Origin of the sequence: Iodobacter sp. CM08 (assembly GCF_033446605.1) — a bacterium.
Lineage (GTDB): Bacteria > Pseudomonadota > Gammaproteobacteria > Burkholderiales > Chitinibacteraceae > Iodobacter.
In genome coordinates this window covers 57,672-173,014 of the sequence record NZ_JAWQUO010000004.1, presented here as the reverse complement: position 1 = coordinate 173,014, position 115,343 = coordinate 57,672, and the positions used below count along the sequence as shown (strand labels likewise).

95 protein-coding genes, 3 tRNA genes and 2 riboswitches (2 of these 100 cut by a window edge) are annotated in these 115,343 nt (G+C 48.8%); of the genes, 53 read left to right on the top strand and 45 right to left on the bottom strand.

Going from position 1 to position 115,343, the window contains the following annotated elements; all coding sequences use genetic code 11:
• Window positions 1-1,226 carry the start of a family 20 glycosylhydrolase gene (locus R6242_RS03500; protein WP_318423777.1) on the bottom strand. The gene continues 1,252 nt to the left of window position 1, outside the view, so the window shows 1,226 of its 2,478 coding nt (coding positions 1-1,226); the start codon lies at window positions 1,224-1,226; its stop codon lies off the left edge, out of view.
• Window positions 1,227-1,551: 325 nt separating this feature from the next.
• Here R6242_RS03500 and R6242_RS03495 point away from each other — a divergent pair, with 325 nt between their 5' ends.
• Both R6242_RS03495 and purL read left to right on the top strand, forming a co-directional pair.
• Entirely contained in the window at window positions 1,552-4,269 is a 2,718-nt protein-coding gene (locus R6242_RS03495) for a TonB-dependent receptor (protein ID WP_318423775.1), read from the top strand.
• A gap of 291 nt (window positions 4,270-4,560) precedes the next feature.
• On the top strand, window positions 4,561-8,511 hold the full coding sequence (gene purL / locus R6242_RS03490; protein ID WP_318423771.1) for a phosphoribosylformylglycinamidine synthase: 3,951 nt from the start codon (window positions 4,561-4,563) through the stop codon (window positions 8,509-8,511).
• Between the two features lie 117 nt (window positions 8,512-8,628).
• On the opposite strand, the gene R6242_RS03485 is transcribed toward purL, so the two are convergent.
• Window positions 8,629-9,183, bottom strand: coding sequence for an ANTAR domain-containing response regulator (locus tag R6242_RS03485; RefSeq protein WP_318423768.1), 555 nt, complete (start codon window positions 9,181-9,183; stop codon window positions 8,629-8,631).
• Window positions 9,184-9,676: 493 nt separating this feature from the next.
• Here R6242_RS03485 and R6242_RS03480 point away from each other — a divergent pair, with 493 nt between their 5' ends.
• From R6242_RS03480 to dsbD, 7 genes are all read left to right on the top strand, one after another.
• A complete protein-coding gene (locus R6242_RS03480; RefSeq protein ID WP_293932729.1) occupies window positions 9,677-10,147 on the top strand; it encodes a TlpA family protein disulfide reductase in 471 nt (156 codons plus the stop codon).
• Between the two features lies 1 nt (window position 10,148).
• Complete coding sequence (locus R6242_RS03475) at window positions 10,149-10,352, top strand: DUF4266 domain-containing protein (protein WP_318423763.1); 204 nt, start codon at window positions 10,149-10,151, stop codon at window positions 10,350-10,352.
• Between the two features lie 3 nt (window positions 10,353-10,355).
• Window positions 10,356-11,450 (top strand): DUF3570 domain-containing protein, encoded by a 1,095-nt coding sequence (locus R6242_RS03470; protein WP_318423761.1) that lies wholly within the window; start codon window positions 10,356-10,358, stop codon window positions 11,448-11,450.
• Between the two features lie 168 nt (window positions 11,451-11,618).
• Window positions 11,619-12,479, top strand: a complete 861-nt coding sequence (locus R6242_RS03465) for an FAD:protein FMN transferase (RefSeq protein WP_318423759.1) — start codon at window positions 11,619-11,621, stop codon at window positions 12,477-12,479.
• A 350-nt stretch (window positions 12,480-12,829) separates the two neighbouring features.
• Window positions 12,830-14,461 (top strand): hypothetical protein, encoded by a 1,632-nt coding sequence (locus tag R6242_RS03460; RefSeq protein WP_318423756.1) that lies wholly within the window; start codon window positions 12,830-12,832, stop codon window positions 14,459-14,461.
• 99 nt (window positions 14,462-14,560) lie between these two features.
• Window positions 14,561-16,558, top strand: coding sequence for a hypothetical protein (locus tag R6242_RS03455; protein WP_318423753.1), 1,998 nt, complete (start codon window positions 14,561-14,563; stop codon window positions 16,556-16,558).
• Window positions 16,559-16,695: 137 nt separating this feature from the next.
• Window positions 16,696-18,672 (top strand): protein-disulfide reductase DsbD, encoded by a 1,977-nt coding sequence (gene dsbD / locus R6242_RS03450; protein WP_318423749.1) that lies wholly within the window; start codon window positions 16,696-16,698, stop codon window positions 18,670-18,672.
• Window positions 18,673-18,995: 323 nt separating this feature from the next.
• Here the strand turns inward: dsbD and R6242_RS03445 are convergent, their stop codons facing one another.
• Window positions 18,996-19,847 (bottom strand): FecR domain-containing protein, encoded by an 852-nt coding sequence (locus R6242_RS03445; protein WP_318423745.1) that lies wholly within the window; start codon window positions 19,845-19,847, stop codon window positions 18,996-18,998.
• An 82-nt stretch (window positions 19,848-19,929) separates the two neighbouring features.
• Here R6242_RS03445 and leuS point away from each other — a divergent pair, with 82 nt between their 5' ends.
• The 11 genes from leuS (at window position 19,930) to R6242_RS03390 (ending at window position 34,818) form a co-directional block, all read left to right on the top strand.
• The gene (gene leuS / locus R6242_RS03440; RefSeq protein ID WP_318423742.1) at window positions 19,930-22,539 is read left to right on the top strand and encodes a leucine--tRNA ligase; all 2,610 of its coding nucleotides are present in this window, start codon (window positions 19,930-19,932) and stop codon (window positions 22,537-22,539) included.
• Between the two features lie 150 nt (window positions 22,540-22,689).
• The gene (gene lptE / locus R6242_RS03435) at window positions 22,690-23,178 is read left to right on the top strand and encodes an LPS assembly lipoprotein LptE (protein ID WP_293932712.1); all 489 of its coding nucleotides are present in this window, start codon (window positions 22,690-22,692) and stop codon (window positions 23,176-23,178) included.
• Window positions 23,179-23,201: 23 nt separating this feature from the next.
• Window positions 23,202-24,200, top strand: coding sequence for a DNA polymerase III subunit delta (holA, locus tag R6242_RS03430; protein WP_318423736.1), 999 nt, complete (start codon window positions 23,202-23,204; stop codon window positions 24,198-24,200).
• A 163-nt stretch (window positions 24,201-24,363) separates the two neighbouring features.
• Window positions 24,364-25,818, top strand: a complete 1,455-nt coding sequence (gene rng, locus R6242_RS03425; protein ID WP_318423734.1) for a ribonuclease G — start codon at window positions 24,364-24,366, stop codon at window positions 25,816-25,818.
• Between the two features lie 542 nt (window positions 25,819-26,360).
• Complete coding sequence (locus R6242_RS03420; protein WP_318423733.1) at window positions 26,361-26,843, top strand: hypothetical protein; 483 nt, start codon at window positions 26,361-26,363, stop codon at window positions 26,841-26,843.
• A gap of 45 nt (window positions 26,844-26,888) precedes the next feature.
• Window positions 26,889-28,598 carry a type I secretion system permease/ATPase gene (locus R6242_RS03415; RefSeq protein ID WP_318423730.1) on the top strand — a complete coding sequence of 570 codons (1,710 nt, stop codon included), beginning with the start codon at window positions 26,889-26,891 and terminating at the stop codon, window positions 28,596-28,598.
• A 42-nt stretch (window positions 28,599-28,640) separates the two neighbouring features.
• Window positions 28,641-30,029, top strand: coding sequence for an HlyD family type I secretion periplasmic adaptor subunit (locus R6242_RS03410; protein ID WP_318423726.1), 1,389 nt, complete (start codon window positions 28,641-28,643; stop codon window positions 30,027-30,029).
• A gap of 10 nt (window positions 30,030-30,039) precedes the next feature.
• Entirely contained in the window at window positions 30,040-31,371 is a 1,332-nt protein-coding gene (locus R6242_RS03405) for a TolC family outer membrane protein (protein WP_318423723.1), read from the top strand.
• A gap of 109 nt (window positions 31,372-31,480) precedes the next feature.
• Entirely contained in the window at window positions 31,481-32,029 is a 549-nt protein-coding gene (locus tag R6242_RS03400) for an REP-associated tyrosine transposase (RefSeq protein WP_318423720.1), read from the top strand.
• Window positions 32,030-32,199: 170 nt separating this feature from the next.
• Window positions 32,200-33,267 (top strand): acyltransferase, encoded by a 1,068-nt coding sequence (locus R6242_RS03395; protein WP_318423717.1) that lies wholly within the window; start codon window positions 32,200-32,202, stop codon window positions 33,265-33,267.
• Between the two features lie 24 nt (window positions 33,268-33,291).
• Window positions 33,292-34,818: a class I SAM-dependent methyltransferase gene (locus tag R6242_RS03390; protein WP_318423714.1), complete on the top strand. Its 1,527-nt coding sequence runs from the start codon at window positions 33,292-33,294 to the stop codon at window positions 34,816-34,818.
• 219 nt (window positions 34,819-35,037) lie between these two features.
• Here the strand turns inward: R6242_RS03390 and R6242_RS03385 are convergent, their stop codons facing one another.
• On the bottom strand, window positions 35,038-35,628 hold the full coding sequence (locus R6242_RS03385; RefSeq protein WP_318423711.1) for a hypothetical protein: 591 nt from the start codon (window positions 35,626-35,628) through the stop codon (window positions 35,038-35,040).
• A gap of 197 nt (window positions 35,629-35,825) precedes the next feature.
• Window positions 35,826-38,720 carry a DUF4214 domain-containing protein gene (locus R6242_RS03380; RefSeq protein WP_318423708.1) on the bottom strand — a complete coding sequence of 965 codons (2,895 nt, stop codon included), beginning with the start codon at window positions 38,718-38,720 and terminating at the stop codon, window positions 35,826-35,828.
• Between the two features lie 607 nt (window positions 38,721-39,327).
• Here R6242_RS03380 and nagZ point away from each other — a divergent pair.
• Together nagZ and R6242_RS03370 are read left to right on the top strand one after the other, a co-directional pair.
• On the top strand, window positions 39,328-40,872 hold the full coding sequence (nagZ, locus tag R6242_RS03375; protein WP_318423706.1) for a beta-N-acetylhexosaminidase: 1,545 nt from the start codon (window positions 39,328-39,330) through the stop codon (window positions 40,870-40,872).
• Window positions 40,873-41,539: 667 nt separating this feature from the next.
• The gene (locus R6242_RS03370; RefSeq protein WP_318423705.1) at window positions 41,540-42,151 is read left to right on the top strand and encodes a PEP-CTERM sorting domain-containing protein; all 612 of its coding nucleotides are present in this window, start codon (window positions 41,540-41,542) and stop codon (window positions 42,149-42,151) included.
• Window positions 42,152-42,263: 112 nt separating this feature from the next.
• Here R6242_RS03370 and R6242_RS03365 read toward each other — a convergent pair whose 3' ends face one another.
• Complete coding sequence (locus R6242_RS03365; protein WP_318423703.1) at window positions 42,264-42,869, bottom strand: YitT family protein; 606 nt, start codon at window positions 42,867-42,869, stop codon at window positions 42,264-42,266.
• A gap of 184 nt (window positions 42,870-43,053) precedes the next feature.
• On the opposite strand from R6242_RS03365, the gene R6242_RS03360 reads away from it, so the two are divergent.
• A complete protein-coding gene (locus R6242_RS03360; protein ID WP_318423700.1) occupies window positions 43,054-43,614 on the top strand; it encodes a DUF5610 domain-containing protein in 561 nt (186 codons plus the stop codon).
• Between the two features lie 54 nt (window positions 43,615-43,668).
• Here the strand turns inward: R6242_RS03360 and gltX are convergent, their stop codons facing one another.
• The 13 genes from gltX to folD form a co-directional block, all read right to left on the bottom strand.
• Complete coding sequence (gene gltX / locus R6242_RS03355; protein WP_318423697.1) at window positions 43,669-45,054, bottom strand: glutamate--tRNA ligase; 1,386 nt, start codon at window positions 45,052-45,054, stop codon at window positions 43,669-43,671.
• A gap of 191 nt (window positions 45,055-45,245) precedes the next feature.
• Window positions 45,246-45,896, bottom strand: a complete 651-nt coding sequence (gene ribB, locus R6242_RS03350) for a 3,4-dihydroxy-2-butanone-4-phosphate synthase (protein WP_293937790.1) — start codon at window positions 45,894-45,896, stop codon at window positions 45,246-45,248.
• Window positions 45,897-45,991: 95 nt separating this feature from the next.
• A riboswitch (FMN riboswitch) is annotated at window positions 45,992-46,152 on the bottom strand.
• 246 nt (window positions 46,153-46,398) lie between these two features.
• Window positions 46,399-47,049: an endonuclease III gene (nth, locus tag R6242_RS03345; RefSeq protein WP_293937792.1), complete on the bottom strand. Its 651-nt coding sequence runs from the start codon at window positions 47,047-47,049 to the stop codon at window positions 46,399-46,401.
• The gene (locus tag R6242_RS03340; protein ID WP_293937794.1) at window positions 47,046-47,297 is read right to left on the bottom strand and encodes a DUF2164 domain-containing protein; all 252 of its coding nucleotides are present in this window, start codon (window positions 47,295-47,297) and stop codon (window positions 47,046-47,048) included. Before R6242_RS03340 ends, nth begins: the two co-directional genes overlap by 4 nt.
• 58 nt (window positions 47,298-47,355) lie before the next feature.
• Complete coding sequence (locus tag R6242_RS03335; RefSeq protein ID WP_318423693.1) at window positions 47,356-47,559, bottom strand: hypothetical protein; 204 nt, start codon at window positions 47,557-47,559, stop codon at window positions 47,356-47,358.
• Window positions 47,540-48,214 carry an electron transport complex subunit E gene (locus R6242_RS03330; protein ID WP_318423690.1) on the bottom strand — a complete coding sequence of 225 codons (675 nt, stop codon included), beginning with the start codon at window positions 48,212-48,214 and terminating at the stop codon, window positions 47,540-47,542. The genes R6242_RS03335 and R6242_RS03330 overlap by 20 nt, the downstream gene beginning before the upstream one ends.
• A 257-nt stretch (window positions 48,215-48,471) precedes the next feature.
• On the bottom strand, window positions 48,472-49,101 hold the full coding sequence (rsxG, locus tag R6242_RS03325) for an electron transport complex subunit RsxG (RefSeq protein ID WP_318423687.1): 630 nt from the start codon (window positions 49,099-49,101) through the stop codon (window positions 48,472-48,474).
• Between the two features lie 209 nt (window positions 49,102-49,310).
• Window positions 49,311-50,324 carry an RnfABCDGE type electron transport complex subunit D gene (locus tag R6242_RS03320; protein WP_318423684.1) on the bottom strand — a complete coding sequence of 338 codons (1,014 nt, stop codon included), beginning with the start codon at window positions 50,322-50,324 and terminating at the stop codon, window positions 49,311-49,313.
• Window positions 50,325-50,363: 39 nt separating this feature from the next.
• Complete coding sequence (gene rsxC, locus R6242_RS03315) at window positions 50,364-52,259, bottom strand: electron transport complex subunit RsxC (protein ID WP_318423681.1); 1,896 nt, start codon at window positions 52,257-52,259, stop codon at window positions 50,364-50,366.
• Window positions 52,256-52,813, bottom strand: coding sequence for an electron transport complex subunit RsxB (gene rsxB / locus R6242_RS03310; RefSeq protein ID WP_318423678.1), 558 nt, complete (start codon window positions 52,811-52,813; stop codon window positions 52,256-52,258). Before rsxB ends, rsxC begins: the two co-directional genes overlap by 4 nt.
• Window positions 52,814-53,054: 241 nt before the next feature.
• Complete coding sequence (gene rsxA / locus R6242_RS03305; protein WP_318423675.1) at window positions 53,055-53,636, bottom strand: electron transport complex subunit RsxA; 582 nt, start codon at window positions 53,634-53,636, stop codon at window positions 53,055-53,057.
• Between the two features lie 330 nt (window positions 53,637-53,966).
• Window positions 53,967-54,986 (bottom strand): quinone-dependent dihydroorotate dehydrogenase, encoded by a 1,020-nt coding sequence (locus tag R6242_RS03300; protein ID WP_318423672.1) that lies wholly within the window; start codon window positions 54,984-54,986, stop codon window positions 53,967-53,969.
• 57 nt (window positions 54,987-55,043) lie between these two features.
• The gene (gene folD, locus R6242_RS03295) at window positions 55,044-55,898 is read right to left on the bottom strand and encodes a bifunctional methylenetetrahydrofolate dehydrogenase/methenyltetrahydrofolate cyclohydrolase FolD (protein WP_318423669.1); all 855 of its coding nucleotides are present in this window, start codon (window positions 55,896-55,898) and stop codon (window positions 55,044-55,046) included.
• A 292-nt stretch (window positions 55,899-56,190) separates the two neighbouring features.
• On the opposite strand from folD, the gene R6242_RS03290 reads away from it, so the two are divergent.
• The 5 genes from R6242_RS03290 (at window position 56,191) to sbcB (ending at window position 59,317) form a co-directional block, all read left to right on the top strand.
• A tRNA-Pro gene (locus R6242_RS03290) sits at window positions 56,191-56,267 on the top strand.
• A gap of 75 nt (window positions 56,268-56,342) precedes the next feature.
• Window positions 56,343-56,419, top strand: a tRNA-Arg gene (locus tag R6242_RS03285).
• Between the two features lie 82 nt (window positions 56,420-56,501).
• Window positions 56,502-56,577: transfer RNA gene (locus R6242_RS03280), tRNA-His, on the top strand.
• A gap of 140 nt (window positions 56,578-56,717) precedes the next feature.
• On the top strand, window positions 56,718-57,752 hold the full coding sequence (locus tag R6242_RS03275; protein ID WP_318423666.1) for a TIGR03790 family protein: 1,035 nt from the start codon (window positions 56,718-56,720) through the stop codon (window positions 57,750-57,752).
• A 128-nt stretch (window positions 57,753-57,880) separates the two neighbouring features.
• Window positions 57,881-59,317, top strand: coding sequence for an exodeoxyribonuclease I (sbcB, locus tag R6242_RS03270; protein WP_318423662.1), 1,437 nt, complete (start codon window positions 57,881-57,883; stop codon window positions 59,315-59,317).
• 148 nt (window positions 59,318-59,465) lie between these two features.
• Here sbcB and R6242_RS03265 read toward each other — a convergent pair whose 3' ends face one another.
• On the bottom strand, window positions 59,466-59,792 hold the full coding sequence (locus tag R6242_RS03265; protein ID WP_318423852.1) for an endonuclease domain-containing protein: 327 nt from the start codon (window positions 59,790-59,792) through the stop codon (window positions 59,466-59,468).
• A 105-nt stretch (window positions 59,793-59,897) separates the two neighbouring features.
• Between R6242_RS03265 and R6242_RS03260 the strand changes: the two genes are divergently transcribed.
• Window positions 59,898-61,520, top strand: coding sequence for an FAD-dependent oxidoreductase (locus R6242_RS03260; RefSeq protein WP_318423659.1), 1,623 nt, complete (start codon window positions 59,898-59,900; stop codon window positions 61,518-61,520).
• Window positions 61,517-62,830, top strand: a complete 1,314-nt coding sequence (locus R6242_RS03255) for a hemolysin family protein (RefSeq protein WP_318423656.1) — start codon at window positions 61,517-61,519, stop codon at window positions 62,828-62,830. Before R6242_RS03260 ends, R6242_RS03255 begins: the two co-directional genes overlap by 4 nt.
• 132 nt (window positions 62,831-62,962) lie before the next feature.
• Here the strand turns inward: R6242_RS03255 and lpoB are convergent, their stop codons facing one another.
• The 4 genes from lpoB to R6242_RS03235 all read right to left on the bottom strand — a co-directional run bounded on the left by lpoB (window position 62,963) and on the right by R6242_RS03235 (window position 66,078).
• Entirely contained in the window at window positions 62,963-63,559 is a 597-nt protein-coding gene (gene lpoB / locus R6242_RS03250; protein ID WP_318423653.1) for a penicillin-binding protein activator LpoB, read from the bottom strand.
• 26 nt (window positions 63,560-63,585) lie between these two features.
• On the bottom strand, window positions 63,586-63,984 hold the full coding sequence (locus R6242_RS03245; RefSeq protein WP_318423650.1) for a YcfL family protein: 399 nt from the start codon (window positions 63,982-63,984) through the stop codon (window positions 63,586-63,588).
• Between the two features lie 103 nt (window positions 63,985-64,087).
• Window positions 64,088-65,395: a hypothetical protein gene (locus tag R6242_RS03240; RefSeq protein WP_318423647.1), complete on the bottom strand. Its 1,308-nt coding sequence runs from the start codon at window positions 65,393-65,395 to the stop codon at window positions 64,088-64,090.
• 161 nt (window positions 65,396-65,556) lie between these two features.
• Entirely contained in the window at window positions 65,557-66,078 is a 522-nt protein-coding gene (locus tag R6242_RS03235; RefSeq protein ID WP_318423644.1) for a transposase, read from the bottom strand.
• A gap of 193 nt (window positions 66,079-66,271) precedes the next feature.
• Window positions 66,272-66,357: riboswitch (S-adenosyl-L-homocysteine riboswitch) on the top strand.
• Between the two features lie 19 nt (window positions 66,358-66,376).
• Here R6242_RS03235 and ahcY point away from each other — a divergent pair.
• Entirely contained in the window at window positions 66,377-67,834 is a 1,458-nt protein-coding gene (gene ahcY, locus R6242_RS03230) for an adenosylhomocysteinase (protein WP_412099497.1), read from the top strand.
• Window positions 67,835-67,902: 68 nt separating this feature from the next.
• Here the strand turns inward: ahcY and R6242_RS03225 are convergent, their stop codons facing one another.
• Entirely contained in the window at window positions 67,903-68,715 is an 813-nt protein-coding gene (locus R6242_RS03225; protein WP_318423638.1) for a substrate-binding periplasmic protein, read from the bottom strand.
• Window positions 68,716-68,746: 31 nt separating this feature from the next.
• Complete coding sequence (locus R6242_RS03220; RefSeq protein WP_318423635.1) at window positions 68,747-69,637, bottom strand: HTH-type transcriptional regulator ArgP; 891 nt, start codon at window positions 69,635-69,637, stop codon at window positions 68,747-68,749.
• A 151-nt stretch (window positions 69,638-69,788) separates the two neighbouring features.
• On the opposite strand from R6242_RS03220, the gene R6242_RS03215 reads away from it, so the two are divergent.
• The 3 genes from R6242_RS03215 to R6242_RS03205 all read left to right on the top strand — a co-directional run bounded on the left by R6242_RS03215 (window position 69,789) and on the right by R6242_RS03205 (window position 71,923).
• Complete coding sequence (locus tag R6242_RS03215) at window positions 69,789-70,412, top strand: trimeric intracellular cation channel family protein (protein ID WP_318423633.1); 624 nt, start codon at window positions 69,789-69,791, stop codon at window positions 70,410-70,412.
• A gap of 64 nt (window positions 70,413-70,476) precedes the next feature.
• On the top strand, window positions 70,477-71,187 hold the full coding sequence (locus tag R6242_RS03210; protein WP_318423630.1) for a substrate-binding periplasmic protein: 711 nt from the start codon (window positions 70,477-70,479) through the stop codon (window positions 71,185-71,187).
• A gap of 190 nt (window positions 71,188-71,377) precedes the next feature.
• Window positions 71,378-71,923, top strand: coding sequence for a hypothetical protein (locus R6242_RS03205; protein WP_318423627.1), 546 nt, complete (start codon window positions 71,378-71,380; stop codon window positions 71,921-71,923).
• Window positions 71,924-71,935: 12 nt separating this feature from the next.
• Here the strand turns inward: R6242_RS03205 and R6242_RS03200 are convergent, their stop codons facing one another.
• From R6242_RS03200 to R6242_RS03185, 4 genes are all read right to left on the bottom strand, one after another.
• Window positions 71,936-72,511 carry an HD domain-containing protein gene (locus tag R6242_RS03200; RefSeq protein ID WP_318423624.1) on the bottom strand — a complete coding sequence of 192 codons (576 nt, stop codon included), beginning with the start codon at window positions 72,509-72,511 and terminating at the stop codon, window positions 71,936-71,938.
• Window positions 72,512-72,727: 216 nt separating this feature from the next.
• Complete coding sequence (gene arsJ / locus R6242_RS03195; protein ID WP_318423620.1) at window positions 72,728-73,918, bottom strand: organoarsenical effux MFS transporter ArsJ; 1,191 nt, start codon at window positions 73,916-73,918, stop codon at window positions 72,728-72,730.
• Window positions 73,919-74,129: 211 nt separating this feature from the next.
• Complete coding sequence (locus R6242_RS03190) at window positions 74,130-75,131, bottom strand: ArsJ-associated glyceraldehyde-3-phosphate dehydrogenase (RefSeq protein WP_318423618.1); 1,002 nt, start codon at window positions 75,129-75,131, stop codon at window positions 74,130-74,132.
• Window positions 75,132-75,141: 10 nt separating this feature from the next.
• Window positions 75,142-75,633: an arsenate reductase ArsC gene (locus tag R6242_RS03185; protein WP_318423613.1), complete on the bottom strand. Its 492-nt coding sequence runs from the start codon at window positions 75,631-75,633 to the stop codon at window positions 75,142-75,144.
• 83 nt (window positions 75,634-75,716) lie between these two features.
• Between R6242_RS03185 and R6242_RS03180 the strand changes: the two genes are divergently transcribed.
• Window positions 75,717-76,061, top strand: coding sequence for an ArsR/SmtB family transcription factor (locus tag R6242_RS03180; RefSeq protein WP_293937308.1), 345 nt, complete (start codon window positions 75,717-75,719; stop codon window positions 76,059-76,061).
• Between the two features lie 23 nt (window positions 76,062-76,084).
• Entirely contained in the window at window positions 76,085-77,110 is a 1,026-nt protein-coding gene (gene arsB / locus R6242_RS03175; RefSeq protein WP_318423850.1) for an ACR3 family arsenite efflux transporter, read from the top strand.
• Window positions 77,111-77,156: 46 nt separating this feature from the next.
• On the opposite strand, the gene R6242_RS03170 is transcribed toward arsB, so the two are convergent.
• The 6 genes from R6242_RS03170 to R6242_RS03145 form a co-directional block, all read right to left on the bottom strand.
• Window positions 77,157-77,906, bottom strand: coding sequence for an ABC transporter substrate-binding protein (locus tag R6242_RS03170; protein WP_318423608.1), 750 nt, complete (start codon window positions 77,904-77,906; stop codon window positions 77,157-77,159).
• A 64-nt stretch (window positions 77,907-77,970) separates the two neighbouring features.
• The gene (gene speD / locus R6242_RS03165) at window positions 77,971-78,336 is read right to left on the bottom strand and encodes an adenosylmethionine decarboxylase (RefSeq protein ID WP_318423605.1); all 366 of its coding nucleotides are present in this window, start codon (window positions 78,334-78,336) and stop codon (window positions 77,971-77,973) included.
• A complete protein-coding gene (locus tag R6242_RS03160; protein WP_318423603.1) occupies window positions 78,333-78,470 on the bottom strand; it encodes a hypothetical protein in 138 nt (45 codons plus the stop codon). The genes speD and R6242_RS03160 overlap by 4 nt, the downstream gene beginning before the upstream one ends.
• An 87-nt stretch (window positions 78,471-78,557) precedes the next feature.
• Complete coding sequence (locus R6242_RS03155; RefSeq protein WP_318423600.1) at window positions 78,558-79,976, bottom strand: DUF4178 domain-containing protein; 1,419 nt, start codon at window positions 79,974-79,976, stop codon at window positions 78,558-78,560.
• A gap of 307 nt (window positions 79,977-80,283) precedes the next feature.
• Window positions 80,284-81,315: an SPFH domain-containing protein gene (locus tag R6242_RS03150; RefSeq protein WP_318423598.1), complete on the bottom strand. Its 1,032-nt coding sequence runs from the start codon at window positions 81,313-81,315 to the stop codon at window positions 80,284-80,286.
• 288 nt (window positions 81,316-81,603) lie between these two features.
• Complete coding sequence (locus tag R6242_RS03145) at window positions 81,604-81,993, bottom strand: DUF350 domain-containing protein (protein WP_318423595.1); 390 nt, start codon at window positions 81,991-81,993, stop codon at window positions 81,604-81,606.
• A gap of 162 nt (window positions 81,994-82,155) precedes the next feature.
• On the opposite strand from R6242_RS03145, the gene R6242_RS03140 reads away from it, so the two are divergent.
• The 5 genes from R6242_RS03140 (at window position 82,156) to R6242_RS03120 (ending at window position 90,734) form a co-directional block, all read left to right on the top strand.
• The gene (locus R6242_RS03140) at window positions 82,156-83,679 is read left to right on the top strand and encodes a polyamine aminopropyltransferase (protein WP_412099520.1); all 1,524 of its coding nucleotides are present in this window, start codon (window positions 82,156-82,158) and stop codon (window positions 83,677-83,679) included.
• A gap of 540 nt (window positions 83,680-84,219) precedes the next feature.
• Window positions 84,220-85,611 carry an aminopeptidase P family protein gene (locus tag R6242_RS03135; RefSeq protein WP_318423589.1) on the top strand — a complete coding sequence of 464 codons (1,392 nt, stop codon included), beginning with the start codon at window positions 84,220-84,222 and terminating at the stop codon, window positions 85,609-85,611.
• A gap of 158 nt (window positions 85,612-85,769) precedes the next feature.
• A complete protein-coding gene (locus R6242_RS03130) occupies window positions 85,770-86,381 on the top strand; it encodes a glutathione S-transferase (protein WP_318423587.1) in 612 nt (203 codons plus the stop codon).
• 191 nt (window positions 86,382-86,572) lie between these two features.
• Window positions 86,573-87,754: a response regulator transcription factor gene (locus R6242_RS03125; protein WP_318423584.1), complete on the top strand. Its 1,182-nt coding sequence runs from the start codon at window positions 86,573-86,575 to the stop codon at window positions 87,752-87,754.
• Window positions 87,755-88,001: 247 nt separating this feature from the next.
• The gene (locus R6242_RS03120; protein ID WP_318423581.1) at window positions 88,002-90,734 is read left to right on the top strand and encodes a PAS domain S-box protein; all 2,733 of its coding nucleotides are present in this window, start codon (window positions 88,002-88,004) and stop codon (window positions 90,732-90,734) included.
• 42 nt (window positions 90,735-90,776) lie between these two features.
• Here the strand turns inward: R6242_RS03120 and grxD are convergent, their stop codons facing one another.
• The 5 genes from grxD to R6242_RS03095 all read right to left on the bottom strand — a co-directional run bounded on the left by grxD (window position 90,777) and on the right by R6242_RS03095 (window position 96,466).
• Window positions 90,777-91,091 carry a Grx4 family monothiol glutaredoxin gene (gene grxD / locus R6242_RS03115; RefSeq protein ID WP_293937337.1) on the bottom strand — a complete coding sequence of 105 codons (315 nt, stop codon included), beginning with the start codon at window positions 91,089-91,091 and terminating at the stop codon, window positions 90,777-90,779.
• Window positions 91,092-91,189: 98 nt separating this feature from the next.
• Window positions 91,190-91,990, bottom strand: coding sequence for a peptide chain release factor N(5)-glutamine methyltransferase (prmC, locus tag R6242_RS03110; RefSeq protein ID WP_318423577.1), 801 nt, complete (start codon window positions 91,988-91,990; stop codon window positions 91,190-91,192).
• A 178-nt stretch (window positions 91,991-92,168) separates the two neighbouring features.
• Window positions 92,169-93,470, bottom strand: a complete 1,302-nt coding sequence (locus tag R6242_RS03105) for a voltage-gated chloride channel family protein (RefSeq protein ID WP_318423574.1) — start codon at window positions 93,468-93,470, stop codon at window positions 92,169-92,171.
• 146 nt (window positions 93,471-93,616) lie between these two features.
• Complete coding sequence (gene mgtE, locus R6242_RS03100) at window positions 93,617-95,053, bottom strand: magnesium transporter (protein WP_293937342.1); 1,437 nt, start codon at window positions 95,051-95,053, stop codon at window positions 93,617-93,619.
• Between the two features lie 468 nt (window positions 95,054-95,521).
• The gene (locus R6242_RS03095; protein ID WP_318423568.1) at window positions 95,522-96,466 is read right to left on the bottom strand and encodes a DegV family protein; all 945 of its coding nucleotides are present in this window, start codon (window positions 96,464-96,466) and stop codon (window positions 95,522-95,524) included.
• Window positions 96,467-96,876: 410 nt separating this feature from the next.
• On the opposite strand from R6242_RS03095, the gene gshA reads away from it, so the two are divergent.
• The 6 genes from gshA to ptsP all read left to right on the top strand — a co-directional run bounded on the left by gshA (window position 96,877) and on the right by ptsP (window position 103,301).
• A complete protein-coding gene (gene gshA, locus R6242_RS03090; protein WP_318423565.1) occupies window positions 96,877-98,139 on the top strand; it encodes a glutamate--cysteine ligase in 1,263 nt (420 codons plus the stop codon).
• Between the two features lie 205 nt (window positions 98,140-98,344).
• Window positions 98,345-99,295 carry a glutathione synthase gene (gene gshB, locus R6242_RS03085; RefSeq protein ID WP_318423562.1) on the top strand — a complete coding sequence of 317 codons (951 nt, stop codon included), beginning with the start codon at window positions 98,345-98,347 and terminating at the stop codon, window positions 99,293-99,295.
• Window positions 99,292-100,320: an FAD:protein FMN transferase gene (locus R6242_RS03080; RefSeq protein WP_318423560.1), complete on the top strand. Its 1,029-nt coding sequence runs from the start codon at window positions 99,292-99,294 to the stop codon at window positions 100,318-100,320. Before gshB ends, R6242_RS03080 begins: the two co-directional genes overlap by 4 nt.
• Before the next feature lie 443 nt (window positions 100,321-100,763).
• On the top strand, window positions 100,764-101,165 hold the full coding sequence (locus tag R6242_RS03075) for a PTS sugar transporter subunit IIA (protein ID WP_293935666.1): 402 nt from the start codon (window positions 100,764-100,766) through the stop codon (window positions 101,163-101,165).
• Window positions 101,166-101,170: 5 nt separating this feature from the next.
• Window positions 101,171-101,443 (top strand): HPr family phosphocarrier protein, encoded by a 273-nt coding sequence (locus tag R6242_RS03070; RefSeq protein ID WP_293935667.1) that lies wholly within the window; start codon window positions 101,171-101,173, stop codon window positions 101,441-101,443.
• A 127-nt stretch (window positions 101,444-101,570) separates the two neighbouring features.
• A complete protein-coding gene (ptsP, locus tag R6242_RS03065) occupies window positions 101,571-103,301 on the top strand; it encodes a phosphoenolpyruvate--protein phosphotransferase (protein WP_293935668.1) in 1,731 nt (576 codons plus the stop codon).
• A gap of 35 nt (window positions 103,302-103,336) precedes the next feature.
• Here the strand turns inward: ptsP and R6242_RS03060 are convergent, their stop codons facing one another.
• Window positions 103,337-104,200 (bottom strand): lipid A biosynthesis lauroyl acyltransferase, encoded by an 864-nt coding sequence (locus tag R6242_RS03060; protein ID WP_318423555.1) that lies wholly within the window; start codon window positions 104,198-104,200, stop codon window positions 103,337-103,339.
• Window positions 104,197-105,078 (bottom strand): lysophospholipid acyltransferase family protein, encoded by an 882-nt coding sequence (locus R6242_RS03055; protein WP_318423552.1) that lies wholly within the window; start codon window positions 105,076-105,078, stop codon window positions 104,197-104,199. The genes R6242_RS03060 and R6242_RS03055 overlap by 4 nt, the downstream gene beginning before the upstream one ends.
• 69 nt (window positions 105,079-105,147) lie before the next feature.
• Here R6242_RS03055 and metK point away from each other — a divergent pair, with 69 nt between their 5' ends.
• A complete protein-coding gene (gene metK, locus R6242_RS03050; RefSeq protein ID WP_318423549.1) occupies window positions 105,148-106,314 on the top strand; it encodes a methionine adenosyltransferase in 1,167 nt (388 codons plus the stop codon).
• A 237-nt stretch (window positions 106,315-106,551) separates the two neighbouring features.
• Here metK and R6242_RS03045 read toward each other — a convergent pair whose 3' ends face one another.
• Window positions 106,552-107,526 (bottom strand): collagen-binding domain-containing protein, encoded by a 975-nt coding sequence (locus tag R6242_RS03045; protein ID WP_318423546.1) that lies wholly within the window; start codon window positions 107,524-107,526, stop codon window positions 106,552-106,554.
• Window positions 107,527-107,821: 295 nt separating this feature from the next.
• Entirely contained in the window at window positions 107,822-108,706 is an 885-nt protein-coding gene (locus R6242_RS03040) for a DMT family transporter (protein ID WP_318423544.1), read from the bottom strand.
• Window positions 108,707-108,830: 124 nt separating this feature from the next.
• Between R6242_RS03040 and R6242_RS03035 the strand changes: the two genes are divergently transcribed.
• The 5 genes from R6242_RS03035 to R6242_RS03015 all read left to right on the top strand — a co-directional run.
• Complete coding sequence (locus R6242_RS03035) at window positions 108,831-109,625, top strand: helix-turn-helix transcriptional regulator (RefSeq protein ID WP_318423541.1); 795 nt, start codon at window positions 108,831-108,833, stop codon at window positions 109,623-109,625.
• A gap of 399 nt (window positions 109,626-110,024) precedes the next feature.
• Window positions 110,025-112,037 (top strand): DUF2298 domain-containing protein, encoded by a 2,013-nt coding sequence (locus R6242_RS03030; protein WP_318423538.1) that lies wholly within the window; start codon window positions 110,025-110,027, stop codon window positions 112,035-112,037.
• A 163-nt stretch (window positions 112,038-112,200) separates the two neighbouring features.
• The gene (locus R6242_RS03025; protein ID WP_318423535.1) at window positions 112,201-113,172 is read left to right on the top strand and encodes a glycosyltransferase family 2 protein; all 972 of its coding nucleotides are present in this window, start codon (window positions 112,201-112,203) and stop codon (window positions 113,170-113,172) included.
• Between the two features lie 186 nt (window positions 113,173-113,358).
• Complete coding sequence (locus R6242_RS03020; RefSeq protein WP_318423533.1) at window positions 113,359-114,318, top strand: lysylphosphatidylglycerol synthase transmembrane domain-containing protein; 960 nt, start codon at window positions 113,359-113,361, stop codon at window positions 114,316-114,318.
• Window positions 114,315-115,343: the 5' portion of an NAD(P)/FAD-dependent oxidoreductase gene (locus tag R6242_RS03015; RefSeq protein WP_318423531.1), read on the top strand. Its footprint extends 297 nt past the window's final position; 1,029 of the gene's 1,326 nt are visible here — the first part of the coding sequence; its start codon is at window positions 114,315-114,317; its stop codon lies off the right edge, out of view. Before R6242_RS03020 ends, R6242_RS03015 begins: the two co-directional genes overlap by 4 nt.

The following is a 115,343-nucleotide window of genomic DNA, read 5'->3' as shown; positions in this document are numbered from 1 at the left end:
ACTTCAATATGGCGAGCGGTGGCAAATTGCAAGATCTCGATAAACTCGGCGCGAGTATAAAAACCCGTCCCCGCTGATCCTGCCACTTCAGCACCCGAGCCAAAGCTAGGCAATAAACTGGTTTTTTCGCCCACGCTAAAGCCACGCAAGGAGCCAAGCTCAGTCAGCTCGGGCAAAGATGGAATCTCTAAGCGCCAGCCCTCGTCATCGGTGAGGTGAAAGTGAAATTTATTTAGCTTATACAGCGCCATGCAATCCAGTAAGCGCAGCACCGTTTCTTTGCTCGCAAAATTACGGCCCACATCCAAGTGCATGCCGCGATAAGCAAAGCGTGGTGCGTCCAATACTCGGCCCAATGGCACCGCCAGCTCGACTTGTGGATTCTGGTAGCTATCCACCGGTAGCAACTGGCGCAGCGATTGAATCCCGTTCATCACCCCTGCTGGGCTAGCACCGGTAATGACAATGCCCGCCGCGCTAATTTCTAATAGATATGCCTCTAGCGGCGCGCCACTTTCTGCCACGCTAATCGCGCCAATTTTTAGGGTAATCCCCGTGCCAGTGCTGGCTCTTTGCAGCTCTACCCCACTGACATCCCTCAGCGCTGCACGCAAAAACGCCGCCTCTTTAGCCAAAGGCACGCTGTGCACAATCAAAGTGCGCGCCGTAATCAGAAATTCACCCGTGGCCCAGCTGGCTTCCAAGGGGGTGGGGGTAATCTTGCCCACGGTATGACTTGCGAGCAGGGTGAGCGCTTTATTTTCTTCAAAGCGCAATGCTGACGTCATAATCGGCACTTGATCGCTAAGGCTGCGATTACATTGCTCTGGTCGGCTAAAAGGCACGATCTCTGGATCGCCAATCACTTCGGCTATTTCGTTTTGATAAACGATATAAAAACCCAACGGAGCGTCCGTTTCATTAATCACCCATAGCAAACCTTGATAGCGAATCACCACCGATTCGCCCGCCGCTAAACCTGCAAACTCTACTGAAGGGATAAAACGGGAAAGATCGCCATTCACATGCTCAACGCAAAAACCACCTTGCACGCTTTCCGGCTTAATCTTGCGGCAGCTATTAAAACACAGCGCCCAATCTTGCCCAGTTAACGCCACATCAGAAAGATTAGTAATAGTAAGCTCGGCTAAAAAGTGATCTCCCTCGTAATGATTGGTCAGGCATTCCCACTTTAGCTGCAATTGTGCACCCGCTGGCTGCGTCATCTTGTCTCCCCGTCTCTATGGTTTTTTTAAAAACATCGCACTCAATAGCGCACAAAGAGTTTAGAAGCATTCACCCAGCGAAAACAGCGAGGACTTTGCTTGTATTGCGGAATTGCTAAGGCCAAACAGAGAGCACAAGCAAGCTAAACGCCTGCATTAGCAGGCGCTCCACGCCACTTCATTGCTCCTACTGTCATAAAGGCGCAACAAATAACAAGCGCTTACGTTTAAAACGGGAATATTTACTGGGTAATTGTTACGATCGGATTAATCGCTTACTTACAAGCGTCTCAAAAAAAAGCAAAGTCATTACCTAGGATCAGAGATGAAATTCCCAATCAAAGCCTTAGCGCTCGCGCTAGCGAGCATCAGCTATGTGTCTTTTGCAGTAGCCGAAGACTCACCAAATAAAGTACAACGCGTTGAAGTAACGGGCTCCAGCATTAAGCGCATCGTTAAAGAAGGCGCTTTGCCGGTTCAGCAAATCTCCAAAGAAGAAATTGTTCGATCAGGAGCCACAAATGTTGCTGAATTGCTGCAAAACATACCTGCCATGCAAGGCTTTCAAGTTGCAGCAACCGCGAATGGAACTAACTCAGGTGGTAGCGTATTTGCTTCACTGCACGATATTGGTCAGTCTTATACCTTGGTATTGCTCAATGGCCGCCGTGTAGCTCCACAAGGTTCGGGCAGTACCGTTAACTTAAACGCCATCCCAATGAGTGCGATTGAGCGCATTGAGGTACTTACCGATGGTGCTTCAGCGGTTTATGGCTCAGATGCTATCGCTGGTGTAATTAACTTTATCACCAAGAAAAACATGCAAGGTGGTCAAATTGATGCGAGCTACAATGCACCTCAGCAATCAGGCGGCGGGTCTTCTTGGAATACATCATTAACCTACGGCTTTGGCAATCTGGATGACGATGGCTTTAATGCTTTGATTTCATATCGCCACGACGAACAAACTCCGCTCAAAGCTAAAGATCGTGACTTTGCTAAAACGGCTTATGTGCCAGTGAGCTACAACGGCAATAATTATATTTTTGATAAAACTAGCCCATCCTCTATTGCTGGTAATGCAACGGTTCAATTTAAAGATTCAAAAACCAATCCTAATAAAACATTTAACCCCGCCCTGAAAAAAAACGGCAATTGTGGTGAATTAAACGTACCAAGTTTAACCACTCAAGATGCATGTGGTTTTGACTTTGTAAATACCATTGAAATCTATCCAGAATCAAAACGTGACAGCTTATTTGCTAATACTCAGTTCAAAGTAAACGATAACCTCAAGTTCTTTGGCGATATCGCGCTATCACGCTACGACCTGACCGCTCGTATTGCACCGAATGCTGTATCAATTAATTTTGATAAAACATCGCCTTATTACACCCAATCTATCAAGCCATACCTCACTGCTGCGCAGGATCTAGATGTAAAAAAAGTGGGTGTTACCTACCGTACCTACGATTGGGGCACACGTGATACTCAGACGCTGACAGACTCTAACCACTTTGTTGCTGGCGCCGAAGGGGAATTACTAGGCTGGAGTTGGAATACCGCTTTAACATGGTCCCGCAATGAGCTAGAAGAGCGTTATGTCGGCGGCTATATGAAAGATACGGAATTCCGCGATATGTTAGCAAAAGGATCTTTCGATCCATTCGCGCCGATTGGCTCACAATCTGATGCCACTAAGCAATTAATTAAAAATTCTCTTTTTAATGGCTCCGTTCGCACCGCATCCACCACGCTAAAAGGCATCGATGCCAAAGCTTCTAGTGAAGTATTTACTCTTTCAGGTGGTGCCGCCAGCATTGGGCTGGGAGCGGACTACCGAGATTATCGTTACGAGCAATCCCCTTCTGCTAACGGCAAAATCTATGCCTTTAATGATATCCCTGCTTACGATATGCATCGCGCCACCTATGGCCTATCTGCAGAATTATTGATGCCAATCGTAAGCGATCTTGAAGTAAGCGCGGCATTGCGTTACGACAATATCAATAAAATTGACAATGGTCTTACCGGCAGCACCATGGGCGAAGACATGGCAGCAAGCACCTACAAGCTATCTGCCCGCTATCAGCCAACCAAATCTTTGCTGATTCGAGGCTCGATTGGTACCGGCTTTAAAGCGCCAGATATGCTAGATATTGCACAGCCTTTGGTAGCATTTGGGGTAACTCAAACGAATACTTGTCCATTTCCTAATACTCCATACTGCAAGCCAGCAACGATCTCTGCATACGATATGCTTAAAGGTGGTAATCAAAGCCTAAAACCTGAAGAGTCAGAGCAATACACCATTGGTTTCCGCTTTGAACCAACATCCAACTTCTCATTTGGTGCAGATCTTTGGGATGTAACCATCACTAACCAAGTGTCGGCAGTTAGCCAAGAGCTAGCTTTTAGCGATCCAGCGAAATACGCCAGCTTATTTACGCCTAGCGCAGAAGCAGGTACTGGCGATATGTACTGGGCATTTAAGAGCATGTCCATGAATATTGGCCAATCTCATACTCAAGGTATCGACTGGGATTTCAACGGTAATTACAAGTTTGATTTTGGCACCTTATCAGGCACTTTATCCGGGACTTATCTAATTGATTCATCCTACACTCGTGCAGGTACAGATAACGATTGGACAGATAGCCTAGGCCATACTGGTGAAAACAATGCCGTATCGTTCCGCAATATCATCAAACTAACGACAGCGCTAAAAACAGGTGCATTCAATAATGCGCTTACTATCAGCTTCCGCTCAGGCTATGGTGATACAACCGCATCTGTACGTAATTTAGCCACTGGTAAAAATGAGCTGATTACCTTGGATGTACCAAGCTACACCACCATGGATTGGCAAGGTACTTACAACATCAATAAAGCATTTGAAATTCGTGCGGGTGTTAAAAACATCTTAAATACTGAACCACCAATGAGCTTGCGTACGGGTAATGGCCACCAAAATGGCTACGACCCACGTTACACAGACCCAATGATGCGTTCTTTCTACATGAGTGGTAGCTACAAGTTCTAAAACCACGGCAAACATTTGCCCATATACAAAGCCCAGCCTCAATGCTGGGCTTTGTTACATTTCAAACAAACTCATTGATTAGAGCGCCTTAATGCCTATTAATTAATTCAGAATATATAAATATTAATAAAAACTAACAGTAAGTAAAAGCAAGATAAATGCTTTACTTCGTCAGTCTACCCTGCTAAAAATTCCACATAGTTAGCAATCAGTCGCCGATATTCAAGGCAAATCAGGTCGTTTTTGGGTATCATTACGACTTCCCGAGGCTTTCCAGACAAGATCAAAGACATGGCTGACGTTCTCCAATTGCGCGGCGGTACCGCGCTTTCATCTTTCCGGGTCGAAAAACTGACCGCCGCCCTAGCCACTCATGGCGTCACAGCCCGCATTTATGCTGAGTATTGGCACTTTTGCGAGCTCAGTGCGCCGCTCAGTGATGGCGAGCAGGCTATCCTCAGCAAAATTCTGCATTACGGCGAACCAGCCAAGCCAGAGCTAGCTGCAGGCAGCTTGATTATGGTCTTGCCACGCTTGGGGACAATTTCTCCTTGGTCGTCTAAAGCCACCGATATCGCCCTGCACTGCGGCTTGACCAACATTGCCCGTATCGAACGCGGCATAGTGTTTTATGTCAGCAAGAGTAATGGTGAAGCTTTATCCAACGCCGAGCGCAATCTGCTCTTGCCCCTGATCCACGACCGGATGACTGAGGAAGTTTTCAGTAGCTTAGAAGCAAGCAATGAGCTGTTCCGCCACTTTGAGCCTAAGCCTTTGCTGACTGTGGATATCCTCGGTGGTGGTAAAGCCGCTCTGCTGAAGGCCAATAGCGAATTTGGCCTGGCATTGAGCGATGATGAAATTGATTATCTGGTAGACAACTTTAATAAGCTGGGCCGCAATCCAAGCGATGTTGAGCTAACCATGTTTGCGCAGGCTAATTCTGAGCACTGCCGCCACAAGATTTTTAACGCCGATTTTATTATCGACGGCCAAAAACAAGATTACAGCTTATTTGGCATGATCCGCGAAACGCACAAGGCCGCGCCGGCAGGCACGGTGGTGGCTTATTCGGATAACTCCTCGGTGATTGAAGGCGCAGAAATCGGCCGCTTTTATCCACAGGCAGGCAGTGCTGAATACGCATTCAACACCGAACAAACCCATATTTTGATGAAGGTGGAAACGCATAACCACCCAACCGCTATTTCCCCATTTGCAGGAGCCGCAACTGGCTCGGGTGGTGAGATTCGCGATGAAGGCGCAACCGGCCGTGGCTCTAAGCCTAAAGCCGGTTTGGCTGGCTTTACCGTATCTAACTTAAATATTCCGGGTGCCGAGCAGCCTTGGGAAGATCAGCCTTACGGCAAGCCTGATCGCATTGCTAGCGCGCTGGATATTATGATCGAAGGCCCGATTGGCGCGGCGGCATTTAATAATGAATTTGGCCGCCCAAATATCTGTGGTTACTTCCGTACCTTTGAAGAAGACCTAAACGGCGAGCGCCGTGGCTACCATAAGCCAATCATGATTGCCGGTGGTTTGGGCAATATCAGCGCGCTGCACGTTAAGAAAAACGGCCTGCCAGATGGCTCGCTCCTCATCCAAATTGGCGGCCCCGGCATGTTGATTGGTATGGGCGGCAGCGCGGCCAGCTCGATGGCGACGGGTGATAATGCGGCCAATCTGGATTTTGATTCAGTACAGCGCGGCAACCCAGAAATCCAACGCCGTGCACAAGAAGTGATCGATCGTTGCTGGCAGCTGGGTACAAATAACCCCGTGTTGTCGATTCACGACGTGGGCGCAGGCGGTATTTCTAATGCCTTCCCAGAGCTGGTAAACGATGCGGGCCAAGGCGCGGTGTTTAATCTGCGTAAAGTCAATATCGAAGAAAAAGGCATGGCGCCTAAGGAAATCTGGTCGAACGAAAGCCAAGAACGTTATGTGCTGGCAATTGATCCTAAAGATTTGCTAGCGTTTGAAGCGATTTGCGAGCGCGAGCGCTGCCCCTTTGCCGTGGTAGGCCGTGTCACCGACGAAAAGCAACTGGTACTGGCCGACGATCATTTCGACAACAAGCCTGTCGATATGCCGATGAATGTCTTACTCGGCAAACCACCTAAAATAACGCGCGACGTGAGCCGGATTACGCCTGAGCTGATTGCTTTTGACGCGTCCGACTTGGAGCTAAAAGAAGCCGCTTACCGCGTACTGCGCTTGCCATCGGTTGCCGATAAATCGTTCCTGATTAATATTGGCGATCGCACCGTGGGCGGTTTTACTGCTCGCGACCAGATGGTTGGCCCTTGGCAAGTGCCGGTGGCCGACGTGGCGGTTACCGCGATGGCTTACGATTCCTATCTTGGCGAAGCCATGTCTATGGGCGAGCGCACCCCGTTGGCGCTGATTTCTGGCCCAGCTTCTGGCCGTATGGCGGTGGGTGAAGCGCTGACCAATATTGCCGCTGCACCGATTCGTCAGCTATCCGACGTTAAACTTTCGGCAAACTGGATGGCCCCTGCTGGCCACGCGGGTGAAGACGCTAATCTTTATGACACCGTAGAAGCGGTTGGCTTAGAGCTATGCCGCGAGCTGGGCGTATCGATTCCAGTAGGTAAAGATTCGCTCTCCATGAAAACCGTATGGGATGAAGCGGGCAAGGCAAAGCAAGTCGTTGCACCGCTTTCCTTAGTGATTTCTGCCTTTGCACCGGTTACAGATGTTCGTAAAACACTGACTCCAGAGCTAAAAACCGGAGTAGATACCGATCTGATTCTGATCGACTTGGGCGATGGCAAGTGCCGCCTAGGCGGCTCTGCACTGGCGCAGGTTTACAAGCAAATCGGCAATTCAGCACCCGATATTGTGAATGTTCCGCACCTCAAATCATTCTTTGAAACCGTGCAACAGCTGAATGCAGAAGGCAAGCTCTTGGCCTATCACGATCGCTCTGATGGCGGCCTATTTGCCACGATCAGCGAGATGATGTTTGCCAGCCATGTGGGCGTGACTCTAGAAATTGATGAGCTGTGTATCGAACGTCGTCGTCGTCAACGTCAGCAAGATGAAATCACTGCGGAAGACGTGGTGCGCGATGCCAACGCACGCGTTATGGGCGTGTTATTTAATGAAGAGCTGGGTGCGGTATTGCAGGTCAAACGCTCAGATACCGCCAGCGTGATCGCCGCCTTTGCCAATGTGGATATCCGCTCCGAGCTGCATGTGATTGGCAATACCAACCACGATGACAAACTCAAGATTAAAGCGCGTAACCGCTTAGTGCTTGAAGAATCACGCATTGATCTGCACAAAGCGTGGTCGGAAACCAGCTGGCGCATTCAGCGTCTACGCGACAATCCAGCCGGTGCCGATGCCGAATATGCACGCCTTAGCGATAAGCACGAGAAAGGCTTATTCGCCAAGCTGAGCTTTGATCAAAACATCGACATCGCTGCGCCCTTTATTGCCACCGGCATTCGCCCAAAAATCGCCGTACTGCGTGAGCAGGGTGTAAATGGCCACGTAGAAATGGCCGCCGCCTTTACCCGCGCTGGCTTTACCGCCGTTGACGTGCATATGAGCGATGTCATTTCTGGCCGCGTCCAACTGGCAAACTTCCAGGGCTTGGCCGCCTGCGGTGGCTTTAGCTACGGCGATGTACTGGGCGCTGGCGAAGGTTGGGCTAAATCAATTCTGTTTAATGCTGCAGCCCGCGCGCAGTTTGAAGCCTTCTTTGGCAGAAGCGATACCTTTGGTTTAGGTGTGTGTAATGGCTGCCAGATGATGGCGAATCTCTCCGGCATTATCCCAGGCGCTGAGCACTGGCCTAAATTCACCCGTAACCAAAGCGAGCAGTTTGAAGCACGTTTGGTGATGGCTGAGCTGACAAAATCCCCATCGCTCTTCTTCAGCGAAATGGCTGGCAGCCGTATGCCGGTGGTGATTTCACACGGCGAAGGTTTTGCCAACTTTAGCCAGCAAGGCGATATCAGTAAGGCACTGGTTGCCATGCGCTATGTGGATAGCCACGGTAAAACCACCGAAGCTTACCCAGCTAATCCAAATGGCAGCCCACAGGGGATTGCCGGTGTCACCACCTTGGACGGCCGCTTCAGCATTATGATGCCGCACCCAGAACGCGTATTCCGCACCGTGCAGAACTCATGGCACCCAAGCGATTGGGCGGATGACGGCGCATGGATGCGTATGTTCCGTAATGCCCGTCAGTTTGTTGGCTAAGACTTTTGACTTAAGCAAAAGCCGACCTGATAAGGGTCGGCTTTTTTTCGGCCAATAACCTAGCGCCTGTTGATGTTTCATTCACAATTGCGCTGAGGCGGAAAACGCCAACAGAGCCTAACCCAGCACATCCGCCATCAGCAGAATTTGCCTTGCTACCTCGCCCAGCTTAAGGCCTTGTTTCATGGCTTGGCGGCGCAGGGTGTCATAAGCATCGGCCTCACTTAATTGCCGCTTAACCATCAGCAAACCTTTGGCCTTATCAATGATTTTTCTATCGGCTAATTGCTGCTCAAGTAGGGCGATACGCTGCTGTAATTCTTTATTTTGCGTGTAATGTGCGATCGCTATCGCCATCTGAGCAGTTAGTTCTTCTGCGCCATTAATTACATAGTTATTTACATTTATTTTTATAATATGACTAATTGCTTGCTCATCCTTGCTGCTTGCAAACATTAATTTTGCTTTATCAATAAGATTTAGCTGCTGTAAAAGAGCTTGAGAAGGAGAAAAACAATCAATAATGATTAAATCTGCCTGCCACTTAGCCGCTTCCTCAACCACAGCCGCGCTAGCAGTTAATTCCAGTAAAAGATAAGCCCCACCCAACAAGGCTTGGCGTATTTCTGTGGAAAACTGGGGCTTTTCGTTGATAAGAAGAATGCGCAGCATGATGTGCTCAACGAGGCAGATAGAGTTTTAATTATTAGCAATAATCATGCCGTAATCTGTAGATATAAAATCCATCTCACCACACGGTAAAGCAGCGCCTAGCTTAACGAAAACTTTCACCGCTTTTATTTTCAGCAAAAAACGCTGCAAAATAATTACAAAAAAAATCCATAAATACGCTTTTTACTGACAAAAATAGTAATATTTATGTTTTTTATGCAGTTTACCCTTCAATTCACGCAATGTGATGTAAAAAAGACTCACTATTTTAGTTAGCGCCAAAATGATGCACCGCAAAATAAAGTGATCGTTTACGGTGCACAAATATCGCAGCAAGCCAATAAATATCAGACCTCCATCGTTAGCAAGCCCCTCATGCTAAATAAGTAGCACTGCAATAAATATTTCACCTGATCATGCCAATGAAATATTTTCTTGCTATGGCGAATGAGAATAAATATCATTCTTCACCTTCGAAAGGAAGGATTACCTTATGACTCGCACCCTTGCATCGTTGCTGCTGGCATTTATTTGCAGTAGCACCCACGCCTACAAAGTAGGGGATTCAGTCGACCCCACCGTGCTAAACAAGCTAGGCGTAGACCACGGCAAAATAACCGTGGTGGATTTCTTTGCTGAGTGGTGCAGCTCATGCCGTAAAGAGATCCCGCTGATTTCGGCACTCAACAGCCGTATCGATAAAAAAGCAGTAGAAATCATGGGCGTGGACGCCGACGATACTCTCGCCGCCGCAAGCGCTTTTCAAAAAGAATTACAGGCCAAGGGCGCACTGAATTTCCGGGTAAGCAACGATATCGACCAAAGCCTAGTACGCCTGTTTAAGCCCAAAGGCTTTCCGGCACTTTATCTACTGAAAGACGGCAAGGTAGCCAGCATTCACTTTGGTGCAATGCCCGATATTGACCAGATCATCGAAACCGATCTGCAAAAACTGGGGAATTAAGATGCGCCTGATTATTTTAGCTGCCGCCATGCTAAGCGCCTGCACCACCGTGCAGCCTTGGGAAAAAGCCCGCCTAGCCAAAGAAACCATGAAGCCGGGCGGCCCTGTGCCTGCGCTGGCAAAAATTGATAGCCACGTTTACACATCCAAAGAAGCCATCAAGGGCGGAACAGGTGTAGGAGGAGGCGGCTGCGGCTGCAATTAATCCATGAAAAAACACTCCATTCCCTTACTCGCCGCCCTGCTCGCTCCTTGGGCCGTGGCAGAAAACAGCGTTTCTTTCCAAGCCACTCAGTACCAAGAAGCAGATGATCGCATCGGCGTAAAAATGGCTGAAGTCGCCATTGAAAAAGACTTTGGCACCGATTACACACTGAAACTGGATTTTGGCTACGACGCTATTTCTGGCGCAACGCCAATGTGGGTGGCCAAGCCAGGCCATGCCAATGAATGGGTAGAGGGCAAGGCCCACGTTGCGGATGAAGTCAGAAACTCGCAATCCGCCAGCTTGGTAATTCGTGATGAAACACGTAATGAATACACGCTAGGGATTGCCCGCTCAGTCGAGCCTGATTTTAGCAGCTACGAGCTATCCGGCCAGGCCCAGCTCTGGCACGACGAGCTGCATAATCGCTCTTACACCATTGGCCTTGGGCTGATGCAAAACACCTCAGTGGCTACTGCCTATACCAATAACGCTCAGGATGAAGACAGCAAAGTTATCAACTTTCAGGTCGGAATTAATCAGGTGTTAGATGCCAGCAGTACGCTAGAAGCAAGCCTGTATACCGGCAAAGACAGTGGCTACTTAAGCAATCATTACCTAAAAATTGTGCGTAGCGATTTATTAAACCAGCACACACTGACATCAGAGCTGCGCCCCGATCAGCGCAGCAGCGGCGGTTTGGCTTTGCGTTGGGTTAAAAACTGGAACGCCACCTTTACCAGCAATGCTTGGTATCGCTTTTACAGCGACGACTGGGGCATCAGCGGCCACACCGCCGAAATCAAGGTTTATGCCGATCTAAACGAGGCATGGCGCACCCACCTGGGGCTGCGTGCCTACACCCAAACTGCCGCTGATTTTTACCGCGGCTATCGTGATACGCAAAACACATTTGCAGCGACAGGCTTAGGCTCAAACGATGCAAGACTGGGTAATTTTAATGCCCAAACTTATCAGCTGGGCGTGCAATACCGCGCCTCGCACGATTGGTCTTTTAATGCCAGTGCCAGCCTGTATAAGCAAAGCAACGGCTTTGAAGCCACCACGCTGACTACGGGCTTAACTTACAGTTATTGATCTTAAGGGCACGGCATGCCGTGCCCCTACATGTGTTTTGTCGTTTGTAGGATGGGCGAGTTTTTTGCCCTGGATGCACTGCGTGGGCACTTGCCCACCCTACACCTCTAAATTGGGTTCCATCCGCCATGTATCACCGTTTTATAAGCATCTCAGAGGAGGAGCGCCATGATTAAACATCGTTTTTCAGCTATGACCACAGAGTGTGAGCTGATGTTTTATGACGCCTCTGAGTCACAGGCAAAGCAGTTGGCGAATGCCATTGAGACACGCGTAGCGGAGCTGGTACAGCGCTATAACTTTCATTCAGATGACTCTTTGCTTAACAATACCATCAACAATCGTGAAAAGCAAAGCATCTTGCTAGACCAAGAATTACTCGCCATTTTGCAGCGGGTCAGGCAACACAGTGCATCTGGTGCATTTGATATCACCGTTGGCAGCTATAGCAAGGCGATGCGGCTAGCCCAATCTCGCAGCGAGGCCGATGCCATCCGTCACGAGGCCAGCAGCTATGTGGGAATCACGGCATGGCAAATTGATGGCAATACTTTGCAATTTAATCACCCGCAAACCCAGTTTGATTTAGGTGGCGTGATTAAAGAATTTGCCGTTGACGAGGCCGCCAGCCTCGTACGGGCAGCGGGGCTGCACTCTGCGCTGATCAATTTTGGCGGGGATATGGCGGCCATCGGCAAAAAGCCTGATGGATCACGCTTTATTGCAGCAATCCCCAATCCGCTCGCCAGCGAGCAACTGCTGTTTGGTATGGACTTAGAAAACCAAGCCTTAACCACCTCCGCGCATTACGCCCGCCGCAATCAATGGAGCGATGGCGATGTATCGCATGTGGTTAACGCTGCCAGCGATGCGGCTTATATCTCGGCCAGCGTGGTTTCAGCCAGCGCCTTACTCAGCGGCATTTACAGCACTTCGTTATTAGTAGACAGCCACACCCGCCTGCCAGCAGGAGCCCATGCCGTAGTGGTAGACCGGCAAGGACAGCTGCATTCGCTGACGGGAGAGTAATACTTAGTGTGAGCTAAACCTTGAACCACAGAGAACACGAAGAGCACAGAGTTCCACAGAGGGAAATGTAACGACGCAGGTGCTTCTTAGTTAACACCAAACACTTTGCAAATCACATTTCAGCTCATTTTTTAGCTTTTTAATCAAGCTACCAAACAAAAAACAAGCCTGTTTTCTCTGTGAAACGCTGTGGCCCTCTGTGTTCTCTGTGTTCTCTGTGTTCTCTGTGTTCTCTGTGTTCTCTGTGTTCTCTGTGTTCTCTGTGTTCTCTGTGGTTCAAGGTTTAGCTCAGCAAGACGATTCGCGGACATGCACTCCGTACCCCTGACAATATATAAATGAGAACAATCATGCGCTTTCAAACCACGCTTCTTTCTTCCTTAATTGCTGCGGCTTTAAGCGCTTGCGGGGGCGGCAATTCGGGGGATGCTCCGGGGGACACGTCCAACCATAGCGGCCAAATCAATACGAATTACCAAGTCAGCTGCCTAGACAGCAATCTAAACTGGCAATGTGATGAGGGCGATTCGGCCATCGTGTATTCAGCCGATAGCAGCACGCTTAAACCCGATGCCCGCCAGTTTGTGCTATTTGAAGAGCGCGATGTGCAAAACAAACGCCTCAGCTTACTGATTTCTGAAGCTGGCAAAAACACCGCCAACGGCCAGAGCACGCTCAAAACACTACTGGGTAATGGCTGGAATGAAAACCTAGCTAAGCTTGCCAATGGCGAGCTGGAAACAGGCTTTGCCAAAGCCATCGCCAATTATCCACTCGCCCTTGCCGCGCTACAAAACCAAGCACTCGCGATTAAGGCGCAAGGCATTGCTCAGCCAGTGGTAACGCTGCCTAAAACCAGCATCAGCAGTACAGCCGATGTAGCGAGCTGGCAAGGTGGCGTGGATGAAACCCGCCAACTCGTCAGCCGTGGCAGCGTTGTGCTGAGCAATACCGATAGCAATCGCGTCTATTTATTTGATGCGGCCCTAGCAGGCAGCAGCAAGGAAATCGATCTGATTCCCGCACTAGACGCCAGCTTAAGCGCTGCCGGAACTTGGATTCGAGGCGCTTTAGAAAAAACGGTTGCTACCCTCTTGATGGTCGATACCGTTTCTGCAGCGTCCACCGTCACCGGCCCGCCATCCACAGAAAAACCACTGCCCCTGCCCGCAGGTAAGGGCTTGGCAGGCGTTGCCCTACTCAAAGATGGCAAGGAAGCACTGCTGCTTATCAAAAATGGTAAGGCAGAAAGCAGCAACAGCCGTGTCTGCGATACCAGCGGTAGCGAAGGCGTGTTTCAGGTATCGCTCGATCCTGCCCTGAGCAGTGCCAGCTATCGCAACTTAGCCCTCAGCCCACGCTGCCTGCATAAAGGCTTTAGCCTCATTGCCGCCAATGACGGACAAACTGTCGCTTGGGATGATCAATCCAATACGCTATGGCAGCTTGATCCTAAAACCCTGCAATCCATACGCCAGTTGCCACTCAAGCTAAGCGGCGCACAGGCCATTGCGCTAGCTGGCCGCTTTGCTGCCATTGCCGCCTATGGGCAGGTCAGTATTGTGGATTTACAAAAAGGCCAAGTGCTTAGCCATTTAAGTGGCGATTGGAGCAATGTCGCCGCGCTGAGCTTTGCAGCAGGCCAGCGCCGCCTCTTAATCGCCAGCGGTAAAACAGTGACCACGCTCGCCCTGGATAAAGCCATGCAAAGCAGCGCACGCAGCAGCCAGCTATTTACTGATGAGCTACGTGACCTAGCCGTGAGCATGGATGGCGATAGCTATGCTGTCGCCAGCGATAAAACCGTGTACTGGCGCAGCGTTGAAGGCAATCTAAGCTTAGGCAGCAGCGATCTGGCCACCGGTTTATCGGTGAAGCGCATAACGCTCGCAGCAGGCAATGCCCTGCTACTGAGCCAAGGCGCACAAGACCTAAAATACCGCCTGCATCGCCTGTCTTTCAATGGGATGGCGATTAAATAATTGCCGCTAAAAACGCTTAGGGTGGGCACGTCTTTGTGCCCACATATATCACGCGTGGGCATAAAAACATGCCCACCCTAATGATTGAAAGGTTTTGCAATGAAAATTCAGCACTCACTGGCGTTAACAATATCCACCCTGCTGCTCAGTGCATGCGGTGGTGGCGATAATCAAGCCGATGCCACCAGCAGCAATACCGCGATCAATGCGGGCAGCAGCACACCAATCACCCAAGCACAAATTGAGGTATCAGGCCGCGTACTGAATGTGGGCTATGTAAACGGTGCGCAGGTTTGCTTTGATAGCAATGATAATAATCTGTGCGATAGCAAGGAGCCACAAACCCTCAGCGACGCTCAAGGCCGCTACAGCCTGCAAGTGCCTAGTGATCTACGCGGCACCCACCTGCTGGCCGTGCTTAGCGCTAAAAGCAGCGATACGGGCTACCCAAGCAACACGCTCTTTGCTCAGGGCTGGACCCTCGCCATGCCTTTGGAATATGAAGCAGGCAGCAGTAAGGTGAATGCCAATTTAAGCTTACTCAGCAGCACCTACCATATGCGCTTAATGAGTAATGGCCGTAATCGCTTAAGCAACAAAAACAATGTCTTGCTACGCGCAGGCAAAACCGACGATTACAGCGTGGCCGCTGATTTTGACTATGTGGCAGCGCCCGTGCTGGGCTTAGATACTCGCCTAAAAAGCCTGAGCGATTACTTAGCCACCCGTGCCGCTGCCGATAAAAAGCCCGCCAGCCTGATCGATACCGCAGCCGTGCTAGCGGCTTGGTACAACAGCTATAACGTGACCACAACGCCTGTGATGGATATCGCCAAAGTAAAAAGCGCCGATATCACCACCAGCCTTGATAACTACAGCTATCGCTATTTCCATACGCAAAACAAAATGAGCGAAGAGCTGCGTAATGGCATTATCGATAATGCGGGCTTTATTCGTAGCAAGAACCAAATCACCCAGCTCACCTCAGGTGGGATCAAGCTGGCAAACGGGGCGTTTTGGCAAATCAATGAGCAATGGAATCAAGGCGTATGGAGCAGCGTCAGCTACCCAGATGCAGATAGCCTAACGCTAGATAGCAAGGGCAATACCGCGCTCTTTGCCGGTAAAGAAGCATTACAGGCCCGCAGCATCAACGCACTAGATGGCAATATGCTCAGCTATCAAATGCCAGTTTCTGGTGTTCGCTACCAGATGGAAGTCAGCGCGGATGTGTTTAATAACTATCAAATCCATGATTGGTACGGCCCTCAGCTAGGCGAAAAAGCCTACACCAGCCTGCCGCTGCCTAGCACCAAGCCAACCGCCTGCGGCGTGATTCCTGCAACGGCCACCACGCCTAGTCAATGGTTCAACGCTTGCCGAGCCTTCTTTATGGATGAATACATTGCTGCCAAAGGGGGCATTAAAGCAGTGCAAGACCCAGCGGCTAAAAGCTTGTTTTTTGACCTGACGCTGAAAGACGCACTGTATAAATGGCCTTTAGCGCATCCACTCATTAACGATTGCACAGCGGCCAATCGCCAAAGCCTAAACATTGCAGGCCAAAGCACTTGCAATGCGCTAGCCATGAATAGCCAAGCCGATTTATTCAAAGCAGAAGGCGTGCAAATTGAATCGTGGGCCAAGCTGGATGCCAGCGGCGCGCCGCGTAAGCTTAAGCTGCAACTCAAAGCCGATGGCAGCGCCACGCTGGTCGGTATTGCCGCCACTACCGTTGCCAGCTATGCCACCGCCGATATCACTGAGATTAGCGAAGAATTAAGCTGGAAAAAATCCCCAGCCAATCCAAATGTCATCCTATTGCAATGGCCCCCCCTCGTAGCTGGCCAGCCTAACCGAGCACTGCCTGGCCACTTTGCAGCGGCTGATTTCTCACTCAATCCTGCAACAGCAGCTGCGCCAAACTTTCGCAACCTAGCTATTTTGGTGCAAGATGGTGCCTTAATCACCGGCCAGTATTACGGCGCAGGCTTTACCGTCAGCGAGCGTTATTTAAACAAACGCGCACTAGAAACCGGTATCCCCGCACTGCAATACGTGGTGGATAAGCTTTATAGCGTAGCGGGATATCGTTAACAACGCGGCGTGGGCAAGATCAAGTATCTTGCTCACCCATGAAATTGTAGGGTGGGCACGCTTTTGTGCCCTCGCGTGAGCAAGCGCCGCCGCGTGGGCACGGGTGCCCACCCTATATTCTCAAACAAAGAGACCTTATGTTAAGCACCACCAATCTTCAAAAAACGCTCGGATGGGTATGTGCCCACGCCTATCAAAAGCTACGCCGCCTTGGCACGACAGATCTTATTGGTATGGCACTCTGCACCGCACTCTTTGCAGGCACTGCTTTTGCTGAAGAGCCCAGCTTTTTAGAGCCAGAACAAGCGCTAAAAATGACGGCAAAAGCAAAAGACCATCAAACGGTGGAAGTGCGCTTTGCAATTGCTGAGGGCTACTATCTATATAAAAACAAGGTCAAGATTTCTGCCGACCAAGGTGTAGAGCTAGCCATAGGCGAATTTCCACCCTCTTTAAGTCACGATGACCCAAATTTTGGCAAGGTAGAAACCTACCGCCAGCAAGTGGTATTGCCGGTTAATATCAAAAATGCCACTAGCTCCTCATTTAAGCTCACCGTGATCTCGCAAGGCTGCGCCGATGCGGGCCTCTGCTATCCACCGATTACCCAAATAGCCAATATCAAGCTACCTGCAGCCATGAGTGTGGCTGCAAGCCCCAAGCCCAGCACCACAGTCAGCCCAGCCGCTATTGCAATCAGCCCACCGGTCGCTGTTGCAGCGGCTGCATCTCCAGTTAGCGACGCGCTAGATATCAAACCAGCAAATAACAAGCTGCTGGCCGAGCTAAGTGAAGCCCCCGCCTTTGCTACGCAAGCCGCCTCCGCCCCAGCGGCCAGCAATACCGATTCAATCAATAGCCTCTTAGGCAGCGGTAATTTGGCGCTGATTCTGATCAGCTTTTTTGGCTTTGGCCTGCTGCTGGCGCTCACCCCCTGCGTGTTTCCAATGATGCCAATTTTGTCCGGCATTATTGTGGGCCACGGCGATAAAATCAGTAAAAAACGGGCGCTTATTTTATCCATCGCCTATGTGCTAGGCATGGCCATCAGCTACGCCCTTGCCGGTGTGGCGGCGGGCTTATCCGGCTCCCTGCTCTCTGCGGCCTTACAAAATGCGTGGGTGCTGGGCAGCTTTGCCATGGTGTTTGTACTGCTGTCGCTTTCTATGTTTGGCTTTTACGAGCTACAACTGCCAGCCAGCCTACAAAGCAAATTATCTAATAGCGCCAATCAGCAAAAAGGCGGCTCGCTAACCGGCGTGATGATTATGGGGGCTTTATCTGCCCTGATCGTTGGGCCTTGCGTTGCTGCTCCGCTAGCGGGTGCGCTGCTCTATATTGCCCAAACACACAATGCCCTCTTGGGTGGCGTGGCGCTGTTTGTGATGGCGCTAGGCATGGGCGTGCCCTTGATTATTGTGGGCTGCGCCGCCTCTGCCCTGCCACGTGCGGGCGGCTGGATGGAAGGCATCAAAAAAGTATTTGGTGTGCTGCTACTGGCTGTAGCGATCTGGCTAGTCTCACCGGTGCTGCCTACGCTATTTGCCATGCTGGCATGGGCCATGCTGCTGATTATCTCGGCGGTATTTTTGCACGCACTTGATCCGCTGCCTCCCCACACAGCGGGCTGGCCACGCTTTTGTAAAGGCCTTGGCGTAATTGCCTTATTAGCTGGATCGGCCTTGCTGATCGGCGCACTCAGCGGCAGCCGTGATCCACTGCAACCCCTGCAGGGTTTGCAAAGCGCCCAAGCCGCCACAGCGCATGTCCAGTTTGAACGCGTCAGCTCCGTAGCCGATTTAGAAAGCAAGCTGGCGGCCAGTAATCAACCCGTCATGCTGGATTTCTACGCCGACTGGTGCGTGTCGTGCAAGGAAATGGAAAAGCTTACTTTTACTGACGCCGCTGTCGCAGCAAAAATGGGCAAAATGCGCCTGCTGCAAGCCAATGTCACCGCCAATACCGAGGCAGACAAAGCGCTGTTAAAACGCTTCAAACTGTTTGGCCCACCGGGGATTATTTTCTTTAATGCCAAGGGGGCCGAGCAGTTTTCCAGCATAGGCTTTCAAAATGCTGAAGCCTTTAACGCCGTGCTGGATAAAGCGCTTAAGTAAGAGATACGCACAAAGGCTATTTATCCGCGAAAAAACCAATCAAATAGGGATGATCTCTGGCGGCTTGTTACCATGCTGAGTCAATTTTCTGCTTAATACGCATTGGGCTTTAAATCCAATTAAGTAGCAAATAATCAGTTTTCACGGCTCAATCTTATCAAGCTAAGCCAAGCGTGTAGGGCGGGATTTAATCCCTTTTTCTCTGTGAAAATCTGTGTTCTCTGTGGTTCAAGATTTGGGTTTTTGCTGCGTAACCTCAGTGAGTAAGGTGGGCACAATTTTGTGCCCACGCAAATTCAGCGACCTTGCCACGTGGGCAGCAATCAGTGGCTAATGTGTGCAAGTGGGGTGGCTAGGCTTGCATGTACTTTGCTCACCACCGCCTGTGCATCGGCCGCTGAAGCAAGGCCGGTTAATTGCACACGATGCTGGCCGCGCACGCTGCGAATCTTCACCGGATAACCCGCCGCTTGTAAGCGATCAAACAAGGCTAAAGCCTGCCCCACCTTGGCGTACTTGCCCCACACAATCCGCCAACCGCCTTTTTCAATCAGCGCCCCTTTTTGCCCCTCGATTTCTGTTTCTGCTGACCATAACTTAAGTTTTTCAGGGTCTACCGCGCCCACAGGCAAGGGCTCGCCTTGCAGTGGCGCTACGTAAAAGCTTAAAGGCTGATTTAATTCCACCTGTGGATAGCCCTCGGCCCCTACCGCTATTTTTCCTTCTAGCAAGCAAACCACATTTTTATCCACATCCGCCTTGCCCCATAAATCTGTACCGCGTATCCCTGCTGTTACGGTAGAGACACTCACATTGACTTCGCGCTTCGCCGCTTTGCTCAATGCATTGGTGGTAAATCTAAAAGCCCCCGCCACCACTTTTAGCGCGGCCTTAAACACGCTGCCATTTTTGCCATCGGCCTCATTAATCTGATCGACTTGCATGTTTACATTTTCACCAAGCTTTACTCGGCTGCCTTCAGGTAGTTGCAAATAAACTCTGGCCCCCGCACCCGTCATAATTTTATCCGCCGATAACAGCAGCATATTGGGAGCCAACGGTTTTTTCTGCCCCGCCCGCTCTAACCATGCAGGCAATTGCACCGATTCCACTCGAGCAGGCTCAGCATAAGCAAAAGAGCTGAGGAGTAAGCCAAATATTATCGCTAAGCGCATATCAACATCCTTATGAAGCCCGAAATACAAACATTCGGGATATAATCATCGGCTTTGTGAAAGTACAACTGGATTCTTAGGCATGATCGAGCTCTATACACCGTCTACCATCGAAGCTGCAGCCCAGCAGCAGTGGGAAAAAAATCAGGTTTTTGCGGCCATCGAAAAGGCCGGTCAGCCTAAATACTACTGCCTATCCATGTTCCCTTACCCAAGTGGCAAGCTGCACATGGGTCATGTGCGTAACTACACCATAGGCGATGTACTCTCACGCTTCCATCATCTCAATGGTTTTAATGTAATGCAGCCTATGGGCTGGGACGCTTTTGGCTTACCTGCCGAAAACGCCGCGATGAAAAACAACGTCGCCCCCGCCATTTGGACGGATTCCAATATCGAATATATGAAGACCCAGCTTAAATCGCTGGGCTTGGCTGTAGATTGGGGCAGAGAAATCGCCACCTGCAAGCCAGATTACTATCGCTGGGAACAATGGCTGTTTACCCGCCTGTTTGAAAAAGGCGTGATTTACAAGAAAAATGGCTCGGTGAACTGGGATCCGGTCGATCAAACCGTGCTGGCGAATGAGCAAGTCGTAGATGGGCGCGGCTGGCGCTCCGGCGCTGTGGTTGAAAAGCGCGAAATCCCGATGTATTACTTCAAGATCACCGATTACGCCGAGCAACTGTTGCAAGATTTGGATCAGCTGGATGGCTGGCCAGAGCAAGTTAAAACCATGCAGCGCAATTGGATTGGTAAATCGCGCGGCATGGATGTCACCTTCCCGTTGGCAGTGGCTTCCAACGATATTGATGCGCTCACCGTTTACACCACCCGCCCCGATACCCTAATGGGTGCAACTTACGTAGCCGTTGCCGCCGAGCACCCGCTGGCAACATCCGCCGCTCTTGGCAATGCCGACTTGCAAGCCTTTATTACCGAATGCAAAAGCGGCTCCGTGGCCGAAGCCGATATGGCAACCATGGAAAAGAAAGGCATGGATTCCGGCCATAAAGTACGCCACCCACTGACGGGCGATTTGCTGCCGGTTTGGGTGGCCAACTATGTGCTGATGAACTACGGCACCGGCGCAGTGATGGCCGTGCCTGCGCACGACGAGCGTGATTTTGCCTTTGCCCACAAATACAATCTGCCCATTAACGCCGTGATTGAAACCTCGGCTGGCCGTGATGTGGCAGCGCCTTGGCAAGATGCCTACGGCGAGCACGGCATCTTGTTTAATTCTGGCGAGTTTGATGGCCTGAACTTTGAACAAGCTTACGATGCAATGGCGGCTAAATTATCCGCGCAAAATGCCGGTGCGCCCAAAACGCAATACCGTCTGCGTGACTGGGGTATTAGCCGTCAACGCTACTGGGGCTGCCCTATCCCTATCATTCACTGCCAAACGTGTGGTGATGTGCCAGTGCCAGAGCAAGACCTACCCGTTGTACTGCCAACTGATGTGATTCCAGATGGCGCAGGCTCGCCTTTAGCGCGCATGCCAAGTTTTTATGAAACCACCTGCCCTAAGTGCGATGCCGCAGCCAAACGCGAAACCGATACCATGGATACCTTTGTGGAATCGTCGTGGTACTACGCGCGCTACGCTTCACCAAAATGCGAAACCGGCCTAGTAGACAAAGCCGCATCGGATCATTGGCTGCCGGTTGATCAATATATTGGCGGGATTGAGCACGCTATTTTGCATTTGTTATACGCACGTTTCTTCCACAAGCTAATGCGCGATGAAGGCTTGGTATCTGGCGATGAGCCATTTAAAAAGCTGCTCACCCAAGGCATGGTGGTGTGCGAAACCTTCTACCGCGATATGGATAACGGCGGCAAAGACTGGATTAACTTTGCTGATGTAGAAATCGAGCGCGATGCCAAGGGCAAAATGATCTCTGCCACCAGCAAGGCCGATGGCCTACCGGTGATGGTGGCGGGCGTTGAAAAAATGTCTAAATCCAAAAACAACGGCGTTGATCCGCAAGAGCTGATCGAGCAATTTGGCGCAGACACCGCCCGCCTATTTATGATGTTTGCCTCCCCACCAGAGCAATCTTTGGAATGGTCGGATGCCGGTGCAGAAGGCGCGTATCGCTTCTTAAAACGCTTCTGGAAGCTGTCTTTTGACCATGTCAGTGGTGGCGTTGTAGCGAAATTTGTGAGCGGGGAACTCTCCAAGGAGCAAAAAGCCTTACGCTTTGCCTTGCATACCGCCATTGCTAAAGTGAGCGATGACTACAGCCGCCGTCAGCAATTTAATACCGTGATTGCTGCAGTCATGGAGCTGCTGAATACTTACTCCGCCATGGCAGTGAAAGGCCAGTTGGCCGATGATACAGGCCGTGCGCTGGCACAAGAAGTACTCGAAGCCGCCACCATTATGCTCTCGCCTATCGTGCCGCATATTTGCGAATCGATCTGGAGCGAGCTAGTGCCTGGCACCGTGCTGCTGAAACAAAGCTGGCCAGTAGCGGACAAAATCGCCATGGTGCAGGATGAAGTTGAGCTAATGATTCAAGTAAACGGCAAGCTGCGCGGCAGTATTTTAGTGGCTAAAGATCTGCCTAAAGCAGAGATCGAAGCACTTGCGCTGGCGCATGAGCACGTACAGAAGTTTGTAACCAGCACACCGAAGAAAATCATCGTCGTGCCTGGGCGTTTAGTGAGTATTGTGGTTTAAGTTGCCACAACCGTGGGTGCTTACCAATAGATAAGCACCCACTGGCTCTTTGATAGAGAAACCGAGTGGGCAGGCCTTGCCTATGCGTAATAACAACTACAGCGTAATCACCACGCGTGGGCAAAGTGCCCACCCTAATGAGGCAAACCTATGCTAAAAGCTTTCAGCTCTCTGATATTAATCTGCTTTATTAGCGCATGCGGCTTTCACTTACGCGGCACAGGCCCTGGCACCTTCCCATATACGACGGCCAGTGTATTAGGCGATAGCGCCGTAGCCCTGCAGCTAAAACAAAGCTTGGCTTCTTTACCGGGCGTAACACTCAGCGCAAATAAGCCCGCCGTTGTCATTAACGTCATCAATGAAAGTACCGAGCAAAAAGTGCTTACCGTTAATAACGCAGGCCGAGTCAGTGAATATCGCTTGTTCTATCGCATTACGTATAGCGTACAAGCAGGTGAGCGCAAGCTACTTGAAAATGGCAAATTGCAGCTCAACCGTGATTACAGCTATGACGAAAACAATAGCCTAGGCAAAGACGCCGAAGCCTCTTTACTGGTTGCCGACATGCAGCAAGATGCCGCCCAGCAAATCCTGCGCCGTATCAGTGCGCTAGCTAAAGTACAGAATGTTCCCTGATCCACACGCACTGAGGATGAAAGATGCGTCCTGACGACTTGCCGCGCCAACTCAGCAAGGGGCTATCCGCACTCTATATCCTGCACGGAGATGAAAGCCTGCTAATACTAGAGGCCGTGCAGCAAATCAGAGATTCCGCCAGAAAAGCAGGCTATATCGAACGTGAAGTGCTCACGGTGGAAACAGGCTTTGCTTGGTCTTCACTCGAAATGCAGGGCAACTCCTTTTCGCTCTTTTCCGATAAAAAAATAATCGAGCTACGCATCCTCACCGGCAAACCAGGCACGGATGGGGGCAAGGCTATTGAAGCCTATTGCAGCAATTTACCGCCCGACACCATCACCATTGTCACCTGCCCAAAGCTGGACAAAACCGGCCAAAACAGCAAATGGTTTCAAGCGCTATCTGCCAAGGGCGATGTACTTGAAGCTAAAAATATCGAGCACCGCCAGCTACCCGACTGGATAGCCCAGCGCCTAGCCCGCCAGCAGCAAAAACTCGCCCCTGAGGCATTGCAATTTTTAGCCGATCGGGTTGAGGGCAATTTACTCGCGGCGTTTCAAGAAATACAAAAACTCGCCCTGCTACACCCAGCAGGTGAAATCAGCCTTGCAGACCTACAAAGCTCGGTAGCCAATGTGGCCCGCTACGATGTATTTCAGCTTGGTGCGGCACTACTGGCAGGCGACGCCACCCGCTTTGCCCGCATGCTGGCAGGGCTACGTGCCGAAGGCGAAGCACCACATTTAGTGCTATGGTCGCTGGCGGAAGAAATCCGTACCCTCTATCGCCTTGGCCTCGGCAAGCAACGTGGCACACCATCCGCACAATTATTTAAAGAATTACGCATCTGGGGTGAAAAACAAAAGCTGGTCGAGCCCGCGCTGGCCCGAGTCAAAGCCGCCCAGCTCAAAGCCGCCCTCGCCCAAGCCGCCCTGATCGATCAAATGAATAAGGGCGTGGCCAAAGGCGAGGTTTGGGATGAATTAATGAATATGTGCTTACCGCTATTAAAGAAATAAATGCAGGGCGAGTGCAAGCCGCGAGCGATACTGAAAAATACGCAGGTTGCACCCGCCCTACAAATATCTCTGTGCTCCTTACCGCCATACCAAAGACGAAAAGCTATTAAACACACGCAAAACCCATGCCGATACTCAAATAAATAAAAACAGGGCCTTCCCAATGAAAGAACAAATCCTCGTCAACATCACCCCACAAGAAACTCGCGTGGCCACCGTTGAAGATGGCGTGGTTCAGGATATTCATATTGAGCGATCCGCCCATCGTGGCTTGGTGGGCAATATTTATTTGGGCGTGGTCAAACGCGTATTGCCAGGCATGCAAAGTGCCTTTATTGAAATTGGTTTAGAACGCGCCGCTTTTTTGCATATTGCCGATGTGATCGAGCAGCGCCAAAACCCCAATGAGCCACAACGTATCGAGCGCATCGTGCATGAAGGCCAGCCGGTGCTGGTGCAAGTCGCCAAAGACCCGATCGGCAGCAAGGGTGCTAGGCTCTCAACCCAAATCAGTATTGCAGGGCGCTTTTTGGTGTTTTTGCCGCAAGAAAAACACATTGGCATTAGCCAACGTATCGACAAAGATGGCGAACGCAATCAACTGCGTAAGCGGCTGGAATCACTACTCGCTGATTCAAAACATCAAGGCTATATCATCCGCACCTCGGCCGAGCACGCCACAGATGAAGAGCTAACCGCCGATATCAATTACCTCGATAAAATCTGGGCAGATATCCAGCAAAAATCAGTCACCCTGCCCGCTAGATCGCTGTTATTTCAAGACTTATCACTACAATTGCGCGTGCTGCGCGATATGGTTAACAACGAAACCGAAGAAGTCCTTGTGGATTCGCGGGAAAACTTCGCCAAAATGACCGAGTTTGCCGCCTCCTTTGTTTCTGATGTTTTGCCCAGGGTAAAACACTATGTGGGCGAGCGCCCGCTGTTTGAATTATTCGCCGTAGAAGCAGAAATCGAGCACGCCATGGTGCGCCGTGTTGATCTAAAATTTGGCGGCTATTTAATCATCGATCAAACCGAAGCCATGACCACGGTGGATGTAAATACCGGCGGCTTTGTGGGCACCCGCTCATTTGATGACACCATCTTCAAAACCAACTTAGAAGCCACCCAAGTGATCGCCCGCCAGCTGCGCTTACGCAATTTGGGCGGCATTATTATTGTCGATTTTATCGATATGGATAACGAAGGTCACAAACTCGCCGTGATGGACGAGCTTAAAAAAGCCATGAGTCGCGACAGAACCAAGGTGACCATCAGCCCATTTACCAGCCTTGGCCTAGTTGAAATCACAAGGAAACGCACCCGCGAATCGCTAGCGCACGTACTCTGCCAAACCTGCCCCACCTGCCAAGGGCGCGGCGAGATCAAAACTGCACAGACCATCTGCTACGAAATCCTGCGCGAAATCCTGCGTGAAGAGCGGCAATTTAGCGCCAAAGAATATCGCATTCTCGCCTCACAAAGCGTAATCGATATGTTTCTTGATGAAGAATCTGCCAACCTTGCCCAACTCGCCGATTTCATCCAAAAACCCATCTATTTACAGGTAGAAAGCGCCTACACCCAAGAATTATTTGATGTGGTGCTAGTGTAATCACTCCGCTTTAGCCCTAGAAAAGCACCTAGGACAGCCATCTCTTGATGACAAGTATCACCTTAGGGCGGGTGCAACCCAATCCTATCAACTTAAGGGAAATTTGCTGATCGTTAAATCTTAAGCGATCAACTTAGATCTATCTATTGCAAGCATTGAAACATCGTAGGACGGGTGCAACCCGCGTTTTTTCAGTGTGACTCACGGGTTGCACCCGCCCTACGAATCGCGGATTGCTTAAGTTGATAGGATTGGGGTGCAACCCGCGTGTTTACTCGGCATTGCTCGCGGGTTTCACCCGCCCTACATCCTCCCTGCTCCTCCACCACTCAGCCATCCGACGAACGTAGGTAAAAAACTTCATATAGGCATTTCATATAGGAGAAATCTCTCCTAGATTGGTGATTATGCCCAGCACATACTCTGTCCCTCTCCTTACAACAGATCCTCAGCGCCTCAGGTTACAGACGCTGCAGACAGAGTTTTGCAACGCTTGCAATTTAATCGCCCCCATCGCGCAACAACACCGCTGCTGGCATCGGGTGACCTTGCACCATTTGGCTTATAAAGTGCTACGCGAGCAATTGCCAGATTTGGGTGCGCAAATGGCTTGTAATGCGATTTATGCCATTTGCCGAGCTTACCGCACGCTATATGAACACCCGCTCAGCAAATGGAAAAACCTTCCAAGTGACGTGGCTTTACCTCATTTACATTTTTTACCCTCTGCACCTGTTTATTTCGACCGACATACCTTAAGTATTAAAGACAATACTTTATCCATGTTTACCCTAGAAGGACGGCTGCGTTTCCAATTGCAACTGCCTTTAGAGGTAACTGAAAGATTTGCATCCCAGCGTCTAAGAGAAATCATTCTTTTACAGATTAACCAGCAGTTTGTTTTGAATTTTATTTTTTTAGATTTAAACGAAGCCGCCCAATCCAATGCACAAGACGAATGGCCAGAGTATTTACTGACCATTGAAGCTGATTTGGAAGAGCAGAGCGATGATATAAAAACTTAATATCGCTTAAAAAAACGTGTAATTCCATTTTTAAAAGGAAATGGTATGAAACAGCATTTACAGCCCCGTTCCGAATTAGCCAGCGTATTGCATGGTTTGCGCCAGCATTTTATGGTGGCGGGCATCTTTAGTTTTTTTATTAATTTACTGATGCTGGTGCCATCTATTTATATGCTACAAGTTTATGACCGCGTATTAGCCAGCCGCAATGAAACCACCTTAGTCATGATTACGGTGATTACGCTTGGGCTATATGGATTAATGTCTTTACTAGAAATGGTACGTTCCAGATTATTGGTTAGAATTAGCAGTAAATTAGATTCACAGCTTAATGCACGGGTATTTACCGCCGCTTTTGAGCGCAATTTAAGAGCAGGCAATAGCGATGCTGGCCTCGCTTTAAATGATTTAAATAATATTCGCCAATTTTTAACTGGCCAGGGTTTATTTGCCTTTTTTGATGCGCCGTGGGCCCCCATTTATCTAGCCGTACTCTTTATGCTTGGCTCCCTATTAGGCTGGCTGGCCGTTGTAGGGGCATTATTACTCACCGGCCTTGCTTATCTCACCGAAATAGTCAGTAAAAAACCCATTGCCGAAGCATCCACCCATGCCAATTTAGCCACGCGCTTTGCTAATAATAATTTGCGCAATGCCGAAGTGATCGAAGCAATGGGCATGTTAGATGGCCTGATGCAGCGCTGGTACAAGCACCACGGCAAGTTTTTAGCCCTGCAAGGCGAAGCCAGCGATAAAGCCGGCAGCATTTCGGCCATTACCAAATTTACCCGCATTAGCTTGCAGTCTTTAATCCTTGGCGCTGGCGCACTGTTGGTGATTGATGGCAGCACCACCCCAGGCGCCATGATTGCAGGGTCTATTTTAATGGGCCGCGCTTTAGCCCCAATCGAGCTGGCCATTGGCACATGGAAGCAATTTATTGGCGCACGTTCCGCCTACGCCCGCCTGCAAGAGTTACTAGCAACTTTTCCTGAGCGCAAAACCGGCATGAGCTTGCCCCGCCCCAGCGGCCAATTAATGGTAGATAACGTTTCTGCCATGATTCCCGGCACGCAAAATATGGTGATCCGTGGCATAAATTTTGGCATGCCTGCTGGGCAAATTCTCGGCATTGTTGGCCCTAGCGCCTGCGGAAAATCCACTTTGGCGCGCTTATTAGTCGGCATTTGGCCTACCGTAATGGGCAAGGTAAGACTAGATGGCGTCGATGTTTACACATGGAATAAAGCCGAACTAGGCCCGTATATTGGCTATCTACCGCAAGACGTTGAGTTGTTTTCCGGCACCATCGCCGAAAACATCGCCCGCTTTGGTGAAATAGATAGCGAAAAAGTAGTGGCTGCCGCGCAAATGGCCGATGTACACGACATGATTTTGCGCCTGCCCCATGGCTACGACACCAGTATTGGTGAAGGCGGCTCGGGCTTATCCGGTGGCCAGCGCCAGCGTATTGGCCTTGCCCGCGCCCTGTATGGCATGCCCAGCCTAATTGTACTGGATGAGCCCAATGCCAACTTAGACGAGCTAGGCGAGCGTGCCTTGGTGCAAGCCGTAATTCGCGCCAAAGAAGCAGGCGCAACGATCGCTCTGATCACCCACCGCACTCATGTACTGGCCGTCGTCGATTTACTGCTGGTGATGGGGGACGGGATGCTTAAGTACTACGGCCCACGTGATCAGGTATTAGCGGCGCTCAACCCACCGGCAGTCGCCACTCCCGCAATGACCTCTTAGGGCAGAAGAAACCCGGCGGATTTATACGTCAAAAGTTTATATATGGCGGCTTGTACCCGCCCTACAACAACGATTGAGGCTTACACCATGCTAAAGCTTGCCAAACAAAAATCTCCCGAACCGATATTAGATGTTGATCAATCGCTAACCGATACCCGCTCCATCACACGGCTTGGCTTGTTTATTCTTTTATTTGGTTTAGGTGGTTTTCTTATCTGGGCGGCCTTTGCCCCGCTGGATGAAGGCGTGCCTACCAACGGCGTAGTGTCAGTCGAAAGCAAGCGCAAAGCCATTCAGCATTTACAAGGCGGGATGATTGCTAAAATTTTGGTTAAAGAAGGTGCAGAAGTTCAAGCAGGCCAGCCCTTGGTTTTACTCGATCAAACCCAAATCAACGCCGTTTTATCCACAGTACAAAACAATTACTGGCAAACCCAGGCGCTATCCGATCGGCTCAATGCTGAGCTAAACCATAAGCCTAAAATTACTTTCCATGAAAACCTATTAAAAGCGCAAAACCCACAGGCCAAAGAGCTAATGGACGCGCAAGTTCAGCTCTTTGAAACTCGCCGTTCCGTGCTCAGCAATGAGGGCAATATTCTGCAGCAAAATATTGCAGGGATTAACGAGCAAATCACCGGCCTACGCGCCCTAGAAGCAGGCCGCAAGCAGCAGCTTAAATTACTTGAAAAAGACATCGCTGGCCTACGTGATTTAGTGGCTGATGGCTACGCCCCACGCACCCGCCTCTTTGAAATGGAAAGGATTTTTGCTCAAGTTTCTGGCGAATATGGCGAAGGTTTAGGCCGAATCGAGCAAGCGGGCCGCCAAAAGGGCGAATTAAGCTTAAGAATTTTGCAGCGCACCCAAGAATTCAATAAAGAAGTAGAAACCCAATACAGCCAGATTCAAGGCGATTTAAACCGCTGGAGCAATGAAATAAAAGGCAAAGAAGAAGATGTGTCTCGCAGCGTATTACGCTCCCCTGCCGCTGGCCGAGTGGTTGGGCTAAATGTGCATACCGTAGGCGGCATTATTCGCCCAGGCGAAACCCTGATGGAAATCGTTCCAGAAAACGACGAACTCGTGGTGGAAATCCAACTCCCCCCGCATCTGATCGATAAAGTTCACCCGGGTCTGCTGGCAGATATTCGCTTCTCATCTTTAGGCAATAAAGGCACACCGCCTATTTTAGAAGGCGAGCTCACCAGCATCTCCGCCGACCGCATCGTAGACCCGCGTGGCAATCCATATTTCAGTGCCAAAGTAGTCGTCACCAAAAAAGGCCTTGCCGCTCTTAGCAAAGACAAGCTAGCCATCCAGCCCGGCATGTCCACCGAGGTGATTATTAAAACGGGCGAGCGCAGCCTGCTGGACTACATCATTCGCCCTCTGCTTAACCGCCTTGCCTTTGCCTTTACCGAAAAATAAGGAGATCCCTATGCAAACCAAGATCTGCTTACTCACGCTGTTAATTTGCACCACAACTCATGCCGCAGACTTAAGCAGCCTTTATCCTAAGGCACTGCAAAACGACAGCCGCTTTGCCATCGCTAAGGCCCAAAACCTTGCGGCACAAGAAATTGTGCCCATCGCTAGAGCAGCGCTGCTACCTAATTTATCGCTCTCTGCCCAAGGCAGCCGCGAATGGGTCAATAGCGAATTTGATGTCCCTGCTTTGGGTGGAAAGACCCGAACTATTTCTACTGACTACACTTTTAATAGCCAAACCTACTCTGCCACCCTCAGCCAACCGCTGTTTAGAATGGTGGCGTGGGATACCTTATCCCAAGCACAATTTCAGCAAAAAGAAGCCAACCACGCCTTAGATCGCAGCCAACAAGAGCTGATCTTGCGGCTGGCACAGCAATATTTAGACGTACAGCTGGCTTACGACAAACTACAGCTACTGGGCGAGCAGAAAAAAGCCTATCGCGAGCAAAAAACCCAAGCCAACAAATGGTACGCCGCTGGCTACGGCACCGTGACTGATGTCAACGAAGCCCAAAACCGGCTGGATTTTGTGGATGCCGATATCTTGTCTGCAGAAGCCGCCCACAGCAATAAACTGCATGAATTAAGCGTTACCGTGGGCGAATCCATGAGCCAACTCGCCCACCGCAAACCCAGCACGATGCAGGCCGATTTACACCTACGCTACCCACTGGCCGAGTGGCTGAATCAAGCCAAACAAAACAACCCCGTTTTGTTTGAACGCCAAGCCTCCCTAGATGCCGCACAGCTAGAAATCAGCAAAAATATCGACCAACACCTGCCCACCGTCGATCTGCGGCTACGCAGCAGTTATGAGGACAGCCCCGGCTACACCACGGTGGATAATGTCATCAAATCAAATAGCCTAATGATTTACGCCAGCATCCCTATTTTTTCTGGGGGAGAAATCAACGCCCGCAGCAAACGCGCCGTCGCCTTTGCCACCGCCGCCAGTGAAGACCAGCGCAATACAATGCAACAAGTAGAGCTAGGCGTGCGCCAACAATATATGGATCTAAGCTCCAGCGCCGCCCAAATCAAAGCGCTACAAGAAGCAGTGCGATCCGGCGATGTATTAGTCGAATCCACCCGTAAAGGCATTCAATCTGGCGTACGTAATAATGTGGATTTACTCAACGCCCAAAGCCGTTTCTTTGAAGCCCAACAAAAACACACCGCCGCCCAATACACTTATTTAAGTGGCTATATCAAATTAAAGTTTTACGCAGGAACCTTGCAAGAAAATGATTTGCAAGCGGTAGATCAGGTGCTGCGTTGATTTTTTCACCAACATCCGCGGGTTGCACCCCAACCCTATCAACTTAAGCAATATGCCATTCGTAGGGCGGGTGCAACCCGCGTTTTATACCCTCATTTACGAGCCAATAATGCCCTATTACCGTCGCTCTAAAATATCTGGTGCCACATATTTCTTCACAGTTGTCACCGAGCATCGGCAAAGAATATTAACCAACCCCGATATAAGAGCAGCACTGCGCTTGGCAATTACAAAAACGAGAGCAACCCAACCTTTCCAAATTGATGCTTGGGTACTGTTGCCAGACCACCTGCATTGTATTTGGACCCTACCTGAAACCGATAACAATTTTTCTAATCGTTGGCGATCTATAAAAAGGGAAGTCAGCGTAATCTGTGGCCAGCACTATTTAAAACCAAACTTATTGAGTATGAGACGAATTAAAAAGAATAACTCAACACTCTGGCAACCCCGCTTTTGGGAGCATTTAATTAGGAATGAACAAGATTATGAAAACCACATGAATTATTTACATTTCAACCCAGTAAAGCATGGTTTGGTTAATAAAGTAGCAGATTGGCCTTGGTCATCATTTCACCGGATGGTTAGCCAGCATATTTACCCAGAGGATTGGGGATCTAAAAATGATATCAACATCGTTATTCCATATGATGATTAAACCATATGCCAAATCACCAATACACCGTAGGGCAGGTGCAACCCGCTTATTTTTCTGCATCGCTCGCGGGTTGCACCCGCCCTACAGTTTTTTTTTGCTTAAGTTGATAGGATTAGGTTTCATCCACCATAAAGAAATTTTAAAGAACAATATATAGAACGAGGATCTTAATGCCCACCCACTCTAGCAATATTGAATTCAACCCTAAACTAGAGCATATTCGCGCTATTGCTGCGCTATTGGTGTTTTTCTTTCACGCTTTTCAATTTTTTCATGGTAACTGGAAATCCTACCCAGATTGGCCCATGCTTGCCCTACTTACCGAAGGCCATATCGGCGTGGGTTTGTTTTTTACCCTATCTGGCTATTTATTTATGAAAATAGCCAGCACAGGCAATATTGATTATCGGCGTTTTATTTTTAACCGTTTTTTACGCATTTTTCCCTTGTTTTTATTGGTGTTTTTTCTAGCTATATCGCTTGGGCGAGATCGCTTTCAGCCGCAAGACTTACTCTATCTATTGATTAGCAATATTGGTAAGCCCGCCACTTCTGATTACTTTGTGACCGGCGCAGCATGGACAATATCTATTGAATTTACCTTTTATCTTATCTTCCCATTTTTGGCGCTATTTATTCGCCAGCAGGGCCTTATCTATATTGCACGCCTATTACTTATTTTATTACTATTAAAATTATGCGTATTAAACCTAGCCGAGCACCCTGCGCATGTGATGCAATCCACACTGGTTGGTAGGCTAGATCAATTTTTAATTGGCATGGGCCTAGCCACTCTCAGCACTAGCCCTCACTTTAAAAAAGCATACGCTTTAATCATTGCTACCTTAGCCATTATGGCAATCAGTATCATTAGATCAAAATATGCCATGCTATTTGATAGCGCTAGCCGCTCAATTCTATTAGCCTTTTGGTATAGCATCGAGGCATTAACCTGGGGATTATTCATTTATAGCTATGCCAACGCCCAGTGGCGCTTACCCTTATTTATAGAAAAATCGCTCGCTTTTATTGGCCAAAGGTCTTACTCCCTTTATCTACTGCACGCCATTATTCTCTATTTATTAAACACCTATCTACCTAATAGTATTGAGCTTCCACTAGCTATGCTTTTTGCCAAGATTATTTTAGCTTTGGCATTAAGCTGCCTATTAGCCGATTTAAGCTGGCGCAGTATTGAATTACCCTTTTTAAATTTACGCCAGCACTATGTACATTAATTTTTAACTTAATGGAGCATGACTATGAGCGATTGGACGTCCGGCTATGTAGCAGATATTGCCTATACCTTCGGCTATTACGCCGAGCTCAACCCGCTACGGGTTAAGCTTGCATTTCTGCATACAGGCTTGGCCTGCCCAGAAATGGCAAATGCATGTGAGCTAGGCTTTGGCCAAGGGATGAGTGCTAATTTACATGCCGCTGCCAACGTTACCCAATGGCATGGCACCGATTTCAATCCTAGCCAAGCTGGCTTTGCCCAAGAATTAGCCAGCATATCGGGTACGGGGGCCAAATTATTTGATGAATCTTTTGCCGATTTTGCCGCCCGCAGTGATTTGCCAGAATTTGATTACATTGGCCTGCACGGCATTTGGAGCTGGATATCGGATGAAAATCGAGCCGTAATTGTAGAGTTTATTCGCCGAAAATTAAAAGTAGGGGGTGTTTTATATATCAGCTATAACACCCAGCCCGGCTGGGCCAGCTTTGCCCCCATGCGCCATTTAATGACCGAACACGCCGAGATTATTGGCGCAGAGGGCAATGGCATTGTCAGCCGAATTAATGGCGCATTAGACTTTACCGAAAAGCTATTAGCCACCCAGCCCCTCTATGCCCGTGTGAATACCCAAATTGGCGAGCGGATTAAAAAAGTAAAAGAACAAAACCGCCATTACCTAGCCCACGAATACTTTAATCGTGATTGGCTACCCATGCACTTTGCCACCATGACCAAATGGCTAGAATCCACCAAACTAAGCTACGCCTGCTCTGCCCATTATTTAGACCATATTGATGCCATTAATTTAAGCAGCGAACAGCAGCAATTTTTAAATGATATCCCCGACGCAGGCTTTAAAGAAACCACCCGCGATTTTATCGTAAACCAGCAATTTCGCCGCGATTACTGGGTACGTGGCCCGCGTAAACTCAGCGATCTGGCCCAAGCCGAACAATTACGCCAGCTACGTATCCTGCTGATCCAACCGCGCCATGATATATCGCTAAAAGTAAATGGCAGCTTAGGCGAAGCCACCATGCAAGACCATATTTACGCCCCCGTTTTAGATGCCATGAGCGATCACCAAATCATCAGCCTAGGCCAGCTAGAGCAAGCTACTCAACTCAGCCTTGCACAAATTCTACAAGCGGCCATCGTACTGATTGGCAGCAGCAACGCCGCCCTGGTGCAAGACGACGCACAGATCGCCAAAGCCAAAAAAGCCTGCGAAAAACTCAATAGCTATCTATGCAATCAAGCCCGTGGCAGCAGCGATATTAGCTACCTTGCCAGCCCAGTATCAGGCGGAGGAGTAGCCGTAGGCCGCTTTCAACAGCTATTTTTATTAGCCAGAAACCAAGGCAAAAAACACCCCACAGAAATGGCCCAATTTGCATGGCAAATCTTAGCCGCACAGGGGCAAAAGCTATTAAAAGACGGCGTAATTATGGAAAAAACCGAAGACAATATCGCCGAGCTAAGCCAACAAGCACAGCATTTTTGCGATAAAAAAATCAATATCTTAAAAGCATTGGGAATCGTTTAAAGACGAGATATCGTATGGCGGGCGCAATCCCAATCCTATCAACTTAAGCAATATGTCATTCGTAGGGCGGGTGCAACCCGCGAGTAATGCTGAAAAAAACGCGGGTTGCACCCGCCCTACGATGTTTCAATGCTTGCAATAGATAGATCTAAATTGATCGCTTAAGATTTAACGATCAGCAAATTTCCCTTAAGTTGATAGAATTGGGTTGCACCCGCCCTACAAAACGCCCAATACCGCTCTTGCCTTGATGTAAAAGCTTTTCCGCTGCTCCATGCCGTTTTTGCCGCCATTAATCGTGATGCTAATAAATTCAATCGGTGCAACGCCAATCACCTCGCCGTGATGCTTCTTTTTTAATACCTCATTATCCGCATGATTTGCTGCATCGTTTAAATGATGGCTATTCCAATACTCGCAAGCGCTCCATACCGCGTATTCGGCTTGTTCTAAATAATCTGGGTGATGAATAAATAAATCGCGGCGGCCTTTTTTAATGCCTAATTGCAAATAATTGGCCCGCCCGGTGGTTTGAAAGATGCCCCGCCCCTTAAACCGAACACCATCCCCCACTTGGCTATTGCCCAAATCCACACGGCCTTCATAAGCTTGGCCCGAGGCATATTCTTGTAAGGTTTTAAAGCCATCACTCTCGTGGCAAGCTTGCGCCAAAAAATGTGCATATTCCTGCGGGCTATCAATTTGATACTGCGGGCAAAGACGATTTATCCACTCCATTAAACTAGGCATCAGCTTGGTTTGCTTGCCAGCAATGGCTGCCAAATGCTCAGTAGTAATCACGATCGCCATCTTGCCTCTCCTAGAAGAGCTTCTTTATAAGCCACGCAGCGCCACAAAAACAAAAACCCCGCATCCTGAACAGATGCGGGGTTGATTTGCGTCGTGGCTTAAATATGGTGCAATGCACTCTCGCTGAGCGACGTAAACGTCGCACGTTCGAGCTTATTGACACACTACAAAACCACACAGCTTACTGCCTTGTGTTTTTAAGCAAAAACAATATTTGCAGTAGCCAGTGCAGCGCCCTGAGTAATTGTTCCAACTAAAGACACTTCAGCTGCATCAATGGTGGTATTTGCCGTATTCAGCGTATCAACATTATAAATATATGTTGTCGTACCCACATTCCATACAAAGACCGCTTCAATGTCTGCAGTAGTTGTTGTATGAGAGAAGCGCTCACTCAAGAATGCTGCCACTTGAGTCATATTTGTGAAATCTGTAACTGTTGCCGTGCCCCCAGTTGTTAGCGCTGCAGCTGTCGCTGCAGTATTGATAATGTATGTAGAACCATCAGCAATAACAGACTGCGCTGCCGCCGCAGATAAAGTCCCTGTCAGTGCCGCCATTGCCTGATTACCCAAACCTGCCACATTGATTGTGTCTGTAGCACCAAAGCCCGTAATCGTATCCATGCCATTGGCAGTCAGAGTTGCAGCATTTGTTGCTCCTCCTGAGAACACAACCTTATCAATTGCAGCTGTGGTTTCTGTTAATACAATCGAATCATTACCGGCAGCACCGGTAATCACGTCAGCACCTTCTCCACCGGTGAGTAAATCTGCAGCGGCAGAACCATTGATCACATCAGCTTTACTACCACCAGTAATAGTGATGGCATTGGCTGCTGCGGCAGTCACGGTCAGAATACCAGTCAAGGCCGAGGCATCAATTTTGGCGGCCGTCACAACACCTGTGAAGGTCATATCACTTGTACCACTTACATTAATCACACCACCTGCAGCGCCCGCGGAAGGAGTCATGGTTAATGTTGTAGCAAATACAGCAGCAGTTGCGGACACAGGTGCAATCGTAGGAGCAGTTGCACTAAAAGCTAATGCCGTATTGCTACCTGTGTTGATATTCAGTGTTTCAACACCTGTGAATGTTGCTGCACCCGCAGAGTTCCAACCATTCATATTTAAAGTAAGCGTATCAGTGGCCGATGTACCACCTACCGTAAAGCCGATGGCACCCGCGGAATCAGCACCAAGCCCCACTGTATTAGCTGTATTCAAAGTGAGCGTGCTTGTATTAACACCAGCAATCGCGGTCACGGCGGTAACACCAACAAGCTTAGTCACATCAATGCTGGCTGCAATTGCATCTGAAGCAACTAAGGTTTCAAAGTTAGTAAATGAAGCAGCTTTGGTAGCAGTTGTTACTGTATTAGCAACAATGTCTGCTGAAGCCATAATCAAATAATCAGTACCCGCACCTGCATCAACGCTACCGCCAGTACCAAATTGAGTAGCGGTAACGGTGTCATTACCTCCCCCCGTTGTTTGAGCGAGAGTAGAAGCACCAAGACTGATCGAATCTGCACCTGAAGATGCAGTCCCCACAAACTGCTGACCTGTACCTAATGCGGTCGTCAATAACACACCACCTGTACTAGTACTTGTAATCACACCAGCGGTAGTCAGCGTGAGCGTATCAGCCGTGAATTTACCTGCTCCCGAAACATCAAGCTTAGTGGCTACTGCACTACCCAGAGCATCCATGTGCAAATCAACATCCGCTTTCACCGCAACCGATGTTACTTTAGCTGTAGTCGCAGTCACGTCAAATGATTTTGAAGTCATTGCATTGATCGTTAACGATGTAGCCTCTGCATCAGTAATTACTGTTGTGCCAGCTGTAGCAGCACCATCATTGGCCGTATCAAGCCCATTTAAATTCAGAGTTAAATTACGTGTTGCCGCTGCTGCAGTTAAGGTCACATTATTAACTGTAGTTGCTGCCGTAAGCGAAGATAAGTTCAGAGTGGTAACACCATCACCAGTAATGGTTGAAGCGCCTGTTGCACCCGTAACCGATACTGTTTTCATTGTGCTACCCGTAGCTGCGGCTGTACCACTACGGTCTGTGATCGCAACTGCGGCACCATTGGTCACACTAACCGAAGTCAGGTTATTTGCAACACTAGTACCGCCTACAGTCACTGCACCTGTACCCGCAGTAATCGCTAAATCACCACCTGTACCCACAACCGTTGTGGTATTTGCACCCGAGTTCGACAAAATAGCCATAGTAGTCGTAGCGCCGGTCACGGTCATATTGCCCACGCCCTGCACAGTCAGTTTTGTCAGTCCAGTCCAGCCTGACACATCTGCAGTTACGCCAAGGCTGGATACCAAGCTGACTGTTTCAATATTTTTAACAACTTGGCTGGTGGAAGTGGAAATTGCAGCAGTATCTGAAACGCTTAAGGTATCTGTACCAGCACCACCATCGAGTGAATCAAGTGGGCCAAAACCACCGACCTTGGTAGATACGAAACTATCACCGCCTGCTCCCCCCACAAAGGTGTCAATGCCTTCTGTCAAAGTAAAGGTCGTTATGGTGCTTGGTGCCACTAAAGCAGTTACCTGAGCCGTTACTGCAGTTGTTGATGTAGCTTGATTCGCTGTTGTCACGGTTGCTAAGAAAGCACGTGCAGCAACTGCAGATGCATCACCAACATATTTCAAGATGCCAGAAGCATCCGATACAGCGGTAGAGTAAGCAGCTGCTACAGCCAATTTGGATGTGAGCGTTGTTAAATCTGTACCTGCTGCACCATTTAAAACGGACACTGCCATCGTGCCCACGGTTAGGCGGCCAGCACTGATTTCGTTCAGATAAAACTGCAAGCCAGCCGTTTCTGCCGCACGGCCAAATGCGGCTTGATACACCGCGTTAATTTGAGCACCTAATGACTGCGAGCCATATAAGGCTACGGATTCTGTTGAAGTAGCAAAAGCGGAGGCAATCGCCGAAGCACCGCCGTCCTTATCGAATTTTTCTGCCCAATATTGCTGCCCAGCATAGTCGGCTGGACGTTGATAGTAAGCGACATAGAGTTTTTGCACGAATGCGAGTGCTGCTGCTGTTGCCATTTTTACGAACTCCTAAAAGTTTATGTAAGCCACCATCCAGCTTTGTGCCAGAGCTTTTCCATAATGGATTGCGCTTCCGACAAATGCATTGTTCTCCTTCGCTATTTTTAAAAATGTGACTGCAAGCACAAAACGTCATTTAGGCTTGCTGTAAGGGGTAAACGGTGATCTTTATTAATTTAAAAAAACATAAGCATTTGTTTTTGTTGAATAAATAAATTAAATATTTAATGCCATTCAGTTATCAACTTGAGCAAGCCATAAAATAGCAATTTTCGGCACTTATTTTACTTACAAAAATTATGACGAATAGGTATTTACAATATTTACATTCACAATTTTTTGTAAGATAAAAATAAAAATTCTTTCTTGATATTGACGTCACATTTTTTTACACGCCAATATCAATTGGTGTAATGGATGAGGCTAGCCCTGCTTACACAAGCGCCCCTTAAAATCTCTGCAAAGAAATAGCTTTGCCCAGCTTGTCAAATCACAAAGCCACATAGGCCTTAAGCTGCTTGGCGTTTTACAATAAGTAAATTACTCATCAATTTAGCCGCTTGCTTTTGCAAAGCTTTTACTCGCCCCCTATTGGAGCCATACCATGCACGCTGCAGATTTATTACAGTCGCTCACCCTTAGCCAAAAAGTGGCGCAAATGTTTATGGTGGGCTTTGATGGCTTTGTGCCCAATGCGCATATTGAAACGATGCTTACGCAGCAGCAGATTGGCGGGCTTATTTTATTTAGGCGCAATGTGGCTGATGTGGAGCAAGTAGCGGCTTTAAATTTACATTTGCAGCAAATCAATGCGCGTTTTAACTCTGTGCCACTATTAATAGGTATTGATCAGGAAGGCGGGATGGTGATGCGGATTGAAGATGGCGTCACCCCGCTACCATCGGCAATGGCCTTTAAAAACACCGCCAACGTGGCCGATTGCACGGCGCTCACCCAAATCGGCAATGCGGAGCTTAAATCGCTAGGCATTAATATTAATTTTGCGCCAGTATTAGATATTAATAATAATCCGCAAAACCCCGTGATTGGCGTGCGCGCCTATGGCGAAACCGCTGGCGAAGTTTACCAATTTGGCCTTGCCGCATTAAGCGGTATGCAAGCGGCGGGCATGGCCGCCACCGGCAAACATTTTCCTGGCCATGGCGATACGGCGGTGGATTCACATGTCGGTATGCCGGTGGTGGCACACGATAGAGCGCGTTTAGATGCAGTAGAGCTAGCGCCATTTTGTGCGGCATTTAATGCGGGGCTAGATGCCTTAATGACGGCACATGTGGCTTTCCCGGCCATTGAGCCAGATTTATCTATCCCTGCCACGCTTTCCCACGCGGTGCTCAGTGGCTTATTAAGAAATGAATTGGGCTTTAAAGGCGTGGTGATTACCGATTGCCTAGAAATGGATGCGATTGCCAAAGGCGTGGGCACGGTGGCGGGGGCGGTGCAAGCCGTTCTGGCTGGGGCAGATATTGTGCTGATTTCGCACACGCCAAGCACACAAACCGCCGCCTTGGCCGCCGTGCAAGCTGCAGTGGAGGCTGGCGAAATTAATATCGCCCAGATTGATGCATCGGTTCTGCGTATTTTGGCTTTAAAACAGCAATATCAGATGCAAAACTGGGCAAGTTTAGTGCCGTCTTTACAAGCGGCCAGCAGCATGGCGCTATCGCAACGCGTACACCAAGCCGCCATTACTGGCAGCGCTCAACCATTGGATAAAAATAAGCCGGTGCTTTTAATCAGCGCTGAAGTGCGTGCGCATACAGAAATCGATGAAGTGGCGCTAGGCAAAACGCCAGAAGCGCGTAACTCACTAGCGCAGCCTTTAAGCGAGCTAGGCTTTACCGTGAGCGAGCACTGGATTGGGCTAAGGCCCAGTGCAGCTGAGCTAGATGCCGCCCTCACGCAAGCAGCCCTTGCCCAGCAAATTATTTTTGTTTCTTATAATGCAACGCTTAACCCAGAGCAGCAGGCCTTGATAACTGCCCTGCCACAAGACAAGCTTTGGCTAATCGCTGGGCGGCTGCCTTATGACTTAGATTTGGCCCCTCACGCGGCTGGCCGGTTAAGCTGCTGCGCCAATCGCCCTGCTGCTTTGCAGGCTATTGCGGAAAAATTAGCGGAAAAATAATCTCGTACATCCGTATTCATCTATAGAGGCCCAGCATTTTGATACAAATGCTGAGCTTTGCAATACAGCACTTCTTAGGGGCGCTGCTTGCTGCTCCCAATATGAACTAGGGGCCCGCAAGTAGCGCCCCTATATTTTGGGCGACATAAGGCTTTTGAATGCTTGTGGTAGAGCCAAACCTTGATGCTCGTGCAGCGGTGTAACGCCAAGCAACAGTGCATTATCCAATAATTTATGTGTGACCCCATTCACGCATCAGTATTTTTGACCGATACCAGTAATTCTTGCAATAAAAAATCAAAATTCTTTCACTTCACACAATAAAACCCAAAAAATCCATGCGCAGAGCCGCATCACGCTCAATATCAACACAGCATCCCTTGTACTCATTGATTGTATGTATATCAAGAGGAGCTGCGATAGCACATGCCAATTTTTTATTTATATATCGCTAATACCAGATAAAAAAACCATAAGGAATCGCTTATTGAAATGACATCGCGTTCTCGGTACAAAGGCAACCAAGGCAATCAAACAACGAGCAACAGAAGAGTTTTATTCACTGAGTACCCATGAAAAACCTCTGTTCATCATCAGTAAAAAATTGAACCCACACATTAAGCCATCTGCAAAAACAGATCGATTTAAACTTAAATTGGAAACGATCATGAGTACCTTCAAAAAAACTGCTGCCGTTGCTATTTTCGCTTTATTTAGCAGTGCCGCTTATGCAACGAGTGCTTATGTTGATCAGTTTATTAGCTTTACTGATGGTGCAGGTGTAGATAAAAGCGCCAGCGCTCAAGGTGGCTTTAATAGCGCATATCCGGTATCTGTAAACCCAACCATTGCCACTGGCGCACCTGTCACTGGCGAATGGGTTTCCTTACCTCAAGACTACATGGCCACCTACGGGTTTAATGGTCAACAAGCCACAGGCACTATTGGCATTTTCAGTGTGGCCAATGGCGCAAATGAAGTAGCCAGTGTATTTGGCCGCTTAAATAGCGCCGCAGCGTGGAGCCTTATCGGCACAGTAACGGAAGGTGGCGGAGTAGGACTAGGCCCACAATCATCGTTTCTGACTTTAACTAGCGCAATTAGCCAAGTAATGGTTAAAAGCCATGGCAGTGCAGGTGCATCACCAGGATTTGACTTAATGGGTATTCAAGGCACAGGCATGGTTACAGCCCCCGTGCCTGAGCCAGAAACCTATGCCTTAATGGGTTTAGGCTTAATTGCAGTATTTGCCCACCGCCGTAAAGCAGCATATGTATAATTTTTAACGTTTTTTCTAACACATAGGAAAAAAACCCCATATGCATAGCGCTTATCTAGCATCAATAAAAAAAGGCCATTTACGGCCTTTTTTTATTTTTTAATAACATAACTCACATACCAATATAGCGATCTGGCCGATGATTAATAGCAATCGCTAAATTCAAGGCCAATGCGCCTAAAACAGAAATAAATAACTGTTTATAATTAACCACGCCAAAGCCGACGCATAAAATAACTAGATCAAACACCAATTGCACATAACCAGTGCGCCAGCCAAAGCGTTTTTGCAAATATAGCGCCAATACCGTAACGCCACCTAAGCTGGCTTTATGCCGAATCAGCATTAAAATACCCACCCCTGCCAATAAGCCCCCCATTAATCCAGCGAACACGGGATTAATATCACCCAAATTAATTAAATTTGGCAGCCATCCACAAAGCAGCGCTAAGACTCCTACGCAAGCAAAAGTTTTAAGCGTAAATTCCTTACCTAACATGCGATAAGAGAATATATAAATCGGTAAATTAATAAAAAACAGCACTGTACCGTACGGCCAATGCGCAATATAGTGCAGCAGAAATGCTAAACCTGTAGCTCCGCCGGTAAGTAAGCCTGCCTGCTTAAAAAACTGAATCGCCAGCGCCATCAGTAAAACGCCAGTAAGTAGTCCTTGCAGATCTTCAAGAATAGTGTGGGAATGCTGAGGCTGAGACATACAAAACCGATAGAAATGAAAGCAGGCGCGCAGCATAGCGATGAATGCTATGTGGGTAAACGGAAGTAAGTCGCAAAGAGCTTTCGCCGTTGATCAGTCATGCCGGACTAATGCTGAAGTTATCCACTATTAATGCCGATAAACTGGCTTATCCGTAATGCAGAACTTAATAGGGAGTTTTATCGTGATTAACTCTGTTTCTCAAACAAATACCGTAAGCAATGCCACCGTTATAAAAGACAACAAAGATGTAGAAAAAAAGCCCGCCCCCACCGAGGCCAGCATTCGCGCTCAAACCAATCAGCAGATCTTGCAAGCTTCTTTACAGGTATCGATTAGCAGCGGTGATAAACCAATGCAACTGCTGTTTCGCAACGCAATTGATAAGATTAATGACGTGCTGAAGCCAGAATTTGGCGACGACGCAATTAAAAATGCCACGAACCAAGATAACTCTCCCGAGGGTACCGCTGGGCGAATTATTGCACTTTCTACTGGGTTTTATGAGGCATTTGCTAAGCAAAGACCTGGGCAAGATCCCGATAAAATTGCTGCAGAATTTACCAAGGTGATTCGTGGCGGCGTAGAAGAAGGCTTTAAACAAGCCAAAGACATTCTCAAGAGCTTACAAGTGCTAGACGGAACCATTGCCAGCAATGTAGACAAAACCTATGAATTAGTACAAAAAGGTTTGGATGATTTCTTAGCAAGCAAAACCAAAAAGCCAGAGCAAGCAGCGAGTTAATTGCCCCCTCAAGGAGAATCGTAGGGGCACGGCATGCCGTGCCCGTCTAATAATCTAAGCCAAACGCCTCAACACTTCAGCCTTACCTAATAATGCCAAGACTGCATCTACCGAAGGGGTATGCGTTGTACCGCACACTTTGGCACGCAGTGGCATGCCTACTTGGCCCATTTTCACGCCTTGCGATTTGCAAAACTCTTTAATAAAGACCGAAATACTGGCCGTGTCCCACACTTCTAAACCTGCAATTTCAGCAGCAAATGCGGCAAGGCGGGCCAAATCATCTGCGCCTAAATGCTTAGCAATAATCTCATCCGAAGGGGTGAGCGGCTGGTAAAAGTAAGTTGCTTCTGTGGCCAGCTCTACAATGGTTTGCACTCGCTCTTTTAAGAGCGCCACTACAGCTACTAAAGCAGGGCCAGCCGTCAGATCAATACCCTTTTCATCCAAGAAACGCTTAGCCAAGTCAGCAAGGCGAGCGGTATCCGCGGCCTTAATATGCTGAGCATTCAGCCACAGTAGTTTTTCTTTATCAAAGCGGCTGGGGCTGGCGGATACATCTTTTAGATCAAACCATTCTACAAACTGCGCCATGGTAAACAGCTCATCGTCACCGTGGCCCCAGCCCAAACGCGCTAGGTAATTAAGCAGTGCTTCGGGTAAATAACCCGCGCTATCGTAATCGACCACACTCACCGCGTCGCGGCGCTTCGATAATTTTTGACCTTGATCGTTATGAATCATGGGCAGGTGAGCAAATTGCGGCAGCGGCGCGCCCAGCGCATTAAAAATATGAATCTGACGCGGAGTGTTGTTGACATGATCGTCACCGCGAATTACTTGGGTAATGCCCATATCCCAATCATCCACCACCACGCAGAAGTTATACGTTGGGGTGCCGTCGGTACGGGCGATAATCAAATCGTCTAGCTCAATATTGCCGATTTCAATCCGGCCCTTCACTAAATCATCCCAAGCCACCACGCCATCTAACGGCGTTTTAAAACGCAATACCGGCTGCACACCGGCTGGCGGTGTTGGCAAGGTTTTGCCTGTCTCAGGTCTCCAGCGGCGATCGTACTTGGCTTTTAAGCCCAGCGCTTCTTGCTCGCTGCGCATGGCATCGAGCTCTTCTTTAGACATATAGCAGTGATAAGCGTGACCGCTGGCTAAGAGCTGCTGCACCGCTTCTCTGTAGCGATCCATGCGCTGCATTTGGTAAAACGGGCCTTCATCGTAATCAATGCCTACCCAGTGCATGCCATCCAGAATCGCTTTAACGGATTCTGGTGTCGAGCGTTCTAAATCGGTGTCTTCAATCCGTAGCACAAAAGCGCCGCCATTTTTGCGTGCGTGCGCCCAAGAAAACAGCGCGGTGCGCACACCACCAATATGTAACAAGCCCGTAGGACTAGGGGCAAAACGAGTACGTACAGTCATGACAGCTACCAAGAGAATAGAGCGAGGAAGGGGATATTGTAGCCGCTAGGCGCAAAGCCGCCTACCAAGCTCATCAGACTGGCCACACAAAAGCCGCAAAAATCACGCATAAGCCACGATTTTTGGCCCACAAGCAGCAAGCGCCCTTAGCAAAGCATGCAAGGGCGCTCGCTCCTTATGGATTGATAACCTTACTTAGCCTGCTGCAAGCGATATTCAACCAACTCAGCAATACTCAGCACTTGCAAGCCATGCTCGGCGGCATAACGGGTGATATCGTCACCGCGCGCCATCGTGCCATCTGGATTCATCAGCTCGCAGAGCACCGCAGCAGCTTGCAAACCTGCTAATACCGCTAGATCAACCGAGCCTTCGGTATGGCCGCGCCGCGCCAATACACCACCGGCTGTAGCACGTAGCGGGAAAACATGGCCAGGGCTGGCAAGATCTTCCGGCTGAGCGCCTTGGGCAATCGCCGCCTTAATGGTGGTCACCCGATCGGCCGCCGATACGCCAGTGCTAACCCCGTGCCGCGCCTCAATCGACACGGTAAACGCCGTGCTAAAGCGGCTTTGGTTATCTGTCACCATAGGCGGCAATTGCAAATGCCTGAGGGTTTCATCCGGCAGGCACAGGCACACAATGCCGCTGCCATCACGGATCATTTGCGCCATAGAACGGTCGGTGATTTTTTCGGCAGCGACGATTAAATCGGCCTCGTTTTCGCGGTCGAAATCATCCATCAATAAAACGGGCCGCCCTTGGCGCATATCAGCCAAAGCCTGTTTAAAGCGGATTGGAAAAGTACTTTGGATAGGATTTGAAACAGCTTCGATCAACATAAAGAAACGCTCTCGCAATAAAAGGGGCGAAAAACGGTTCAGGGAGTGGGACAGCAGCAAGCTAGCCGCCATAAGCCTATGGCAGGCAGATTACCGCGCATCTTCTTTCATCCGGACTATCACCGTCGGCTCTGGAATTAAACCAGATCTGCTGACCCTCCCACTTAGGGAAGCGCTCGCGGGCTTGTTGATTGTTGTTTGAGAAAACAATCTACTTACCGCCGGTGGGGAGTTGCACCCCGCCCTGAAGACGTACGACTTTGGATGATTAATCCAAGCCCTATTGTCGATCCTTGCAGTGCAGCATGTCCAGCCCAAACGGGAAAACACTTACAAAAAACCTAGGTAATGTTGAAAGCTTTTCCTGACTATGCTTCTTGCTCAATCTCATTATAAATATCGCAGGGCGGGTGAAACCCGCGTGTTTATTCGGCATTGCTCGCGGGTTTCACACCCTACAAACTCCAAAACCAAGCTGCCGAAGACACTAAAAAACAAGTGCCTAGCGCCCCGGTGGTGGAGTGATTTGCTTGGGTTTGTAATCGCAAACATCATTCACTACGCAGCTCCAGCATTCGGGCTTACGGGCTTTACACACATAGCGGCCATGCAGAATCAACCAATGGTGAGCGTTGAGTTTAAACTCGGCAGGCGTGTTTTTTAACAGCTTTTCTTCGACAACTTTGACATCCTTGCCGGGTGCTAAACCGGTGCGATTAGATACGCGGAAGATATGCGTATCCACTGCAATGGTCGGAATCCCAAACGCGGTATTCATCACCACATTAGCGGTTTTTCTGCCCACACCTGGCAGCGCTTCTAGCGATGCTCTATCTCTTGGCACTTCACTGCCGTGCAGCTCTATCAGCATGCGACAGGTTTCCAGCAAGTGCTTAGCCTTGCTGTGATAAAGGCCTATCGTCGCAATATAGGATTCCAGCCCTTCTACGCCTAAAGCCAGAATGGTTTCGGGCGTATTAGCCACTGGGAATAAGCGCTTAGTCGCCTTATTCACCCCCACATCCGTAGCTTGGGCGGAGAGTAATACCGCCGTCAGCAGCTCAAAGGGGCTGCTGTAGTTAAGCTCAGTCGTTGGGTTGGGATCAAGATCTGCAAGACGCTGGTAAAAAATCCGCCGAGTTTCTTTATTCATTTTTTATTCCAAAAACTCATTTCCGGCTCAAAGCAGCTCCCCGGCATATCAAGAGCTTTTTCTTGCATATACGCTTGAGCGTCGGCAATGGCTTGGTTGTAAACGCTGGGGGCGATCTCTTGCATAAAGAAATCGAGCAGCATTCCAGCCTGCATATTGCCAATGGGCTCATCCATATTTTTATCAAAATAGTGCTTAATAGATTTGACCAATAAGGCTTCGGCTTCTTTGCTTATTTTTAATGCCATTTGTATGAGTCCATCCAAAATATATGATTAACCTGCAAAGATTTTTAGCTTAACTTGCCTATTTATCTTGATCACGGTTTATCGCATCCCATTCATCCCATGGCTCACGCATGAGCTGAATGTAGTAATAGATGCCAACAGCCAGCATGCCGATTCCCAAAACCAACACCGCGAACCGGCCCCAAAAGCCAAGATTGAGCAGCCACCAGATCATGGCCGCCAATAAAAAATAAGCCAGAAGCTCAATGAATCGCCACAACATTGGCCAGTAATCCTGCCTTGGCTTGAAGACGCTTATCCATAGCGGTTTTCACCGCAATCAGTAGGCCAAGGCCAATAAATGCGCCAGGCGGCAAGATGGCGAGTAGAAACTGATAATGCATGTCGGCAGGAATAATATGAATTGTCCACGCTTGCGCCGCAGGGCCAAACACCAGATCAATACCTGAGAGCAAAGTACCCTTGCCCACCAGCTCACGCATCCCGCCAAGCACCGCCAACACTAAGGTCAGGCCAATACCCATAAAGAAGCCATCTAGCGCCGAATCCCAAACGCTATTCTTGCTGGCAAACGCTTCTGCCCGCGCCAATACGATGCAGTTAGTGGTAATCAGCGGAATAAAAATGCCCAGCACCACATACAAACCATGTGCGTAGGCGTTAAACAATAAATCCACCACAGTGACCAAGGCGGCAATTATCAGGATAAAAATGGGGCTGCGCAATTCATTGGGCACAAACTGGCGAATCGCCGCAATGGCCGCTCCCGACACTAGCATCACTAGGCTAGTAGCTAGCCCTAGCGATACACCATTCACAATATTGCTCGATACCACCAACACGGGGCACATGCCCAAAACCTGCACCAGCCCAGCATTTTGCTTCCAGATGCTGTTACTAATAATTTGTTTGCTCATGTGTTACTCCATAACTTACCCATAGAGCGGGTGTAATTCATATCTGCGCCAAACAAAGTTATATGAAACATCAGTAATATAAAAACGTTGCTAAACCTTAAACCACAGAGGAGAACGAGAGCACAAAGAACACAGAGAAAGGCTCAAAACAGTACTTTATTTTCTCTGTGAAACTCTGTGGGTCTCTGTGGTTTAAGATATAACTCGCTGATTCATTTCACTACACGTGGGCACGGGTGCCCACCCTACGATTTCTTTTAATTCACCGTAGCCCATAACTGCGGCTGCTTGGCCACGTACTCCAATACCCGTTTTACTGCCCCAGTCACCGCGCGCGGGCTGATGGTGGCGCCAGCCATATAATCAAAACCGCCGCCGTCTTTTTTTACTTTCCAAAAATCTGCATTTTGTGGGGTCAGCTCGCGCCCCTTGAATTGCTCTATCCATGTCGATTTAGCCGCATCGATATAATCCCCCAGCCCTGGCGTTTCTTTGTGTGCCACTACCCGCACACCCAGCACCTGCCCATCATTTGCCACGCCAACCAGCAGTTTAATTTTGCCTGCATAACCATCAGGGGCCATGGCTTCAAATACAGCGGCCTCTGTTCTGCCGGCTTTTTTAGCCAGATAAACATAGCTATCGCCATCGTTACCTAAGGCTTTGCCATCCACCACAGATAACAGTTTTGCATCTTTCAGCAGATTATTATCAAAACTCTTGGCAGGTAAAACTTGGGCGATCAGCGCCACTTTGGCTTTTTCTTCGTTGTTGATAACTTTTCTGCGCGTGAGCTGGTAAGTGCCCGCCATCAGCGCCGTAAACACCACCGCAAACAAAAATAAAGTAGCCGCGCCACGCACACCATTGGCAAACATGGTTTTCATTCATCACCCCGAAAATTTATTAAAACCTAAACCAGTTAACAAATAGCGTCAGCTTAATCAAATAGCGAGCCAAATCTTGAACCACAGAGATAAATGAGAGCACAGAGCAAACAGAGAAAATCTCCATCAATTATCTGGCATCCTCTGTGGAACTCTGTGCTCCTCGGTGTTCTCTGTGGTCCAAGAATTAGCAATGATCCCAAGCCAACTTATTTCTTACGCCCAAACACCGGCGGTTGCGTGTACTGATCGATAAAAGGTGTGGCGATATTCATGATCAGCACGGCAAACGCCACGCCATCTGGGTAAGCACCAAACACGCGAATCATATACGTCAGCAGCCCCGCCAAAGCCGCAAAGATCAGCCTGCCGCGCGGCGTGGTTGGTGCGGTTACGGGGTCGGAAACAATAAAAAACGCTCCCAAAATGGCCGCGCCACTAAATAGGTGAAACCAAGGCGGGCTGTAGTTAGCTGGGTCTAGGCCATAAAACACGCTGGCGGTGAACATCAACGCCCCCAAGAATCCCACAGGAATTTGCCAAGGGATGAGCTTTTCTCGCAATAAATATATGCCACCCAGCAAGAACCCAGCTGCAGCCCATTCACTACCCACGCCAGCCAGATTGCCAAATAGCGGTGCGCCCATCACATCAGCCAAGGCCTGATGCGCCTTTAAGCCAGTTTTAATGGTATCTAGCGGCGTGGCCGAAGCCATGGCATCAAAAGCCGCTGGCACTGCTCCGCTAAAAATCGTGATCACTTGAGTAATGCTATCCAGATGCGGCATATCCAGCGCCAAAGGCGCAGCCCAGCGCGACATTTGCGCTGGAAAAGACACAATCATCACCGCAAAGCCAACCATCGCTGGGTTAAAGGGGTTTTGCCCCAGTCCGCCGTATAAATGCTTGGCTAAGCAAATGGCAATCAAGCTAGCCAGCACCACCACCCACCACGGCGCTAGCGGCGGCATAGACAAGGCCAGCAGCAAGGCGGTTACCGCAGCCGAACCATCTAAAATAAACGGCTTGATTGGGTAGTGACGCAGCTTTAGGCAAGCCGCCTCTGCCAGCAGCGCCGTCAGCAGCGCCAGAGTAATCTGCACCAACACACCCACGCCAAAAGCCCAGGTCATTGCGGCAATGCCTGGCACCAAGGCCGCAGCCACCTTGAGCATCACCACTTGCAGCGGCGTGGGTTTTATAAAAAACGGCGAAGTATTCATTGCTATCCTGATTGAATGCGGGCACGGCATGCCGTGCCCCTACGATTGTTTTCTTAATGCTGCGGCGGCTTTGGCTTGTTCAATCTGAGCTTGTTTCTCCGCTTCCCATGCGCTGCGCTCCTCAACGCTCATGGCGGCGATTCTTACTCTTTCTTCGCGCCGCTTATCTAGAATTTCTTTGGTGCGGTCGGTTTTATCCAAACTGCTGACGGGTAGATTTTGTGCGGGAGCCATCGCGGGCACGTCACTACGCGCTACCGGCACAGCGGCTTCGGCCTCGGCTTTTTTAGCCGCGGCTCTGGCCATGGCGGCAGCAATTTTGGCTTTTTTCTCTGCCGCTAATTGCGCAGTGGCATCTAAAGCTGAATCTGGTGCGGCATCCGCGCTGGCAACAGATTCAGCATCAGGCGCAGTTCTAGCCATGGCAGCCTTGATCTTAGCCGCGCGAATTACATCTTCAGGATCATCAGACGCCACAGCCTGCGCCAGTTTTTGGGCTGCTTTGGCAGCTAAGCGCTCGGCTTTTTCTTGTTTTTCACGCTCAGCACGAAATTCTCTAAATTCAAAGCGCTCACGCGCAAGGTCGGCGGCCTGTTTAGATTTTTCTGCCGCCCAGATTTCAGACTTGGCAAAGCGGTAGTAATCCACCAGGCGAATATTGCTAGGGCAAACGTAGGCGCAAGCACCGCACTCAATGCAATCAAATAACTGCCGCTCTTGCGCCTTGCCAAAGTTTTTGCTTTTGGCAAACCAGAATAAATCCATGGGCTGCAATTCTGCTGGGCAAGCTTCGGCGCATTTGCTGCAACGGATACAGGGCATTTCGCGCGGTTTTTCGGGAAAATCGACCGGCGATTTGGCGATCACACAGTTACCCGCCTTGCTCAAGCCTACTTCTAGGGATGGCAGCTCAAAGCCCATCATCGGGCCGCCATAGATATAGCCGCTGCTGCCCTTATCCCCCGCTTCTTTTAATAGATATTTAAGCGGCGTACCGATCAGCGCCTCCACATTACCTGGCCGCTCTACATTGCCGGTAATGGTGACCACGCGCCGAATCACTGGCTCGCCATGCGCCAGCGCGCAATAAATACTATGAATGGTGGCCACATTAAAGCACTGCACGCCTAGATCGGTGGAGCGCACCCCGGCTGGCACTTCGATATCGCACAATAACTTGATAAGCTGTTTTGCCCCGCCCGAAGGGTAAAGCGTTGGCACCAGCACCACCTCAATTGCGGCCACCGCGTGGCTTTGATTGGCGGCAATGGCTAAGCGTAGTGCCGCTGCGGCTTCTGGCTTATTGTCTTCAATGCCAATTTTGATTTGCTTGGCATTTAACAGCTGCTGCACCATCAAAATGCCAGCGATCATTTCGCTGGCGCGCTCACGCATGATGCGATCATCACAAGTGATATAAGGCTCGCACTCCGCACCATTAATCACCAGCGTATCAATCGAGCTGGCATTGAGCTTTAGGTGCGATGGAAACACTGCGCCGCCCAGCCCTACCACGCCCATATCGCGTAGATAATCGCGCACCACCTTGGGCGCAGCGTTTCTCCAATCAAATGGCGTTTTGCTAATCCATTCGTCTAGGCCATCGGCTTTTAGCGTAATACACAGGTCAGCTAGGCCAGAGGGATGTGGCACTTGCTGCTCGCCAATCGCAATAATCTCGCCCGAAGTAGGCGCATGGATGGCGGCCGAAATCATGCCATCGGCAGCAGCCAGTTGCTGGCCTTTTAATACCCGCTCGCCCACCACCACTATGGGCTTGGCAGGGTTACCAATGCTTTGCTGCAAGGGCAAAATTAAAAATGGCGGTAGCGCGGCTGGCCGGATTGGCGAACGGTTGGACTCAATTTTATGCTCGGGCGGATGAACGCCGCCATGAAAATTCACGACCTTTATCACTTTCTGGGTTTGGGTCATGATTTAACTCGGATGGGGATAACAGGATAGCGCCAGCGCCAGTTATTCACCGTGGTTCCCACCGGCACAATATCAATACAATCCACTGGACAGGGCGCAACACAGAGCTCACAGCCGGTGCATTCAGCCGCAATCACGGTATGTAAATGCTTGGCCGCGCCCACAATGGCATCCACTGGGCAGGCCTGAATACACAGCGTACAGCCGATACAAACGGCTTCATCAATCAGCGCCACTGCTTTGGGTTTTTCAACACCATTGTCGGCATTTAGCGGTTTAAATTCTTTACCCAGCAGCTCAGCCAGCTTACGGATACCATCCTCGCCACCTGGCGGGCAGCAATTGATATCGGCCTCTTCATTGGCAATCGCCGTGGCATAGGGCTTACAGCCAGGAAAACCACACTGGCCACACTGGGTTTGCGGCAGGATTGCGTCGATTTTATCCACCAGTGGATCTTCATCCACCTTAAATTTAATCGCAGCAAAGCCCAGCACCGCACCCAGCGCCAAAGCAAGAACAGCCATTAACAGAATGGCCAGTAAAAAAGACATAGCTTTCCTAAAAATGATTACAGATCACAAACCCAAATCTTGAACCACGGAGGACACAGAGAACACGGAGAAAACCTAGGAATGCATGAAGTGATAATAAACAAAGGATATCCCGAAGAAGACATAGATTGAAAAACGACTCCATTACCCACGTAATGCCTTCATCAGGTATTGATATCGTATTGGTTTTCTCCGTGTAACTCTGTGTCCTCCGTGCTCTCCGTGGTTCAAGACTTGGGTTTTATCGCACCAAGCCAGCGAACCCCATAAATGCCAAGCTCATCAGTCCTGCCGTAATAAACGCGATCGGCGTGCCTTTAAAAAACTCAGGGATATCCGCGCCTTCCAGCCTTTCGCGCATGGCGGCAAATAGGATGAGCACGAGGCTAAAGCCCACGGCAGAGCCAAAGCCAAATAGTAGTGATTCTACAAAGTTGTACTTTTGCGCCGAGCTAATCAGTGGCACACCCAGTACGGCGCAGTTGGTGGTAATGAGCGGCAGGTAAATCCCCAGCGCCTGATACAGCACTGGGCTGGCTTTATGGATAAACATTTCAGTGAATTGCACGATGGCGGCAATCACCACAATAAAGGCCAGCGTGCGCAGGTATTCTAGCTGCCAAAAGATCAGAATCTGATCAATCATCCACGAAGTGCCTGAGGCCAGCGTCAGCACAAAGGCCGTGGCTAGCCCCATGCCGATCGATGCTTCCAGCTTTTTGGATACGCCCATAAACGGGCACAGCCCCAAAATGCGCACCAACACCGCATTATTAACCAGCACCGCGCCCAAAAGCAGCAGTAAATAGTGTTGCAAATCCATTATTTATCCAAATAGCAATTCAATACTCACCAACCCAAACCTTACACCACAGAGAACACGGCGTTTCACAGAGAAAAACGCAAACTACATAATTATATGTACCTGATCAGCAGCTTTGCTTTGCAAACCAAAATAGATAGAAAACCCTAAGAAAAATAAGTCGTCCCGAATGGATTTATTAGGAATCCAGACTCATTACCCTTGGATTCCCGCCTTCGCGGGAATGACGCTAATGAGTATGCAAAGTAACGCTGTGAATCAGATATGAATGCTTTTCTCCGTGGCTCTCCGCGTCCTCCTTTTCCTCCGTGGCTCAAGATCTTGGTTTTTTTACATCGCAGCAATCGCTTCAGCGCAATCGCTGACAATCTGCGGGCCTTCATAGATGAGGCCGCTATAAACTTGTACCAAGCTTGCTCCGGCACGGATTTTTTCTACGGCGTGTTCGCCTTTAAAAATACCGCCCACACCAATAATGGGCAAAGCGCCATCGAGCGCTTCGGCCAGATCACGAATCACCTTAGTGGATTTTGCCCGCACCGGCGCACCGGATAAGCCACCGGCCTCTTGGCCGTGCTTTAAATGCTCAACCCCCACCCGCGATAAAGTGGTATTGCTGGCAATCACCGCATCAATACCGCTGGCGACTAAGCGCTCGGCGATGTCCTGTACTTGATTGCTGTCTAAATCCGGCGCTATTTTGAGGGCAAGTGGCACGTATCGGCCATGACGATCCGCAAGCTCGGTCTGCTTTTGCTTTAATGCCTTTAATAAACGGCCTAATTCATCCGCCCCCTGCAACTGGCGCAGGTTCTTGGTATTGGGGCTAGAGATATTTACCGTCACGTAGCTAGCGTGTTGGTAGGCTTTATCTAAGCAGATCAGATAATCATCAACGGCGTTTTCAATCGGCGTATCCGCATTTTTGCCGATATTGATGCCTAAAACACCTTGATAATTACTGTTTTTAACATTTTCAATCAGCTTATCCACACCGTCATTATTAAAACCCATGCGGTTGATAATGCCCTCGGCCTCGGCAAGACGAAACAGCCTTGGCTTAGGATTACCAGGCTGTGGGCGTGGCGTAATCGTGCCAATCTCTAAAAAGCCAAAGCCAAGCTCGGCCATTGCATCGATATGATCGCCATTTTTATCCAGCCCAGCGGCAAGCCCCACCGGATTAGGGAAATCCAAGCCCATCACAGAGACAGGGCAATCTACAACGGTAGGCGTAAACGAGCGCAAAAAACCTAAGCTGTGCAAGGCATGCAAGCCAGTAAATGCCGCCGCATGCGCTTTTTCGGCATCAAGTAAAAAAAGAAAAGGTTTAGCAAGCTGATAAGACATGAAGGGATACGTCCAGCAAAGAATGGGCGGGTGGGTAAAACCCACCCAAAAAGTGACTTAACCCTTGCGGTTTACGCAAGCATCAAACGTGTTTTGCATCAGCGTTGCCACGGTCATCAAGCCCACCCCACCTGGCACCGGAGTAATCCATGCGGCTTTTTCTTTTGCCACATCAAATTCAACATCACCACAGAGCTTACCGTTTTCTAATCGATTGATACCCACATCAATCACAATCGCGCCAGCCTTAATCCAATCACCCTTTACAAAATTTGGGATACCCACGCCAGCCACCACAATATCTGCACCACGCACTTTGCTTTCTAAGTCTTTGGTTTTGCTATGGCAGATGGTAACGGTAGCGCGTGCCAGTAAAAGCTCTAAAGCCTGCGGGCGACCTACGATATTAGATGCGCCTACGATGACAGCGTCTTTACCAACAAGATCAATGCCGGTGCGCTCTAATAAAGTCATCACACCACGGGGTGTACACGGGCGCAGCAAAGGCATTTTTAAAGCGAGGCGGCCAATATTATAAGGATGAAAACCATCCACATCTTTTACCGGATCGATCAGCTCGATGACTTTCTCTGCATTAATATGTTTTGGTAAAGGCAATTGCACCAAAATACCGTCGATCTCATCGTCTTGGTTAAACTTAGCCACTAAGGCCAGTAAATCCGCTTCAGAAGTATCCGCGGGCAAATCAATATCAATAGAGCGAATCCCCGCATTGGCACACTGGCGCTTTTTATTACCTACATAGACTTGGGAAGCAGGGTCTGCCCCAACCAAAATCACGGCAAGTGCAGGAGCACGCAGGCCACTGGCAACACGGGCATCTACTTTGGCACGAACATCACTAACAATTTCGGCCGAAATCATTTTTCCGTCGAGAATTTGGGCTGTCATGGGTCAATCTCCTGCTGTTTCTATCGCAAAAAACGCATTTTCTCATGCAAAAGCCTCTAACCCAAACATTTCCTACATATATTTCAAAGTAAGCCATCTTGAACTAAGCAAGAAATTTCAAAAAATTTATCCTATATTTTAAATATTTTTCAAAACAAAAATCGTCTTAAAAAACAATACCTAGCGTAAGAATTAAGTTGTTTTCCTGCCAACTTATGCTGCCACCCCCAGAAAAAAGATCGCTAAGGAGCTTGACGCAATAAAATCTGCACAGTATATTGCGTCCTCTGTTCGGGGCGTAGCGCAGCCCGGTAGCGCATCTGCTTTGGGAGCAGAGGGTCGTGAGTTCGAATCCCACCGCCCCGACCAGAACTTATCCTTATGTGATAAGTTGTTTCAAAACTTATTTAGCCAGATAAGTAGTTTATAGTACGGTTGTACAGTGTGCCCGTAGCTCAACTGGATAGAGCAACGGCCTTCTAAGCCGTAGGTTACAGGTTCGATTCCTGTCGGGTGCGCCAAGTGTGTGATCGACTTTAAAACGAACCAAGATTTCAGTTTTAGACTTGTAGTATATTAAGTCTTAAACGCACAGTTTCAACGGTGGCTGTAGCTCAGTTGGTAGAGTCCAGGATTGTGATTCCTGTTGTCGTGGGTTCGAGCCCCATCAGCCACCCCAGTTTGAAAGCAAAAGCCCATCCGCAAGGTTGGGCTTTTTGCTGTCTGGCGTTCTTATATCCTCATACCTGCTGTATTTATCTAGCAATAGCACTGCACTTCCCCTACGATGCTGCTCATTCCCGTATCAAGAGCACGCCTGTGAAGCTTCTTTTCGGCCTTATTTCTTTTTTTATTGCCACATCGATCTGGGCTGCGGCACCTAAGCAGCCTTTTTATCAGCTCAATGCTAGCCAATTGGCAGTGGTGGTGAATCGCAATGACCCACAATCGGCCGAAATCGCGCGTTATTACCTCGAAAAACATGGCCTAAAGCCTGAGCAAATTTTTGAAATTAGCCTGCCTATTGATCGAACATGGATCAGTGAAGGGGAGTTAGCCGTTGCAAAGGCAGAGCTAGATGCAGCTTTGCCCGCCCATATTCAGGCCTTAGCTCTTGCTTGGACTAAGCCTTACCGCGTGAATTGTCTTGGTATTACCTATGCTTTTACCATCGGCTATAAAGAGGGGCTTTGCCAAGATGGCGGCAAGCCAACACCTGCTTCTGCTTACTTTAATCACGCCAGTACCCAGCCATTTACGGATTTAAAAATTCGCCCCAGCATGCTGCTGGCCGCCCAAAATTTGGCTGACGCTAAAAAATTAATTGATCGCGGCGCAGAAGCTTGGGGCAGTTTTCCAGAAGGCACCGCTTACTATTTAACCACCAGCGATAAAACGCGCAGTGTGCGAGCGCCGCTTTTTCCTCCAACACAAACCGTGGCCCGCCCGCCGATTAAGATTGAAAACTTAAATAGCGATGCCATCACCAATAAAAAAGACGTGCTGATTTATCAAACGGGACTCACTAAAGTGGATAAATTAGAAACCCTGCGCTTTGTGCCCGGCGCACTGGCCGATCATTTAACTTCTTTTGGTGGCATGCTGACCGATAGCAGCCAAATGAGCAGCTTAAAATGGCTAGAAGCCGGTGCAACCGCCAGCTATGGCACAGTAAGCGAGCCTTATTCTTATCCACAAAAATTCCCAAATCCAGTGGTGCTGCTCTATCACTACTTGGCAGGGGCGACGGCGGTAGAGGCTTACTGGAAAAGCGTAGAGTGGCCTGCGCAAGGGGTATTTATTGGCGATCCGCTGGCCGCACCTTTTCGCAGTCTTAGTCCAAGAAAGCAATAATGACTGGGCGGGCACGGCCCCACTCGCGCGATACCCAAATCGTCAACATTTGTGCAGTGAAAGCTTAGCTACCCGATAAATTCAAAAGCCTTATAATCAGCCAGCGATTATTTGAGGCTATATAAGATATGCATACCTTTTACTGGCACGATTACGAAACCTTTGGTATTAACCCGCGCCGTGATCGGCCTAGCCAATTTGCCGGTATCCGCACCGATGCCGAGTTAAACGAGATCGGTGCGCCGCTGATGCAATATTGCAAGCCTGCTCCCGACTATCTACCCGATCCTGAATCCTGCCTACTCACGGGGATTACCCCGCAGCACTGCTTAGAAAACGGCGTGAATGAGCATGAGTTTGCCGCCCGCATCGAGGCCGAACTCGCCGCCCCTAACACCGTAAGCCTAGGCTATAACAGCATTCGTTTTGACGATGAAGTCACCCGCTTTATGTTCTGGCGTAATCTGATTGAGCCTTACTCGCGCGAATGGCAAAACGATTGCTCGCGTTGGGATTTGCTGGATGTCGTACGCACTTGCTATGCACTGCGCCCCGAAGGAGTGAATTGGCCAAAACATGAAGATGGCCGCCCTTCTTTCAAACTAGAGCACTTAACTCAAGCCAACGGCATTAGCCATGAAGCCGCGCACGATGCCTTATCCGATGTGCGCGCCACCATTGCATTGGCAAGGCTGATTAAACAAAGCCAGCCCAAGCTATTCGATTTTTGCTTCTCGCTGCGCAAAAAAGACAAAGTGCTAGAGCAGATTGGCCTACGTAGCCATTCAGAAGAAGCACGGCCCTTTTTACATATTAGCGGCATGTTTCCAGCAGATCGCGGCTGCATCGCCATCGTCTGGCCACTGGCCATGCATCCTAGTAATAAAAATGAAATCATCGTCTGGGATTTGGCCTTTGATCCAGCCGAGCTATTTACCCTAGACGCCGACACCATCCGCCAGCGCATGTTCAGCAAAAGCACTGATCTGCCCGAAGGCGTGACCCGCCTGCCAGTAAAAAGCATTCATATTAATAAATCACCCATCGTGATTGGCAATCTCAAAACACTGAGTAGTGATCGCGCGACACACTGGAATATCGATGTAGAGCAAGCGCTGGAGCACGCCAAAATCGCCGCTTCCGCCCCCGATATGGCCGCGACTTGGCAACAAGTCTTTACCAGTGAGCACGCAAGCAGCGATGTGGATGAAGACTTATACGGCGGCTTTATTGGCAACAACGATAAGCGCCTATTAGCCAAACTGCGCCATTTTAGTGGCGATGAGCTAGCTCGTGAAAAGGTGAGCTTTGAAGACAGCCGCCTTGAAGAAATACTCTTTCGCTATCGTGCCAGAAACTTCCCAGAGAGCCTCTCCCCTACAGAGCTACGCCGCTGGGAGCAACACCGTGCAGCCAAATTATTTGATGGCGCAGGCGGCGCACGCACGCTAGAAGTATTTGGCGACAAGATTGATGAGCTTTCGGATCATATTGATGACAGCCAAGCCGGATTACTGGCGACGCTGTTTGATTACGCCGAAAGCATTATGCCGGATGAGGAGTAGGCTTGACCCCATTGCCCCCTCTCCCCCGGCCCCTCTCCCACAAGGGGAGAGGGGGGAAAATCAAGCTATCTCACTCAATGGTAGAGTATGTTTAAAAGCCCCTCCCCCATTTTGGGGGAGGGGTTGGGGAGAGGGTCGAAGGCCGCACTCATTCATGCAACAAGCGCCACAACTGCTCCAAAACAGCCTCAGGCTGCTGATCCCATTCATTATTCCAAACTCTTAACACCCGATAACCTTGGCTTTTTAAGCAAGCATCACGCTCAGCATCATTGCTTGCAGCACTTGCATGCTGGCTGCCATCCAACTCAATAATGACTTTAACTTGCATGCACGCAAAATCGACGATATAACGCCCAATCACTTGCTGACGGCGAAATTTAAATCCAGCCAAACGCCCTGCTCGCAGATGTTGCCATAGGCTTTGTTCAAACGGCGTCGCTTGTACGCGTAATTGTCTGGCCCGATCTCGCATCAGTTTACTGATCACTTCATTCTCCCTGCAGCGCGCACGGCTTTGCTGTAATAATATAGCAAGGATTAAACTCACTCCGTCCCATAGCCACGGCCTGCCTGTTCAATGACTCCAATCTCCCGCCGCCACTTCCTTACCCTCGCCGCCAGCAGCTCCCTTGTGGCCTGTGGCCGTGTGCCGGATTTTTCTCGCTTTACGCGCTGGGGTTTGCCGATTCAGCTGTATATGCCAGGGATGGCCGAGGGGCACCGATTACGACAGCCAGATTTTCCTGCGCCCAGCACTGAAATCAGTACCGACGTTCTGATTTTGGGCAGCGGCGTGGCGGGGCTGGGTGCTGCGTGGCAATTAGCTAAACACGGCACACAGTTTCTACTGATCGATGGGCCAGAGTTTGGTGGTAATGCGGCAGAAGGCCAGCTTGGCGGGCTAGCCTATCCGCGTGGTGCACACTATTTACCGCTGCCATCCAAGGAATCTAGTCATGTGCGCGAGCTACTAGCCGAAATGGGCGTGATTGAGCATGGTGCTCTTAGCGATGCTCCTCACTTTAATGAAGCCGTACTGGTGCACTCCCCCGAAGACAGGCTATATATCAACGGCCAATGGCAAGAAGGCGTAGTGCCGCAGCATGGTATTTCTAAAGCAGAAGCTCAACAAACCGAACGCTTTTTTGCCCTTACAGAGCGGCTAAAAACCAGCGTTGGTGTAGATGGCAAACGACTTTTTGCCGTGCCACTGGTGCTATCCAGCACAGATCCAACTTGGCGAGCGCTAGATAAACAAAGCTTTGCCGACTGGCTGGCCGCCGAGCATTACACCGCCCCCAGCCTGCTGTGGTATCTGAATTACTGCTGCCGCGATGATTACGGTAGCGATCTAGCCCACACCTCGGCATGGGCAGGGCTACATTATTTTGCTAGCCGCAACGGCCACGCCGCCAATGCCAATAATGGTGCCGTACTTACTTGGCCCAATGGGCTCTATCCGCTCATTAACTATATGGCGGCAACCATCCCTGCAGGCCAACGTCAATCGGGCATGGCTTACCAAGTAAGCGAAACCAAAGCTGGCATAGAAGCACTCATTTTTAATACTAAAACTGGGCAATCGCAGCGTATCAAGGCCAAAAAAGTCATTATGGCGATGCCACTGCACGTCGCACAAAAGCTACTGCCCTTAGCCCCATATGGCTTTCTGCCCGAGCATATGCCGGAACACGCGCCTTGGTTAGTCAGCAATTTTTTACTGGATAATTTTCCAACAGAACCCAAGGCCGAAACACTGGCATGGGATAATGTGCTGTATCAAGGCAAGGGGCTCGGTTATGTCGTGGCCAGCCATCAGCTAATCCGCGCGGCCAAACCTGCACAGACGGTATTTACCGCCTATCACGCCTTATCAGACCTTACACCCAAGGCAGCAAGGCAATGGCTGCAGCACGCCAGCAGCGACGAGCTTTACGAATTAGCCGCCAGTGATTTACGCCATGTTTACGGCTGGCGCTGGCGACAATCCATTAAAAGTATCGAGATCACCCTGCGTGGCCACGCTATGGCAACGCCCTCGCCGGGGTTTTTAAGTAATCAGGGGCTAGCAGCCTTACGCACACAACACGGCAAGGTTTTATTTGCTCATTCAGACCTGTCAGGCTTATCAATCTTTGAAGAAGCTTTATGGTGGGGCTGCCGAGCTGCTAAGCTAGCGCTAGGAGATTCAATATCATGATGAACGGTTTATTACTTATTCTTATTCTTATTTTAATTAGTGCTTTTTTTTCTGTTTCAGAAATTGCTCTTGCTGCATCGCGTAAACACAAATTGCAACAAATGAGCGAAGAAGGCGACAAGCGCGCCGATCTGGTGCTCGCCTTGCAAGAGCGACCAGGGGATTTCTTTACCGTGGTGCAAGTTGGCGTGAATGCCGTGGCTATTTTGGGTGGTATTTTTGGTGAGCCCACGTTTTCACCAGTTTTTAAAGCGCTGTTGCTGCAGCTGGGTATCTCGGTCGAGCTTTCCCAAACCTTGGGCTTTTTAATGTCTTTTACGTTAGTTACCAGCTTATTTATTCAATTTGCCGATTTAATCCCTAAAAGAGTCGGCATGGCTGTACCAGAAGCCACGGCAGTAAAAGTGGTTGCGCCCATTTTATTTTGCATCTTTTTATTACGCCCGCTGGTATTTATTTTTGATGGTATTGCCAATATTATTTTTAATGCCTTTCAGCTGCCCGCCGTGCGCCGCGATGAAATCACCACCGATGATATTGTAGCAATGGCCGATGCGGGCGCAATGGCCGGCACGGTAAGGCGTAAAGAGCATAATCTAATTGAAAATGTATTTGAATTAGAAACCCGCACCGTCACATCGGTGATGACAGCCCGTGAAAGCGTGATTTTCTTTTCATTAACGGATACAGAAGAAAACATCCGCGCCAGAATGCTGGCCGACCCTCATTCTAAATTTCTACTTTGTGAAAACAGCATAGACAGCGTATTTGCCTATATCGACGCCAAAGATATCTTGCAATTAGTGCTTAAAGGCGGCGAAATAAATCTACTAGAAGGCTTAAAACAATATGGCAATCGTAAATTACTGACTATTCCTGATACGCTTTCTTTATCTGAAGTATTAGAGCAATTTAAAGAAGCGCGTGAAGACTTTGCCGTTATTTTGAATGAATATGCATTGGTGGTTGGCATTATCACGCTTAATGATGTCACCATTCAATTAATGGGTAGCATGGTGGATCCTGGTGCCGATCAAATTGTGCGCCGCGACGATAGCTCTTGGCTGGTTGATGGGGTAACACCGATTGAAGACGTGAAAAAAGCGTTGGATATCGATGAATTAAAAGATGAGGAAAACTACGAAACCATCGCTGGTTTTATGATGTATATGCTCAAACGCATTCCTAAAAAAGCCGAGCTATTGATTTTTGGTGATTATAAGTTTGAAGTGGTGGATATTGATAATTTCCGTATTGATCAGCTGCTGGTTACACGAATTACTCCGCAAAAAAAATCCGAAGAAGCGTAAAAACCATTAGGAAAACGTAATGTAATTCTGAGCACAAAAAAACCCAACAATCCTATAAGGGACGTTGGGCTTTTTTACTCCACACCATATATCGTAGGGGCGCAGCAAGCAGCGCCCCTAACACTCTATCTTTTAACGCTTAGACGTTTTACGAATCTCTTTTTCGTCCTGCCATTCATCCACGCCTTCTTCGATATTTTTCAGAATAAGAGTGAATTTATAAAATACGTCTTTAGTATTAGAGTTCTTTTTCACAATTGAAGTAATTTCACCCGTTAGCAAATACTTAGCACCTTTCATTTGGCCAAGCTTGGCTTTATTTTTATACAGCCCTGTTTCATTTTGTTTTTTTAATTCTTCAACCTGTGCATCCATCGTGCTGCTATCGGTCACAAACTTAGCGCCGGATTTCATCAACTGCGTTTTCATACTATTGGTGATATTGCGCGTATCAATGTATTCAGACGTTTTATTTTTAACCTCAGATACCACAATAAATGGCCGGCTCGCCATAGATGGATGCTGCATTAAAGAGCGCGCCATCGCTTCGGCAATCATTTGCAAATCGGTGGAGCCAAATTCATTGCTCACTGTTTCTACAGCCTTGCTATCGCCATATACCACATCGCCACCACCTACCGTAGGCGTTGAGCTAGAAGCGCAGCCACCAATTAGTAAGATGGTTACAAGCACGGCACTGAGTTTGGTAAATCGTTTCATCGTTTTCATTTCATGATTCCTTAGTTATGGGGGGCTCACTTAGCCGCTGGAGCGCCGGTGTTTTCGGGGCTATTGACTTCCATTCTAAAATCAACCGCCTCTGTAACAGGGGCAATGGAATGAATGGTTTGCTTTTGCAAGCCAATAAACTTCATCGGCTTCCAGCCCTCCTCCCCTCCCACGGCAAAGCCTGCGTTATCAAGCCAGCGAAAGCGATAATAAAGCTGTTGATCGCCCTTATCTTGGTTCTGTATTTCTAACTGCACAGCCAATAAGCCATTGCGTTGCAGCATTTGTCCGCCATTGAGCTTTAAATACTTCATTTCGCCCAACTGCTCTACCTTATCCGCTAGGGAAAGAGGAGCAGCCTGTACTAGCGCAGAGCATCCCAATACGACGGCCAATAACACGCCACGGGCAAGATACTTTTTCATGATTATTCCTTTATTTAACGGATTTAAATAGCAGCAACATCGCTCTTAAAACTCAAAATTTTGGCTTAAGCCCTTTTCTGCGTGGGTATCAACACCATGCCCCCTACAATGCCGATTGCCCAAAATAAACCTGATTACCCATCACCCGAATCGGCACGATTTGATATGCCCCCGCCACTTTTAATTCAAAAGCCTCTTGCCCTTGCGCCGTTGGCACTAATAGTTTGTGCATGCCCACCGGTAAAGACACCCGCACGATGGCAATTTGTGCGGGTAAGGTGCTCCAAGTGCGCTCGTCAGCCTGCTCTGTAACGACCGTAACCAAGCCCAGTATCAAACCTGCAATAGCGCTCGCATTATTATCACGATCACTGAATTGCTTTTGGGCCACGGCTCGGCTTACCGCTCGCACCGTGGTGCGCAAAATAATGCCTGGCATTTCATCGCGTAAAGCGCGGCGGCTCATCGCATCCACGCTGGTGATAGTGCTCACACCCAAGGCGCGGCCATCGAGCTTTAATTGCGCCGGTGCAAAACCGTTATTCGCACGAATCACCGGAAACGACACCGCCGTAAAGCCCGTGCGGTAAATCGGCAGCGGTACCGATATCGATTTGCGGGCAGGCGCTAAGCCAGAGCTCAGCACAAACAATACATCGGTCATGCCGCGCTTAGAGGTTTTGCTATCGAGCTGCTGCAAACCATCTTCTAAGGCTTTGCTATTGGGCTTGAGCTCAATGGCTTTGCGATAGCCTGGCGCGGCGAGGCTTTTTTCGCCTAAAGCCTCATAAACAAAGGCCGCTAAATAATGGCTAAAGGCGTTTTGATAGCTATTTTTTAAGGCCAATACTTCTGGATCATCGAGCGTTTCTACGGGGTAACCTTTTAAATCTTTAAAGGTGGTTTTTACCCCCTTAGCCCTCGCTTCTTCTTCATCTTTTTCATAGGTACGTGAGCGAAACTCAGCAATAATCGCCTCACGTTCATGGGTTTTTTTGATCTCTACCCGCGCATTATTCCAATCGCCTGCCGCCGCGTGATTCACGGCTAACAGGGTGGAGAGCAGCACTTTTTCATAATCGTAGCCATCGTAGCGGCGGGTTTTATCGTTGATTAAAAAGCTGCCCACATCCCCTAGTAATTTATCTGGCGAGTATTTAGCGAGCTCTTCCCAATCATGGATTTTTGCATCAGCCTTTAACCACGCATTGGTGCTGGCTGGCAGATCATTTTTAAGCTGTAATAGCTGGCCTTTTTCTAAGTAGTACAACAAGTCTTTATCGCTATTATTGGCTTCCAATACCGCCAAAGCGTTGTCTGGCTTGCCCGCCTTGGCAAAATCAATCGCCCCCTGCGATTCAGCTTGATAACTTCGCATGGATCCGCAGCCGCTTAAAAGCAAAGCAGTCATGACGCAAATGGCTTTTACACATTTCATTCGGGCAACGGCCTCGGTTACATAATGCTGATTAAATATAGTGAATGAATTTACCACGTTGGAAACTTAACTTTGTAACCGATGTTAGCCATATGTATTTGGCAAAACGGGCGCAGCAAGCAGCGCCCCTACGTTTAGATCGCAGCATACAGTTTATCTAAAGCCCATTGTTCTGGGTTGTTCTGGATATATTCACGCAAAGCATTTAGCTCTGCTTCGTGCCGAATAATATGCTCCCAATAATTACGCTGCCAAACAGGTATGCCTTGACGCTGTAAATACCGGTTAATCATCACTGTAGAGCTTGATTTATATCGACGCATAATTTGCCCTAATGTAGGGGCGCTGCTTGCTGCGCCCTTTTGGCTCATCTCATGCATAACAATAATGCCATGAATATGATTAGGCATAATCACAAAAGCATCTAGCTCTAAATTCAAATAGTGCTTAGCTAAGTCATCCCACAAGGATTGTAATATTTTACCCGAGCTATTTAATTGCATTTGGGGAGTAGCACACACATCTGTCCTGATCTCACCAAAAATACACTGATGATGATGGCTGCAAACCGTAACAAAATAAGCACCTGCCTGAGAATAATCATAAGCTTGCAAACGAATAGAGCGGCGCTGGCGCACGCTAGGAATATTTTTCATATTTGTTTACCCATCTTCGCATAGCTGATTGCGCCCTGATTAAATATAGCTCTAAAGTACAAAGCAAACGCAGCAAACAGCGCCCCTAAGCTACGTATAGACAGTAGAAACATCGCCATCCTTCCTATTGCATGTAAGCCAAACCTCATCTGCAATCAGGCAAAAACAAGATTCTTCAGACTATACTGAAAGCGTATTCGAGGAGCGCTGCGACTCTTGGCCATGATCTGCTAAGAGCTAGGCTCGAATTCGACTTCAGGCAAACCGCGTTCTCCTGATAAACCGCGCCGGGCACGGCATGTGCACAGGTGATGCATGCTCGGCTACAGATAGGAATAACACTGTGGCTCATCTTGATTTAGCAAACGCTGATTTTAAAGTCGCCGATCTGTCCTTAGCCGATTGGGGGCGTAAAGAGATTCGCATTGCAGAAACCGAAATGCCCGGCCTGATGTCGGTGCGCACCGAATATGCTGCCGCACAGCCGCTCAAAGGGGCGCGGATTGCGGGCTCCATCCATATGACCATCCAAACCGCCGTACTGATCGAAGCCCTGCAAGCACTGGGGGCCGAGGTGCGCTGGGTATCGTGCAATATTTTCTCAACCCAAGACCACGCCGCCGCAGCGATTGCCGCTGCAGGCACAGCGGTATTTGCCCATAAGGGCGAAACGCTAGAAGAATACTGGGATTTCACCCACCGTATTTTTGATTTTTCCAATCATCAATACGCCAATATGATTTTGGACGACGGCGGCGATGCCACTACCTTGCTGCACCTTGGTGCGCTAGCTGAAGCCGATTTAGCGGTGATTTCAGCCCCCGCTAACGAAGAAGAGGTCGTACTATTTGCCGCCATTAAAGCCAAGCTCGCCAAAGATCCAACGTGGTATTCCACTCGCCTAAAACATATCAAAGGCGTAACGGAGGAAACCACCACCGGCGTGCATCGCTTATACAAGATGCACAGCGAAGGCCGCTTATCCTTCCCAGCAATTAATGTAAACGACGCAGTCACCAAATCTAAATTTGATAACCTGTACGGCTGCCGCGAATCCTTAGTGGATGGGATTAAACGCGCCACCGATGTAATGATCGCCGGCAAAGCTGCCGTGGTGTTGGGCTATGGCGATGTGGGCAAGGGCTGCGCCCAAAGCTTGCGTGGGCTAGGTGCCATCGTTTATGTCACCGAGATCGATCCAATTTGCGCGCTGCAAGCGGCCATGGAAGGCTACCGTGTGGTGACGATGGATAGCATCTGCGATCAGGCGGATATTTTTGTGACCACCACCGGCAATGTGGGGGTGATTACCCATGAACATATGCAAAAGATGCGCAATAACGCCATCGTCTGCAATATTGGCCACTTCGATAGCGAGATCCAAGTGGCATCCTTAAGGCAATACGAGTGGGAAAACGTCAAGCCGCAGGTGGATCACATTATTTTCCCCGATGGCAAACGCATTATCTTGCTGGCCGAAGGCCGCTTGGTGAATTTGGGCTGCGCTACTGGCCACCCAAGCTTTGTGATGTCCAACTCATTTACCAACCAAGTGCTGGCGCAAATTGAGCTATTTACCAAAACCGAGCAATATCCCGTCGGCGTGTATGTACTGCCCAAGCATCTAGATGAAATGGTCGCCCGCCTGCACCTCAGTAAAATTGGCGCGGCTTTAACCGTGCTCACCGATGAGCAATCTGCCTATATCGATGTACCTAAGCAAGGGCCATATAAACCAGCACATTATCGCTATTGATAAAGTTTTAAACTGTAATAAAAATGGGGAGCTTAAGCTCCCCATTTTTATCTATAAATTAGAAAATATTAATTTTTATTCTGCTGGCTAGCAATAATTCTTTGATAAGTGCCATCCTTTTTCATTGCCAATAGCACCTCATCAAACCGATCTCGCAAAATGGCCAGATTCTTCTTTTTTGAAAAAGCCATATAACTAGGGATGGTTTGCACCTCAGGGCTTAACTCCCTAACTTTATCCAGATGACCATGACGTTTTAAAATATCTAAAGCGCCATATTTATTACTTACCAATACATCAAAGCGCTTAGCCAGTAATTTTTCTATATTTTTTTCACCAGTGAATGTCTCGTCAAGCTCTGTGATGGTTTTGTTTTTTACTGCAGAATCAAATACATCCCCATAGCTAATTTTACTCACCACACCAAAACGATAAGAGGCTAAAGAAGATAAATGCCCATCAAATTGAATAGGCGAGCCCTTTAAAACAAATAAAGATACCACTTGGGGCATTAATATTTCTTTTGAGTAATCAGCAAATACTTCTCTTTCTGGGGTTTTATATGCAGTAAAAACAGCATCAGCACTGCCATCTTCAATCATTTTTATCGATCGCGTCCAAGGTAGCAGGGTAATGTTAATTGGCTGATGTAAGCGACGAAACGCTTCTTTTACAATTTCGACCACAAAACCTTTCGTTTCACCATTTTCTTCATACTGATAAGGCGGGTATTGCAATGTAACCAACTCAAGGGGAGCTGCCATGGCAATGGATCTGCAAAAAAACCAAGCAAGGCCTGCAAGTATCAATCCGCTATATCGCATAGGTTTCCCCTTCAGTAACGCCCAGAATAAGGGAGCGTTCTCTGCAATATAGAACACAAACATACTGCTATTTATTTAATAATTCATACTAAAACCCATGCCCCAAAACGCTTCTTGCTGCCCCAATAATCTGCTGAGACAGCGCTTCCATCCTAGGTGATTGTACCTTCCAAGAGTGCCAAAATAGCCTTACATCACAAGGAAAATCAGGCGCTAAATCAACCAGGCCTTCCAGCCCATTACCCAGCAATAACTCAGGAACCATACCGTAGCCCAAGCCATGGCGAATGGCGGCCAGATGCGGCTCGGTTCCGGGTACATAGTGGCAGGGATAGGCATCGGCTAATAAGCCAAAGCGGGTTTCTAAAAAGCTAGCTTGCAAGGTGTCTTTATGCGAATACGCCACCACGGGTGCTCGCCTTGCATCGTTACGATTTAGCCCCTGAGCAAACCAGCGCGCGCAAAAACTTTTGCTCGCAATCAACCGATAGCGCATCACACCAAGTGGCTCGGCAAAACAGCCTTTCATAGGTTTTTCTTCGCTACCTATGCAGCCTATTGCCATGCCGGATTCAAGCAGTGCATAGGTGTAATCTTGATCTTCCACGGTTAAATCAATCAACACCTCTTCATTGACCAAGGCCTGCGCCAAAGCAGGGAAAAACCAAGTCCCTAGGGTATCGGCATTCAGCGCAATAGTGAGCGATAGAGGAGAGTAATTCTCCACAGCTAAATCAGTCGCCAGATCGGCTTCTAGCTGCATTACACGGCGCAAATATTGCAAAAGCCGCTGGCCAACTGGTGTGGCGCGGGCTGGGCGGCTGCGCACCACCAAGGGGTTGCCAAGCTTACTTTCTAGCGCACGCACCCGCTGCGAAACCGCCGAAGCCGTTAAATGCAAGCGCTGGGCGGCCTGCTCAAAGCTGCCAGTTTCAACCACTGCGCGTAGCGCCTCAGTTTGCTTAGGATCTAAATTCACCAGTGCATCTTTTACATATTAAGAATTTTTAAGCATACCTTATAAATATTAAATTTTATTCAATACATCTAAAACACACTAGATAATGCTATTTATTAATTTATCGACCTATAGAACACGCTCATCCACCCCCTACTGAAAGAAGTTAGCAATGCTGCTTTACTCTATTTATTTAATCGCCATCACCGCCGAAGCCATGTCCGGTGCGCTGATGGGTATGCGCCGTAACATGGATTTATTTGGTATTTGTTTTATTGGCACGGTCACGGCATTGGGCGGTGGCACTGCACGCGATATGCTGCTGGGCCACTATCCACTAGGCTGGGTAGCCCACCCGCAATATCTGCTGTTTACCATAGGCGCGGCAATCATTACCGCCTTCATTGCCAGCCACTTACACCATTTACGCCGCTTATTTTTAGTCGTGGATGCACTCGGCTTAGTGGCATTCACCATTATTGGCTGCAATATCGGTATGGAAACAGGCGTTCACCCGGGGATTGCCATTATGGCGGGCATGGTAACCGGTGTATTTGGTGGCCTGCTTAGAGACGTGCTGTGCAATCAGGTACCGATGGTGTTAAGCCGCGAAATTTACGCTAGCGTGTCACTGGCTACGGGGGCTTTATATATCTTGCTGCACTACTTAGGCTTAGAAGCTGGCCCCGCCTCGCTGATCGCCTTAATCGCGGGCTTTAGCTTTAGGCTATTAGCCATGCGCTTACGTTGGCAGCTACCGGTTTTGCGCGGCGAACATATTCGCGGCTTTGATTAGCCGCACAAAATCTATTCCCCTTAGCTAAGATAAATGCACGCATTTAATCTAAGGGGGATACACCATGCCAAGATGGTTGCTTCTGCTGAGCTGCCTAAGCGGGCTGGCCCTAGCCCAGCCAGCCAAACTGGTTACCGGCCCAAATTACCCGCCCTTTACCGACACATCGCTCCCCGATGGAGGGCTTGCCGTTAGCCTTGTTAAACAAGTCATGAATAATGCGAACCTGCCTTACCAGCTAGACTGGCGGCCTTGGACGAATGGCTACCAATCAACACTAAAAGGCGAGTATCTTGCCACTTTTCCCTATATCAGCACCCCAGAACGACGGGAATTATTCGAGTTTTCAGATCCTCTTTTTATCCTTGAAATAAAAGTCTTTGCCCTGCCTGGCAGCCAGCTAGACGGAACCCAGCTCAATAGCCTGCAAGGTAAACGCTACTGCCATCCTTTGGGCTGGGCATTTTTGAAGGAAGTTGAGTTGATGGTCAATAAGGGCTTGTTTCAGATGATCCGCCCCTATGATATGAGCTCTTGCATCAGGCTCATTGCGGAAGACAAAGCCGATTTTATTCTGACCGATCAAATACAAGGCAACGAAGCCATTGCCCAAGTCGCCGGACTAAAAAAAACACCTGTTGCCAGCGGTGGCATCGTAGAAAAAGTAGCCTTACGGCTCATGGTCAAAAAAAACCAGCCCCAATCCCACGCGTTCTTGCTGCGATTCAATGAGGCGCTAAAAACCATACGCCCCGCCCCTCATCAAAGCGATTAAATGAAGAAACTTAACTCTGCATCAGCGCTCTTCCCCCAAACGCAGCCTCCCCATTTCGCCCGCCTTTGAGCTAGATGCATCGCATCCCTGCTTAAGCTCCCTGACAAATCAATGACAATGATTTACACAAATATTGATTTACTTCTATTAAGCAGCTGGCACAATCAACTTTTTTGTGCCCTGCCTGCTGATGAAAATATCGATTCGCCTATTTAGCTTATTGCTTGCCCTACTACTGCATTTAGGCTTATTTGCGATTTATTTTCCCGCGCCGCGCTATATTCCAGTGGATACGCCCAGCGTGGAAGTCACGCTATTAAAAATACTCCCCCGCCCTATTGAGCCTATAGCTCCCACCGCGGCACCAAAACCAGCGCTACTGAAAAGCCCCAAGCAAATTGCTTTGCCCAGCCACAGCGCAATAGCACAGCAGCCAAGCCTAAACACACCCCAAAGTGTGCCCCAGCCCCAAATTCATTCAAGCACAGAAACCGTAATTGGCGATTTAGACAGCGCCTTAAGCAGCCCCGCCAGCGCTGTGGCCACCCTACCCAAATTTGATATAAAAACCATACCAAACCTTGCTCCGCCTCCAAAAGAGCATCGCACCGTACTGGCAAAAGAACTGGATAAGGCGGTACGTGGCGATTGCAAAAACGCTTACAGCCAGATGGGTTTATTGGCGATTCCCATGTTATTGCACGATACGGTTAGCGATAAGGGCTGCCAGTGGTAAGCCATACCCAAGCTATAAAATACCGCTGGCTACTGCGGCATGCAGCTTCGTTTCCAACACCTGCCAAAGCGGCACACTGCCTTGGCTGATGCGGCTATTCACTGCAAATACTTTGTCTTTTGACACCTGATGCGCACTCCAGCTGTGGCCATTGCCATGTAAATTATGTAGCAGTGGCGGAACGCGATCTATCGCTTTGGCATACTTAGCATCCGCACTCTCGCCCGCCTCAAACTCATACCAAAGCTGTAAATACTCGTCCCCACAGCCCTCTGGCAATAAAGCCAGCAATCTCTTTATTCCATTGGCTTCAGCGCGTTTAATTTCTGGCGTTTCACTGGCATAAATGATGGTGTCACCCGCATCAATTTCGCCCAGATCGTGAATGAGCAGCATCTTAATCACCCGATCAATATTAATAGCCTCATTGGCATAATCTTTAAGCATTAAAGCCGCCAGACAAACATGCCAGCTATGCTCAGCAGCGTTTTCATAACGATCCAGCCCCACTGGTTTAGTTTTTCTAATGACGTTTTTTAGTTTTTCAATTTCAATAATAAAAGCCAGTACCTGCTCTATTTTTTGCATATTATTTTCCTTTTAAAAAAGCCTATGTTTTTTATCCCGTTGCAAGGACAATCCGATCAACTTAAGCGATCTGCGATTCGTAGGGCGGGTGAAACCCGCGAGTAATACTGAATAAATACGCGGGTTTCACCCGCCCTACGATATTTATAATGAGATTGAGCAAGAGGCAAAATCAGGTAATTTGATGCCACGCGTGGGCACAAAATCGTGCCCACCCTACATTTTTTGTCCCGTTGCAAGGGCAGTAGGCAGGGCCAGTGATATCAACGCGGCCAGCGCGACGAAGGCGGCCGAGATCCACAAACAGGCAGCAAGGCCCGCGCTTTGGTAAACCCAGCCGGATAAAACCGTGCCGATCAGCCGCCCCATGGCATTGGCCATATAGTAAAAGCCCACATCCAGCGATGCGCCGTCTTCCTTGGCGTAGCTCACGATCAAATAGCTGTGCAGGGATGAGTTAATTGCAAATAGCACGCCAAATACCGCCAGCCCCAACAGCAAAACACGAGGCTCTGAGAGGCCCAACGCGATGGCAGCGGGGATCATCGCCAGCAGCAGCGCCCAGCGCAGTGCCGATTTGCCGTCTGGATGCTTGCCAGTGAGTCGCGGAGCGAGGGATTGCACGATGCCGTAGGCGATCACCCATGCCGCAAAAAAGGCCCCGATGCTCCAATCGCTCCAGCCCAAGCGCGTTGCCATATACACCGGTAGCGCCACCACAAACCACACATCACGCGCGCCAAATAAGAACAAACGCGCCAGCGATAGCACATTCACCGGCCTGCTTTTAGAAAAAATATCCGCAAATTTAGGCTTGTTTTTGGCCTTACCTAAATCTTGTTTTAAACACAACATGCTGGCCAGCCAAACCAAACACAATGCCGAGGCCAGTAGCCAGATTGCCCCCGTAAACCCCAGCGCAGAAAGCAAAACGCCGCCCAAAAAAAATCCTACGCCTTTTAAAGCATTTTTAGAGCCGGTTAACAGCGCCACCCATTGATAGAGCCGCCCTTCCTCGCCTTTAGGCAGCAGCGCTTTAATGCTGCTTTTAGCGCTCATTTTATTTAAATCTTTAGCGATGCCAGATAGCGCTTGCGCTGCCATCACCCAAGCCACCGTTAACATGCCAGCAGGAACGGTGAGTGCGAGTAAAGCCAGCACTTGCAAAGCTAAGCCGATATTCATGGTTTTATTTAAGCCAATACGCGCCCCCAACCAGCCACCAACCAGATTGGTGATCACGCCAAAAATCTCATAAAACAAAAACAACATAGCAAGGCTCAGCGGCGAAAAACCTAGCTGATGAAAATGCAGCACCACCAACATCCTAAGCGCCCCATCCGTCAGGGTAAACGCCCAGTAATTACCGGTGATGATGAGATATTGGCGGATTTGGGGGGAGAGCATAGTGTTCCAAATAAATAAGTACTTACGAGGGGGTCCCCCAGATGCAGCAACTAAAGTCACAAGGCCCCTCAGCTGAGGGTGAACTAGCGCTAAACCTTGAACCACAGAGAAAAACGAGGACACAAAGGACGCAGAGAAAAGCTAAAAACCAGTCTTCCTTATCTCTGTGCTTCTCTGTGTTCTCTGTGGTTTAAGATTTAACTCACTAGAATCACGCCAATCCCACCTTTCTCACCAGCTCCATAGTGCGGTTTACATAGCCCCACTCATTGTCATACCAAGCGTAAAGCTTCAGCTGCGTGCCGTTGACCACCATCGTTGAGAGTGCGTCGATGATGGATGAGCGGGCGTCGCCACGATAGTCGATCGACACCAGCGGGCGTTCTTCATAGCCCAGAATATCTTTTAAATAGGTTTGGGATGCGGCTTTAAGCAGGCCGTTGACTTCTTCAACCGTGGTGGCGCGTTCCAGCTCAAACACACAATCGGTGAGTGATGCATTGGTCAGTGGCACACGTACTGCGTGGCCATTCAAGCGACCTTTTAGCTCAGGGAAGATTTCCGTAATCGCCGTCGCCGAGCCAGTTGAAGTGGGGATCAGGCTGGTGCCGCAAGCGCGGGCGCGGCGCAGATCTTTGTGCGGCGCATCGATAATGGTCTGGGTGTTGGTTAAATCGTGAATGGTGGTCATGCTGCCGTGGCGAATGCCCAGCTGCTCATGAATCACTTTTACAACAGGAGCCAAGCAATTGGTGGTGCAGCTGGCGGCAGTCACAATACGGTGGATAGCCGGATCGTATAAATGATCGTTTACGCCCACCACCACATTCAGCACCCCTGCTTCTTTAACCGGAGCAGTCACCACCACGCGTTTTACGCCTTGCTCTAAGTAAGCTTGCAGCAAAGCGGTAGTACGCATTTTGCCCGAGGCCTCAATCACCACATCGCAGCCCGACCAGTCGGTGTCGCTAATGGCGCGATTGCGAGTGGTTTTAATCCGCTGTCCGCCAATCACAATATCATCGCCATCGCTGAAAGCCTCATGGGCAAAGCGGCCATGTACAGAATCAAAATTGAGCAAATGCGCCAGTGTGGCGGCGTCCCCCGCCGGATCATTAATCTGCACAAACTCAAGCTCTGGCCACCCCCATGCCGCACGCAGGCTTAAACGCCCCATCCGGCCAAAGCCGTTAATGCCTACTTTTATGCTCATTTTTATATCCTTAGAGGCTTTGGCCAATTTCACTGACTTGAAGTTTTAATGCTAGGGCATCGAGCTTTTCTACTGGCAAAGCAGTAAACAGATCAATCCGGCGTTTTAAGATTAAAAGGGTGTCATGAAAAACTTTGTGCTGAATGGTTTCATTACCCCCCGTGCCAGGAGCAGCCACACCCCAGTGAGCCAGCGTTGGATGGCCAGGCCAGACTGGGCAAGCTTCACCCGCAGCCGAATCGCAAAGGGTAAATACAAAATCCATTTGTGGCGCATCTGCCGCGCTAAATTCTTGCCAGCTTTTGCTGCGTAGTTTTTCTGTACTGATACCCACATGCTGCAGTGCTTCAATGGCTAAAGGATTCACGCTACCTGCTGGCTGGCTGCCCGCGCTATAGGCCTGAAATCGGCCTTTACCCACATGATTTAATACAGCTTCAGCAATCTGGCTGCGGGCCGAATTACCGGTGCAGATAAACAGCACATTATAAATTTTGCTCATAGGGCATCTCCATGATGGCGGGGTATTTTATGTATGGTAACTATAACGCTACAATATTTCAAATATTGTTGTATAGTTGATGAATGGAAAAAACAATCGCAACTACTATTTTTGAATCGCTCTCTTCTGGTGTACGGCTAGACGTGTATCGCCTGCTGGTTAAGCAGGGTGATAAGGGCATGGTGGCAGGAGATATCGCGGCGGCTTTGGGGCTGCCTGCTACCAATATGTCTTTTCATCTAAAAGCACTGGCGCAAGCCAAGCTAATTACGGTGGAGCAGGAAGGGCGCTATATGCGCTATCGGGCCAATCTAGCCCTGATGCAGGAGCTCATCTCGTTTCTAACCGCAGAATGCTGCGAAGGGCACCCTGAGCAATGCTTTGATCCGCCTGCCTCTTGCTCAACAAAGCAGGATGCATCGTGTTAGAAGCCACCAAGCAATCAGCTCAGATGAGCGTATTTGAGCGCTATCTTACGATTTGGGTATTCCTGTGCATTATTGCGGGGATTACTTTGGGGCAGTTTTTACCCAGCGTTTTTCAGGCTATTGGCGCGATAGAAATCGCCAACGTCAATCTGCCGGTGGGCTTGCTGATCTGGATTATGATTATCCCGATGCTGATTAAGGTGGATTTTTCGGCACTAAGCGAGGTGCGCAAACATGCTAAAGGGATTGGGGTCACGCTATTTGTAAACTGGCTGGTAAAGCCTTTTTCAATGGCATTTTTAGCGTGGTTATTTATCCGCCTGCTGTTTGCCCCCTACCTGCCCGCAGAGCAAATCAATAGCTATATCGCCGGTTTAATCTTACTGGCCGCTGCGCCGTGCACAGCAATGGTGTTTGTTTGGAGCAAGCTAACCCATGGCGACCCGCTGTTTACGCTGAGCCAAGTTGCCTTAAACGACAGCATTATGGTGGTGGCTTTTGCACCGCTGGTGGCGTTTTTGCTAGGGATATCGGCGATTATTGTTCCTTGGGCCACACTGATTACCTCGGTGATTTTGTATATCGTGCTCCCCGTTATTATTGCCCAGCTATTGCGCAAATCTTTGCTCGCCAAAGGCTCTGCCGCATTAGATAAGGCCATGGCTAAAATTGGTCCTTGGTCGATTAGCGCGCTGTTAGCCACACTGGTTTTGCTGTTTGCTTTTCAGGGTAAAACCATTATTGAGCAGCCGCTGGTCATCGCCTTATTAGCCGTGCCGATTCTAATTCAGGTGTTGTTTAATTCAGGGCTAGCCTACTGGCTAAACCGAGCGCTAGGCGAAAAACACAATATCGCCGGCCCATCAGCGCTGATTGGCGCATCTAATTTTTTTGAGCTGGCAGTAGCAGCGGCCATTAGTTTATTTGGCTTTCATTCGGGCGCGGCGCTGGCAACCGTGGTGGGGGTGCTCATTGAAGTACCGGTGATGCTCTTGATCGTAAAAGTAGTCAACCGCAGCAAGCCTTGGTATGAAAAAAACTTAAGCTGAACACGCAAACAAGGAGGAGTGAGCGGCTAGCCTCATCTTCTTAAGATTAAAATTCATCTTGATAAGAACGAAAAATCCGCTGCAATTCGCCATTATTTTGTAGCTGCTTAAGAGCGTTTTCTACCTTAATAACCATCGCTGGAGGCACCTTTTTACTCAGCCAAAAATACATCGCCTCTTGATGCAATGCATCGGGTAAAAGCTGCAATTGGCCCTCCAAATGATTAGCCCTGATCGCATATAGACCACTCAATTCACTGATATAAAAAAATCTAACTCGCTTGCTAAGCACTTTTTTTAAATTAACTAAACTGTCACCACTGCTATCATCTACCGCAATGCCGCGGGCTTTTAAAAGCTGAACATAAGCCGCGCCTGCGGGAGTAGCAACCAGCCCCCCTAAAGCGGCCAGCTCATTGAAGCTCTTTACCCTCACCTTGTCATCACTACGCGCAAGCAGCTTTTCTTGTACAAAATACAGGGGGGTTGCAATGCGCAAAGCCCCTTCGCTTCGCTTAGTTGTCTCCAGCAAGGCACAAGCCGCATCTAGCCCCCCTGTAAACAAACCATACTCCACTCTGGCCATCGGCGTTGGATGGGGATCTAAATCAAAATGAATGCTTGGATCGAGTTGCTCAATCGCACGCAAAATATCAGGGCACTGCCCTGTGAGCGGGTTGCTCTGAAAAATAAACTTAGGGGAAACGCCCTCTTGGGCGGCAATACGCAGGGGCGGATCAGCAAAAGCCGCCGCACAGAGCAAGTAGCACAGACTAATCCATTTTAGCTTTAGCATCTCCTGCTCCTCGCCCCAATAAGGCTACAACACTCAGATATGCTCTTTATAAAATAATTTCGTCTTATATGCCCAAGCAAACCCCAGACGGCAAGCCGCGCTCGTGTTTAAACAACTGCTGATGGCTGGGTGCTAAGGCGGCAATCAGCGCAGCCAATGCGGCATCTGCCTCGGCCTCGCCACACATAAAAATATCAATTGCGGCGTAGCCATGCTCGGGCCAAGTATGAATCGATAGGTGTGACTCCATCAGCAGCAGTACACCGGTTACACCCAACTCAAAGCCAAAATGATGAAAGTGTCCAGCCAGCACGGTGGCATTGCCCGCCTCTGCGCCGCTTCTTAAGATCTGCTCAACTTTAACGGGATCTGCCAGTAACGCAGGCGCGATGCCGGATAAATCAGCCAGAATATGCCGCCCTAAACTCATTTATGCCCACCGCCACCGCCGCCCCAATTGCTACTGCCATAGCTACTGCCACCACTGCTCCAGCCCCTAGACGATGAGCCGCTACCACTGCTGCCAGATGTGGCATTTATTAGCGTGCAAATGCCGATAATCACGAGGCAATATGCTTTATAAAAGCCAGGTTTCAATTCACAACTCCGAATATTTAAAAAATGTAGGGGCACGGCATGCCGTGCCCAATCCTACCTAGCAGGCAACCAAACCAAGACCAAAGCCAAGATCAACAACCAAATTCCATCAAAACCATTAAATATCAGCAGCGGCAAATTAATCACCGTTAACAGCGCGGTAAACATAATGGCAAGGCTTTTAATCGAGCTGGGGCTGGCGTCTTCACTAGCAGCGATGGGCTTAGCAAACCATTGTCCCACTAGCTCGCTACTGATTCGCTTGGCTTTAGACCACGTCACTTCACTGGGGCTACGCTCTTTAGAGAGGCGCACGCCATTGAGATCGTAATCACTTAATGCGGTTTTATCCCCCACGTGTACCCGCCAGTTAAATGCCCCAGCGGCGTAAGTGACGTGGGCGTCGTAATCAAATAGCTTGCGATATTTTTTGCCATTAAGCATGGCCTGCGCGGCGTTGTGCATCTCTGGCCATTGGTTTAATACCTCGATCTGATCCCAACCTTGCTGGCTTTCTACCAGCCACATAAAACCAAGGCTAGCGTGATAGAGCAGGTATTCGGTCCAATCCGCATCCTCCCCATCCTCACTACAGCGCATCAAACCAATCAACAGCCATTTTTTATTCTCAATGGTGGCGGTGTCGCCCAGCTGCAAAGTGCTATGAAACGCCTCTAGCTGCCGAGCTTTGCCAATAGCAACGGCCTTATCTCCGGCGCAATCCACTTCCGTATGGCAGGCTGGGCAAACCAGCTGCATTGCCATTCCGGCGATATATTTGAGCGGACTGGCGCAGCTTGGGCAATCGAGCACATTATTTTTGCCAGCCAACCGCCCCGCGCTTTCCGTAATTTGATCGTCACTGCGTAATAGCTGACACTTTAAATCAGCAAGATTAACGGCCTCGCCCACAAATAGCTCAGGTGCGCCCTGAGAGTAATCTAGCGTAATAAAACGCGCAGCATGCCGAGCATCCACCACCTTGGCCACATAGCCCTTGCCTACGGTAAATGGCAGCTCCCCCGCACCAGACACGCACTGCGCCGTGCGTACATCAGAAAAAACATAGCTGCGCTGCTCATATAAGTACGCCATTTCTGGCTGTATATCGGCAAAGGCTGGCGCGTCCACCGCCGCCCCTAAGCTTTTGGTCAGCATATATTGGCCAGAAGTATCCGCCAGCCAAGCCGCGCTGCCATCATCAAAGAACAGATACCACTCGTTCCAAAAGCCTGCGTCGTAACGCAGCTGAATCCGCCCTACTACATTAAAGCCCTGGCCCTGATATTGCCCGCTGGTGCCAATCTGAATCCGCGAATAGTCTTCCAAAGCGCTCGACATTTTGCCGATATCTTTGATTTCATCGGCATTTCTAAGCAGCGTGCTCTGGCAATACTCGCAAACCGCCATCACCGACGCGGCAGAACGAAACGAAACGGGCGCCCCGCAACTTGGGCAGGCAGCTGTGTACATAAAGGAACCTGAAGGTTGGAAAAATAGCTAAAAAAATCTTAAGGCGCAGAGAACACAGAGAAAAGATACGGCCTGTTTTTTAAAAAAATACGGATTAAGCGTTCTAATCCGCCATTTACAGCCTCATTCCCGCGCAGGTGGGAATCTAGTCGCGATGCACTCAAAAGCGCTGTATCCCCGATAAAAGCATTCGGGGATGACGCGTTTTTTGTAAGTGGATTTTGCCGAGAAAAACCGCTAATCAGCTTAATGATCTGTGTTTAACTCATTTGGCTTCGTGTTCTCTCCGCGCGCAGTGTTAACTGGCTTAACCCACCAGTTTTTTAATCACTTCAGCCTTAGCCGTGTCGTAATCGGCCTGCGAGATCAACCCTTGATCAAGTAAGCCTTTTAACGAGGCCAATTTGGCTTGTGGATTATCCACCGCAACGGCAGGGGCAGCAGCCACCACAGGAGCGGCAACAGGAGCAGCAGGGCTTAAGCTGTTTTTCATGGCATCCGCCATCACCTGCCCCACGCCCACTCCTGCAGCAAGGCCAGCGCCGATTCCTGCTAGCCCGCCTTCGTTTTGCGCCGCCAGTGGAATACTTTGCGCCACCTGATACTGGGTGTATTTACCCAAATCGCCCATCATGCCCATAGAGATACGGGTGTCGATGGCTTTTTGCAGCTCTTCGGGCAGCGAGATGTTTTCAACGGCAAAGTTATCTAGCGCTAAGCCGTATTTACCAAATACAGGAATTAAGGCTTCTTTGATTTTCTCGCCCATCAAACCCTGATTGCCCGCCATATCTAGGAAAGGCACGCCAGATCCACCAATCGCGCTGCTCATGGTAGAGACCACTAGATTGCGCAGTTGTAGCTCTACTTCATCACGGGTGTACTCTTCACGCGTACCGCTGATTTCCTTAAAAAACAGCACAGGATCAACCAGCTTGTAAGAGAACACACCAAAAGCACGTAAGCGCACCATGCCAAAATCGTTATCCCGAATGGTAATGGGCTGCGGCGTGCCCCATTTACGCCCTAGCTGAGTGCGAGTGCTAAAGAAATACACATCTGATTTAAACGGCGAATCAAACAGTTTGTCCCAGTTTTTTAAGTTAGTCAGCAGCGGCATATTCTGCGTAACCAGCTTGTGCAGCCCTGGCGCAAATTGATCAGCAATCTGGCCTTCGTTTACAAACAAAGCCAATTGCGAATCGCGCACGGTGAGGCTGCCGCCATTTTGAATTTCAAAATCTTGCATCGGAAACCGCCAAGCCAGCACGCCGTCTTGATCTTCATTCCACTGCAAAACATCAATAAACTGCTTCTTAATAAAAGAACCGAGACCCATGATGCGCTCCTAGGATTAGCGATAAATACAATAAACCCAAATCTTGAACCACGGAGAACACAGAGGCTCACGGAGAAAAGACATGCTATTAATAGGTCATTCATCCCCAAGGGCTTTAGTCGGGGATCCAGTTTTAATACTAGACACCCAATGCACGGGAATGATGAATTAGAAATAATCAGAGCCTCGCTAAAGTTTGCGTGCTCTTCAGGATAAAGGTTTTCTCCGTGTAACTCTGTGTCCTCCGCGCACTCCGTAGTTCAAGATTTAGGTTTTAATAAAATGAGTTTAAGACAAACAACCCGCGTTAATTAAGCCAATAGCCAGCGATAAAGCGCCCATTAAAGCCCCCATTGCGACATTGTTTTCGATTAAATCCTGATTCATATTTGGCAATAGTTTAGATAACACCAAGTGCGCAATAATTTGCACCGCCATCGCGCAAAAGGCCCAGAAAATAAATAGTTCAAAGCTGGCGTTGTGCATCACGCTGGCGGCCAGCGTTAGCGAAAACCCCAGCAGCGCGCCGCCCAAAGATAAAGCGGCTGACAAGCATCCCTGACGAATCAATGCAAATTCGTCATAAGGCGTAATCTTGGTGTATACCAGCACAAATAGCGCCAATAGCCCAAGGCCAGAAAGCATATAAATCAGATAATGGATTAAGGGCGTCAGCATTTAATCATCCTTTAAAAATAACGGTAGGGACGCTGCTTGCCGCGCCCTGATCGCAAAGGGCGCAGCAAGCAGCGCCCCTACCTTTTACATGCAGTACAATATCAGCAAATGTAACATATACGAAAGGTTGCCCCATTCTAAATGAAACCCATCCCAAGCCAAATATTACAGCAACGCATATTAATTTTATCGGTGTTTATCGTCGCCTCATGTGGCCTTGCTTATGAACTCATTGCAGGGGCATTGGCCAGCTATTTGCTGGGCGATTCTATTTTGCAATTCTCCTCCATCATAGGCTGCTATTTGTTTGCGATGGGGGTGGGATCACACCTATCTAAATATGTAAAAGAGCAAGATACCCTCGCCTGCTTTATTGATATTGAGTTATTGGTGGGCTTACTTGGCGGGCTATCCGCCACGCTGCTGTTTTTAGTGTTTGCTTGGATGGGCACACCGTTTCGTACGGTACTGTATGTGTTAGTGTTTTTAATTGGCGTGCTAGTGGGGATGGAGATTCCGCTGGTGATGCGGGTGTTAAATCGCCAAGGGGAAAATAGGCCAGACTTTGCCGAGATCGTCAGCCGCGTGCTGACTTTTGATTATCTAGGCGCGCTGGTTGTTTCCTTGTTATTTCCCTTAGTGCTGGCCCCCAAACTGGGCATGGCGCGTACCGCCTTGCTATTTGGCCTGCTAAATGCGGCCGTTGCCTTATGGGCAACCCACACCTTTAAACATGAAATCAAAGCACACCGCGCCAAGCAAACCCGCGCGGCCATTGTGCTTGTGCTGCTGATTGGCAGCTTTTTCTACGCCGATCGCCTTACCCAATGGTCTGAGCGCGGACTGTTTGGTGACGAAATTATTCATGCCCAAACCACGCCTTATCAGCGCTTAGTGGTCACCAAATGGAAAGATGATTTACGCCTGCATATCAATGGCAATTTACAGTTTTCTAGCCGTGATGAGCACCGCTATCACGAGGCTTTAGTTCACCCCACCCTAGAGAAACTACCATGGGCCAAGCGGGTGCTGATTTTGGGTGGGGGCGATGGGCTAGCCGCAAGGGAAGTGCTCAAGCATAAAAATATTGAGCAGATTACCTTAGTGGATTTAGACCCCGCCATGACCAAGCTATTTAGCCATTCAGAGCCGCTAGTGAAGCTCAACCAAGGCGCGTTTCTAAACCCCAAAGTGCATATTATTAATGCCGATGCAGGCCAATGGCTGGAGCAAAATACTGAGCAATTTGACGCCATTATTGCCGATTTTCCCGACCCATCTAACTTTGGCCTAGGCAAACTTTATTCCGTGCCTATCTACCGCCTGATGGCGCGTCACCTCAGCGAAAACGGCCTGTTGGTGATCCAATCCACCTCGCCCTATTTTGCCCCACGCTCCTACTGGTGCATCAACGCCACGCTAAAAGAAGCGGGCTTTCACACCTACCCTTACCACGCCTACGTACCGTCTTTTGGTGAATGGGGGTTTATTTTGGCCGACAAAAAAGGCAACTATGCCCCGCCCACCCAATACACCGAGCCGATGCGCTTTTTAGATGGAGAAGTCACCAGGCTGATGTTCACCTTCCCCGCCGATATGCAACCCTGGCCGGTAGAGCCTAATCGCCTTAACAACCAAAAGCTGGTGCATTACTTTGAACAGGATTGGCGGCAGGTGATGCGGTAATCTTTCTACCTGATTATGTCTCTTGCTCAATGGACTCCGTGCAGATGGGGTTCTTGAGTGTTGGGCTTGGTTTTTGAATGTGTAGGGCGGGTGAAACCCGCGAGCCATGCTGAATAAACACGCGGGTTGCACCCGCCCTACGATATTTATAATTGAAATTGAGCAAGAGACATAATCAGGTCTTTCTAAGCTCCCTTGCCAAACCTTGAACCACAGAGAACACCAAGAGCACAGAGATCCACAGAGGAATACCCGATAACAAGGAACTACTCTGGCTTTCTAGGCAAACAGACTAAACAGACTTCAAAAGGAAGAAAGTTTAGAGAAAACTATCGCTGCGAAGCTTTAAATTTAAAACTTCATCGCCGTAAAACAAGGGGCTCTGTGAAACTCCGTGCTATCTGAGGTGCAAGGTGTATAGCCAATTAACGTAAGCCCTTGTCATTAAGCACAGATCAGCGCTTTAAAGTTTGGGTTTTCAACCACGAAATAAAACGCGATTTCTATTAAAATACGCCCTAACTTATTTTGGAGAACACTATGTTTGCCCCCGAAATCTACCGCCAACGCCGTGCCACCCTTGCTGCTAGCTTGCCGGACAGCCTGATTTTGCTGCTTGGCAACGTCGATTCGCCAATGAATTACACGGATAATATTTTCCCGTTTATCCAAGACAGTAATTTCCGCTATTACTTTGGCCTCAACGAGCCTGGTCTTGCTGGCCTGATAGATACCGCGAATGACAGCATCACCCTATTTGGCAATGAAGCCGAAGTGGCCGATATCGTCTGGACCGGTCCCCAGCCATCCTTAAGCGAGCGCGCAGCCACCGCTGGTGTCACGCAAAGCCAGCCTTATACTCAATTAAAACAAAGGCTGGCAACCGCCCAAGCGGCGGGTATTCAAGTGCAATACCTTGCCCCCTATCGCGGAGAAACCATTCTAGAATTAGCTCATTTGCTGGGCTGTGATAGCGGACTAGTGAAAGCAGGTTTCTCGACCGCTCTAACCCTGCAAGTAGTGGCCCAGCGCGAAATTAAATCCGCCGATGAAATCAAAGAAATGGAAACCGTGCTGGCCATTACCCGCGATGTGCATCACGCGGCGATGCGTGCCTCCCAAGCCAATGTGCTGGAGCACCAAGTGGTTGGCCTGATGGAAGGCATTGTGCGCAGCCATGATTTACAGCTCGCCTACCCAAGTATCTTCTCCAGAAACGGCGAAGTGCTGCATAACCATCACCACCATCAAAAGCTGCAAAAAGGCGATCTGGTACTGAACGATACCGGCGCAACATCTAGTGGCGGTTACGCCAGCGATATCACCCGCACTATTCCGGTGGGTGGCAAATTTAGCCCACGCCAGCGCGAGCTGTACGACACGGTGCTGGCAATGCAAACCGAGGCGATTGCCGCACTCAAACCAGGCTTTACCTACCTTGCCGCACATAAGCTAGCCGCCAAAGTCATGGTAGAAAGCATGACTAAGCTGGACTTTTTTAATGGCAATGCGGATGACGTGGTTGAATCTGGTGCCTACGCCATCGCCTTCCCGCATGGCCTTGGCCACCAAATTGGACTAGACGTACACGATATGGAAAGCCTAGGTGAAAACCTAGTCGGCTATGGGGATGGCGTTGAGCGCAGCAAGCTATTTGGCATGGGCTACTTACGCCTTGGCAAGCCACTAAAAGCAGGCATGGTGATTACGGTAGAGCCGGGCATTTACTTTATCCCCGCGCTGATCGCCACCTGGAAAGCCGAAGGCCGCCATAGCGATATGATTAACTACGCCAAGTTTGAAGAATACCAAGACTTTGGCGGTATTCGTATCGAAGACAACGTACTAATCACAACCACTGGCAGCCGCATCCTTGGGCCGCACATCGCCCGCAGCGCAGCAGAAGTAGAAGCAATCATGGCCGCTGTTTAAGCCGAGTTAATCTGGGCGGCTTTGTTGGCCGCCCGCAGCACGGCAAAAGTAAAATCCATCATGCTGCCCATTAAACCCGTTGTATTCAAACAACAAATCTAGTTTCAGCGCAGACAAACGGCTAAGATCAAGGCCTAACCCATCACAACGCAGACGGCATGAAACTGATCACCTCATATACCAGCCCTTTCGGCCGTAAGGTACGCATCGTTCTTGCTGAAAAGCGCATCGAATATCAGATTATTGAAGACAACCCTGGCGTTGCAGGCAGCAGTGTCCCCGAGCTTAACCCGCTAGGCAAAGTGCCCATCCTAATTATGGATGACGGCAGAACGCTTTATGATTCGCGGGTGATTGTTGATTTCTTGGATCACAGCTCCCCCGTTGGCAAGCTCATCCCAAATGACCAAAGACAAGCCATTAATGTAAAACGTCGCGAAGCGTTAGCCGATGGCATTAGCGATGCAGCAGTGTTAATCCGGCAAGAACGCCTAAGGCCTGAGCCACTGCAATCAAGAGAATGGGTGGCGCATCAGCAAGCCAAAATAGAGCGCGGCCTTGCCTCGATTGCGGCAGAGCTTGATGAGAAAAAATGGTGGGGTAGCGAGCAGTTTTCCTTAGCTGATGTCGCCTTAGGCTGCACCCTAGCCTATCTGGATTTTCGCCTTCCAGAGCAAGGCTGGCACTCTAACCACCCAAATCTACTCAAGTTTTATAACAAGCTGGCAGAGCGCCCCTCCTTTGTCGAAACCAGCCCGCCACTGATTTAGCTATGCAAAAAGCTCATGCCACCATAATTTCAACATAAGCAAGCTTTTTGTCAAAAATACCGTATATCAACGAAGGTAAATAGACAGGAAAATCATCAGCTATATTTAAGTTATCGCATTGATAACCCAGCACTTTTCTCATGCATTTTTTACAACAAGCTCATGAGAAAGCCACGGTAAGGCTAAGACTGATGAAAACCAAGATATTGATCGTCGATGATGAACAAGAATTTCGCAACCTAATTAAAGACGGCTTAGCAGGTCATGCAGAGATTATGGAGGCAGATAGCGGGATAGATGCATTAAATCTCGTCAGCACATTTCATCCCGATATTATCTTGCTAGATATTAATTTACCCGATATCAATGGCTATTCTGTTTGCCTGCTGGCGCGTGAAAAACAGCCCGAAGTACGCGTCGTTTTTATTTCTGGCTCAGATAGTTTAGAAACCCGCCAAAATGCCTATGCCTCCGGAGCAGATGATTTTTTACCTAAACCCTTTCGCATGGCAGAGCTGCGCCGCAAAATTGAATTACTCCAGCTTATTATTACTGACTCTGAACGCCTAAAAGACTCATTAAAAACAGCGACGGATACCGCGATGAGTGCCATTTCTAATTCAGGAGAAATGGGCACCGTGATTAATTTTATCAAGCGGGCAATGAGCAGCCCTGATATTGAATCACTATTAAAAGTGCTTATTTCTACCTTTTCGCATGGATTTGATTTAAATGTTTCTGCGCAAATCCGCACCGAAAATGAACAAAAAACCCTCAATAGCGAAGGCCGCTCTAGCCCATTAGAAGCAGAAATACTACGAACATTATCCCAAGATAACCCACGTATTTTTGAATATGGGCACCGGCTTATTGTTAACTACCCAAGCATTACCCTGCAAATTAAAAACCTCCCCTACAATAACCCTGATTTTGCGGGCCGAATCCGCGATCATGCCGCCATTATCACTGAAACAGCAGAAAACCGTATTCATGCTATTGAAACCCACCAACGCTTAACCCTGCAAAGCACTAATGCAAAAACCGCTATCAGTAATATGCAAGAACTTGTTCAACAGTTAGAAAGTGATTACAAAATACAACAATCACGTTCTTGTGAATTATTTGAAAATTTAAAACAACAAATAGAAAATTCACTGGCTAAATTTGGTTTAAGTAATGAACAAGAAACACATTTTATTAAGCTAATAGAAGATGCCTCACAAGCAGCAGCAACACTCTATGATGCCGGTTTTTCATTAGATAAAAAATTTAGTAGTATTAGCGCTGACCTAGGTTTACTACTCATAAAAGATGCAGATAAAGAGATATTAGAGACGATTGAAGATAAAGAAGACAGTATTATTTTTTTCTAGCCTGATATCACACGGTTTAATTGAAATATGGGTATAAATAGGTAGCTTGCTACTGAGCATGCGAAGCTCAGCATTCTTAGAATGGGGCTTTGTTTCACTCAGCGCCAATCCAGCCCTGTTAATTTAAGCATGGGAAGCCGCATTAAGGAGGGCAAAGGCGGTTTACCTTGCCCACCCTAGCAATACTTAAATTAACCGGATTGAGCGCCAAGCTACGTAGCAAGCCCCTCATAAAGAGGTAGCCATCATGAAGAATGATTTTTTTTCTGTTAATCAAACAAAAAATAATTGGCAAAAAGAAATACAACTCTGGGCTTGGCTTCCGCTCAAACAGCGCCCTAAAGAAGCGCTTATCTTACTAATAATTGCACTGCCTATTTTATATATGGCAAGCGCCCCCGATCTAGAGGGCCACTCCAGTGCACTCTCTATCGTTTTACCCTTGCTCATTATTTGGGCAGGCTTTCAATTAGGTAGCGTGGCAGCGGCAGGGCTCGTACTTACTTCTGCAATCATGATTTATTTATCCCCAAGCCATCATCCAGATATCATTTACACCTTGCTAGGTTTTGCCTTATTGGGCCAAGTCATTGCCGGATTAATTTACTATAAAAACAAAGCAGAAAAAGAGTTAAAAATTCACTTAAATAAACTATTACTCAGTACTCAAGCATTAGATTCAATATCCCAAGCCGTGCTTATTACCTCGCAAGATCATAAAATTATTTATGCAAATAAAGCATTTGAAAAGACCAATGGTAGAAACGGCAATGAAATACTAGGAAAAACCTGCAGGTTTATGCAAGGCCCTTTATCCGACCTTGAGACAACATCAAACATACGTATCGCACTAAAAAATGGCCAGCCTTTTCATGGGGAAATAATTAATTATCGTAAAGATGGCAGTCATTATTGGAATGAAATATCGATCACGCCGATATTTAATGAGCAACAAGAAATCACTCATTTCGTTAGCACTCAACGTGATGTATCAGAAAGAAAAATAACAGAAAAAACCATAGAAAAATCAGCAGAAAAAACCACAAAGTTATTAGAAGACATACAAAAATTAACCGCGAATGTTCCTGGAATGATTTATCAATTTAAACTAGAAAAAACAGGAAAAAGTTATTTCCCTTATTGTAGCGAAGGAATTCGAGATATCTGTTTATTATCACCAGAAGAAATCCATGAAGATGCACAAAAATTATTCAATCTAGTCCACCCAGAAGATATTAATGAGTTAAATAAATCCATATTAGAATCAGCAAAAACAGGATCGCCTTGGCAGCAAGAATATCGCGCTATTTTCCCCGACCAAAGCGTACATTGGATGCTCGGCAATGCACAACCAGAAGCACTAGAGGATGGCAGTATTTTATGGCATGGTTTTATCTCTGATATTTCCGAAATAAAACAAAAAGAATCACTACTAAAAGAACAAGACTCAAAATTAAACTCTATTTTGAGTAGTGCGGCGGATGGCATTATTCTAATTGATTGCAAAGGGAAAGTGATTTTATTCAACGCCGCAGCAGAACGCATTTTTGGCTATACGGCAGATGAAGTTATACATAAAAATGTAAAACTATTAATGCAAGAGCCAGAACACAGCCAGCATGATCAATATTTAGAGCAATATTTAAATACTGGCCACGCCCAAATTATTGGCATTGGCCGTGAAATCATGGGAAGAAATAAGAATGGTCAGCTCATCCCTTTAGACCTGTCTATTTCAGAATGGAAATCAGGCGCGGAGCGGATGTTTACCGGCATAATTCGGGATATTAGCGAAAGAAAAAAAGTACAAGCCCAGCTTGTTCAATCACAAAAAATGGATGCTTTATCCCAACTATCAGGTGGGTTAGCCCACGATTTTAATAATTTACTCGGCATCATCATTGCTAATCTTGATTTTATTGAGCCTGCCCTACAAGGCAATATAAAAGCAATGGAGCGGCAACAAAGTGCAATTAATGCGGCTATGCGTGGTTCGGATATTACTCGGCGACTACTACAGCTATCTAGAAAGAGTACCCTACCTTTAAATGAAATAAAACCAAAATCAATCGGCGGATTGATTGAAGAAGTTTTAGGATTATTAAAGCGTACGCTAGGGGCCGATATAAACATCAACACTTTTATTGAGCCTAATTTACCCCTTATAAAATTAGATACGGCCGAGTTTGAAAATGTACTTATTAATTTAGCTATTAATGCCCGCGATGCAATGCCCGAAAGCGGTGGAGATATTGTTATTTATCTTCACCATTGGCGGCCAGAAATATTTAACCACTGCAAAGACATTGATTTGGATAACCAAGAATATTTATTATTGGAATTTAATGACAATGGGAAAGGAATGCCTGCTGAAATTTCAGAGCGGGTTTTTGAGCCTTTTTTTAGCACAAAAACAGAAAATGGCACAGGACTAGGGCTAACCATGGTTTATGGCTTTGTAAAACAATTACATGGCCATATTCGCGTTTATAGCGAGCTGGGTATTGGCACGATGTTTCACATTTTTTTACCCATTAATGCACTTGAGAAAAATATAAATATCGTAGAAAAAACCACGATCCAAAATCCCATTCAAGGAGGAAAAGAAACGATTTTATTAGTTGATGATGAAGTCGATTTAAGAGAAGTCACTGCCGAGCATTTAGCTACTTTTGGCTACAGCGTTATTCAAGCTAAAAATGGTATGGATGCTTTAGACAAGCTTGAACAGGCGGGCAAAGTGGATTTGCTACTTTCTGATATTGTGATGCCGGGCGGCATGGATGGGGTGACTTTAGCGCAGCATATTGCCGAGTCATGCCCCAATATGGCGGTGCTGCTGACATCGGGATATCCACACAAGAATAGCTCTAGCGATCGCTCCGAAACGCTGTTTGGCGAAATACTGCACAAGCCTTATCGCCGAGAAGCCTTGATGCTGGCCGTGCGTAAACGGATGGATGAGAAGATCGCGGCCTGATAGAAAAGGCGAGTGGGCACGGCATGCCGTGCCCCTACAAGATTACTCTGCAATGCCTTCCAGCATTTTTTGCAGCTCGCCATTGGCAAACAGCTCTTTCATAATATCTGAGCCGCCTACAAACTCACCCTTAATATAGAGCTGAGGAATAGTGGGCCAGTTAGCATATTCTTTAATGCCTTGGCGGATATCAGCATCGGCCAGCACATTAACCGCAGCAAACGATACACCACAGTTTTTAAGCATTTGCACCGCGCCTGCAGAAAAGCCGCACTGCGGAAAAGTTGGCGTGCCTTTCATATACAAAACAACGGCGTTTTCAGTTACTTGCTGACGAATAAGATCTTGCGTGCTCATAGTGTTTCCTTTTTGATACCTGATAGATTTACTCAGGTATTGTACTTTTATGAAAAAATTGCGGCAAGCTTTGGCTCTTACCGCCGGTAATTATCGAATTAAAGCTGGCCACCGCTCACGCGCTCTATCCCTGCTAAATCACGCCAGCTTTGTACTGCGGCAAAGCCTGCGGCAGCCAATAATGCTCGGCACGGCTCCGCCTGATCCCAGCCATGCTCCAATAACAGCCAACCATCCTCGTTCAAGTGCAGCCTAGCCTCGGCGATAATACTGCGGATATGCACCAAGCCATCGCCTTCATCTGATAGCGCGCTGCGTGGCTCAAAGCGCAAATCGCCTTGGCTTAAATGATGATCGTTTTGCTCAATATACGGCGGATTAGAAACAATCACATCAAAGTGTGCTGTGCCTAGAGCTTGATACCAATCCGACTGATAAAAACGCACCGCAGCATCCAAGCGGCTCGCATTGGCTTGCGCCACGAGCAAAGCGGCAGGCGATAAATCCACCGCACTAACATCCAGATCTGGGCGCTCTAGTTTAATGCTAACCGGAATGCAGCCGGAGCCGGTGCCCAAATCCAAAACCATAGCCCCTTCAGCGGCCCGCTCTAGAGCCAGCTCAACCAGCAGCTCGGTATCCGGCCTTGGGATGAGCACACTAGGATTCACCACAAAATCACGGCCAAAGAACTCACGCGTGCCAACGATATACGCCACCGGCTCGCCTTTGCTGCGACGGGCGGCTAACAGCTTAAATGCCGCAGCGTGTGCCGCCTCCACCTCATCCTGCCCATGGCCAATCAGCCAAGCGCGGTTTTTGCCTGTAGCGTGCTGAAACAAAACCTGAGCATCAAAACGCTCCAAACCACTTTGTGCCAGTAAAACTGAATAATTCATAGAGGGTTCCGAAGGGGAAATCTAAAACGTCTGTCGACACAAGAAAAATAAGAACTCAGGGAGAAAAACATTTAATTCTTCACTGCAACTTATACCGCCATTAAGCTTGGTGTTTTTGATAGACCCTTGCTTTTCTCATCGTTTTTCTCGCTTTTGCTCTTCTTCCCGTTCTCTGTGTCTACAGATCTTTTTTAATGTTTTTTTTCGAAGCACGATAAGCTGCAATCTCGCTGAGTTTAATACCCTTAGGCAAGATTCGGTGCTTGCCATAATCCACCCGCTGCGAGCGATAAATACCGCTATGACCAGAGCATAAATAGCTGATTACACAGGCTAGCGCGGCGTACACGCCGATTTCTGCCCCAAATATTTCCATCGCCATCAGAGTAGACGCAATTGGCGTATTCGCCGCCCCCGCAAACACCGCCACAAAGCCCAGCCCCGCCAAAAAGGCAAAGGGTAGGTTTAGCCAAGGCGCTAAAACATTGCCCAAGGTTGCGCCTATATAAAACAAGGGAGTGACCTCGCCGCCCTTAAAACCACTCGCTAAAGAAGCAACGGTAAAAGCGAACTTAGCGGCAAAATCGTAATGAGCCATGGGGTGTTGAAAGGCTTCCACAATGGTTGGCACGCCTAAGCCTAAATAACGCTCAGCGCTTAAAGCATAGGCCACAGCGGCAATCAATAAGCCGCCAATAAAGGGGCGCAGCGGTGGATAGTGAATGATTTTTTTAAGCCCCGCCGCCAGCCTGTGCGTGGCCGTGGCAAAGCAGCGCGCAGTCAGGCCAAAGATTGCACCTGCCAGCAACACCGCAGCCAACACCCAAAAGCTGATCGGTGGAATACTAGCCATGGCGTAATGTGTATGCTGCACACCCCACAAGAGGCCCACTTGCTCGGCAACCACCGCCGCCACAAGGCAGGGCCAAATGGCATCAACGCGCATCCGGCCAATGGCCAACACTTCTAAGCCAAAGATAGCACCGGCGAGCGGTGTGCCAAATACCGAGGCAAAACCCGCCGCAATCCCTGCCATGAGTAGTACACGCCGATCACTATTTTTAAGGCGAAAAACCCGTGTGAGTTGATCGGCCAAAGCCGCGCCCATCTGCACCGCCGTGCCTTCCCGCCCCACGGATGCGCCAAATAAATGCGATACCACAGTGCCACCCAGCACCAGCGGAGCCATACGTAGTGGAATGATTTTTTGCGGATCATTAATCTCGTCGATTAATAAATTATTGCCCGCCTCCACCTGCCGACCAAAGCGCAGATAAACCCAACCCACCATAAAGCCCGCCAGCGGCAAACCCGCTAGCAGCCAAGGATGAGCCAAGCGCGTCGCCGTGGCCCATTCAAGAGAAAACAAAAAAAACGCTGAAGCACTGCCCGCCAGCATGCCAACGATAGAGGCCAGAAACAGCCATTTAATCAGCAGGGATAAAGGAGCAAAAACGGCGAGGCGTGGTAACAATGGCATTCTATTTATCTCTAAAAAACGTCTGTAGACACAGAGCTAAAACGAGAACACAACGCATAACAAGCCAAAGCTCGATCTCATACTGCTGTTGGTCTGATTTTTGCTTTTCTCAGAGGGCTCTGTGGCAACAGATTTTTTTGAAGTTTTTACATTAGGAATATTGAAGCCAGCCCAAGGAAAATAAAGAACCCCATCGAGTCGGTGGTGGCGGTCAGTAGCACAGATGAGCCATAGGCGGGGTCACGGCCAAGCTTTTGCATGGTGAGTGGCACTAAAATACCGACCAAGGCGGCAACGAGCAAATTCAGCATCATTGCGGCCATCATCACCACGCCCAGAGAGATCTGCCGGTAAAGCAGCCATGCAATCACGCCCAGTACACTGCCCCAAACTAAGCCGTTCAGCAGCGCAATGACAAGCTCCTTGCCAATTAAGCGCCCAGAGTTATTTGGGTTAATTTGCCCCAGCGCTAGGCCACGGATAATCAGCGTAATGGTTTGCGTACCGGTGTTGCCGCCAATGCCCGATACAATTGGCATCAGCGCAGCCAGCGCCACCAGATGAGTAATGGTTTCTTCAAACGCGCCGATCACTCGGCTGGCAATAAAGGCGGTGCAGATATTCACCGCCAGCCAAGGCCAGCGGTTTTTAGCGGATTTCCACACGCTAGAAAACAAATCTTCTTCTTTCAAACCCGCTAGCGACAGCACTTCAGCGTCGGATTCTTCACGAATCACGTCCACCATCATATCCACCGTGAGGCGGCCAATCACTTTGTGGTTGGAATCCACCACCGGCGCCGAGACTAAATCGTAACGCTCAAACGCTTGCGCGGCGTCCCCCGCATCTTCGTGCCCGCGAAACGTCACCACATCGGTGGCCATTGCTTCGTGCACGGTTAAATCAGGGTCGGAAACCAATAGATGATTAATCGGCAACACGCCCCTTAGCGTTTGCTCGTGGTCCACCACAAATAATTTATCGGTGTGATTAGGTAGCTCATCAAAGCGGCGTAGATAGCGCAGCACCACTTCTAAGGTCACGTCATCTCTGATCGTCACCATTTCAAAATCCATTAAGGAGCCAACTTCGTCCTCAGGGTAAGACAACGCCGATTGCAGCTGCGCGCGTTCTTCATCGTCCAAACCGCCTAGCAGTTCTGAGCGTACTTCGCTGGATAAATCGGGCACCAAGTCGGCCAGCTCGTCGGCGTCTAAGTGCTCGGCAGCTGCGATAATTTCGTAGCTTTCCATGTCGGCCAGCAGCGATTCACGCACCGAATCCGATACTTCCAGCAGCACATCCCCATCGTGCTCAGACTTGACCAACTCCCAAACCAGCAAGCGATCAACCAGCGGCAGGGCTTCCAAAATATGCGCAACGTCGGCCGGGTGCAGGCTAGCGAGCTTTTTTTGCAACTCAACCAAATGCTGCTTATGCACCAGCTGCTCTACTAGCTCGTGCTTAGCCATATCTTGGCGATGCACCATATCTTCAACCAGCCGATGCCTATCCAACAGGCGCACAACCTGTTGCAAGCTTTCTTGTAGGCTTTCTTGCTGTTTGCGGGTGACTATCGTCATGCCGAATTCCAAAGAGAAGGGTATTAAAAAGGCGTGCGCGAGTTTATCACGGAGAGACGTGAGGGCTGGACTGCAAAATTTGAGATTTTTGCGTGTTGGTAGAGCCGCATTCTAGATATGCATGCTGATTGCTCGCTTGGTAGAGCCAAGCAAAGCCTAATAGCCGCAGTATTGGGCTTGCTCAGAGCATAAACGCGGTTTGACGTTTGCTTGGCATGCGCGGGGGAAACACCCCATATGCGCTAAAAAAATTACATAGAGCCTGAACTGTGCATGAAATGGCGCTAAACCTTGAACCACAGAGAAAAAGGAGAGCGCAGAGGACACAGGCTCAAAGCTTTACTTCCCCCGTGAAACTCTGTGGGTCTCTGTGTTATCTATGGTTTAACATTTAACTAGCTGATTCATAAAATTATTTTTTTGCTTAGCGCACATGGAGAAACACCCGCGCTCCGGCGGGCTGCTGCGCTAATCTAAAACGGCGGCTATTTCAGAAGCAAAAGCAATCGCCACGCCACCTGCTCCAATATTTACACCGGCTGTGGTGCTCATTTCGCAGAGTAGTAATTGCACATGGTGTTGCTTAGCGACCTGCTTTAATTTTTGATAGGCTGGCATATCCGTGACTACCGCAGGATCGCCGCCGTAGCTCACACACACTGTGGGCGCAACTAAGCCCTGTTCAATATGCTTAATCACCATAGCAAACAGCTTATCCACACCAGCCGAAAAGCCATTGACGCGGCTCACTGGCGTGGTTTCACCCTGATAAGCGCGAATCACCGGCTTAATATCCAAGGCACTTCCCAAGGCATAAGATAAAAAGCCCACGCTTTTATCGCCTTTACGCCGAGCCTGATGGCGTAATTGCCCTAGATTTGCGGGCATTAAAAAGCCTTGAGCGGTATTGGCTAAGTGCTCAATTTGCTTGGTGATTTCTGAGCTAGTCGCTTCTTGGCTAATCAAGCGTGCCACTTCAGCCACCACTAAACCTTGGCTAGCAAAAATACTGCCACTATCAAAAACCCTGAGTACAAAGGGTTTCATTAAATTGGCCTGCTCACGAATAGGCCGGTATTCGGTCAAAATGGCTCTAGCCGCTTGCGTGGCATGATTAAAAATTTGGCTGCGCGACTTCATAACAGTTAAGCAAAAAACCATATCAAATTCTAAAATCAGCCTTGATAAAAACAATTCTTTAATTTGCTCAGCTGAATAGGGCTGTGATTCAAAATCTGCTACGCCTTGAGCCGCCTGCCGCCGATAAAAATCACGGGTAGCGACCGGATCACGCTGATCAATAAAAGTGCCGTCGTTGCCTTGAATGGTAATGGGCAAGATAACAATCTGGTGGCGATCTAAAAAATCGCGGGGCAAATCACAACATGAATCCGTCACTAAGCCGATGCGCATCAATGCTTCCTCTGGGTATGAATCATTTACCGTCTTATGCGGTTATTTTTAGTTTTGTGGAATTCGAAACAGATGTTTGATTCCTCAGCCCATATTTTCATAAATGACGAAGAAATGACACAAAAGCCTTGTTGCGGCGCACAGGCTGTCTCATTAGCAACAAAATCGACAGCTTCAATGCCAATAATTTCAACTAAATCAGCGCACTAATTTACTTATCAAGAGCAAGCCTGCATAACAAATATGCTGGATGATGCTGTACGATTCAATTAATCATCCTTACAGTGGTTCACTCGCCAATAAAAATCATGCGTAAACAGCGAGTAATCAAATTTACACTACGCTAGAGTTGAATCCATGGCCCAGCGCCCACATATGCCATGCATGAAACTATTGAAAAAGGCACTAAAATGAGCGTCCCCCATCTCACGACTGCACTGACTGGCCCATGGTTAGATTTGGAACGTAAAATTTTGGCTGCCCAGCCAGAGATCGAGCACTGGTTTCGCAATCAGTGGCAGGAACACACCCCTCCGTTTTATGGCTCAGTCGATTTACGTAATGCAGGCTATAAGCTAGCTCCAGTGGATATGAATTTATTTCCTGGCGGCTTTAATAATTTGAATCCAGAGTTTCACCCGCTGGCGGTGCATGCCACCATGATTGCGCTGGAAGGCTATTGCCCAGATGCACGCCGTGTTTTGCTGATCCCAGAAAACCACACCCGCAATACTTTTTATCTGCAAAACGTCGCTGCGCTGGCCAAAATACTGCGTCAAGCGGGCCTTGTAGTGCGCCTTGGCAGCATGAATCCAGAAATCACTGAAAGCACCACGCTTGATTTGCCTGATGGTGGCCACATCACGCTCGAGCCGCTGGTGCGTCATGGCAACCGTGTGAGCATTGCGGGCTTTGATCCTTGTGTTGTGCTGCTGAATAACGATTTATCTGCGGGTATTCCGGCTATCTTGCAAAATATTGAACAGACCCTACTGCCACCACTGAATGCAGGCTGGGCCGTGCGCCGCAAAACCCAGCATTTCACCGCTTACGACAAAGTAGTTGCCGAATTTGCTGCGCTGATTGATATCGACCCATGGGTGATTAACCCCTACTTTGAACATGTAGACGGGCTGGATTTTCATTCACGCGCTGGCGAAGACAAGCTGGCTGCCACCGTAGACGCGATGATTGAAAAAATCCGCATCAAATACGCGCAGCACGGCATTGATCAAGTGCCCTTTGTGATTGTAAAAGCCAACGCTGGCACTTACGGCATGGGCATTATGAGCGTGAAATCAGGCGAGGAATTGCTCGGCTTAAACCGCAAGCAGCGCAATAAAATGAGCGTGATTAAAGAAGGCATGGAAGTGCACGATGTGATCGTGCAAGAAGGCGTGCCAACCTTCGAGCAAATCAACGCTGCCGTGGCAGAGCCGGTAGTGTATATGCTGGATCGCTTTGTAATTGGCGGTTTTTACCGCGTACATACTGGCCGTGGTATTGATGAAAATCTAAACGCCCCAGGCGCACACTTCGTGCCACTCGCGTTTGCCTCGCCGCTCTCCACCCCAGATTGCGACGGCTCGCCCGATTGCGAAGCCAACCGCTTCTACTCCTACGGCGTAGTGGCAAGACTGGCCTTACTGGCTGGGTCATTAGAGCTGGAATAAAACTAAAATCACGTCCCTAAAACCCAAATCTTGAAACACGGAGGACACAGAGAACACGGAGGCCCACGGAGAAAATCAGCAACTGTTGAGGCAAAATGCATATCTCAACTCCAATTGGCTTTTTCTTGTATTTGCTTTTTCTCCGTGTTCTCCGTGTCGAAGGTTTATGGTTTGAAAGTATTTTTTACCCAATGAATAGGCCGCTATGAAAATCCTTGTTGTGCTTGACCCGCTTGCCAGCCTAAAGATTTACAAAGATACCAGCTACGCCATGATGCGCGAGGCGGATGCGCGTGGGCATGAGGTTTTTACTTGCGGCGCTGAAAATTTAAGAATCAAAGACGGCATGGTCGAGGCACTAGCAGCCCAGCTGCATTTCACCGCAACGCAAAGCGGCCATGCTTGGTATAGCCAAGATGATGCGGCGATTACGGCACTCAAAGATTTTAACGCCGTCATCATGCGTAAAGATCCACCCTTTGATCAGCAATACTTCTACGCCACCCAGCTCTTTACGCTGGCCGAAGCGCAGGGAGCAAAAGTATTTAACCGTGGCCAGGCGCTGCGCGACTTCAACGAAAAACTGGCGATTTTGAAGTTTCCTCAGTTCACCGCACCAACGCTAGTCACCCAGTCCGAAAGCGATGTGCGTGAGTTTTTAGCTGAGCATGGCGATATTATTCTCAAGCCACTGGATGGCATGGGCGGTACAGGGATTTTCCGCCTCACCGCCACCGATCCAAATGTAGGCTCGATTATCGAAACGCTAACCACCAATGGCACACAAACCATTATGGCGCAGCGCTATATTGCAGCGATTAAAGAAGGCGACAAGCGCATTCTGCTGATTGATGGCAAGCCGGTGGATTGGTGCCTAGCGCGCATCCCCAAGGCGGGTGAAACACGCGGTAATTTAGCTGCCGGTGGCAGCGGTGTAGCAAGGCCATTAACGGCTAGAGATAGAGAAATTGCCGAGGCACTTGGGCCACAGCTCGCCGCTCAAGGCTTGCTATTAGTGGGTTTAGATGTGATTGGTGAGAACCTCACCGAGGTGAATGTGACTAGCCCGACTTGCTTCGCAGAGATCACCGCGCAATCGGGCATCAACGTGGCAGGCCTTTTTATTGATGCTTTAGAAAAACACGCAGCCCCATGATAAAAATTTTTCTACTGGTCGGAGTATTATTTTTAAGTGCCTGTAGCAAGGCACCGCTCTACCAGCAGGAAAGTTATGTCTTTGGCACACGGGTACAGATCTCTATTTGGGGCTTGCCAGAAGATGTGGCGCAAAAACACGCCGCCGCCGTGTTTGCTGATTTAGATCGCATCCACACTCGCCTACACCCTTGGCAGCCATCAGAAATCACCCGTATCAACGCAAGCTTTGCACGCGGCGAACCAGCCCTTATCGATACCGAAACGGCGGCCTTGCTTAAACAAGCCAGCCAATATGCAGAACGATCTGATCAATTATTTAACCCCGCCATGGGAGGGCTAATTGCGGCATGGGGCTTTCATAAAGACAGCTATGCGCCCGTTTTACCTAGCCAAGCCAGCATAGACCAACTGCTTGCAGGCCAGCCCTCCATGCAAAACCTAAGCTTTGAGGCCAGCACCGTCAGCAGCAGCAATCCTGCGGTGCAATTGGATACCGGCGGCTTTGCTAAAGGCTGGGCGCTAGATAGAGCGGCAGCGTACTTGCGTAAACATCGGGTGAATAATGCGCTGATTAATATCGGCGGCAATGTATTGGCCTTGGGTAAAAAAGATCAAACCCCTTGGGTGGTCGGCATTCAGCATCCCAGAGAGCCACAAGCCATGGCTACCATTGCCCTTAAAAGCGGCGAAGCCATTGGCACCTCTGGTGACTACCAACGTTTTTTTGAAGTAGGCGGTAAGCGCTACTCGCACTTGATCGACCCACGCACAGGCCAGCCCGCCACCACCATGGAAGCCGCCACGGTGATTGCGCCCCCCAGCCTTGAAGCGGGGGCGATTTCCGATATCGCAACTAAACCAATTTTTATTGGCGGCATAGGAAAGACCTTACATTATGCCCAGAGGTTTGGATTGCAAGATGTACTAATCGTGGGTAATGATGGCAGTGTATATATCACGGAAGAATTACAGCGCCGTATCAGCTGGATAAAGCCGCCCGTGCATATTTACCGTTTACGTTAGCCTGACTTGGCGTAAGCTTTTAACAGCCAGTTGTGACCTGATTATGCCTCTTGCTGAATAAACTCTGTGTAGATGGATTTCTTGAGTGTTGGGCTTGGTTTTGGAATAAGTAGGGCGGGTGCAACCCGCGAGTCATGCTGAATAAATATGCGGGCTTCACCCGCCCTACGATATTTATAATGAGATTGAGCAAGAGGCATAATCAGGAGCTGTAAAGCCAGCAAACCCAGAGGACGCGGTGTTTTACAGAGAAAACCATGTCTGCGGAATACGCTTTCTTTACGTTTTAAAAATTTGCAGACTCTCGCTCATGGCTCCCTGCTTAAAAGCGTCTTGAAGCATTGCTTTTCATCAGTAAAAATTGTTTTACGTCATATCTGTAGCAAGCAACAAAGCCTACTAAATGGTAACATGAAACTTACGCAAGTTAAGGTAACGAAGGTATGGTCGGTATTATTATTGTTACACACGTGTCTTTAGGCGAAGCCTTAGTCTTGTGCGCGCAGCACATCATGGCGCGGGATCTTCCTAATTTGCTGCAACTATCCGTCAGCAAAGCCGATGATCCTGATGAAGTGGCGCGGCGTGCCCGCCAAATGATTAGCGATTTAGACGATGGCTCAGGTGTATTACTCCTTACAGACATTTATGGCGGAACCCCTTCTAATGTCGCCCAACGCTTAGTTGAGGCTGGCAAAGTAGAAGCCATCGCAGGGGTAAACTTGCCTATGCTGGTAAGAACCCTCAGCTATAGCCATCAAACATTAGACGTTGTAGTCAGCAAAGCCATTACCGGTGGCTTAGAAGGTGTGTTGTACATGCTGCCAACCACAGATCAGGAATAAGCGGTATGCCAATCAATGAAGTAGAAATCGTCAACAAATTGGGCTTACATGCCCGTGCCTCTAGTAAGCTCACCCAACTAGCCAGCCAATTTCAATGTGAAGTCTGGCTAAGCCGCAATCAGAAACGCGTGAATGCCAAATCAATTATGGGCGTGATGATGTTAGCGGCGGGCAAAGGCAGCAAAATCATGCTAGAAACCGACAATGGCCCAGACGCTGATACGGCCATGACCGCACTCACGGCCTTAATTGCCGATAAATTTGGTGAAGGCGAGTAAGGCTCGCTTTGCAAAAAAGCAGATTAAAGATGCAAAGCTAGGTCTGCCACTTGCCGCAGGCTCAGTTTTAACAGAGATTTTGTACCCAAAATAGATTGCGATCACCGGCACGGTGGCAAGGAGGCTTATGAGCATTACGCTACAAGGGATTGGCATTGGCGGGGGGATTGCGATCGGGCAAGCTCATCTGATATCCCACGCCGATATTGAAATTGCCCATTACCAACTATCCGCCGCCGATATTCCCGCCGAGCTTGCACGTTTTGATGACGCGATTCGCGTTACCCGTAAATCTTTAGAAATGCTCTGGGGCAGCATCCCAGAAAACGCCCCCGCCGAGCTAGGCGCATTTTTATCCCTACATATCATGCTGCTTAATGATCATATGCTCTCTAAAGAGCCGCGCCATTTGATCGAGCAGCAGCACTGCAATGCCGAATGGGCGCTCAAGCTACAGCTAGAAGTACTGCTGGCCCAATTCGATGAGATCGAAGACGAATACCTCAGAGAGCGCCGTAGCGATGTGATTCAAGTGGTTGAGCGCGTATTTAAAACGCTGGCTGGTCATGAAAACCACTCGCACCCACTGGCCGAAATTGCCCCCAACTGTATTCTGGTAGCGCACGATCTTAGCCCCGCCGATATGGTGCTATTTAAAGACACCGACTACCTCGCCTTTATTACCGATGTGGGCGGCCCCACCTCACACACGGCCATCTTAGCCCGCAGCTTGGATTTACCATCCGTGCTGGCGCTGCGCCACGCCCGTGAGCTGATCCGTGAAGACGAACTGATTATTGTTGACGGGATTAACGGCATTGTGATCGTTGATCCTGACGAAGTCATTCTTAAAGAATATCGCCATCGTCAGCGCGATTGGCTTAAAAAACAAAAAGCGCTACAAGATATTCGTACCCGTCAGCCCATCACCAAAGACGGCGAAGAGATCGAGCTGTTTGCCAATATTGAAGTACCAGACGATTGCAAATTATCCATAGAAAACGGCGCTACCGGTGTGGGCCTATTTCGCTCAGAGTTTTTGTTTTTATCTGAATCTGATTTACCCACCGAAGAAGAGCAATTTCTTGCCTATAAGCAAGTGGCTGAGGCGATGAAAGGCCAGCCGGTGATTATCCGCACCGTCGATTTAGGCAAAGATAAAATTCCTAAGTGGCAACAAGAGCGTGAAACCCCTAACCCAGCATTAGGGCTGACCGGCATTCGCCTCTGCATGGCTGAGCCGCAAATGTTTCGCACCCAGCTGCGCGCCCTATTACGGGCATCCGCCTACGGCAAAATCAAGCTCTTACTCCCCATGCTCTCTTATGTGGGAGAAGTACGGCAAACTCGTAAGCATTTAGAAGAAGCTAAATCCCAGCTCAGGGACGATGGCGTGGCTTTTGATGAGAACATCGAGCTAGGTGGCATGATTGAAGTGCCTGCAGCCGCCGTGCAAGTGGCGCAGTTTTTAGCGCATCTAGATTTTATCTCGATCGGCACCAACGATTTAATCCAGTACACCCTAGCGGTAGACCGTAACGATGATGCGGTCTCGCATCTATACGACCCACTGCACCCTGCGGTGATTCAGCTACTGCACCACGTTATTAGCACCGCCACCCGCATGGGCAAACCAGTATCAATGTGTGGGGAAATGGCGGGCGATCCAGCGCTAACACGGCTCTTACTTGGCCTTGGGCTACGCCGGTTTTCTATGCTGCCGATTCAGCTACTCAAGGTAAAACAAGAAATCCTGACTGGCGAGATGCAAAAAATCAAGCCTATCGTAGAGCAAATGCTCATCGCAGAAGACGCCCAATGCCTAAGGGAGTTGCTGCAAGAATTGCATCAGCTGTAAACAGGGCACGGCATGCCGTGCCCCTACAGGTTTAATTAATACAAACTAGCCTCACCCTCGGGGCGAGTTTTAAAGCGGCGGTGTAGCCAGTAGTATTGCGACGGATGCTCACGCACCCGCTCTTCAATAAAAGCATTCATGCGGGCGGTATCGGCCATCACATCGTCGCTTGGAAAATTTTCCCACGCGGGGTAATAGCGGCAGACAAAGCCGTTTTTTTCTAGTGTGGTAATCATCGGCACCACGCGCGCCTTGCCCATAGTTGCAAGCCGAGATAAGCCCGGCACGGTGGCGGTTTGAATCCCAAAGAAAGGCACAAACACCGATTCGCGCGGGCCAAGATCTTGATCGGGGAGATAGTAGAAGCACACACCCTGTTTAATCGCCCGCAAAATACCGCGTATCCCTTCGCTGCGCTTGATTAACAGTGGCTGATTAAAGCGGCTGCGCCCGCGCAGTAGCATTAAATCAAAGGCATTATCATGGGCAGATGAATACATGCTTGCCCCACGATGATCCACCATATGCCGCACACCACCAAAATCTAAGCCTAAAAAGTGGGGTGCCAGAACAATTAAATGCTCAGTGTCTACCGCCGTAAAATGCTCGAACCCTTCCCGACGAACCAAACTCTCGACTTGCGCTTTAGAGCCAAACCAAAGCTTGCTGTAATAGAAAATACAGGTGCAAAGCGCTTGATAATGTTGTTTTAATACCCGCTCATGCTCGCCCTGGGGCCACTCTGGAAAACAGAGCTTTAAATTAGTCAGCCCAATTTTTCTGCGGCTTTTTACGGCCAGATAAAGCGCTCTGCCCAATATATTTCCAAGACCACGCAAAAGCGCTAAAGGTAAGCAGCTTAAACACCAAAACAATCCAAGTAAAAAACGGTAACTCATACATCCTCAGGTAAAGGTGCGCCTGCTGGGCGCTTATAACGGTTATAGCTCCATAGATATTGGCTAGGTGCAAGCCGTATCATCTGCTCTACATTACGATTCAAAATTACTGCATCGGCTTGCGCATCCCCGCCAAAGGCCTCATCCAGCGGAGCGAAATGCATTTTAAAACCACGCCCCCAAGATAGCCGCTCGGCAAAGCACATTAAGATAACTGGCTGAGTAGATTTGCTTAAGCGGGGAAGCAGAGTCATTGTGTAAGCTAGCTTACCAAAGAAGGGAGCCCAAGCGCCCTCTCCTGCCCCAGGAGCCTGATCTGGGAGTATATAAATTGCTTGCTTCTCTTTTAAGGTGCGCAGTAAGATCTTTACGCCACTGGCATTGGCGGGGGCTGCGCGGCCATTGGCGCGGTTTCGGCCAGTCACCATCAAAGGCTCAAGCCATTTAAGTTTGGGGGGACGATACAAAGCCGCCAGCACACAAGGGATCTGTGTGCTTATATACACACCACAGACCTCGATTCCACCAAGGTGAGGGGAAACAAACATCATGGGCCGACCGCTTTGTAAAGCCGCCTCAACATGCTGCCAACCATCGCGCTCTTTTACCCATTCGGCAACCTGCTTTGGGGTTCTAAGCCAAGCTGGTAAAAGTTCTAACGCTCCCATGCCATGGGCACTCACACTTAAGCGGTGCAATCGCTTATAATCTGCCCCGTTTTGCGCAATACCCGACTGCTGCAAGTTGGCAGCCAAACGCTGTCTGTAGCGTGGCGATAACAGCCAAGCCAGCCAGCCTAGCAAGGCCCCAAGGCCATGAAATAGCCACAGGGGCAAGTAAGCAAAAGGTTTTAGCAGCAGCATCAGGTTTTTACGCAATATTAGGGCCAGCCCCGGATTCTACCGGCAAAATAGGCTGCTAAGCCCCTCTTTGACAGGGAAACAATAATGAAAGAATTCCTCTTTACCTCTGAATCGGTTTCTGAAGGCCATCCAGACAAGGTAGCGGATCAGATCTCTGATTCCATCCTTGACGCCATTCTGACGCAAGATAAGCATGCACGCGTTGCTGCAGAAACACTGGTTAATACCGGCCTAGTGGTGCTTGCTGGTGAAATTACCACTCACGCCAATGTGGATTATATTCAAATTGCTCGCGATACCATCAAGCGTATCGGCTACGACCATAGTGATATTGGCTTTGATTACAAAACTTGCGCGGTACTGGTAGCGTATGACAAGCAAAGCCCAGACATCGCTCAGGGCGTAAACGAAGGTCAAGGCTTAGATTTAGATCAAGGCGCTGGCGATCAAGGCCTGATGTTTGGCTATGCCTGCGATGAAACCCCTCAACTCATGCCCATGCCGATTTACTACTCGCACCGCCTAATGCAGCGCCAGTCCGAAGTGCGCAAAGATGGCCGCCTGCCTTGGCTGCGCCCAGATGCTAAATCGCAAGTCACCGTGCGTTACGATAAAGACACCGGCATGGCCATTGGTATCGATACCATTGTGCTATCCACCCAGCACCACCCAGATGTGAGCCACGCTCAGCTATCTGAAGCCGTGATCGAAGAAATCATCAAGCCAGTGATTCCACCTGAGCTGCTAAAAAACACCAAATACCTGATTAACCCAACTGGCCGTTTTGTCATCGGCGGCCCGATGGGCGATTGCGGCTTAACGGGCCGTAAAATCATTGTAGATACCTACGGTGGTGCAGCTCCACACGGTGGCGGCGCGTTCTCGGGTAAGGATCCATCCAAGGTAGACCGCTCAGCCGCTTACGCTGGCCGTTACGTGGCGAAGAATATCGTTGCTGCGGGTATCGCCAAGCAATGTTTGGTGCAGGTTTCCTACGCGATTGGTGTGGCACAACCGGTATCGATCATGGTGGATACATGGGGCACAGGTAAGCTGCCAGAGCACGAGATTGTTGAGCTGATCAAACAACACTTTGATCTACGCCCAAAAGGTATTATCCAAATGCTAGATCTGCTGCGCCCGGTGTACACCCGCACTGCCGCTTACGGGCACTTTGGCCGTGAAGAGCCAGATTTCTCGTGGGAACATACCGATAAAGTTGAAGTTCTACGCGCTGCAGCAGGGCTGTAAACCGCGGTTATCACACACAGTAGAAAAAGCACCATCCATAAGCACCTTAGGGGCGCTGCCTGCTGCGCCCCTAAATTTTTGAGGAAGTGGCTTTAGCAAATATGCTGTGTGTCTTCAGCGATCAAAAATTTTTACCCAAGCTTCTGCAGAGCATCAGTAAATAATATACCGCTAGATAGTTCCACTCAAAAAAAACGGGGAAGCATTTGCTTCCCCGTTTTTTATCATTTAATTCAATTATTTTTTATTGCGACGGCGTAAAACCAAACCAATCAGACCCATACCCATCAGAGCATAAGTTTCTGGCTCTGGCACAGGGCTAGTTAAATGTCCTTTGAATGGCTCATAGCCAAGTTCTAGATTGCTTTCTAAGGAATTAGCAATCAAAGAGCCTTCAACGTGTGCTTGGCCATAAATAGCCGCCTGTGGCGCTAAGATACTGCCCCAAACAAAGGTGTTTACCGATAGCTTTTTAGCATTTGGCAAATTAAACAAAATATTGCCACGCATTGCTTCCATCTGCCCTAGTTGTCCACCGGCTAAAACGATATCGCTAAAGGTGCCGGTATAATTGATAATAACGGTAGCACCCTTTTTAATATCAGTTAAATTCAAATTCAAAAACTCAGTCGCTTTTAAATTAAATACCTGCTGCAAAGACTTATTATCGCCTTTTAAGGTAAAGCCACCATTTTCATGAATAACCTGACCATTGGTTTTACTGCTAGCTAAGCCATTAGATAACGCACTTAAATCTTTCTTGGCTTTATCAAAATCAACTACAGATTTAATACTGATATCCGTTTTTAAATTTGCCCAGCCTTTATTACTGACTATCTTACCGCCAACAACACCATAACCCGCCTTCAAAGCGCCTAACTCCTGCTTTACATCAGGGCCATAACTTTTATTGGTGTCTACCTTCTTTACTGGGCCATTGTAGATATCCAGCTGCTTATCCACCATATTCCCAGCAACAACTAAAGAAGGGCCTTTAGTGCCATTAGCATTACGGTAGCCAATGGAATTTAAAGAGGCTGCCGTTAAATTACCACCAACGGCCAACTTACCCTCAACATCATTACCGCCATTTACATTAGAAAAGAAAAAACCACTATAATCATTAGCAACTCCTAAATTAGAAATTGCCGCTGAAGCGGGTTGAGCAAATGCTAATATAGCCGCAGTAATTAAAGTAAAACGAGTAATCATGATCGCCCCCTCCTGTTTTTGTATATACAGAGCGAATTATGACGAATCTACGCCAGCCATGGCGCTTTAATTTGGCAACCCAGATGAAATACAAGATAAATACTTCAAATGACAAGGGCATACAAGTAACTAATCGCCTCCCCTTCTACGACCATAATCCAAGTAAAAACAAGATGTTAAATAAGTAAAAAAGCCTACGTAAAACAATTTACTTGCCAATAAAAAACCACATCATTAAGAAGCTTCAATGACGTTTTAATGAGTGTTTTGTTTAAAAAACCCAACAAATAATCTTTTACTTATTTAGATTTTTTAATTTCATCCATGATTGCATTTGCGCAACAATCACTCCAAGCAGTACCAATCCTCCGCCGATAAGATGAAAGCCTTGAATCGCCTCCCCTAAGCTAAACATTGCAATCAAAGCCGTAAATAAGGGCAATAGATTCATAAATACCGCAGTTCGATCTGCGCCTAAGTGGTGCACGCCCTGCATCCAGCAATATGCAGCAATCAGTGATGAAGCAATGCCTGCAAACAAGACCAAACCCACGCCTTCTGCTGGAATTGCCATGCTTTGCGCACTAAAAGCCACCGGAATCAACATCAGCACCGCCAGAACAATCTGAATATATAAATTGTGCCAGCGCTTAAAAGGCAAGGCCCAGCGGCGTAATAAAATGCCATAAAGCGCGTAAGCCACCGTGCCGATCAGCATCAAGGCATCGCCATGATTAATCCCACTCAGTAGCAAGCTGGCGGGATGCCCTTGACCCAGTAAATACAGCACCCCGCAAAGCGAGAGAAATATCCCTAAGCTTGCAGCCATGCTTGGCTTCGTTTTGGTCATAAATGCATTGAGCAGCAAGGATGACAACGGCACTAAAGAGGTAATCACCCCCATATTGGTGGCCGTTGTGCTGTGCGCCGCATAATAAGCAATGCACTGAAACAGCACCATGCCAAGCAGTGCCAGCACTGCAAACTTACCTAGATAAGGACGAATCGCTTGGCGTTGTTGCCAAACAGCTCTAAAACAAAACGGCGTAAGAATGAGCGCGGCTAAAAACCAGCGGTAAAACGAAATTGCACCTGGCTCAAGCACACCCGCCGCGGCTTTAGATACAACGGTGTTGGTGGCCCAAATCATCACGGCCAAAAGTGGGAACAATATATGCATAGGGCAAACTTTCAATAAGAATCAATAGCCGCTAGTATAGGCGTGTCTGTTTTAATGCTAATACGGCAAAACAGACAAAGCATATCTGTAAGCAGACAAATCCCCTGCCCCCAAGGCCTTCGCAATGCCCCAGACCTATAGCCACGCCGATTTAAACTTAACGCCACCCAATCCATTGTATTTTCGCTATCAGCAAATGCTGGCCAATACGCAATGCAGCAGCCATCAGCATCCTTGGGGGCAAATTTGCTGGATTAGCCTTGGGATTATGGAAATATCACTGGAGCAGCAAGAGCTCATCACCCCAGCCAATTTTCTAGTTTGGATTCCTGCCCATACCCCCCATGCAGCGTATGTACGCCAAGCGCTCGATTACACTTCAATTTATGTTTCGGGGGAGCTAGCCCAGCTCTTACCCCAAGAAACTTGCCTGCTTGCGCAAACGCCTTTAATTAGTGCGCTGATTAGCGACTTTTGCCAGCGGCAAGTCAGCCATATGCAAAATGCTAGCGATCATCATCAGGCAAAGCTGCTGATTACTCGGCTCAGCCAATGTGAGCGCGCCGCCAACTTTCTCCCCTCCAGCCAAGACCGGCTCTTGCTGCCCATCTTAAATACCCTGCAAGCCGAGCCCAATAACGATCGCAGCCTTGCTAGCTGGGCTAAAGAAGTCCACAGCACCGAGCGCACCTTAGCGCGGCGCTTTCAAAAAGAGCTGGGCATGAGTTTTGGCCAATGCCGCAATCGCATCCGTTTATTACAAGCGCTGGCGTGGCTAAAAGAAGACAAATCCATTCAAGACATTGCTTGGCGCTTAGGCTATGGCTCGCCATCGGCTTTTATTGCCATGTTTAAGCAATTAATTGGCTTTTCCCCCGAGCGATATCGGCGGCAAATGCATGGGGCAAGCCATCCATAAAATAGGATTAGATAAACTATGCGCCCCACTTAATTAAGCCAATTCAATCCTTATTTTACTTATGTAACTGATGTTACGCACAAAGACTATTTATCCACAAAAAACACTCAATGCTCGAAAAAACAAAGCAATAGGCATCAGCCATTTTTTGTTTTGGTGTTAAGTGATTGAGTTTAAAAATAAACGCATGGATTCAGCAACGGGTGATGACATCCATGATCTGCTCGTGTTTTTTGTGCTTTTCGTGGACTGCGGTTTTTTATCTTACTGCGCAACATCCCTTATGCAATTTACATAGCAGTCAATGTATTGCAATACAATTTGTCATCAATGCAAAAATAGGATAAAAACAAACCTTAGTGCTTATTACCTAAAAATAAGAAAAAGGGAAGCTCTCCAATGACCATGATCCACCTCGCCGCCAGCCTTGCGCTGCTTTGGCTGCATTTGGCTGGCTTAAGCTTAGCTTTGGGCCGCATCATGCCCTATGCTATCGCCCGTAGTGTGGGGGTGATGCTCATTAGCCTGGTAATGTTTTTTATTGAGCACTTTATTGGCCTTGGTCATCTCAATGGCCTATGGCCTATTACCACCATTCTTGCTGCCTTTACCCTATACCTATTTAAACAAGAAGCAGCGAGTCATCGTTTTAAAGCGGCTGAAATCGCCTTTTTATTGGCCCTTGCCTATGGCTTAATTTGGAAGTTTATATTTCCAGCGATTTACCCCACCTCAGAGCGGGTAACCGATCTTTATTTTATGGCCAATTACTATTCTGGGGCCCTATTACCGCCACCAGACCATTGGTTTGCTGGCCATCGTTTTGATTTTTATTATGCATTTCAGCATTATGCCGCCGCCCTCATGGGCCGCCTCTTTGGCTGGGATATTGGTTTTGCCTATAACATCGGCTTTGCCCTACTGATGGCGCTGGGCTTAAGCCTTGCTTGGGAATTTGCCTCGCGCTTTGTGGCTGGGCGAGCACATCGCATCTTGTTGATTACGGCCTTAGCACTGGGTGGCACCGGCGTTTCACCGCTACTAAATTTATTTGTGACCCCCGCCAGCGATAGCCCGATTAGCTGGCAAGCCAACGATCAAATGTGGGCCAGTGCGCGTTTTATTGGCAGCTACGATGCTCGGGTGAATACCGAGCTAGGCCGCCAGCTTTTCCCCTTGCTTACCCCAGCAACCAAGCCCAACGCTGATTTTGAAGCGCGGGATTTACCGCTAGAAAACTTTGGTTATCAGTTTTTCCTTGGCGATTATCACCCGCCACTGGGTGGCTTTATGCTGCTGTTTTTAGCACTGGCCCTGATTGGCTGGCTAGAGCAAAAACGCTCAGAGCAAGAAATCCTGCACCCGCGCCTTGCCCAAGGCCTGCTAGCGCTTACCCTGCCGGTGATGCTAATTACCAATACTTGGATCACCCCGCTGCTGGCTGTATTGCTATTTAGCTGGGCGGCTTGGCGGCACTACTGCAAAAACCCACCCGATTGGCAGGCGATTCTTACCGGTGGCCTGCTGGGCTTTCTACTGATTTACCCTTTTTTAGCCGGTTTTGCCAGCCAAGCCATTGGTACGCCCATCCGCTTGGTGCACAGCATTGATCGCACCCCCATCGCCCAATTTATCCTCCTGCTATGGCCTTTATTAGCGCTGTTTGGCTTAGCCCTCACGGAAAAGCGCCAGCGCCCCCTCGCCTTAGCCCTCGTGATTGCCTTTGCCATCATGTTATTGCTAGGAGAGTTTGTATTTGTAGATGACCCAAGTGCAGGCAAGTTTGAGCGCACCAATACCACCATGAAGTGGTGGGGCTGGATGTGGAGCGGAGGCCTGTTAGCCGCAGGTGCAATGGCACTTGGCTCGGCCCGCCGCTGGGTAAGGCACAGCGCCGCACTGGTGCTAGTTTTGACTTGCAGCTATGCCATCAATACCGCGCAATATATTTGGCATACCCCTAAAGGTGATTTAGGCAAACTGGCCGGCACACATTGGTTTACCAATGATGCCCCCGTTAAGGACATCGTGCAGTTTTTAAAACAAGCGCCACAAGGCATTGTGCTAGAAAACTGGCTTAACGATGCTTACACCAATCAAACACTTTTCTCCCTGTATTCCCAACAAAGATCTTTACTTGGCTGGCCTAATCATGTCAGTTTGTGGCATGGTGCTCCTCAGGAAGTTTGGCTGCTCAATCAAGAGATCAAAGACTTTTATCAAGCCAAACCCCCAGCGCCACTGCCTTGGCTGCTGCAGCACAAAGTGCAATACGTGGTATGGGGCAGGCCAGAAAGCACATCGCCTAATTGGCAAACCATTAACCAAGCCATTGCCAGCCAGTACTACTGGCAAGCTTTCCTAGACACGCCAGAAGAAAAAATGGGCGTTTGGGTCAGGAGAAAAAATTAAACAATGCTTGGTCCATCAAAGGCACGAAAAACACGAACATACACTCTCTTGCAATCCGCATTGATTCAAATCAAACAATAAAAGATCGTGTGTTTGATTGTTTTTTTAGTGCATTTCGTGATTTCCGTGGACTAAAAACACCTTTATGACGTCAAGGACTCTAATGCTGCTATCTATTGTCGTGCCTTGTTACAACGAAGAAGCCGTGATTGCCGAAACGCTCAAACGGCTGTCGGCCTTTAGCCGCGAGCTGAACGAGCTAGACGTTGAATTTATTTTTGTCGATGACGGCAGCACAGACGCCACGCGCAGCATCTTAAAACAACACGCTAGCCACGATACACGCATCCGGCTAGTGAGCTTTGCCCGCAATTTTGGCCATCAAATTGCGGTGACGGCAGGTATAGACTGCGCTCGAGGCGATGCTGTTGTGCTCATCGACGCCGATTTACAAGACCCACCCGAAGCCATCCACGCCATGCTTGAAAAATGGCGGGCAGGCTTTGATGTGGTGTACGGCACGCGTACCGATAGACCTGGTGAATCCGCCTTTAAACGCGCCACCGCCAAGTGTTTTTACCGCCTGCTAAATCGCCTCTCCGATGTGCCTATTCCGCTCGATACCGGTGATTTTCGCCTGATGAGCCGCCCCGTTGTCGACACGCTAAAAGCCATGCCCGAGCGAGATCGTTTTGTACGCGGCATGGTGAGCTGGGCCGGGTTTAAGCAAGTTGCACTGCCCTACCAACGCGCCAAGCGCTTTGCAGGGAAAAGCAAATACCCGCTGTCAAAAATGATCCGCTTTGCCTGCGACGGCATTATGTCTTTCTCTGCCAAGCCTTTGCAGCTGGCCATGGCCATGGGCATGGGCACCTCTTTACTGGCCTTAATCGGCATCTTCTACGCCCTATTTTTACGGATTTTCACCAATATTTGGGTAGAAGGCTGGACGGCGCTGATGATAGCGGTGCTGTTTTTAGGCGGAGTACAGCTAATTTGCGTGGGGATTTTAGGTGAGTATATCGGCCGTATTTACAAAGAATCCAAACAAAGACCCTTATACGTGGTGCAAGAATACTTTGGATTTCAAGAAGAAATCACCTTCTCGCGCAGCCCGGTAGTCGATAGAAAATAAATAACGAATAAAGGATAAAACCCAAACCTTGAACCACGGAGAAAAGAAAAACAAGAGGTAGCCTGCTATGGGTTTCTCTGTGAAGCGCCGTATTCTCTGTGTACTTCGTAGTTCAAGATTTGGGTTTGGCAAGGCGTCTTGCCAATCTATGCCAACTTCAGAAGTGATTAATATGAATAGCACGCTATGAAACGCCATCTACGCACCCTCATTGGCCTGATCATCGCCATTGCCTTAATTGGGCTAATTTTGTCGCAAACCGACGGGATTCAACTTGCCTCGGCCATCCGTAGTAGCAATCCATTGTGGCTGCTACTGGCGCTAGTGATATTTTGTAGTGGGCTGGCTGGCCGCGCCGCACGTTGGAGCAGCATGCTGCGCACCAGCAGTCCTGCCGCCACGCCACGCGCCTGCCTCCAACCCTTTTTAAGTAGCCTAGCACTGAATAACTTGCTGCCGTTTCGGGCAGGCGATCTTGCCAGATCATTTGCTTTTAATAAGGAATTAGGCACTGGGCCGGGGCAAGTTTTAGCTTCTTTATTTGTAGAAAGGCTGCTCGATCTAGCCAGCCTGCTACTGTTTCTTGGCCTAGGCCTGTGGGTTTTTGGCATAGAAACCCTGCCTGCCTTTGGTAAGCTCGGTGCGGGCAGCGCGGTTTTACTCGCCCTAGTTATTTTTATTTTGCTGGCCTTTCCCCGCTGGCTGCAGCTTTTTATTAATGCCTGCCTACGCCTTATCCATAAACTAGCACCGCACAGCGGCAACCATTTGGCCGACGAAGTAGCGGGGGCCATTAGCCTGCTTGCCAATTTAGGCGGGCGACGTATCCTGCCGCTGATCGCCATGAGCCTGATCGTTTGGTCACTAGAAGGGCTCACTTTCTGGTGCGTGGCACAAAGTGTTCCAGGCTTAATCAATAGCGCAGGTGCTTGGTTTGCCCTGCCGCTGGCCACGCTCGCCACGCTGATTCCTAGCACGCCTGGCTATGTTGGTACCTTTGATTATTTTGCCGTGCTGGCCATGACGCTCACGCATAACGCCCCCGTGCCCGCCGCCGCGTTTGCCTTTATTGCCCACTTATTAATCTGGCTGCCTCCCACCTTAGTGGGTGGGCTGTGGTTACTTGTTTCTCGGAGAAAAGCATGACGACTCAGCACACCCAAGTCGCCATTATTGGTGCAGGTTTTACTGGCCTCGCAGCAGCTTATGAATTAAGCAAAGCGGGCGTGGATGTGATCATCCTAGAGGCCGAAGCAGATATCGGCGGCTTGGCTGCCGCCTTTGATATTGGTGAAAAATCCGAGAAACTAGATCGCTTTTATCACCATTGGTTTACCAATGATTTAGAAGTGATGCAGCTAATTAAAGAGCTGAATCTTTGCGACAAAGTAAAAATCAACCCTAGCAACACCGGCATGTATTTTGCCAATCAGTTTTTCAAGCTTTCTACACCTTGGGATTTACTCAAGTTTAAACCGCTCGCCTTCCCTGATCGCATCCGCCTAGGCCTGTTGGCCCTGAAGGCCCGCAAGGTAGAAAACTGGCAAGAGCTAGAAGATAAAACTGCCGCAGAATGGCTAAGAGAGTTAGGCGGGGACAATGTTTACCGTATTGTGTGGGAGCCATTACTGCGCGGCAAATTTGGCGCAGTGGCCGACCAAATCTCAGCGGTGTGGTTTTGGAATAAGCTGAAGCTGCGCGGCGGCAGCCGTGGCAAGGGTGGCGAAGAGCGGCTGGCCTACTTTAAAGGCGGCTTTGTTGCCCTAGTTGAAGCGCTTGCTGCCAAGGTAAAGCGCCGTGGGGCAGAAATACAAACTAGCACTCCCGTACTATCCATCCAGCCCCAAGATGGCCGCTGGCTGATTAAAACCACCAGCGGAGAAATCCTTGCTGATCGCGTTGTATCTACTCCAGCACTGCCCTTGCTAGCGCAAATGATTGAGTCTTGGGCTAGCCCAGAATACTTAGCCCAGCTTAAGCGCATTAACTATCTTGCCAATGTTTGCTTGGTACTAGAGTTAGATCGCTCGCTATCGGATACCTATTGGCTCAATGTAAACGATCCAAGCTTTCCCTTTGTGGGGGTGATTGAACACACCAACTTTCAAAGCACCAAGAGTTATGACGGCAAGCACATCGTTTATCTATCTAAATACCTACCGCACACCGAC

What these genes read in the sequence shown, in the direction of transcription:
- arsB (WP_318423850.1), top strand. Translation starts at nt 76,085, where the DNA reads ATGAGCGTATTTGAGCGCTATCTTACGATTTGGGTATTCCTGTGCATT.
- rsxB (WP_318423678.1), bottom strand. Translation starts at nt 52,813, where the DNA reads ATGTCTTTTTTACTGGCCATTCTGTTAATGGCTGTTCTTGCTTTGGCG.
- R6242_RS03150 (WP_318423598.1), bottom strand. Translation starts at nt 81,315, where the DNA reads ATGGGTCTCGGTTCTTTTATTAAGAAGCAGTTTATTGATGTTTTGCAG.
- R6242_RS03045 (WP_318423546.1), bottom strand. Translation starts at nt 107,526, where the DNA reads ATGATTACTCGTTTTACTTTAATTACTGCGGCTATATTAGCATTTGCT.
- R6242_RS03180 (WP_293937308.1), top strand. Translation starts at nt 75,717, where the DNA reads ATGGAAAAAACAATCGCAACTACTATTTTTGAATCGCTCTCTTCTGGT.
- nagZ (WP_318423706.1), top strand. Translation starts at nt 39,328, where the DNA reads ATGCACGCTGCAGATTTATTACAGTCGCTCACCCTTAGCCAAAAAGTG.
- R6242_RS03335 (WP_318423693.1), bottom strand. Translation starts at nt 47,559, where the DNA reads ATGTTGTGGCGATTCATTGAGCTTCTGGCTTATTTTTTATTGGCGGCC.
- R6242_RS03410 (WP_318423726.1), top strand. Translation starts at nt 28,641, where the DNA reads ATGGCGGCTTGTACCCGCCCTACAACAACGATTGAGGCTTACACCATG.
- mgtE (WP_293937342.1), bottom strand. Translation starts at nt 95,053, where the DNA reads ATGACGATAGTCACCCGCAAACAGCAAGAAAGCCTACAAGAAAGCTTG.
- R6242_RS03265 (WP_318423852.1), bottom strand. Translation starts at nt 59,792, where the DNA reads ATGCGAGATCGGGCCAGACAATTACGCGTACAAGCGACGCCGTTTGAA.
- nth (WP_293937792.1), bottom strand. Translation starts at nt 47,049, where the DNA reads ATGAATAAAGAAACTCGGCGGATTTTTTACCAGCGTCTTGCAGATCTT.
- R6242_RS03030 (WP_318423538.1), top strand. Translation starts at nt 110,025, where the DNA reads ATGACCATGATCCACCTCGCCGCCAGCCTTGCGCTGCTTTGGCTGCAT.
- rsxG (WP_318423687.1), bottom strand. Translation starts at nt 49,101, where the DNA reads ATGAAAACCATGTTTGCCAATGGTGTGCGTGGCGCGGCTACTTTATTT.
- prmC (WP_318423577.1), bottom strand. Translation starts at nt 91,990, where the DNA reads ATGAATTATTCAGTTTTACTGGCACAAAGTGGTTTGGAGCGTTTTGAT.
- R6242_RS03300 (WP_318423672.1), bottom strand. Translation starts at nt 54,986, where the DNA reads ATGTCTTATCAGCTTGCTAAACCTTTTCTTTTTTTACTTGATGCCGAA.
- R6242_RS03260 (WP_318423659.1), top strand. Translation starts at nt 59,898, where the DNA reads ATGACTCCAATCTCCCGCCGCCACTTCCTTACCCTCGCCGCCAGCAGC.
- R6242_RS03390 (WP_318423714.1), top strand. Translation starts at nt 33,292, where the DNA reads ATGAGCGATTGGACGTCCGGCTATGTAGCAGATATTGCCTATACCTTC.
- R6242_RS03495 (WP_318423775.1), top strand. Translation starts at nt 1,552, where the DNA reads ATGAAATTCCCAATCAAAGCCTTAGCGCTCGCGCTAGCGAGCATCAGC.
- R6242_RS03105 (WP_318423574.1), bottom strand. Translation starts at nt 93,470, where the DNA reads ATGCCATTGTTACCACGCCTCGCCGTTTTTGCTCCTTTATCCCTGCTG.
- R6242_RS03170 (WP_318423608.1), bottom strand. Translation starts at nt 77,906, where the DNA reads ATGCTAAAGCTAAAATGGATTAGTCTGTGCTACTTGCTCTGTGCGGCG.
- R6242_RS03075 (WP_293935666.1), top strand. Translation starts at nt 100,764, where the DNA reads ATGGTCGGTATTATTATTGTTACACACGTGTCTTTAGGCGAAGCCTTA.
- R6242_RS03070 (WP_293935667.1), top strand. Translation starts at nt 101,171, where the DNA reads ATGCCAATCAATGAAGTAGAAATCGTCAACAAATTGGGCTTACATGCC.
- R6242_RS03475 (WP_318423763.1), top strand. Translation starts at nt 10,149, where the DNA reads ATGCGCCTGATTATTTTAGCTGCCGCCATGCTAAGCGCCTGCACCACC.
- R6242_RS03125 (WP_318423584.1), top strand. Translation starts at nt 86,573, where the DNA reads ATGAAAACCAAGATATTGATCGTCGATGATGAACAAGAATTTCGCAAC.
- R6242_RS03455 (WP_318423753.1), top strand. Translation starts at nt 14,561, where the DNA reads ATGAAAATTCAGCACTCACTGGCGTTAACAATATCCACCCTGCTGCTC.
- R6242_RS03145 (WP_318423595.1), bottom strand. Translation starts at nt 81,993, where the DNA reads ATGCTGACGCCCTTAATCCATTATCTGATTTATATGCTTTCTGGCCTT.
- R6242_RS03400 (WP_318423720.1), top strand. Translation starts at nt 31,481, where the DNA reads ATGCCCTATTACCGTCGCTCTAAAATATCTGGTGCCACATATTTCTTC.
- lptE (WP_293932712.1), top strand. Translation starts at nt 22,690, where the DNA reads ATGCTAAAAGCTTTCAGCTCTCTGATATTAATCTGCTTTATTAGCGCA.
- speD (WP_318423605.1), bottom strand. Translation starts at nt 78,336, where the DNA reads ATGAGTTTAGGGCGGCATATTCTGGCTGATTTATCCGGCATCGCGCCT.
- dsbD (WP_318423749.1), top strand. Translation starts at nt 16,696, where the DNA reads ATGTTAAGCACCACCAATCTTCAAAAAACGCTCGGATGGGTATGTGCC.
- R6242_RS03480 (WP_293932729.1), top strand. Translation starts at nt 9,677, where the DNA reads ATGACTCGCACCCTTGCATCGTTGCTGCTGGCATTTATTTGCAGTAGC.
- R6242_RS03320 (WP_318423684.1), bottom strand. Translation starts at nt 50,324, where the DNA reads ATGAATACTTCGCCGTTTTTTATAAAACCCACGCCGCTGCAAGTGGTG.
- R6242_RS03135 (WP_318423589.1), top strand. Translation starts at nt 84,220, where the DNA reads ATGTTTGCCCCCGAAATCTACCGCCAACGCCGTGCCACCCTTGCTGCT.
- gshB (WP_318423562.1), top strand. Translation starts at nt 98,345, where the DNA reads ATGAAAATCCTTGTTGTGCTTGACCCGCTTGCCAGCCTAAAGATTTAC.
- R6242_RS03215 (WP_318423633.1), top strand. Translation starts at nt 69,789, where the DNA reads ATGCTGCTTTACTCTATTTATTTAATCGCCATCACCGCCGAAGCCATG.
- holA (WP_318423736.1), top strand. Translation starts at nt 23,202, where the DNA reads ATGCGTCCTGACGACTTGCCGCGCCAACTCAGCAAGGGGCTATCCGCA.
- R6242_RS03245 (WP_318423650.1), bottom strand. Translation starts at nt 63,984, where the DNA reads ATGAAAAAGTATCTTGCCCGTGGCGTGTTATTGGCCGTCGTATTGGGA.
- R6242_RS03235 (WP_318423644.1), bottom strand. Translation starts at nt 66,078, where the DNA reads ATGAAAAATATTCCTAGCGTGCGCCAGCGCCGCTCTATTCGTTTGCAA.
- R6242_RS03120 (WP_318423581.1), top strand. Translation starts at nt 88,002, where the DNA reads ATGAAGAATGATTTTTTTTCTGTTAATCAAACAAAAAATAATTGGCAA.
- gshA (WP_318423565.1), top strand. Translation starts at nt 96,877, where the DNA reads ATGAGCGTCCCCCATCTCACGACTGCACTGACTGGCCCATGGTTAGAT.
- ptsP (WP_293935668.1), top strand. Translation starts at nt 101,571, where the DNA reads ATGAGCATTACGCTACAAGGGATTGGCATTGGCGGGGGGATTGCGATC.
- R6242_RS03205 (WP_318423627.1), top strand. Translation starts at nt 71,378, where the DNA reads ATGAAAATATCGATTCGCCTATTTAGCTTATTGCTTGCCCTACTACTG.
- R6242_RS03395 (WP_318423717.1), top strand. Translation starts at nt 32,200, where the DNA reads ATGCCCACCCACTCTAGCAATATTGAATTCAACCCTAAACTAGAGCAT.
- folD (WP_318423669.1), bottom strand. Translation starts at nt 55,898, where the DNA reads ATGACAGCCCAAATTCTCGACGGAAAAATGATTTCGGCCGAAATTGTT.
- R6242_RS03040 (WP_318423544.1), bottom strand. Translation starts at nt 108,706, where the DNA reads ATGCATATATTGTTCCCACTTTTGGCCGTGATGATTTGGGCCACCAAC.
- R6242_RS03470 (WP_318423761.1), top strand. Translation starts at nt 10,356, where the DNA reads ATGAAAAAACACTCCATTCCCTTACTCGCCGCCCTGCTCGCTCCTTGG.
- R6242_RS03095 (WP_318423568.1), bottom strand. Translation starts at nt 96,466, where the DNA reads ATGCGCATCGGCTTAGTGACGGATTCATGTTGTGATTTGCCCCGCGAT.
- purL (WP_318423771.1), top strand. Translation starts at nt 4,561, where the DNA reads ATGGCTGACGTTCTCCAATTGCGCGGCGGTACCGCGCTTTCATCTTTC.
- ribB (WP_293937790.1), bottom strand. Translation starts at nt 45,896, where the DNA reads ATGTTGATCGAAGCTGTTTCAAATCCTATCCAAAGTACTTTTCCAATC.
- R6242_RS03080 (WP_318423560.1), top strand. Translation starts at nt 99,292, where the DNA reads ATGATAAAAATTTTTCTACTGGTCGGAGTATTATTTTTAAGTGCCTGT.
- leuS (WP_318423742.1), top strand. Translation starts at nt 19,930, where the DNA reads ATGATCGAGCTCTATACACCGTCTACCATCGAAGCTGCAGCCCAGCAG.
- R6242_RS03415 (WP_318423730.1), top strand. Translation starts at nt 26,889, where the DNA reads ATGAAACAGCATTTACAGCCCCGTTCCGAATTAGCCAGCGTATTGCAT.
- R6242_RS03385 (WP_318423711.1), bottom strand. Translation starts at nt 35,628, where the DNA reads ATGGCGATCGTGATTACTACTGAGCATTTGGCAGCCATTGCTGGCAAG.
- rsxC (WP_318423681.1), bottom strand. Translation starts at nt 52,259, where the DNA reads ATGACCCAAACCCAGAAAGTGATAAAGGTCGTGAATTTTCATGGCGGC.
- ahcY (WP_412099497.1), top strand. Translation starts at nt 66,377, where the DNA reads ATGTGCACAGGTGATGCATGCTCGGCTACAGATAGGAATAACACTGTG.
- R6242_RS03035 (WP_318423541.1), top strand. Translation starts at nt 108,831, where the DNA reads ATGCCCCAGACCTATAGCCACGCCGATTTAAACTTAACGCCACCCAAT.
- gltX (WP_318423697.1), bottom strand. Translation starts at nt 45,054, where the DNA reads ATGACTGTACGTACTCGTTTTGCCCCTAGTCCTACGGGCTTGTTACAT.
- R6242_RS03255 (WP_318423656.1), top strand. Translation starts at nt 61,517, where the DNA reads ATGATGAACGGTTTATTACTTATTCTTATTCTTATTTTAATTAGTGCT.
- metK (WP_318423549.1), top strand. Translation starts at nt 105,148, where the DNA reads ATGAAAGAATTCCTCTTTACCTCTGAATCGGTTTCTGAAGGCCATCCA.
- R6242_RS03190 (WP_318423618.1), bottom strand. Translation starts at nt 75,131, where the DNA reads ATGAGCATAAAAGTAGGCATTAACGGCTTTGGCCGGATGGGGCGTTTA.
- R6242_RS03465 (WP_318423759.1), top strand. Translation starts at nt 11,619, where the DNA reads ATGATTAAACATCGTTTTTCAGCTATGACCACAGAGTGTGAGCTGATG.
- R6242_RS03155 (WP_318423600.1), bottom strand. Translation starts at nt 79,976, where the DNA reads ATGTACACAGCTGCCTGCCCAAGTTGCGGGGCGCCCGTTTCGTTTCGT.
- R6242_RS03185 (WP_318423613.1), bottom strand. Translation starts at nt 75,633, where the DNA reads ATGAGCAAAATTTATAATGTGCTGTTTATCTGCACCGGTAATTCGGCC.
- R6242_RS03020 (WP_318423533.1), top strand. Translation starts at nt 113,359, where the DNA reads ATGAAACGCCATCTACGCACCCTCATTGGCCTGATCATCGCCATTGCC.
- R6242_RS03240 (WP_318423647.1), bottom strand. Translation starts at nt 65,395, where the DNA reads ATGACTGCTTTGCTTTTAAGCGGCTGCGGATCCATGCGAAGTTATCAA.
- R6242_RS03380 (WP_318423708.1), bottom strand. Translation starts at nt 38,720, where the DNA reads ATGGCAACAGCAGCAGCACTCGCATTCGTGCAAAAACTCTATGTCGCT.
- R6242_RS03370 (WP_318423705.1), top strand. Translation starts at nt 41,540, where the DNA reads ATGAGTACCTTCAAAAAAACTGCTGCCGTTGCTATTTTCGCTTTATTT.
- R6242_RS03460 (WP_318423756.1), top strand. Translation starts at nt 12,830, where the DNA reads ATGCGCTTTCAAACCACGCTTCTTTCTTCCTTAATTGCTGCGGCTTTA.
- R6242_RS03365 (WP_318423703.1), bottom strand. Translation starts at nt 42,869, where the DNA reads ATGTCTCAGCCTCAGCATTCCCACACTATTCTTGAAGATCTGCAAGGA.
- R6242_RS03025 (WP_318423535.1), top strand. Translation starts at nt 112,201, where the DNA reads ATGCTGCTATCTATTGTCGTGCCTTGTTACAACGAAGAAGCCGTGATT.
- rng (WP_318423734.1), top strand. Translation starts at nt 24,364, where the DNA reads ATGAAAGAACAAATCCTCGTCAACATCACCCCACAAGAAACTCGCGTG.
- rsxA (WP_318423675.1), bottom strand. Translation starts at nt 53,636, where the DNA reads ATGGATTTGCAACACTATTTACTGCTGCTTTTGGGCGCGGTGCTGGTT.
- lpoB (WP_318423653.1), bottom strand. Translation starts at nt 63,559, where the DNA reads ATGAAAACGATGAAACGATTTACCAAACTCAGTGCCGTGCTTGTAACC.
- R6242_RS03445 (WP_318423745.1), bottom strand. Translation starts at nt 19,847, where the DNA reads ATGCGCTTAGCGATAATATTTGGCTTACTCCTCAGCTCTTTTGCTTAT.
- R6242_RS03330 (WP_318423690.1), bottom strand. Translation starts at nt 48,214, where the DNA reads ATGAGCAAACAAATTATTAGTAACAGCATCTGGAAGCAAAATGCTGGG.
- R6242_RS03405 (WP_318423723.1), top strand. Translation starts at nt 30,040, where the DNA reads ATGCAAACCAAGATCTGCTTACTCACGCTGTTAATTTGCACCACAACT.
- sbcB (WP_318423662.1), top strand. Translation starts at nt 57,881, where the DNA reads ATGCATACCTTTTACTGGCACGATTACGAAACCTTTGGTATTAACCCG.
- grxD (WP_293937337.1), bottom strand. Translation starts at nt 91,091, where the DNA reads ATGAGCACGCAAGATCTTATTCGTCAGCAAGTAACTGAAAACGCCGTT.
- R6242_RS03130 (WP_318423587.1), top strand. Translation starts at nt 85,770, where the DNA reads ATGAAACTGATCACCTCATATACCAGCCCTTTCGGCCGTAAGGTACGC.
- R6242_RS03200 (WP_318423624.1), bottom strand. Translation starts at nt 72,511, where the DNA reads ATGCAAAAAATAGAGCAGGTACTGGCTTTTATTATTGAAATTGAAAAA.
- R6242_RS03340 (WP_293937794.1), bottom strand. Translation starts at nt 47,297, where the DNA reads ATGGCATTAAAAATAAGCAAAGAAGCCGAAGCCTTATTGGTCAAATCT.
- R6242_RS03485 (WP_318423768.1), bottom strand. Translation starts at nt 9,183, where the DNA reads ATGCTGCGCATTCTTCTTATCAACGAAAAGCCCCAGTTTTCCACAGAA.
- R6242_RS03060 (WP_318423555.1), bottom strand. Translation starts at nt 104,200, where the DNA reads ATGAGTTACCGTTTTTTACTTGGATTGTTTTGGTGTTTAAGCTGCTTA.
- R6242_RS03210 (WP_318423630.1), top strand. Translation starts at nt 70,477, where the DNA reads ATGCCAAGATGGTTGCTTCTGCTGAGCTGCCTAAGCGGGCTGGCCCTA.
- arsJ (WP_318423620.1), bottom strand. Translation starts at nt 73,918, where the DNA reads ATGCTCTCCCCCCAAATCCGCCAATATCTCATCATCACCGGTAATTAC.